Raw genomic sequence first — 114327 nt, forward strand, 5'->3', positions numbered from 1 at the left:
CTCGCCACAACAAGCACCCTCGGCACACAGTAGGTCTCAGCTTTCCAGCCAGACGTCCCGCGCCCAGTGCCACACCGATTCCCAGGTTTCTTCGGTGACGAGTTCTTCTTCGCCGGACCACAGCACCACAGTGCCGTCTTCTTCGACGCAGTAGTAGTCGTCGCCGTCCTGGCAAATCGGGATCATGCTGCGGTCAACACCGGCATCCCAGGCGTTGGCGGCAACGTCCGGCAGGTAGGTGTGGGACTGTGGGTCGGTGACAGTCACCGGCTCCAGGCTGCCGTAGACCACATCGCTGACGGTCAGCAGAAATTCACGGAAGACGAACGGGATATCGATGAACAGTTGTTCCTCGATTTCCACCAGTTGGTCTTCGTCAGGCAGTTCCAGAGGAACCGGTACCGGTTCGTTGGCTTCACGCAATTGTTCGATAACTTCTTCCACGGCCGGGATCCTCTTGCTAGATGGCGCGGTTTATAGGGGCGTTTTATACAGTAGCTCGCTATAAGTGCAACCGTGAAATAGAAAACCCCGGACAAGTCCGGGGTTTTTGTTACAGCGCACTCAAAGCGTGCAGGGATCAGCCGTTCTGGCGGATACCGGCCACCAGCCAAGGCTGGTTTTCGCCTTGCGGGCGTTCCATGTTCCAGCTTTCGCTGAACACTTCGCCCTGGTCGAAACGCGAGGTCTTCGACACGCCGCTGAAGGTCAGGGTGGCGATGGTCTTGTCGGCGCGGTCGTCCACACCTTCAAGCTGCACTTTCAGGTCTTCGATGTAGGTCGACTGGAAGCCGTCGCCCAGGTCGGCACGTTCGCGCTTGAGGAACTCCAGCAATTGCGGGGTCACGAACTCGGCGATCTTGTCCATTTCGTTGGCGTCCCAGTGTTGCTGCAGGGACTGGAAGTGGCTGCGGGCCGCTTCGACGAAACGCTCTTCGTTGAACCAGGCTGGCGCATTGATTACCGGGCGAGCAGCAGCCGGTGCGGCCGAACCACCAAACATCGAGTTCAGGGCTGGCTTTTGCTCGAACACTTCACGCTGCATCGGCGCGCCGGCTGGAGCCATGTGCTCCTGTTGCTTGCGGCGACGGGCGGCGATAAAGCGGAAGATCAGGAAGGCGATGACCGCCATGATCAGGATGTCGAAGATCTGCATGCCCTGGAAGCCGCCGCCCATGAACATGGAGGCGAGCAGGCCGCCGGCCGCGATACCGGCCAGAGGGCCCAACCAGCGCGAAGCACCGCCAGCCTTGGCAGCAGCGCCTGCGGCACCGGCAGCACCAGCGGTCGCAGCTGCGCCGCCCATGCCGCCGCCGGATGGGGCCATTTGGCTGGTCTGGTGGCTCGGCGCCGAGCCCATGGATTTGCCGCCACCGAAGCGCTTGGCGTTGGCGTCGAGGCTCATCGTCAGGCCGATGCACAACGCCATGGCGATGCTAAGAAAACGTTTCATAAAGGGAATTCCCATTTGTGGATTGCACGCGCGCCATGTTGCACAGGTGTGATGTCAGTGGCTAGCGGCATAGTGTTTCGGGCTTTTGCGTAGGGCCAATACCGAATCGTCTGTAGGACTTGTTACAGATATTGGCCCCACCCCTGCCAAATACAAGGGCGGACCCACATCCTTCATCTTCTACAGTTGTTTCAGATTGCTTCGAGCTTGGCGTAGCCCATCATCAGCCACTTGCTGCCTTCGGCGAAGTTCACCTGCACCCGGGCCTGGGCGCCGGCGCCTTCGAAGTTGAGGATCACGCCTTCGCCGAAGATCGCATGCTTGACCTGCTGGCCAAGGCTGAACGGCGTCTCGGGGATTTCCGAGCCGGCAAACATGCTGCTGGAGTTCTGCTGCTGGCCGCCGCCGAACGGTCGGCTGACGCTGTTGGACAGGCGCACTTCCTGAATCAGGCCTTTGGGCACCTCACGTACGAAGCGCGATACCTTGTTGTAGGTCTCGCTGCCGTACAGGCGTCGGGTTTCGGCGTAGGTCATCACCAGGTTCTGCATGGCCCGGGTGATGCCCACATAGGCCAGGCGGCGTTCTTCTTCAAGGCGGCCGGGTTCTTCCAGGCTCATCTTGTGGGGGAACAGGCCTTCTTCCATGCCCACCAGGAACACGTACGGAAATTCCAGGCCCTTGGCGCTGTGCAAGGTCATCAGCTGGATGCTGTCTTCGTGCTCGTCAGCCTGGGTGTCGCCGGCTTCCAGAGAAGCGTGGCCGAGGAATGCCGCCAATGGCGTCAGGTCTTCGTCTTCTTCGGTGTTTTCGAACGCGCGGGCGGCGCTGACCAGTTCCTCAAGGTTTTCTACCCGTGCCTGGCCTTTCTCACCTTTTTCCGCTTCGTGGTACGCGATCAAACCGGACTGCTCGATCACCGTCTGGGTCATCAGGTGCAGGGGCATTTCCATGCACTTGGCGGCCAGGTTCTCGATCAGCTCGACAAACACGCTCAGGGCGCCGGCGGCGCGGCCGGTCAGGCCTTTGTTGGCGATCAGCAGGCGCATCGCTTCCCACATCGACACATCGCTGTGGCGGGCGTGGTCACGAATGGCTTCGACGGTCTTCTCGCCGATGCCACGGGCCGGGATGTTGATCACCCGCTCCAGCGCCGCATCGTTGCCACGGCCTTCGAGCAAGCGCAGGTAGGCCATGGCGTTCTTGATTTCGGCACGCTCGAAGAAGCGCTGGCCGCCATAGATGCGGTACGGAATGCGTTCGCGCAGCAAGGCTTCTTCCAGCACCCGCGATTGGGCGTTGGAGCGGTAAAGAATCGCGATATCGCTGCGGGCCAGGCCGGTTTTCAGGGCGCTTTCGATGGTTTCCACCACGTAGCGCGCTTCATCGTGCTCGTTGAAGGCGGCGTAGAGGTTGATCGCCTCGCCTTCGCCGCCGTCGGTCCACAGCTCTTTGCCCAGGCGCCCGGTGTTGTTGGCGATCAAGGCGTTGGCGGCCTTGAGGATCCCGGCGGTGGAGCGATAGTTCTGCTCCAGGCGAATGGTTTCGGCGTCCGGGAAGTCGTCGCTGTACTGGTAGATGTTCTCGATTTTCGCGCCGCGCCAGCCGTAGATCGACTGGTCGTCGTCGCCCACCACCATCAGGCTGTCGCCGCCCTTGGCCAGCAGGCGCAACCAGGCGTACTGCACGGCGTTGGTGTCCTGGAACTCGTCCACCAGGATGTGGCGGAAGCGCTTCTGGTAGTGCGCCAGCAAGCCCGGGTTGTCGCGCCACAGGTCAAGGGCGCGCAGCAGCAGTTCGGAGAAGTCGATGACGCCGGCGCGTTGGCAGGCCACTTCATAGGCTTCATAAATGCTGCGCATGGTGGCCAGGAACAGGTCACCGCTGGCCTGGATATGTTGCGGGCGCAGGCCTTCATCTTTCTGGCCATTGATAAACCACTGGGCCTGACGGACCGGCCAGCGTTGTTCATCCAGGCCCAGCTCGCGGATTACCCGCTTGACCAGGCGTTGCTGGTCGTCGCTGTCGAGAATCTGGAAGGTCTGGCTCAGCCCGGCTTCCTGCCAATGAGCCCGCAACAGGCGGTGCGCCAGGCCGTGGAAGGTGCCCACCCACATGCCGGCCGGGCTGATGCCCATCAACTGCTCGATGCGATGACGCATCTCGGCAGCGGCCTTGTTGGTGAAGGTCACCGACAGGATGGAATGCGGTGAGGCGTTCTCGACCTGGATCAACCAGGCGATACGGTGCACCAGCACTCGGGTTTTACCGGAGCCAGCACCGGCCAGGACCAACTGACGGCCAACGGGGGCTGCTACAGCCTGGCGTTGGGCATCGTTGAGGGAGTTCAGCAAAAGGGAGAGATCATCGCGCATCGGCGCATTCTAGGGTGCCCGGGGGAGTCGGGCAAATCCCAATGCCGGATGGTCGATGGAAAACTTCACCGGTCTGTTTTTGATAAGTGCCTGGTGATGACCGGTCGGTCATTGGCCACAGCCCGCGCCCCGTCTCACTCAAACCGTCTGGGACCAAGGTTTGCGGCCAATTATTGCGATATTTTAATGACGTAGAGCAGTTTGGCCCCGGCGTTTGCTTGTGTATGCTCCGTGCACGTTTCGGGCTCACCATTATAAGAACACTGCCTATGACCCTTAGCATTGACCTGGCTGGCCCCTCGGTGGCGCCGGCGCAGGTTATCCGCAAACACTACGCCATGGAGATGGCGGTCGAGCGCACGCGCCTGCTTTACCAAGGCTCCCTGCTGCCTACCTTATTAATGCTGGTGAATGGACTGGTCTGCGCCTGGTTGCTCTGGAGCCCGCAGCGCTACCTGCTGGACAGCATTTGGCTGGTGTGGCTGCTGGCGCTGGTGGCCCTGCGGGTGATTCAGGTGGCGGCGTTCGATTCCGCGATGCCCAGCCGCCAGGCGCAGCCGATCTGGCGGCGGATGTTCATGCTGGGGTCCGCGGTCAGTGGCCTGACATTGGCCAGCGCCGCCATCGCCCTGGTCCCGGTGGACAGTTTCGCGCAACAAGCCTGGGTGTTCGGCCTGCTGGGTGCGGCGACCTTGTCCGCCAGCGTTGCTTATGCCGTCAGCCTGCCCGCCTTCCTGTCGTTTGCCGTGCCTTGCCTGGTGCCGGCGATTATCTATCTGTTCTGGAGCGGCGATCCGCAGCAGCAGGGCTGGGGCTGTTTGGGCCTGATCCTGCTGGCGTCCCTGAGCCTGGTGGCGTGGCAGGTCAATCGCCTGATTCAGCGCGGGCTGCTGCGGCGTTTTCAGAACCAGGCGTTGATCGAGCATTTGCAGCAAGCGCAGCACGGTAGCGAGCAGCTCAATCAGAAACTGGTGCGCGAAGTGGAGCAGCGGCGCCAGGTTGAACAAGAGTTGCGCGAGGCACAGACCGGCCTGCAGCAGCGCGTCGATCAGCGCAGCCAGGAGCTGGACGCGGCGAGCCTGGCCCTGAGCAAAAGCGAGGCGCGCCTGGCGATGGCGTTGCAGGCCAGCGAACTGGGCCTGTGGGACTGGAACCTGCAAACCGACGAGGTCCACCACACCCAGCTCAAGGAGCTGTTCGGCCTGGAGCCGGAATACGTCACGGCGATGCTCAGCCATCTCAAACCAAGGCTGCACCCGGACGACTTGCCACTGCTCAAGCGCGCGCTGGTGGAGCACCTTAAAGGCCGCAGCGAGGACTACCTGGTGGAATACCGGGTGCGCCATGGCGCCGGCCATTGGGTGTGGATCCAGGACCGTGGCCGCGCCGTGGAGCGCTCGCCGAGCGGGCGTGTGACGCGGATGCTGGGCACCCGGCGCGACATCAGCGCCGGCAAGGCTCTGGAGGAGGAGCAGCGCCTGGCGTCGACGGTATTCGAGGCGGCCAGCGAAGGCATTGTGATTCTCGACCCGAACTACGTGCTGATCGCCGTCAACCAGGCGTTCAGCCGCGTCACCGGCTTCGACATTGACGACATGATCGGCCGCAATGTCGTCGAGCTGCCCAGCAGCCGCGACGCACGTCGCCACTTCCCGGTGATCCGCCAGGCGCTGCTCAGCCACGGCACCTGGCAGGGTGAGCTGGTGGAAACCCGCAAGAACGGCGAACTCTACCCGCAATGGCTGCAATTGAATGTGGTGCGTGATGTTCGAGGAAGCGTCAGCCATATCGTGGGCTTCTTCGCCGATCTTTCTGCGCGGCGCGAATCCGAGGAGCGCATGCGCTACCTCACTCACTATGACGAATTGACCGGGCTGGCCAACCGTTCGCTGTTCCGCGAGCGGCTGCGCGAAGCCCACCAGCGGGTGCGCCAGGGCGGCCGCAGCCTGGCCTTGCTGCATATCAACCTGGACCGTTTCAAGCTGCTCAACGACAGCCTCGGCCATGAAGTGGCCGACCAGCTGTTGCAGAAAATGGCCCGCCGCTTGATCAACGCCTTGCCTGAGGCCGACACCATCGCACGCCTTTCCGGCGATGAATTCGCCGTGTTGTTCGACGCCTACGGCAACCTGTCGAGCCTGGCGCGGGTGGCCACACGGTTGCTGGCCAAGTTGCGGGTGCCGGTGACGGTGGAAGGGCACGAGCTGGTGGTCAGCGCCTCAATGGGCGTCAGCCTGTTGCCTGACAATGCGCGGGAAATCTCCGCACTGGTCAGCCAGTCGAACATGGCCATGCAGCACGCCAAGCATCTGGGCGGCAACAATTTCCAGTTCTACACCGACAGTCTGCAAGCCAGCACCCTGGAGCGTTTGCAGTTGGAAAACCAGCTGCGCAAGGCGATTGATGAGCGTCAACTCACGGTGTTCTACCAACCGAAGTTGTGCCTGGCCAGCGGCAAGTTGAATGCCGCCGAGGCGTTGATTCGCTGGGAGCATCCCCAATGGGGCATGGTGCCGCCCGGCGATTTTATCGGGCTGGCCGAAGAGACCGGCCTGATCGTGCCACTGGGGGAGTTCGTGTTGCGTCAGGCCTGCTGGCAGGCCTGTGAGTGGCAGCGCCAGGGGCTGGCGCCGATCCGTGTGTCGGTCAACCTGTCGGTGCATCAGTTGCGCCAAGGCAAGCTGGTCAGCCTGGTGCGTCAGGTGCTGGAGGAGACCGGGCTGGATCCGCAGTACCTGGAGCTGGAGCTGACCGAAAGCCAACTGCTCGACAGTGTCGAGCACATCATCTTGACCTTCCAGCAACTGCGCGACCTGGGCGTGAAGCTGGCGATCGATGATTTCGGCACCGGCTACTCGTCCCTCAGCTACCTCAAGCGCATCCCCGTGGACTACGTGAAGATCGACCAGACCTTCATCCGGGGCCTGGGCCAGGGGCGGGAAGACGCTTCGATCACCCGCGCCATCATCGCCATGGCCCACGGCTTGTCGCTGAAGGTAGTTGCCGAGGGCGTGGAAGATCAGCAGCAGCTGGATTTCCTGCGGGCCGAGCAATGCGACGAGGTGCAGGGCTATTTGATCAGTCGGCCGATGGAAGCAGACGGCCTGGCGGATTTGTTACGAAAAAATGCCGATTTTCTGTAGTTGAGCCCAAGCCGCGCGCGGGGCTACATCAAGCCTGCCCGCTGAATCAGCGGGCAGCAGCGCGATTTAGTGATGCATCGAGCGGGCAAATCGGTAATTCTTGTAGTATAACTACAAGCTTGCTACATCCCTGGCTCCGCCCATAACAAGAGTCCTGCCCTTTGAACCTGTTGCAACATATCGCCCAGTCGCGCCACCTGTTACGCAAATCGGAACTCAAGGTTGCCGATCACGTGCTGCTTGACCCTGCGGCTGTGATGCACAGTTCCATGGCCGACCTGGCCCACAGCGTGGGTATCAGTGAGCCGACCATCGTGCGTTTCTGCCGCGCCATCGGTTGCTCCGGTTTCCAGGACTTGAAGCTCAAGCTGGCCCAGAGCCTGGCCGCCGGTGCGAGCTTTGGCCAGTTCGCGATTCACGAAGACGATTCCGTCGCCGACTACAGCCTGAAAATTTTCGACACCACCCTGCACACCCTGATGGAAGTGCGGGAAAAGCTCGACCCGGTGGAACTGCAAAAAGCCGTGACCGCCATGTCCCAGGCCCAGCGCGTGGAGTTCTACGGTTTCGGTGCGTCCGGTGCGGTGGCGGCGGATGCCCAGCACAAGTTCTTCCGGTTGCTGCTGACGGCGGCGGCCTACAGCGATCCGCACATGCAGGCGATGTCGGCGGTGACGTTGAAGCCCACCGACGTGGCGATCTGCATTTCCCAGTCCGGCCGCTCCAAGGATCTGCTGATCACCGCCAACCTGGTGCGTGAAAGCGGTGCGACCCTGATTACCCTGTGCCCGAGCCAGACACCGTTGGCGGAGCTTTCCACCGTCAACCTGGCGATCGACGTGCACGAAGACACCGAAATCTACACGCCGCTGACCTCGCGTATCGCCCACTTGGTGGTGATCGACGTGTTGGCGATGGGCGTGGCCATGGCGCGCGGCCCGAGCCTGGTCAACCACCTCAAGAGCGTGAAGCGCAGCTTGCGCAGCCTTCGGTTGTCGCCCAAGTCCGTCAAAGCCCTCGACGACTGACTCAAGGGCATACTCGGTCAAAGTGTGGGAGCTGGCTTGCCTGCGATAGCGATCTGTCAGTTGCCATCTTCATGGGCTGATGCACCGTTATCGCAGGCAAGCCAGCTCCTACAGTTGATCGTGTTTGAGCCTCAGAAGATTCATCGTCCTGTCATCCCCGCGCCGCCAAACCGTCATCGCCTGCGCCCATCCTGAACTCCCCGTACTCGCATTGGGAGACTCGAAATGGCTCGGCAATACGAAGAAAGCAACAGCACCGTCAAGACCCGCCGCCAACAGGAAGACCAGCGCCGCATGGCCTTCCGTCGTGCAATTGAAGACCGCTGCGATCAGCGTCAATTGCAACAGAGCATCAGTGACTATCCGGAACTCCATTGGCAGGCGCCCGCAGCTGCCCAGCGAAGCGCTCAGCCAGGGCGCTGATCTGCAGCCGCTCGCTGCGGATAAAGCCCAGGAACGCATGGGCAACCGGTGACAGGCGCTTGGCCTTGGCCTGCACCAGGCACCAACTGCGGTACAGCGGCAGCTCTTCCACCGGCAGCTCCTTGAGCCCGCCGGTGGCCAGTTCCAGGTTGACCGCGTGGCGCGTCAGCAACGCCACGCCCAACCCGGCGGTCACGCACTCGCGTTGCGCTTCGGCGGAAGACACTTCTACCGTCTGGGTGAAATGCACGCGCTTCTCCTTGAAGTACTCCTCGCACGCCATCCGCGTCCCGGACCCCGGCTCGCGCAGCAGCAGCGTGTAAGGCTCAAGATCCTGCAGGCGCAACGGCCCTTGATGACTCAGCGGGTGGTCGTGGGGCGCCACCGCCACAATCGGGTTATTCAGGAACGGCAGGAATTCCAGGCCCATGTCCTGGGGCACCATGGACATGATCACCAGGTCATCCCGGTTGTCTGAAAGCCGGCGAATCACCTGGGCGCGGTTGACCACCGTCAGGTGCAGGTTGACCTCCGGGTGCTGGCGCTTGAAGGCGGCAAACAGGTGCGGCACGAAGTACTTGGCGCTGGACTCCACCGCCAGCTTCAGCTGGCCTTGCAGCGAGCCCTGCATGTCCGAGAGCTGCATGTCGAGGTTTTCCAGGCGCCCGAAGATGTCGCGGCTGGCCCGTTGCAGGGCTTCAGCTGCTTCAGTCATATAGAGCTTTTTGCCGACGTAATCGAACAGCGGCTGGCCCAGCAGCTCTTCCAGCTGCTTGATTTGTAGGCTAACGGCCGGTTGCGTGAGTGACATTTCCTCGGCTGCGCGGCTGTAGGAACGCAAATCACAGACTTCATTGAAAATCTGCAACTGACGCAATGTCATACGCATCAATGACTTACGCATTATTCAAGCACTCCCGTCGACCTCTGATGCGACGACTATAAGTCTTTGCTTATACACAACCCAATTATTATTGATTTTTGTTAATCCCTGCAGGGGCATAGTGTGTGTCACGCGACTGCCATGAAACATTTGGTCACGCGCCGACCCGCCTCCAGGGTCGAAGTAGGTAGCAATCGGCTCAAGGGAATTTCCAAGTGATAAAAAAGATCCTGATCGCCAACCGTGGTGAGATTGCCGTACGTATCGTGCGTGCCTGCGCCGAGATGGGTATTCGTTCGGTCGCGGTCTATTCCGATGCCGATCGCCATGCACTGCATGTAAAGCGCGCAGATGAAGCCCACAGCATCGGTGCCGAGCCGCTGGCCGGTTACCTGAACCCGCGCAAGCTGGTGAACCTGGCGGTGGAAACCGGGTGCGACGCGCTGCACCCCGGCTACGGCTTCCTCTCGGAAAACGCCGAGCTGGCAGATATTTGCGCCGAACGTGGGATCAAGTTCATCGGCCCGTCGGCGGAAGTGATTCGCCGCATGGGCGACAAGACTGAAGCCCGCCGCAGCATGATCAAGGCCGGCGTACCGGTCACCCCTGGCACCGAAGGCAACGTTGCCGACATCGCCGAAGCCCTGACCGAAGGCGACCGTATCGGTTACCCGGTGATGCTCAAGGCCACCTCCGGTGGTGGCGGTCGCGGCATTCGTCGCTGCAATAGCCGTGAAGAACTCGAACAAGCTTTCCCCCGCGTGATCTCCGAAGCCACCAAGGCGTTCGGGTCGGCGGAAGTGTTCCTGGAAAAATGCATCGTCAATCCCAAGCACATCGAGGCGCAGATCCTCGGTGACAGCTTTGGCAACGTGGTGCACCTGTTCGAGCGCGATTGCTCGATCCAGCGCCGCAACCAGAAGCTGATCGAAATCGCCCCAAGCCCCCAGCTGACCCCGGAACAGCGCGCCTATATCGGCGACCTGTCGGTGCGCGCCGCCAAGGCCGTGGGCTACGAGAACGCCGGCACCGTGGAGTTCCTGCTCGCCGAGGGCGAGGTGTACTTCATGGAAATGAACACCCGGGTGCAGGTGGAGCACACCATCACCGAGGAAATCACCGGCATCGACATCGTGCGTGAGCAGATCCGCATCGCGTCGGGCCTGCCGCTGTCGGTCAAGCAGGAAGACATCCAGCACCGGGGTTTCGCGTTGCAGTTCCGCATCAACGCCGAAGACCCGAAGAACAACTTCCTTCCAAGTTTCGGCAAGATCACCCGTTACTACGCGCCCGGCGGTCCCGGCGTGCGCACCGACACGGCGATCTACACCGGCTACACCATCCCGCCGTTCTATGACTCCATGTGCCTGAAGCTGGTGGTGTGGGCGTTGACCTGGGAAGAAGCCATGGACCGTGGCCTGCGCGCCCTGGACGACATGCGCCTGCAAGGCGTGAAGACCACCGCCGCCTATTACCAGGAAATCCTGCGCAACCCGGAATTCCGCAGCGGCCAGTTCAACACCAGTTTCGTGGAAAGCCACCCTGAGCTGACCAACTACTCGATCAAGCGCAAACCCGAAGAGCTGGCCCTGGCCATCGCCGCCGCCATCGCCGCCCACGCAGGCCTGTGAGGAATATAAGAATGAGCAAGAAGATCTTCGTAACCGACACCATCCTGCGCGACGCCCACCAATCGTTGCTGGCGACCCGCATGCGCACCGACGACATGCTGCCGATCTGCGACAAGCTCGACAAAGTCGGCTACTGGTCCCTGGAAGTCTGGGGCGGCGCCACCTTCGACGCCTGCGTACGCTTCCTGAAAGAAGACCCGTGGGAGCGCCTGCGCAAACTGCGTGCGGCACTGCCTAACACGCGCCTGCAAATGTTGCTGCGTGGCCAGAACCTGTTGGGCTACCGCCACTACAGCGACGACGTGGTCAAAGCCTTCGTTGCCAAGGCTGCCGTCAACGGTATCGACGTGTTCCGCATTTTCGACGCCATGAACGATGTGCGTAACCTGCGGGTGGCCATCGAAGCGGTAAAAGCCGCCGGCAAACACGCCCAGGGCACCATCGCCTACACCACCAGCCCGGTGCACACCGTCGAGGCGTTCGTGGCCCAGGCCAAGCAGCTGGAATCCATGGGTTGCGACTCGATCGCGATCAAGGACATGGCCGGCTTGCTGACCCCATACGCCACTGGCGAACTGGTCAAGGCGCTGAAGGCCGAGCAAAGCCTGCCGATCTTCATCCACTCCCATGACACCGCCGGTTTGGCTGCGATGTGCCAGCTCAAGGCGATTGAAAACGGTGCCGACCATATCGACACCGCCATCTCCAGCTTCGCCTGGGGCACCAGCCACCCGGGCACCGAGTCGATGGTCGCGGCCCTCAAAGGCAGCGAATTCGACACCGGCCTCAGCCTGGAACTGCTGCAGGAAATCGGCCTGTACTTCTACGCCGTGCGCAAGAAGTACCACCAGTTCGAAAGTGAATTCACCGCCGTCGATACCCGTGTGCAAGTCAACCAGGTACCGGGCGGGATGATTTCCAACCTGGCCAACCAGTTGAAAGAGCAGGGCGCGCTGAACCGCATGAGCGAAGTGCTGGCGGAAATTCCGCGGGTGCGTGAAGACCTCGGCTTCCCGCCACTGGTCACCCCGACCTCGCAGATCGTCGGCACCCAGGCGTTTTTCAACGTACTGGCCGGTGAGCGCTACAAGACCATCACCAACGAAGTGAAGCTGTACCTGCAAGGCGGCTACGGCAAGGCGCCGGGCACCGTGAATGAAAAACTGCGGCGCCAGGCCATCGGCAGCGAAGAGGTGATCGACGTTCGCCCGGCCGACCTGCTGAAGCCGGAAATGACCAAGCTGCGCGGCGAAATCGGTGCGTTGGCCAAGTCCGAAGAAGACGTGCTGACCTACGCGATGTTCCCGGACATCGGGCGCAAGTTCCTCGAAGAGCGCGACGCCGGCACCTTGAACCCTGAAGTGCTGTTGCCGATTCCTGAAGCCGGCGGCGTGGCCCGTGCCGGTGGTGAAGGCGTGCCGACCGAGTTCGTGATCGACGTGCACGGCGAGAGCTACCGCGTGGACATCACAGGGGTTGGCGTCAAGGCTGAAGGCAAGCGCCACTTCTACCTGTCCATCGACGGCATGCCGGAAGAAGTGGTGTTCGAACCGCTCAACGAGTTCGTCAGCAGTGGCGGCAGCAAGCGCAAGCACGCTACCGCGCCAGGCCATGTCAGCACCGCGATGCCGGGCAATATCGTCGACGTGCTGGTCAAGGAAGGTGACGTGGTCAAAGCCGGCCAGGCCGTGCTGATCACTGAAGCGATGAAGATGGAGACCGAAGTGCAGGCGGCCATCGCCGGCAAGGTCACCGCCGTTCACGTGGCCAAGGGCGACCGGGTCAACCCGGGTGAAATCCTGATTGAAATCGAAGGCTGAACAACAGCCTTCGTGACTACCGCTTAAACCTCGGGGGGGCATGTGCCCCCTTTTTTTTCGCCTGCAGAATCAGAACGCCAGGGTCCATTGGCCGGTCAGGCCCTGGTTGCGACTGCTGCTGGCGAACTCTGCGGTGTAGGCCAGGCCCACGGTGTGTCGTTTCGACAGCGCCAGGTCGAGCCCGGTGTGAATGGCCACGCTGTCCCGGTCCAGGGAGGCGCCCTCAATCGTGAAGTTGCTGTTGAAGCCAGGCCTTTTTACCCAGGCGGAGGATTGGCGAACGCGGCTGCCCACATCGCCGTAGAGGTGTTTCCAGCTCGTGCTCAAGTGGGGTTTGAGGACCATTTGACCGTCCAGGGTGTAGGCGCTGGCCAGGCGAACGCCGAAGGTGCTGCTGAGATTTTGCTGGGTCTGTTTGTCGACGTTCAGGGCGTTGATGCCGCCTTTTTCCTGGTAACGGCCGCGGTGATAACGCTGGTAGCCCAGGCCGCCGAAGGGTTCGGCACTGAAGCCGTCGGTGCCCAGCTGGTAGCCCAGCTCGGCGAAGGTATTCTGGCTTTGGGCGCTGTACTTGCCACTGAGTTGTTCCCGGTAATCCACCAGATTGAAGTCGACGCTGCGCTTGTTCTCGCCGGTGTGGCTGCTATGGATTGCTCCCAGGCGCAGCGCCAGAGGCCCGTCCTGACGCACTGCGTAACCGCCCAGGTGCCAGCTGTCCAGCGTGCCGTTGAAGCGGTTGGCACTCAGGTCGCTGGCGGATTTGGCGCCCAGCACGCCGACGCGCCAGGCGTGGTCCACCGCCCAGTCGGTGCCCAGCACCAGGCCCTGGGTGTGTTGCCGCAAGCCGAGGCCGCCGTGCTGCCCGTAGAGCTTGCCGCTGTTTTCCAGGCCCTGTAGCCAGACGCGTGGGGCACCGCCGGTGTTGTGTGTGTCACTCAACTGACGCATCGCTGAAAGCAGGCTGTTGTTCAGGGCTTTCTGGCTGTTCTGGGTGGCGGCAGCCAGGTTGGCATTCTGGCTGCCTGCCAGTTGCTCAAGGAACGCACCCAGGCGCCCGGGCTGCAAGTTGCCCAGCTCCCGGGCAAAATTTTCAACTTCGTACTCTTCCCACTCGTTCAGCTCGCCTGATGCCAGCAGCGTATCCAGGGCGTGATCCAGCACACGGGCGATGCTTTGGCCATTGTGGGTGGTAGCGTGGTCGGCGAAGTGAAAGTCATGGCTGGGCTCCGGATGAGCAGGGTAGCCGCCGACGGGTGTAGGGGTTATCCACTCACTGTCGGGCTCGATATCCCCGCGTGCCAAGGCGTGTTGGACGCTGGCAAGACCCAGGGTGAGGGTGATGGCGAACGCGATTTTTTTCTTTATGAACGGCATGTAGACCCGACCTCTTGATGGATGAGGCCGGGAATTTAGCGAGGTGACGGGCAGATAAATGTCAGGCTGCCGACCCGTCGCGTGCGGGAGAAGTCTCTAGTGGGCGACGATTAAAAACTCATCTGCCATTGCCCGATCAGCCCGTGATTGCGGCTGTTACTGCCTATTTCTCCGGTGTAGCCCACACCTAAGGTATGGCGGGCCGACAGGCCTACGTCCAGGCCGGCCTCCAGCAGCAGGCTGTCGCGGTCCAGGGCGCTGCCTTCGACATTGAACGCGGTGCCGCCCATCAGGAAGGCCTGGCGCGTGCTGCTGTCGACATCGCCGTAGGTGTGTTTCCAGCCGGCGCTGACCCGTGGCGTGAGGCTGATGCCATTGTCCAGTTGGCTCAGGTGCGCCAGGCGCAGGCCGAAGGTACTGCTGAAATTATCCTGGGTTTGCCCGTCGACATGCAGGGCCGCGGCACCGCCTTTTTCGTTGTAGCTGTCGCGGTGGTAGCGCTGGTAGCCGAGGTTGGCGAACGGTTCGGCACTCAGGCGCCCGCTGCCCATGGCGTAACCCAGTTCGGCGAAGGCTTGCTGGCTGTTGGCGTCGTAGTCACCTTTGGGCCGGTCGCTGAAACCGTCGAAGGCTACGGTGCGTTTGCTGTCGCCCTGATGCCCGCTGTAGGCGGCGCCCAGGCGCAAGGCCAGCGAGCCGCTCTGGCGCATGGCGTAGACGCCGGCGTGCCAGCTGTCGACGCTGCCGTCGACGCCCGTGGTGTCCAGGTCGGTCTTCGAGTAACCGCCCAGCACACCTACGCGCCAGTCCGAATCGAGTGCCCAGTCGGCACCCAGCACGCTGCCTTTGGTGCGCTGGGTCAGGCCGTTGCTGCCATGGTCGCCGTCGAGCTTGCCGTAGCTGCCGATGCCTTGCAGCCACAGGCGGCCCCGGGCATTGGGGTCATTGAGGTTGCGCGCCTCGGCGGGTACGCCGGTGGCGGCCAATACCGGCGTGTCTTTTTGATCGAGGCCCACCAGCAATCCTGCGCCTCCACCCAGTTGATGCATGGCGCTCAGCATGCTGTTGCCCACCTGGGCGCTGGCGCCAAGGGTGGCGCTGGTCAGGTTGGCAGTGCTGCTGCCCGCCAGTTGTTCGATGGCAGCACCGGCGCTGCTGTTGGTGGTGTTGAGCAGGGCGTTATACAGCGCGTTGTTCTTGCCCAGGCTCGCCAGGGCGTTGGCGGCGCTGGTGCCGTTGCCGGTGTTGGCGAATTGATTGAAGGCCACATCGTTGCGGGTATAGGTCAGGCCGACCTGGGTGGGGCTGTAATCCAGGGTCGGCGTGAGGAAGGCATAGTCGCTGGTGACCTTGCCGAACGTGCCATTGATACTGCCGGCTTGCAGCACCGTGTAGTGGCTCTGCCACGGGTAGGTGCCGCTGCCGGGATTGATCGCCAGGGTCGCGCCATTCAGGTAGGCGGTGCCACCGACCTGCACCGGGGCGCTGCTGCCGTCGGCGTTCACGCCATAGGCCAGGGTCGAGCCGCCGGTCATGGTCAGGTCGCGGGTGATGCTGGCGGTGCCGAGTGCGGTATTGGTCTGCAAGGTGCCTTTGACCAACAGGCTGCCGACGCTGCCGCCACCGGCATAAATACCGCCTTCATCGACGGTCAGGTTGCCGGCGATCCCGCCCTGGTTGATCAGCTTGGCGCCGCTGAAAATCTCGCCGCCGTCGCTGAAATCGCCGCTGCCGGTGAGGGTCCAGGTGCCTTGCTTGACGTCCAGCCATTCGAAGTTGCGGCTGTCGCCAAAACTGCCGCCGGCGGCGTCGTCCATGGTCAGGCGGTCGTAGCCCGTGCCGCCGTCCACCACGCCGACGAAGCGGCTGCCACGGAGCAGGGTCAGCGTGTCATCGCCGCCGCCCAGATCCAGGGCCAGGCCGTTGCTGCCGCTGATGGTGCCTGCGTTGACCACCGCGTCGGCAAACTCGCCGACGAACTTCACGCCGAAGCCGTTCAGGCCCTGGATGGTGCCATGGTTGATCAGGGTGGTGGCTGCCAGTCCCGGGCCGTCGCTGCCGTCGTCCACCAGGATCGCGTTGTTGGCACCGCTTACCAATGCACCGACGCCGTTGAACACGTAGCCACCGCCGAGGGCGATGCCTTCGCTGCCGTTGGCAAAGCCGTTCTTGTCCACGCCACCGGCGCCCACGCCCTGGATGATGCCGTAGTTTTCGATGTGGGCGATTTTGTCGATGTCCACGCCATCGCCGTCGCCATCGGGTTGCAGCCCGGAATAGGCGCCGGTGATGGTGCCGTGGTTGATCACCGTGCCGTCGCCGTCGGAACCAAAGCCCGAGCCGTTGCGGCCGATCACCGTGCCGTAGTTGGTCAGCGTGGCGCCCAGGTCGGTGGTGATGCCGTGGCGCCCGCCGGAAATCAGGCCGTAGTTGGTCACCGTCACGCCGGTGGCGGAGTCGATGTCGACGCCGTCGAACTTGTCGTCCCGGGAGAAGGTGTCGCCGGTGGAAATCTCACCGTAGTTAGTGATGGTGGCGTTGGCGCCGGTCTTCATGCCGTCGCTGGCGTCGCCGCGAATCAACCCGCCCAGGCGGTTGATGATGGTGGTCGTGACATTGGGGCTGCGGATCGCATCCAGGTCCAGCCCTTGGCCGGTGGCGGAGCGAATGGTGCCGCTGTTGTCGATCAACAGGCTGCCGCTGGCGAAATTGCTGTCGATGCGCAGCGCGTCGTTGGCGCCCTGGATCACGCCGCCGGCGCGGTTGTAGATGCTGTAATTGCGCGTGCCGGTGAGGTCGCCGTTGCTGTCGATGGCGCGGCCGCCGGTGGAGATGATGCTGCCGGAGTTGTCGATCACTACGCCATTGCCGCTGGTGCTGCCAGCCAAGGTGACGGCCACTTTATTGGTGGTGACGCTACCGGGTGCCGAGATTGTCAGCGAGTCACTGCCGCCCAGGGTGAGCGCGGTGGTGGTCGGGGTGTCGATCTGCAATGTCTTGGGTGGAGCGGGTGCTGCGTCAGCCAAACTGCTGCCCACCAGCAGGCCGAGGGTGAGTGCGAGGCGCTGGGGTGACGGAGGCATGGCGGACGTCCTTGTTTTTAGAAAAGAGTCGACCTGTATAGCGGAGGTTTTTTACAGAATGATGGCGGGGAGCAAAATGGGAGTAGATTTGCATTTTATTGCGTTGTAGGGCCATGACTTCATCAGGATATGCATTTTAATGCATAAATATAATCTGCGACAAAGCGGTTTATGCACTATATTGCATTTTTGAGTGACCCAATTCCCCTATAGGTGCATTAAATTGCAGATGGCGACCACCTACCGATTGATGCTTCAGATATTTGCCAACGGCCGTTGGCATGACGCTGTGCGATTGGAATTTACTGAGCCGCAAAAGGGCTTCGACGGGCCTTGTCAGTTTGCTTATAGGCAGGACTATCTCGTCGAAAATCTTGAGGATATTCAGTTACCTTTTTCCAAAGCCGTTAGTGCGCGAGTGCCTTTGGATTGGGATGTTAAATTTCTGAAGACGGCCCCTGCCTTTCTACACGACATCGCACCTGCGGGTGCGGCAAAGCGATTTCTCATGGAGCATGTCGGTCGAGAGAAGCCTGACTATCTAAGTGCCGATTTATTTTTGCTGGGCCGCAGTACGCCAGCACCGATTGGCAATATGCGAATCAAGGAGTCAGTCGAGGTAGTGGATGACAGGCCTCCCATCGGGTTTCCTCGCAACGAGGTCGTTATACGAGACCAGAATTTCCTGGAGTATGCCTATGAACAAGGCGCGGCTATTGGCGGTGCAAGTGGGGCGGGCGGGGAAGCACCTAAGTTATTGATGGCTGAAGATGCAGAAGGGCTCCTGTATCCGGATGCCATATTGGTTGATGCGGATGTATCTCAACACTGGTTTATCAAGTTTGCCCGCAATAACGCGACCCAGAATGACCAAGACATATTGAGAAGCGAGTTTCACTACTACAAAGCACTCCAGGTACTGGGAATCGAAACGGTTGCCGCCCAGGGGCTTGCATTGGAAGAGGCCGCCAAGCCTAGCCTGTGGATGCACCGCTTTGATCGCAAGGTTACTGATCAAGGAGTCGAGCGTCTTGCTATTGAGTCGATCTACTCCCTGGCGAATGAGGTCATCCCTGGTGCCAGAATGGACCATATGGAGGTGGTCCGGTTGTTGGTCAACCAATGGAACAGTGCGGGTCAGGGCGACCAAACAGACGAACTGGTGGCGGAATATCTGCGCCGGGACCTATTGAATAAAATTTTGGGCAACTCAGACAATCATGGACGTAACACTTCGATTATCCGGGGGGAGGACTCGTTGCGACTGGCACCGATTTATGATTTGGCACCCATGGTAATGGACGCTGAAGGTATTCCCCGAACAACCAAGTGGCCAAAAAACTTAGAAGTGGGCGGTCAGATAGATTGGCGCGGGGTGTGCGATGCGTTGGTTGGCATTGTGGATCCCGAACAAGCCTTTGAGCGGTTGCGCAAAGATGCCGATCATTTGCGTGCGTTGCCGGATATTTTGGCGGGCAGTGGGCTGCCGTCAGTCACTATGAACCATCGTCACATCCCCCTCGGGAAGCTTGACCAGCGATTACAGGAGTGGGGGTTGAGATGACGATTACCATTGATGCTCGTGCCCTTTTAATTGAGAGCATTGAGCAAGGGTTAGCGGATGGTTCGCTTGAGATAGGCGAAGCCGTGCGTCGCTTGCGAAACGAAGTCACCGGTCTTCACCAAAGCCAATTCGCCAAGATGTGCAAAATTTCAGTGCGCACCTTGGTACATATCGAACATGGCGAGGGCAATCAGACGCTCAAATCGTTGAATGCGGTATTCAGGCCGTTTGGGTTGAAGATGGGGGTGGTGAAGGTCCGTAGAAATATGTAGGAAAGGCGATGGCGGTGTGTCAGTCGACGCAGTCAGTGACTGAGCCACCGCTATCGCAGGCAAGCCAGCTCCCACAGGTGTTTGGTGGCGTTTTATAGATTCAGGTTCGGCACTCTGCCAGTGTTTTCAATTGACCGGAGCCCGCCTGGTTTGCATCCGACAGCCACGCTTCAAACCCCGCCCCAATCGCTGGCCATTCCCCATCCAGGATCGAATACCACGCGGTATCCCGGTTCTGCCCCTTGACCACCATGTGCTGGCGAAACACCCCTTCAAAGCTGAATCCCAACCGCTCGGCCGCGTATTTGGAGCGGGCATTGCCGTTGTTGCACTTCCATTCCAGGCGACGGTAACCCTGTTCGAACGAGTACTTGGCCAGCAGGTACACCGCCTCGGTGCTTTTTGGTGAACGTTGCATCGGCGCGCCGAAGGTGACGTGGCCGATTTCGATGCGGCCCTGGGCCGGGACGATGGACATCAGGCTGAGGATGCCCTGTACGTCGCCGCTGGCTTTGTCGATCACGCTGAAGAAGTACGGGTCGCTGTTGGCTGCATGGTTGTTCAGCCAGGCATCGAAGGCGGCGCGCTCCAGAAACGGGCCGTATGGCAAATAGTCCCACAACTTCGGGTCGGCACCGGGGCCTTGCAGGGCTTGCCACAAACCATCGCCATGGCGGGCCGGGTCGAGTTTTTCGAGGCGGATGAAGCGCCCTTCGATAACGGTCGCGGTGGGCGCCGGAACACCTTTCCAATCGGCCAATGATGTCGACATGCTGCTCTCCTTAAAGACCTTTGCGGAACTGGATAAAGCCGGGGCGTTCGGCGATGCGTTCGTACAGCTGGATGGCGGTGGCGTTGGTATCGTGGGTCAGCCAGTGAACCTTGCAGCAGCCGTCGGCCTTGGCGGTGGCGTAGACGAATTCGATCAGTTTGCGGCCGACGCCGGTGCCGCGTTGGGCCGGGTCGACCAGCAGGTCCTGCAAGTAGCAGGAGTTTTCAATGCTCCAGTTGGAACGATGGTAGATGAAGTTGACCATGCCCACGGCCTTGCCGTCCTGCCAGGCGAGCGCCGAATGGGTGGGCTCGCTGGCGTCGATCAGGCGTTGCCAGGTGTTCTGGCTGACGGCGTCCGGCAGCTCGGTGTTGTAGAAACGCAGATAGGCCTGCCACAGGGGCAGCCATGCGGCGTGGTCGGCGGCGGTGACTGGGCGAATCTCGATCTGGCTCATGTTGGCTCCTTGGGAATAAAGCGGGCGAGGGTCTGGTCGCGCACGTCGGTGCTGGCGGCCAACCCTTCGCGAACGCCGGCGATATCCGCCGCGCTGCGGTTCTGGCTGAGTTTGCGTTTGCCTTCCAGGCGCTGGATCGGCAGGGCAAAGCCGACGATGGCCTTGAGCATGCCGTCGATGTAGTCGGCCGGCGCGTCGCTGACTTTCCACGGCTGGGTACGATTGCCTTCGTGGCGGTCGGTGAGGGCGCTGACCAGCGCGAGCAGGCGCTCGGCATCGGTGAACACCTCGGCGCTGCCGTAGGCGTGTACCGCGATGTAGTTCCAGGTGGGCACGACTTTGCCATGCTCAGCCTTGGCCGGGTAAAACGCCGGGCTGATGTAGGCCTCGGCGCCAGCAAAAATCACCAGGGCTTCGCTGCCATTCTGCAGGTCCTGCCACTGGCGGTTGGCTTTGGCCATGTGCCCGTACAGCGTGCCGTTGGGGCCTTCGTCGGGGTTGAGCAGCAGCGGCAAGTGGCTGGCTTGCAGGCCTTGCTCGCCAAAGGTGATCAGCTGCGCCAGGCGGGTGTGCTGGATCAGTTGCTGGATTTCGGGCAAGTCGTCGAGGGCAAAGGCGCGTGGTGTGTACATGAAGATTTTCCTTGGCGAATGCCTGCATCCTAGGCAGGCTATTGGTTCGTTGTAAGAGCCATCTAGCACCAATTTCATAGGTCCAATGTCATGCCTCCGATTGAGCCACCGTTGTCGTTCAACCCCGCCGGAATTGAACTGGATCGCCGTCAAGGCCTGACGCGCCAGCTTTACCAGGCACTACGCCAACGGGTGCTGGACGGGCGGCTGGTGAGCGGCACCCGGCTGCCCGCCAGCCGCGACCTGGCGGCGGCGTTGTCGATCTCCCGCAACAGTGTGGTGCGCGCCTACGACCAGCTGTATGCAGAAGGTTTTATCGAAGGTCGGGTCGGGGATGGCACTTACGTCGCGCAGTTGCCGCAAACCCGGGCCGTCGACAAAAAATTATCCACAAAAGTATCCACAGGGTTTTCCACAGTCTTATCCCCAGGGTTATCCACAAATTGGCTGGATTTACCTGTGGTTTCATCCAGCCAGGTTATCCACAGCCCCGCCTTGGGGCGAGTGGAAAGTAACCATTTGCCCCTCCCGCCAACGGGACCGCCACGGGCGTTTCGGGTGGGCGTGCCGGCCTTCGATCTGTTTCCCTTTGACGTGTGGGCCAAGCTGAATGCGGCTTTCTGGCGCAAGCCGGACCTGCAGCAACTGTGTTATGGCGACCCGGCAGGTGACGAGCGCTTGCGCGGCCTGATCGCTGCGTACTTGCGCAGTTCCCGCGGCATGCAGTGCACGGCTGAGCAAATAGTGATCACCAGTGGCGCACAGCAGGCAATCAGCCTTTGTGCACAGCTGCTGGTGGCGCCGGGGGACAGCGTGGCGGTGGAAAACCCGGGGTACCGCGCCGCAGGCCATGCCTTCGCGATTGCCGGGGCGAAACTTCACGGGGTGGCTGTGGACGGCGAGGGCATCGATTGCACGGCGCTGCATGCCATCGACCAGTGTCGCCTGGCCTATGTCACGCCTTCTCACCAGTACCCGTTGGGCGTGGTGATGAGCCTGGCGCGGCGCCTGGAACTGCTGGCCTGGGCCGAGCGCACCGGGGGCTGGATCATCGAGGACGATTACGACGGCGAGTACCGGTACAGCGGCGCACCGCTGGCGCCGTTGGCGGCGCTGGACCGCAGCGGGCGAGTGCTCTACGTCGGCACATTCGGCAAGGTGGCGTTTCCGGCATTGCGCCTGGGCTATCTGGTATTGCCCCAGAATTTGGTGCAGGCCTTCGCCCGGCGCCGGGCGGTGGATGTGCGCCATTCCGAGGTCAGTACCCAGGCGGTGATGGCCGAGTTCATGGCGGCCGGGCATTTCCAACGGCATGTGCGACGCATGCGCCGCGCCGCCTTGAGCCGTTTGAACACCTTGCTTGGCGAATGGCCCGAGGGCATCGACGGCATTGGCAAACTGCCCAGTGTGGCGGCCGGCTTGCACCTGACGGTGCCGGTGGATGATCTGGCGCGGGAGCGGGTTCTGGTTGCCCAGGCCGCAGCGGTGGGTGTGGAAATCAACGGGCTGAGCAGCTATTGGTTGCCCGACTCCAGCCCCTTGCCCGACCGGCATGCCGGGCTGGTCCTGGGCTTCGCCGCCGTGCCTGAAGCGCAAATCAGCCTCGCGCTGAGCCGCTTGGGCCAGGCGTGGGCATCCGCGGTAGTGAGTTAGCGGCACCCGCAGGTGCCGCCATTGCGCCGGTCAGGTGCCGGATTTGATCTTGGTCCAGGCCCGCGTGCGTGCGCGCTCGGCATCACGGCCCAGGGGTTTCAAAGTATACAGCGTGGCCATCGCCGCCTCGGTGGGGTACAGGTTGGGGTTGTTGCGGATCGCCGGGTCCACCAGGCTGGTGGCGTCCTTGTTGGGGTTGGGGTAACCGACAAAGTCGCTGATCGGCGCGATCACGCCCGGTTGCAGCAGGTAGTTGATAAAGGTGTAAGCGTCTTCCGGATCTCTTGCTCCCTTGGGAATCGCGAGCATGTCGAACCAGATCGGCGCGCCTTCCTTGGGCAGGCGCATGTCCACGGTCACGCCGTTCTTCGCTTCTTTGGCACGGTTGGCGGCCTGGGAGAAACTGCCGGAATAACCGACGGCCACGCAGATGTCACCGTTGGCAATATCAGCCATGTACTTGGACGAGTGAAAGTAGGTGATGTACGGGCGGATTTTCATCAGCAGCGCTTCGGCTTTGACATAGTCCGCCGGGTTGCTGCTGTTGGGGTCCAGGCCCAGGTGCTGCAAGGCCAGCGGCAGGATCTCCGACGGCGAATCCAGCAGCGCCACACCGCACTGCTTGAGCTTGCTGATGTTCTCTTCGTTGAAGATCAGGTCCCAGCTGTCCACTGGCGCATTTGCACCGAGCGCGGCCTTGACCTTGTCCGGGTTGAAGCCGATGAGGATGGTGCCGTACATGTAGGGCACGGCGAATTTGTTGCCGGGGTCGTTGGCTTCGATCAGCTTCATGAGCTTGGGATCGAGGTGGTTCCAGTTGGGTAGTTTGCTGCGGTCCAGGGGTTGGAACACCGAGGCTTCGATCTGCTTGGCCAGGAACACGTTGGACGGCACCACCACGTCATAGCCGGAGTTGCCGGTCAGCAGCTTGGCTTCCAGGGCTTCGTTGGTGTCGAAGATGTCGTAGACCAGTTTGACCTTGGGGTTCTGGGCCTTGAAGTCTTCCAGGGCCTTGGGGGTGATGTAGTCGAACCAGTTGTAAACCCGCAGGGTGGTTTCTTCGGCGTGTGCCACACCGCTGAACACCGCGGCGCACAGGACCAGATGCTTGAGCATGTTCATGATGCTGCCCCCTCAAACCCTTCAAGAACGTTGACGGCGTTGATGCCGATTTCTTCGACGGCGTAGCCGCCTTCCATCACAAACAGGGTCGGCTTGCCCAGTTGGGCGATGCGCGCGCCCATGGCCAGGTAGTCCGGGCTGTCGAGCTTGAACTGCGAGATCGGGTCGTCCTTGAACGTGTCGACACCCAGGGACACCACCACGATGTCGGCGCCATAGCGCTGGATTTCCTCACAGGCCTGTTCCAGCGCCGCACTCCAGGTATCCCAGCCCGAACCGGCCGGCAGCGGATAGTTGAAGTTGAATCCTTCGCCCGGGCCTTCCCCCAGCTCATCGGCGTAACCCAGGAAGAACGGAAACTCCGCCTCCGGGTGGCCGTGGATCGAGGTGAACAGCACGTCGCTGCGTTCGTAGAAGATCGATTGGGTGCCGTTGCCGTGGTGGTAGTCCACGTCAAGAATCGCGACCTTTTTGTGGCCCTGGTCGAGAAACGCCTGGGCGGCGATGGCGGCGTTGTTGAGGTAGCAATAGCCGCCCATCAAGTCGCTGGCGGCGTGATGCCCGGGTGGGCGACACAGGGCGAAGGCACTGCGGGCGCCTTGCTGGATCGCTTGTTGGGCGGTCAGTGCAACCTGGGCTGCGCTGTAGGCGGCTTGCCAGGTGCCGGCGGTAATCGGCGCGCCGCCGTCGAAGCTGTAATAGCCAAGTTGGCCGTGCAGGCTGGTGGGAATCACCTTGCGCAAGGTGCGGGCGGGCCAGGTGTAGGGCAGCAAGTCGCCGTCCTGGTTAAATTCCGTCCAGCGTTGCCAGGCGCCCTTGAAGAAGTCCAGGTAGGCCGGGCTGTGGATACGTTGCAGCGGCGCCAGGCCGAAGTCCTGCGGCACATGCACCGGGCCCAGCTCGCGCTCCTTGACCCGTTGCAGCACATGGTCGGCGCGGGAGGGCATTTCAAAGCAGGGCATCAACTGCCCGTCCATCAACTCGCAGCGGCCGTGGTGCAGGTGGTGATCGTCTGAATAGATCGTCAGCATATTGTTGTTCTCCGCAGGCTGTATCGGTGCATGCAGTCTTGCGGCGGGCAGGGTTTATGAGAACGGCAGGAGCGGCCAAAAGGGGATAAATACGGCCAATGTGTGTGACCGCAATTCGCCCCTCAATGGGGCGTCATGCGCGAAATTGGCTCGGCGCCACGCCGCTCCAGCGTACAAACGCGTGGCGGAAGCTGGCGGTCTCGCTGAAACCCAGCGCTTCGGCAATCCGGTAGATCGGCAGCTCGTCCTCCCCCAGCAACTGCTTGGCCCGCTCGAAGCGCAGCTCGTCGAGCAGTTCCTGGTAGCTGCAACCCTGTTCGTGCAGGTGCCGGCGCAGGGTGCGCGCCGAGCAGTTCATCTGTTGGGCCAACCCCTCAAGGCCGGGCGCGGCCTGCAATTGGCCAGCGAGCACTTGGCGGATCCGCCCCAGCCACGCCTGGCGGCCGGTGAACTCCAGGTTCTGCTTGCGGCAACGTTCGGCCATGGCCTGGTGGGTAACGGCGTCCGCCAGTGGTAACGGCTGGTCGAGCCAGCGTCTGTCGAAGGCAAAGGCATTGGCCGTGGCTTGAAACTGCAACGGGCAGTCGAAGCGTTCGCGGTAGCGCGCCTGATAATCCGGCGCGTCGTATTCAAAGCGCGCACCGAGCAATGGCAGCGGATGGCCCAGCAAGTCGTCGCAGATGACTTTCAGGGAGACCAGGCAGAACTCGACGTTGAAGGTTTCCAGCGCCGGGTTCTCCCGGTAATCGCCGGCGCTGAACCAGATGCGCTCGCCGTCTTCCACCAGGCTCAGCTCGAAAAGTGTTCCCAACAGCGCCGGATAACGCAGGGCCAGGCGCAAAGCGTCACCGAAGGTGGCACTGGTAAGCAGGGCATAGCCGAGCATGCCGTAGGACGAAACGTGCATGCGCCGGCCCAGTTCCAGGCCGATATCCCGCTGCAACGCCACGGCATTGGCGCACACCCGCATCTCCTGGTTGGTGGTGATGCGTGTGTCGGCGCGGCTCAAGTCTGCCGGGCAGATGCCGCTTCCGGCGAGCAGGGCATCGCCGGGCAAGCCTTGGTCCTTGAAGGTGCCGAGCACCAGCGATACCGCGTTGAGGGTCGTGAGGTGGGAGTGCAGCATGGGAGCTTCCAGCCAGGGGATGGCTGGAAGAGGAGCAAGTTATATGCCGGTCAGCTCAACTCGCCACACAGGTCGAGCTCCACCAGGCGGCGGATTTCGGTGCTGTCCAGCCCTGCGCCGAGCAGTGCGTTGAGTTTGCCGAACGCGGCTTCCCGGGTCATCCCGCCGCCGGACAACACGCCCACGCTGCGCAAGCGGCTGCCGGCTTCATACACATCCAGCTCCACGCCGCCTTCATGGCATTGGGTGATTGCCACCACGACCACGCCGTTGTCCTGCGCCCGCTTGAGGCTGGCGAGGAATTCGGGGTTGTCGCTCGGCCCGGTGCCGCTGCCGAAGCATTCGAGCACCAGCGCCTGGATGCCGCTGTCGATCAGCGCATCTAACTGCGCGGCGGCAATGCCGGGCACCAAGGGCAACACGCCGACATTGGCCAGCGCCTTGGCCTGGCGGTAATGCAGCGCTGCCGGAAGCATTTCTGCCTGGGCCACGCCGCCGTTACGCTGCAACGCGGCAAACGGATGGCGACCAAAACTGCGGATTTTTGCGCAGCGGGTTGGGGCCATCAGCACGCCGTGGAAATACAACTGCACGCCCGGTACCAGGCCTTCGCCCAAGGCCACCAGCGCGCCGCTGACGTTTTCCCAGGCATCGCTGTCGGGCACGCCGGCCGGCAGCATCGAACCGGTAAACACCACCGGTACAGGCAGGCCCAGCAGTTGGAAACTCATGGCCGCCGCACTGTAGGCCAGGGTGTCGGTGCCGTGCAGGATCAGCACGGCGTCGCAGCCGGCATCCACCGCTTCGATCACCGCCACACGCAAGCGCTGCCAGTAGGCGGGCGTCATGTTGGCGCTGTCGATCAGCGGGGACATTTCCTGGAAGCGCCAGGCCGGCACGTCCAGTTGGGCGAGGGCTTCGCTCATGCGGGCTTCAAAACCCGAAGCCGGCGCCAGGCCGTTGGCGCTGGCCTGCATGCCGATGGTGCCACCGGTGTAGAGCACCATGATGTTAGTAGCTGGGGACATCGAAGAATCTCCTGAACGAAAAACGCCGCCGGGCCCAGAGCATGCCCAAGGCCGGGCGGCGTGTCATCTATCTAGGCTTGCGACGCTTAGCGCTGGGCTTGAGCGTTCAGTTCTGCCGAGGCTGTTGCGGCAGGTTCCGGCTTCACCGGATTGGCCGGCCAGGCCTTGCGGTCCAGGTCCAGGTCCGGGAACTGGCTGGAATCGAACACCGGGGTCTTGATGCCCGCAGCGCGCTGGTTGTCGTAGTCGTTCAGGATGCGCATGGCGATCTTGAACAGGAACGCCAGGGCGAACAGGTTGACGAACGCCAGCAGGGTCATGGTGATGTCGGCGAAGGCGAACACGGTGCCGAGGTTCTCGATGGAACCCCAGAAAATCAGCACCAGCACCAGCGCGCGGTAGCCCATCAACACCTTGCGGTTGTCGCCCACAATGAAGCGCAGGTTGCTCTCGCCGAGGTAGTAGTTGTACATGATCGAGGTGAACACGAACAACGCCAGGGCTACCGAGATGAACATCCGGCCCCAGTCACCCACCACGGCCGCCAGGGAGTTCTGGGTCAGGGCAATGCCGTCGCCTTCGAAGCCCGGAGTGTAGAAACCGGACAGCAGGATCAGCAGCGCGGTGCAGGTGCAGATCACGAAGGTGTCGAGGAATACGCTGAACGCCTGAACCACGCCTTGGGCGATCGGGTGTTCAACCGAGGCCACGGCCGCCACGTTAGGCGCACTGCCCAGACCGGCTTCGTTGGCGAAAACGCCGCGCTTCACACCCATGATGATTGCGCTGCCCACCAGGCCACCGAAGGCTTGGTCGAGGCCGAAGGCGCTCTTGACGATGGTCGCGAGCATGGCCGGCACGTGGTCGAATTGCAGCACGATCACGTACAGGGTCACGGCGATGTAGACCAGGGTCTTGACCGGTACCAGCAGGTCCGCAATCGAGGCGATACGCTTGATCCCGCCGATGAACACCAGGCCCAGCAGCACGGCCAGGGCCAGGCCGGTGTAGGTGGTGTCCAGGCCAAACGCGTTGTTCAGCGAGTGAGTCACGGCGTGGGCTTGCAGGCCGTTGAAGGCGAAACCGAAAGTCACCAGCAGCAGGAACGCCATGACCATGCCCAGCCAGCGTTTTTGCAGGCCGTGCTGAATGTAGTAAGCCGGGCCGCCACGGTAGGTGCCTTCAGCGTCGGTGCGCTTGTAGAGCTGGCCGAGGGAGCATTCGATAAAGCTCGAGGACATGCCCACCAGTGCGGTGACCCACATCCAGAATACGGCGCCCGGGCCACCCAGGGTCACGGCAATGCCGACGCCTGCGATGTTGCCGGCACCCACGCGCCCGGCGAGGCTGAGCATCAGCGCCTGGAACGAGCTGAGCTGGCCGGAGCTGCTCTTGAGGCTGTCTTTGAACACCGAAAACATGTGGAAAAAGTGACGCAACTGAACGAAACGCGAGCGGATCGTGAAGTAACCACCGAGCCCGACAATGAGCACGATCAATACTTTCCCTGAGAGGAAGTCGTTGATGACTTCTAGCATGGAGTGTTCCTCGCTGATTTTTCTAATGGCAAACGCAGGACGGTCCGACGCATCGCTCGGCACCAGGCAGTGCACGACGCTTCGCCCCAATCCTTTTGCGGGTGTTGTTATTCATGCGGTTTCGCGCTTCCCAGGGTCTCGTTACCGACGACCGCTGACGCGAAGAGGGGCGGCACTATACCTAGGAGTGTGTGATCCGTCTGCACGAGGCGATTAAAGGTTTGTAGGAGCGAGCTTGCTCGCGAAGGTCTTTAACGGTGATGTTGGCTGTCTGGATGATTGCGGTCTCCTTGCGTTTTTCGCGAGCAAGCTCGCTCCTACAAGCAAAAAAAAGGGCCTGAAGAACGAGCCTTCAGGCCCTCAAAAGGTGAGAGGTGTCTAGTCCCTCAACCTGGTGAGCGGTGCAACAAACGCTTAGGCCTTCAACGGGACCAAACGTGGGGCAATCATGTTTTCGGGGCGCAGGATGTCGTCGAGCATGGCGTCGTCGAGCAAGCCTTCTTCGCGCACCAGTTCCAGCACGCCGCGGCCGCTTTCAAGGGCGATACGGGCGATGCGGGTGGCGTTTTCATAGCCGATGTACGGGTTCAGAGCGGTGACCAGGCCGATGGAGTGTTCCACCAGCTCGCGGCAGCGGGCTTCGTTGGCGGTGATGCCGACGATGCAGTGCTCGCGCAGCATGTCCATGGCGCGTTGCAGCAGGCGGATCGAGTCGAAGATCTTGTAGGCGATCAACGGCTCCATCACGTTCAGTTGCAGCTGGCCGCCTTCGGCCGCGATGGTCAGCGCCAGATCGTTACCGATGATCTGGAACGCCACCTGGTTCACGGCCTCCGGGATTACCGGGTTGACCTTGCCGGGCATGATCGAGCTGCCTGGCTGGCGAGCCGGCAGGTTGATTTCGTTGATGCCGGTGCGTGGGCCGCTGGACAGCAGGCGCAGGTCGTTGCAGATCTTCGAGAGCTTCACCGCGGTACGCTTGAGCATGCCGGAGAACAGCACGAAGGCGCCCATGTCGGAGGTGGCTTCGATCAGGTCGGCAGCCGGTACCAGCGGCTGGCCGCTGATGGTGGCCAGGCGTTGAACGGCCAGGGCCTGGTAACGCGGGTCGGCGTTGATGCCGGTACCGATGGCGGTGCCGCCCAGGTTCACTTCGGTCAGCAGTTCTGGCGCCAGGGTTTTCAGGCGGGCCAGGTCTTCACCGAGGGTGGTGGCGAAGGCGCGGAATTCCTGGCCGAGGGTCATCGGCACGGCGTCTTGCAGCTGGGTACGGCCCATCTTCAGGACGTGGCTGAATTCTTCACCTTTGGCGGCGAACGACTGGATCAGGCTGTCGAGGCTGGCCAGCAGGGCGTCGTGGCCCAGCAGCAGACCCAGGCGGATCGCGGTCGGGTAGGCGTCGTTGGTCGACTGCGCCATGTTCACGTCGTTGTTGGGGTGCAGGTACTGGTATTCGCCCTTGTTGTGGCCCATGGCCTCCAACGCGATGTTGGCGATGACTTCGTTGGCATTCATGTTGGTTGAAGTGCCAGCGCCGCCTTGAATCATGTCCACCACGAACTCTTCGTGGAAATCGCCGCGGATCAGACGGGCACAGGCTTCGCTGATGGCAGCGTGCTTGGCTTCGCTGAGCTGGCCCAACTCGCGGTTGGCGTCAGCGGCCGCTTGCTTGACCATTGCCAGGCCGACCACCAATTTCGGGTAATGCGAAATCGGAACGCCCGAGAGGCGGAAGTTGTTCACCGCTCGCAGGGTCTGGATGCCGTAATACGCTTGAGCAGGTACTTCGAGTACGCCAAGCAGGTCTTTTTCTGTGCGGAAAGATGCAGCGGAGGACATGACGGAAATCATCTCGATAGGGACCCGGGCTAGGCCGGAACGCTGTGAATGCTAGGCTTGCGGGAAGTTTTGGGCCAATGCTGTTAAACACTGGCCTATGCATAAACGGCATAATGTCGGTGTGACCCCGTTACCATGGCGGACGTGTGTGCCAAAATGGTGCGTGCCCCGGGAGGATGTGATGAACCTTGAAAGCAAATGGCTGGAAGACTTTAGCGCCCTGGCTGCTACTCGCAGCTTCTCCCAGGCGGCTGAGCGGCGCTTTGTCACCCAGCCGGCGTTCAGTCGGCGCATCCGCAGCCTGGAGGCCGCGCTTGGCCTGACCCTGGTCAATCGCTCGCGCACTCCGGTCGAACTGACGGCGGCGGGGCAGTTGTTCCTGGTCACCGCGCGTACCGTGGTCGAGCAGCTCGGCGAAGTGCTGCGGCACTTGCATCACCTGGAAGGCGGGCAGGGCGAAGTCATGCAGGTGGCGGCGGCCCACTCCCTGGCGCTGGGCTTTTTCCCACGCTGGATCGCGCAACTGCGCAATGAAGGACTGAACATCGCCACCCGGTTGGTCGCCACTAACGTCGGCGACGCGGTGCACGCGCTGCGCGAAGGCGGTTGTGACTTGATGCTGGCGTTCTACGACCCGGACGCCGCGATGCAGATGGACCCGGAGATTTTCCCGTCGCTGCACCTGGGCAACACCGAGATGCTCCCGGTGTGCGCCGCCGATGCTGACGGCAAGCCGCTGTTCGACCTGGAAGGCGAGGGCAGCGTGCCGCTGCTGGCCTACAGTGCCGGCGCGTTTCTCGGGCGTTCGGTAAACCTGTTGCTGCGCCAGCGAGCGCTGCGCTTCACCACGATTTACGAAACCGCCATGGCCGACAGCCTGAAAAGCATGGCCCTCGAAGGCCTGGGCATTGCCTGGGTGCCGCAGTTGAGTGTGCGGGCGGAGCTGGCGCGGGGCGAACTGGTGGTGTGCGGCGGTGCGCAATGGCATGTGCCGCTGGAGATTCGTTTGTACCGCTGCGCCCTGGTGCGCAAGGCGAACGTGCGGTTGTTGTGGCGCAAGCTGGAAGGTGGAGCGGCGCAGAATACCTGAGCCAACACAGGTCAAAGGTGGGAGCTGGCTTGCCTGCGATTGCGGTGGGTCAGCGCCTGAAATGTTGGCTGATTCACCGCTATCGCAGGCAAGCCAGCTCCTACAGGGTTTTGCGGTGTTTTCGCTGACCTGGAAGTCAATAAAACCGCTACTTTGCGCCACTGGACAGATGGTCATTCCAGGGGCTGTTTATCTGCGTTATTACGGTATACTGCGCGGCCTTCGGCCGGTCCAACCGGCCTTAATTCGTACACCAAGCCACGCCGGATTTCCCGCGTGGCTTGTTGTTTTTTGACGCGCCTGCGGGCGCCCAGAGAGAAGAGGCACGACGATGAGTGCATTGGTTGGCGTGATCATGGGCTCCAAGTCCGATTGGTCCACCCTTAGCCACACCGCCGATATGCTGGAAAAACTCGGCATTCCCTACGAAGTGAAGGTGGTTTCCGCCCACCGCACGCCGGATTTGCTGTTCCAGTATGCCGATGAAGCAGAATCCCGTGGTATCGAGGTGATTATCGCCGGTGCCGGCGGTGCCGCTCACCTGCCTGGCATGTGTGCCGCCAAGACTCACCTGCCCGTGCTGGGCGTACCGGTGCAGTCGTCGATGCTCTCGGGCGTGGATTCGCTGTTGTCCATCGTGCAGATGCCCGCCGGTATTCCGGTGGCTACCCTGGCGATCGGCAAGGCCGGCGCGATCAACGCAGCATTGCTGTCTGCCAGCATCCTCGGCGCCAAGCACCCGCAGTTCCACGCGGTGCTGAAAAAATTCCGTGCTGAGCAGACAGACAGCGTCCTGGACAATCCAGACCCACGCATTGCCTGAGGTTGTTGATTGATGAAAATCGGTGTAATCGGTGGCGGCCAACTGGGCCGCATGCTGGCCCTGGCGGGTACGCCGCTGGGGATGAACTTCGCTTTCCTGGACCCGGCGCCAGACGCCTGCGCGGCTGCGCTGGGTGAACACCTGCGGGCTGACTACAGCGACCCGGACCACCTGCGCCAACTGGCCGATGAAGTCGACCTGGTGACCTTCGAGTTCGAAAGCGTCCCGGCCGAAACCGTGGCCTTCCTGTCGCAGTTCGTGCCGGTGTACCCGAGCGCCGAAGCCTTGCGCATCGCTCGCGACCGCTGGTTCGAGAAGAGCATGTTCAAGGACCTGGGCATCCCGACGCCGGCCTTCGCCGACATCCAGTCCCAGGCCGACCTGGACGCTGCAGTCGCCTCCATCGGCCTGCCGGCCGTGCTGAAAACCCGCACACTGGGTTATGACGGCAAGGGCCAGAAAGTCCTGCGCACCGCTGCCGATGTGGTCGGTACCTTCGCCGAGCTTGGCAGCGTCGCCTGCCTGCTGGAAGGCTTCGTGCCGTTCACCGGTGAAGTCTCGCTGATCGCCGTGCGTGCCCGGGATGGCGAAACCCGCTTCTACCCGCTGGTGCATAACACCCACGACAGCGGCATCCTCAAGCTGTCCGTGGCCAGCACCGACCACCCGCTGCAAGCCCTGGCCGAAGATTATTCGAGCCGCGTGCTCAAGCAGCTGGATTACGTCGGCGTGATGGCGTTCGAGTTCTTTGAAGTCGACGGCGGCCTCAAGGCCAACGAAATCGCTCCGCGAGTGCACAACTCCGGGCACTGGACCACCGAAGGCGCCGAGTGCAGCCAGTTCGAAAACCACCTGCGGGCGGTAGCGGGCTTGCCATTGGGCTCCACGGCCAAGGTCGGCGAGAGCGCCATGCTCAACTTTATCGGCGTGGTGCCGCCGGTTGAGCGCGTGATCGCCATCGACGACTGCCATCTGCATCACTACGGCAAGGCCTTCAAGGCCGGGCGCAAGGTCGGCCACGCCAACCTGCGCTGCAAGGACCACGCGACGCTGCAAGCGCAGATCCTCAAGGTTGAGGCGTTGATCGCCGAGCAATAAGCCGAGTCCGACGGGAACCATTGGTGACCGTCGTCTCTCTGATTGCAGGACGCCAAAGTCTGACTAGGCTTTGGCTTACGCACACTCAATTCAGAGGGAAATGCCATGGGCATCATTGGAACCATCTTTATCGGCCTGATCGTCGGCCTGCTGGCGCGTTTCCTGAAACCAGGCGACGACAGCATGGGCTGGATCATGACCATCCTGCTGGGTATCGCCGGTTCGCTGGTTGCGACCTATGGTGGCCAGGCGCTGGGCATCTATCAGGCTGGCCAGGGTGCAGGCTTCATCGGCGCGCTGGTAGGTGCCGTGGTACTGCTGGTGATCTACGGTCTGCTGAAAAAGAAGTAATTTAGCGACCAGGCCCTCTGCGCTGCGCAGGCGCAGAGGGCTAGAATGCCGGCACTGTATTCCTTGCCGAGCCTCTCCATGCGCCGTCTTCTGTTGACTCTTCTTTTGCTGGGCTGTGGCCTGGCGCACGCTGGCGAACTGCCGGAAACCGACTGGCTGGAACTGATGCCCAAGTCGGACCAGAAAGCCCTCGAAGAAATGCCCGAAATCGACCACAACTCCCCGGAAGCCCAAGGCACCTTCACCGCAAAGGGTGGCCTGAAGCAGAGCAAGGGCTTGCCGGCGGTGATGTATTCCACCAAGACCGTGGCCGCGATGAACGGCAAGAACATTCGCATCGGCGGCTACCCTGTGCCGCTGGAAACCGACGCCAAGGGTCGCAGCACGCTGTTCTTCCTGGTGCCTTACCCGGGCGCGTGCATCCACGTGCCGCCACCGCCGCCCAACCAGTTGGTGCTGGTGCGTTATCCCAAGGGGTTGAAGCTGGATGATATCTACACGCCGCTGTGGGTCACGGGCACGCTGAAGGTGGAGAAGGTCAACAACGACCTGGCCGATGCGGCCTATGCGCTGGATGCGGGGAAGGTACGGGCAGTCAAAGAGTCGGACTTGTAAGCCGCGACGCAATTCAAAATGTGGGAGCTGGCAAGCCAGCTCCCACATTTGATTGGGTTTTACAGGGCGATACCGCTGATGCTCACACCCAGGGTATGGCTTTGACCCGGTGCCAGTGTCACCGCATCGTCCAGCACGTTCGCCGTCTCGATGCACAGCATCCCCTGCCAGCCGTCGTCGGCCATGTCGCTGAAGGCCTTGGCACGTTCGGTCCACGGGTTCCAGATCACCGTCGAGCGCGAGCCCGTGCTGGTGAGCTGGACGCGACGCTGCCAGTCTTTATCGACAATGTTCAGTTGCGCCGGCGTGTCGAGGTAGATGCGGTCGGTCTCGGCGGTGAAGTGCAGGAGCCCGGATTGCTGCTTGTGGGTCCAGCCGTCGGCGGTATCGATATAGGTCAGGCCGTCCAACCCTTCGACCTGCACCTTGCGTACATCACTGACGGCAAAGTAGCTGTGCAGCGCCTGGCTGAGGCTGACGGTCTCGGTGCCACGGTTATGGCTGGTCAGGCGGATGTGCAGTTGATCATCCAGCAGGATGCTCATCTTCACGTCGACCTGATGGGGCCAGCCCGGGAATCCACCTTCGGGCACCGGCAGTTCCAGCTCCACACGCAGCGCTGTGCCTTGCGCTTCAACGCCCGCCAACGTCCAGTCGGCGGTCCGCACGAAACCATGGGCGCCAGCCGGCTCATCACCCTGGTACATGGCCTTGACGCTCTGCGGGTTACGGTCAAATACGCCAAACCACGGCCAGCACACCGGCACGCCGGTACGAATGCCTTTGCCTTTCTTGAACACCACTTCGTCGTTGGGCCAGATCAGCGGCTTCTCGCCGGCGCGCTGGTAGCTGACGATGTGCGCACCTTGCTGGGCCACCACCAATTCGGCGCCGTCATGGCGGATGCGCCAGGCGTTCAGCTCATCCAGTTTTACGGTTTCAACGTTGGGTGTAGACATGGGCGCGCGCTCTCAATGGCAGACAATGGGGCAATGGACCGTCAAAACGTCGCGATGTTTAACGCGCCCGCGACGGAACCGAGCGGGTGCGACCGCTGCCGTCGATGGCCACGAACACAAACACTGCCTCGGTCACCTTGCGCCATTCGCTGGACAATGGGTCGTCGCTCCACACTTCGACCATCATCTGGATCGAGCTGCGGCCGATTTCCAGGGCCTGGGTATAGAAGGACAATTGCGCGCCGACAGCCACCGGCACCAGGAATGCCATGCGGTCAATGGCGACGGTCGCCACGCGGCCACCGGCAACCTTGCTTGCCATGGCCGTGCCGGCCAGGTCCATCTGTGCGACCAGCCAGCCGCCGAAGATGTCGCCGAAACCGTTGGTTTCACGCGGGAGTGCGGTGATTTGCAGGGCGAGATCGCCTTGCGGGATAGGATCTTCTTGTTCGAGTTCGATCATGCCGGTGCCTCTGACCCGTGACGCTTCATGGGTATTTCAAGTGGATAGCCGTCTTCTGGAAAAACGTTTCAGCACCAACATACACCGCTCGATGCGTTTCTCGTAAGGCGTACTAAAGGGAAACTCTGCCAAATCGGCTGGCGGGCGGCCAACGACGTTTTGGCACAGCAGCCCCTCAAGGATGCGGGTCTGGCGCTTGCAATGGCCGAGTATATCGAGCCGTCAGCGCCACGACGACCTCCCGCGCCTCATTTGGTCGGTAAATCGACGCTGTATTGCGGCTTTTTCCGGCAACTGTGCTCTTGCTCATGTTAATTGCCCCTCTGCGACGGGAATATTTCGCGGATCTGAACTGTTAAGTGCTCAACGCTGTGCTTTTTCAAGCGATTTGCTATCTTGCCAAGCCTGCCGCAAGTCCCGGGCTTGCCGTCCTGACTACTATAAGAGAAGCCTTGCCATGTCCTCCGTGCCCGCAAGCAGTGCGCAACCGTCGCGCCCGCTAACCCGCAACGACTACAAAACCCTGTCGCTGTCTGCCTTGGGCGGGGCGCTGGAGTTCTACGACTTCATCATTTTCGTGTTTTTCGCCACGGTAGTCGGGAAGCTGTTCTTCCCTGCCGACATGCCTGAATGGCTGCGCATGATGCAGACCTTCGGCATCTTCGCCGCCGGCTACCTGGCGCGGCCGCTGGGCGGGATCATCATGGCGCACTTCGGTGACCTGCTGGGCCGCAAGAAGATGTTCACCCTGAGCATCTTCATGATGGCCGTGCCGACCCTGATCATGGGCCTGCTGCCGACCTACGCGCAGATCGGCCTGTGGGCGCCGATCCTGTTGTTGCTGATGCGGGTGATCCAGGGCGCGGCGATTGGGGGTGAAGTCCCGGGCGCCTGGGTATTCGTGTCCGAGCACGTGCCGCCGCGTCATATCGGTTATGCCTGCGGCACCCTGACCAGCGGCCTGACGGCGGGCATCCTTTTGGGTTCGCTGGTGGCAACCGCCATCAATACCCTCTACAGCCCGGAGCAGGTGTCGGATTACGCGTGGCGGATTCCTTTCCTGTTGGGCGGAGTGTTTGGCCTGCTGTCGGTGTACCTGCGTCGCTGGCTGCATGAAACCCCGATCTTCGCCGAGATGCAGCAGCGCAAGACCCTGGCGGCTGAGCTGCCATTGCGCGCGGTGCTGCGTGACCACCGTGGTGCCATCGTGCTGTCGATGCTGCTGACGTGGCTGCTGTCGGCGGGTGTGGTCGTCGTTATCCTGATGACGCCGACCGTGCTGCAAACGATCTACCACTTCAGCCCCACGGTGGCGCTGCAGGCCAATAGCCTGGCCATCGTTACCCTGAGCCTGGGGTGCATTGCCTCCGGTGCCCTGGCCGACCGTTTTGGTGCCGGCCGCGTGCTGATCATCGGTTGCGCCTTGTTGCTGGCCACTTCCTGGACGCTCTATCACAGCCTGATGGCTCACCCGGACTGGCTGTTCCCGTTGTACGCCTTGACCGGTCTGTTTGTAGGCACCATCGGTGTGGTCCCCTACGTCATGGTGAAAGCGTTCCCGCCGGTGGTGCGTTTCAGTGGCTTGTCGTTCTCCTACAACGTCGCCTACGCCGTATTCGGTGGCCTGACGCCATTGGCGGTGTCGCTGCTGATGAAGGAAAGCCCGATGGGCCCGGCCTACTACGTCGCTGCCCTGTGTGTGATGGGGATGCTGGTGGGTGCTTACCTCTGGAAACGCGGGCGCTGACTTACCGATAACCTTGTGGTGAGGGGGCAAGCTCCCTCACCACAGATTTTGCTCGGCAACGCTTACAGTGTGTTTCCAACGAACTGCTGCAGTCGCTTCAACCTCCTCGCAAGCCCCCGGATTTATTGATTTTCCCCTTCCTGACAGGTTTTTCATAAATGATGGCCTTTCATCTAATTGTCATATTCCAGACATAGAGTGTTCACACGGCCTACCGATACTTGGCCCCGATCCAATTATCCCTATCTGCTAGGAGCAAGGCATGAAACTGAAACGTTTGATGGCGGCAATGACTTTTGTCGCTGCTGGCGTTGCGACCGCTAACGCGGTAGCCGCTGGTGTTGACCCGGCCATTCCGGCTTACGTGAAGACCACTGGTGTGTCGGGCAACCTGTCCAGCGTTGGTTCCGATACCCTGGCAAACCTGATGACCTTGTGGGCTGAGGGTTACAAGAAGGAATACCCGAACGTCAACATCCAGATTCAGGCCGCCGGCTCCGCCACTGCACCACCTGCGCTGACTGAAGGCACCTCCAACCTGGGCCCGATGAGCCGCAAGATGAAGGACACCGAACTGGCTGCCTTCGAGCAGAAGTACGGCTACAAGCCAACCGCTATCCCGGTTGCCGTGGATGCCCTGGCCGTGTTCGTGCACAAGGACAACCCGATCCAGCACCTGACCATGGAACAGGTCGACGCGATCTTCTCCTCGACGCGTCTGTGCGGCGCCAAAGCTGACGTCAAGACCTGGGGCGACCTGGGCGTGACCGGCGACCTGGCCAACAAGCCAGTGCAACTGTTCGGTCGTAACTCGGTATCAGGCACCTACGGCTACTTCAAGGAAGAAGCCCTGTGCAAAGGCGACTACAAACCTAACGTGAACGAACAACCTGGTTCGGCGTCGGTTGTACAGTCCATCAGCTCCTCGCTGAACGGCATCGGTTACTCGGGCATCGGTTACAAGACCGCCAGCGTGAAAACCGTGGCCCTGGCCAAGAAAGGCAGCACTGAGTTCATCGAAGACAGCGAAGAAAACGCCCTGAACGGCAAATACCCGCTGTCGCGCTTCCTGTACGTTTACGTCAACAAAGCCCCGAACAAGCCTCTGGCCCCGCTGGAAGCCGAGTTCGTGAAGCTGGTTCTGTCCAAACAGGGCCAGGAAGTGGTAGTGAAAGACGGCTACATCCCGCTGCCAGCCAAAGTTGCCGCCAAGGCACTGGCTGACCTGGGTCTGAAAGAAGGCAACTAAGCCTGTAATACCCTGTGTAGGGGCAGGCTTTTAAGTGGGAGCGGGCTTGCCCGCGATGCTGGCGACGCGGTTCAAGGTTGAAATCGTGTTGATGCCATCGCGGGCAAGCCCGCTCCCACACAAGCCCGGCCTACACCATCAATTTTTTAATCCGCTGCCAGCCATGCTACGCGGCGGATTTCTTGCGTCACTACACTGTCATCTTTCTGTCATACAGGACCGCTAGGGTGTGCGCATGAATGATCTGGCCAATTCCACCATGACGACGACTTCTCCCCCCAAGCGCATTGATTTCAATACGCCTGAGCTGCAACGCAAGCGCCGTATTCGCGCGCTCAAGGATCGCCTGACCCGCTGGTATGTGCTGATTGGCGGCCTCGCCGTGCTGGGCGCGATCACCTTGATCTTCTTCTTTCTGGCCTACGTGGTCGCGCCGCTGTTCCACGGTGCCAACCTGACCAAGGAAGATGCGTTGACGCCGGCCTGGCTGCAGGACGCCGGCAAGCCGCTGATGATCTCCATGGAAGAACAGAACCAGGTCGCCATGCGGGTATCCGACAAGGGTCAGGCACTGTTCTTCAACGTTGATACGGGTGCCGAGCTCAAGCGTGTAGACCTGCCGTTGCCGGCCGGTGCCACAGTCGCCTCCATTGGTGAAGACCAGCCCGGCAGCCCGCTGGTGATCCTTGGCCTGTCCAACGGCCAGTCGCTGGTGTTCCGCCACACCTATAAAGTGTCGTACCCGGACGGCAAGAAAACCATCTCGCCAGCCATCGAATACCCTTACGGCGAAACGCCGATCGTCCTCGACGAACAAGGCCTCCCGCTTGAGCACGTAGCCTTGAACGCTACCGACTCGTCGCTGGTGGTGGCCGGTTCCAGCGGCGCCCATCTGAACGTGCTGTCCATCAGCCGTGAAGAAAACATGATGACCGAGGAAGTCACCACCGAGCAGAAGCGCATCGAACTGCCGCAGATGACCGAGCCGGTGAAAGCCATCTTCGTCGATCCGCGCCAGCAGTGGCTTTACGTGATCAACGGCCGTGCCCAAGCCGACGTTTTCAGCCTGCGGGACAAGAGCCTCAACGGTCGATACAAATTATTGGAAGATGGCGTGGCGCAAGTCACGGCCAGCACCCAACTGGTGGGCGGCATTTCGCTGATCATCGGTAACTCCAGCGGTGGACTGGCGCAGTGGTTCATGGCCCGCGATCCGGACGGCGAGCAGCGCCTGAAGCAGATCCGCACCTTCCAGATGGGCACCGCGCCTATCGTTGAAATCACCGCCGAAGAGCGTCGCAAAGGCTTCACCGCCCTCGATGCTTCCGGCAAGTTCGGCGTGTTCCATAGCACTGCCCACCGCACCCTGCTGGTGGACAAGGTGGTCGACGGCACCGGTGTCTTCGGCATGTCGCCACGGGCCAACCGGGTGATCGTCGAAGCCGGCGGCAAGCTGCAACCGCTGTTGCTGGACAACCCGCACCCGGAAGTTTCCTGGAGCGCGTTGTGGAGCAAGGTCTGGTACGAAAACTACGACGAGCCTAAATACGTCTGGCAATCGACCGCCGCCAACACCGACTTCGAACCCAAGATGAGCCTGGCGCCGCTGACCTTCGGTACCCTGAAGGCCGCGTTCTACGCCATGCTGCTGGCGGCGCCACTGGCGGTTGCCGCTGCGATCTACACTGCCTACTTCATGGCCCCGAGCCTGCGCCGCAAGGTCAAGCCGGTGATCGAATTGATGGAAGCGATGCCGACGGTGATCCTCGGTTTCTTCGCCGGCCTGTTCCTGGCGCCGTATGTCGAAGGGCATCTGCCGGGGATTTTCAGCCTGCTGATGCTGTTGCCGATTGGCATCCTGGTGGCCGGTTTCATCTTCAGCCGCCTGCCTGAGTCGATCCGCCTGCGGGTCCCGGATGGCTGGGAAAGCGCGATCCTGATTCCGGTGATCCTGTTTGTGGGCTGGCTCTCGCTGTACATGAGCCCGTACCTGGAAACCTGGTTCTTCGGCGGCGACATGCGCATGTGGATCTCCCATGACCTGGGCATCACCTACGACCAGCGCAACGCCCTGGTAGTCGGCCTGGCCATGGGTTTTGCGGTGATCCCTAACATTTACTCCATCGCTGAAGATGCCGTGTTCAGCGTGCCGCGCGGCCTGACCCTGGGCTCCCTGGCCTTGGGCGCCACGCCATGGCAGACCATGACCCGCGTCGTCATCCTGACCGCCAGCCCGGGCATTTTCTCGGCGTTGATGATCGGCATGGGCCGTGCGGTGGGTGAAACCATGATCGTGCTGATGGCCACCGGCAACACCCCGGTGATGGAGATGAACCTGTTCGAGGGCCTGCGCACCCTGGCGGCCAACGTCGCGGTGGAAATGCCCGAGTCGGAAGTCGGCGGCAGCCACTACCGCGTGCTGTTCCTCTCGGCGCTGGTGCTGCTGCTGTTTACCTTCGTCATGAACACCCTCGCCGAGCTGATTCGTCAGCGTCTGCGCAAGAAATACTCGTCGCTTTAAGAAAGGTAGAAGTCTGTGAAACAGAACTCCCTGAATGGATGGTTCAAGAGCGGCGCCCCGGGCGTCTGGATCAGCGGTGGCGCGGTGTCCATCGCGGTCATCATGACCATTGGTTTGCTGGCCGTGATTGCCGTGCGTGGCCTGGGCCACTTCTGGCCGGCCGACCTGATCCAGGCCAACTACAACGTGCCGGGCCAGGAAAACCATATCGTCATCGGCGAAGTGGTGCAGAAAGAAGAAGTGCCCCGCGAGCGCCTGAAAAGCGCAGGCTTGCCGGTGCCCGACCAAGGCCCGGAGTTCATGACCCGCGAGCTGATCAAGGTCGGCAACCGTGACTTGAACGGCAACGACTTCACCTGGATCGTCGGCGAGTGGCTGACCAATCAGACCAAGCCCGCCGAACTGATGACCATCGAGCGTCGTGAGTGGGGCAACTTCTACGGCACCCTGGTCAACGTCAAGCAGGACGGCAAGGTGATCGCTGAAGGCGAGGCCGCCTGGCCGGAGCTGCAAGCCCGTGTCGACCGCGTCAACAAGCTCGCCGCCCAGCTCAAGACCCTTGAGAAGTCTGACATCGGCGCGATCAACGCCGGCCTCGAACGCATCCGCCTGCACGGTCGCAAACTGGAGCTGGAAGGCAAGCTGGACGCCACCGCCCAAGCCGACATGGACAGCGGCCGCGCTGAACTGAACAACCGCTACAAAGACATCGAAGCCCGCCTGGCCGACCTGCACACCCAGTTCAACCGCGACAGCCTCACCGCCCGCGATGGCAACGGCAAGGAAATCGAAATCGGCATCGGCAAGGTGGTGCACGCTTACCAGCCGAACGCCATGGGTTACCTGACCAAGGTCGGTTTCTACTTCAGCAAGGTCTGGGAATTCCTCAGCGACGACCCACGGGAAGCCAACACCGAAGGCGGGATTTTCCCGGCGATCTTCGGCACCGTGATGATGACCCTGATCATGGCGATGATCGTGACGCCGTTCGGCGTGCTGGCGGCGGTGTACCTGCGTGAGTACGCCAAGCAGAACACCCTGACCCGCATCATCCGCATCGCGGTGAACAACCTGGCCGGTGTACCTGCCATCGTTTACGGCGTATTCGGCCTCGGCTTCTTCGTCTACGTACTGGGCGGCTCGGTCGACCGGCTGTTCTTCGCCGAAGCGTTGCCGGCGCCGACCTTCGGTACGCCGGGCCTGCTGTGGGCATCCCTGACCCTGGCGCTGCTGGCGGTGCCGGTGGTGATCGTGGCCACCGAAGAAGGCCTGGCGCGGATTCCCCGCACCATACGTGAAGGCTCCCTGGCACTGGGCGCGACCAAGGCGGAAACGCTGTGGAAGATCGTGCTGCCGATGGCCAGCCCGGCGATGATGACCGGCATGATCCTCGCCGTGGCCCGCGCCGCCGGTGAAGTGGCGCCGCTGATGCTGGTGGGTGTGGTGAAACTGGCGCCGTCGCTGCCGGTGGACGGCAACTACCCTTACCTGCACCTGGACCAGAAGATCATGCACCTGGGCTTCCATATTTATGACGTCGGCTTCCAGAGCCCCAACGTCGAGGCCGCTCGGCCGCTGGTGTACGCCACTGCGTTGCTGCTGGTGCTGGTGATTGCCACGCTCAACCTGTCGGCGGTGTGGATTCGTAACCACCTGCGCGAGAAGTACAAGGCGCTGGACAGTTAAGCGGGCACCTGTGGGAGCTGGCTTGCCTGCGATGCAGGCGACTCGGTTGAACAGGTACACCGCGGTGATGCTATCGCAGGCAAGCCAGCTCCCACAGGGTTGGCGCTAGACACAGATTTTGAGTAAGCCGCCCCGGCGGTTCAACGAAACGAATTGGTAGCACAGGGAGCATCCCATGCAACAAGAAACCCATTCCCACGGCATCAACATGTCAGCCCTGGGTCGCGACAAGCAGAGCCTGAGCCTGGCCCAGGAAACCGTGGCCATCGAAGTGCCGGGCCTGAGCCTGTACTACGGCGACAAGCAGGCGCTGTTCGACGTCAGCATGAATATTCCGAAGCAGCGCGTGACCGCCTTCATCGGCCCGTCCGGCTGCGGCAAGTCGACCTTGCTGCGCACCTTCAACCGGATGAACGATCTGGTGGATGGCTGCCGCGTCGAGGGCGCGATCAACCTCTACGGCACCAACATCTACCGCAAGGGCGAAGACGTGGCCGAGTTGCGTCGCCGGGTGGGCATGGTGTTCCAGAAGCCCAACCCGTTTCCCAAGACCATCTACGAAAACGTGGTGTACGGCCTGCGCATCCAGGGCATCAACAAGAAGCGCATCCTCGACGAAGCCGTTGAGTGGGCACTGAAAGGCGCGGCACTGTGGGATGAGGTCAAGGACCGCCTGCACGAATCGGCCCTGGGCCTGTCCGGCGGCCAGCAGCAACGTCTGGTGATCGCCCGCACCATCGCCGTGGAGCCGGAAGTGCTGCTGCTCGACGAACCGTGCTCGGCACTCGACCCGATCTCCACGCTGAAAGTCGAAGAGCTGATCTACGAACTGAAATCCAAGTTCACCATCGTGATCGTGACCCACAACATGCAACAGGCGGCGCGTGTTTCCGACTACACCGCGTTCATGTACATGGGCAAACTGGTGGAGTTTGGCGACACCGACACCCTGTTCACCAACCCGGCGAAGAAGCAGACCGAAGACTACATCACCGGTCGTTACGGCTAGCAGCTGGCAGGTTGCACACTGAACTGATGCTGCGGTCGACCGCACCTTACCGGACGTTCCAAGGACGCCAACATGATTAGTAAAGAAGGCCTTACCCATCACATCTCCGCGCAGTTCAACGCCGAGCTTGAGGAAGTGCGCAGCCACCTCCTCGCCATGGGCGGGCTGGTGGAGAAGCAAGTCAACGATGCCGTCACCGCGCTGATCGAGGCCGACTCGGGCCTGGCCCAGCAAGTGCGCGAGATCGACGACCAGATCAACCAGATGGAACGCAACATCGACGAAGAATGCCTGCGCATCCTGGCCCGTCGTCAGCCGGCGGCGTCCGACCTGCGTTTGATCATCAGCATCTCCAAGTCGGTGATCGACCTGGAGCGTATCGGCGACGAAGCCACCAAGATTGCCCGTCGCGCCATCCTGTTGTGCGAAGAGGGCGAAGCGCCGCGGGGCTACGTCGAAGTGCGCCACATCGGCGACCAGGTGCGCAACATGGTCCGCGATGCGCTGGATGCGTTTGCCCGTTTCGACGCCGAGCTGGCGTTGTCGGTGGCCCAATACGACAAAGTCATCGACCGCGAATACAAGACCGCCTTGCGTGAACTGGCCACCTACATGATGGAAGACCCGCGCTCTATCTCGCGGGTGTTGAACATCATCTGGGTGCTGCGTTCCCTGGAGCGCATCGGTGACCACGCGCGCAATATCTCGGAACTGGTGATCTATCTGGTGCGTGGTACCGACGTACGACACATGGGCCTCAAGCGCATGAAAGCTGAAGTTGAAGGCACCGCCGATCAAATCCCTAATGTTCCTGGCGTTCCTGACGATAAGTAAGATTGCCCGAGAAATAAACGCCCGGCCTTTGGTCGGGCGTTTTTGTTTGCGGTGTCTGAATATTTGGCAAATTGCCATCAGGGAAGCGTTATGCTTGCCGAGGTTTTTATAGGATGAAGGGTCGATGAGCAAAGTCAGTGTATTGGTGGTGGATGACGCCTCGTTTATTCGCGATCTGGTGAAGAAGTGCCTGCGCAACTACTTCCCGGGGATCAAGATCGAAGATGCGGTGAACGGCAAAAAGGCCCAGGCCATCCTGATGCGCGAAACCTTCGACATGGTGCTGTGCGACTGGGAAATGCCGGAAATGTCCGGCCTGGAACTGTTGACCTGGTGCCGCGAGCAGCCTCATCTCAAAGCCATGCCGTTTGTGATGGTGACCAGCCGTGGCGACAAGGAAAACGTGGTGCAGGCGATCCAGGCCGGCGTTTCCGGCTACGTCAGCAAGCCGTTCACCAACGAACAGCTGCTGAACAAGGTCAAGCAGGCGCTGAACAAGATCGGCCGCCTCGACGCACTGATCGCCAGCGCACCGACCAAGATGAACTCGGCGTTCGGCAACGACTCCCTCAGCGCCCTGACCGGCGGCAAGCCTGAAGCGGTCAAGCCGGCTCCAGTGGCCGCACCCAGCAAAGGCCTGCTCAACAGCCCGCCGGTGCAGGCCGCTCCGGCAGCGTCGCCTGCCAGCGGGCGTGGCCAGGGCCAGTTACGGCTGTCCAGCGGCACCCAGCAATGTGTGATCAAGGCGCTGAGCATCAAGGAAGCGCTGCTGGTGGTGCGTCGCGGTGAAGTCCTGCCTCAGGTACTGGAAAGCGCCGTGCTCGACCTGGAGCAGGGCGACAACGCTGAAGTGGCCCGCCTCAACGGCTACCTGCACGCCGTCGTGGCCTACGAGCCCAAGCCGGACAGTGATTGGCTGCAACTGACCTTCCGGTTTATCGACCAGGATGCGCAGAAGCTCGATTACATCTCGCGGCTGATCGCCCGCGGGACTGCGCAGAAGCATTTTGTGCCGGGTGCGTGAGCTGACGGTCAATCCTGCCCAACGCATGACCTGTGGCGAGGGAGCTTGCTCCCGATGGGCTACGCAGCAGCCCTGAAACCTTCAGCGCAGCCTGTTCTGCAGAACCGCAGTGACTTTAATCAGGGCCGCTTCACGCCCCAACGGGAGCAAGCTCCCTCGCCACAGGGTTAGTGGACGGTTCACACAGCACTGTCATGATCCCTTGTTAGCCTGCCATTCAGTCGTCCCTGGCAGGCCAACCCCATGCTCGTGCGCTCACTGCTGTTCTGTGGACTGTTCGCCGTCGCCACGTCGGCGATGTCCATGACCCTCTACAAATCCATCGATGCCAACGGTGTCGTGGTCTTCAGCGACCGGTACACGCCCGGGGCGCAGGCGTTTGTGTATCAGGAGCGGGTGATACCCAAGCGGGTCTATCCTGCCCAACCCGCCGCGTCCTATCGTTATCCCTTGCCCTGGCGCGGCGGCCCGTTCCGTCTCACCCAGGGCCCGAATGGCACGTTCAGCCATTCCGAGCTCAAAAGCCGCTATGCGATGGACATCGCCATGCCTGAAGGCACGCCCATCATCGCGGCCCGTGGCGGTGTGGTACTGAAAACCGAGAACGACCAGAGCGGGCGCGGCGGCGACCCGTCGGGGAATTTCGTGCGGGTGCAGCACGATGACGGCACCCAGGGCGTGTATCTGCACCTCAAGCAAGGTTCGGTCAGCGTCAGGGAAGGGCAGCGAGTGGCGGTGGGCAGCCCGCTGGCGCTGTCGGGCAATACCGGCAACAGCAGCGGGCCGCATCTGCATTTTGTGGTGCAGCGCACGACGGCGTCGGGGCTGGTGTCGATTCCTTACGAATTCAACCAGCCGGTGCAGGCGTTGCCCAATTTTGCATTGGGCACGCGGTGAGGCTTAATCGAGCAGCAGCACCTTGGCCAATACGATCTTCGGCCCTTTCATCTTCTTGATAATGATGCGCAGGCCTTCGACTTCCAGCACTTCTTCCTCTTCCGGCACCCGTTTCAGGGTGTCGTAGATCAGCCCGGCGAGGGTTTCGGCTTCGATGTGGTCCAGGTCGACGCCCAGCAGGCGCTCGACCTTGAACAGCGGCGTGTCGCCCCGTACCAACAGCTTGCCCGGCTGATACGCGAGGATGCCGCGCTCGGCCTTGCGGTGTTCGTCCTGGATGTCGCCTACCAGCACTTCCAGCACGTCTTCCATGGTCAGGTAGCCGATGATCTTGCCGTCGGCTTCTTCCACGAGGGCAAAGTGCGCGCCGCCTTTGCGGAACTGCTCGAGCAATTGCGACAGCGGCATGTGGCGCGATACGCGCTCCAGTGGGCGGGTCAGCTCGGCCAGGTTGAACGACTCGGGAATGTGGTCCAGGGCCGCCAGTTCCAACAGCAGGTCCTTGATGTGCAGCAGGCCGACGAACTCGTTGCGCACCGCGTCGTACACCGGGTAGCGGCTGAACTTGTGGCGACGGAACAGTGCCAGGATTTCCTTGAGCGGGGCGTTGAAGTCCAGGGTCACCAGGTCTTCCCGGGAGTTGGCCCAGTCCACCACTTCCAGCTCACCCATTTCCACGGCGGAGGCCAGTACACGCATGCCCTGGTCGCTCGGGTCCTGGCCACGGCTGGAGTGCAGGATCAGTTTCAGTTCTTCACGGCTGTAATGGTGCTCGTGGTGCGGGCCTGGCTCGCCCTGGCCGGCGATGCGCAGGATGGCATTGGCGCTGGCGTTGAGCAGGTAGATCGCCGGGTACATGGCCCAGTAGAACAGGTACAGCGGCACGGCGGTCCACAGCGACAGCAACTCGGGCTTGCGGATGGCCCAGGACTTGGGCGCCAGTTCACCGACCACGATGTGCAGGTACGAGATCACGAAGAAGGCGGCAAAGAACGACACGCCCTTGATCACTTCCGGCGATTGCACGCCGATTGCACCCAGTAACGGTTCGAGGATGTGCGCAAAGGCCGGCTCACCGACCCAGCCCAGGCCCAGGGAGGCGAGGGTGATACCCAGCTGGCAGGCCGACAGGTACGCGTCGAGCTGGCTGTGTACGGTGCGCAGGATCTGCCCGCGCCAGCCGTTTTTGTGGGCGATTGCCTCGACCCGGGTCGAGCGCAGTTTGACCATGGCAAATTCCGCCGCAACGAAGAAGCCGTTGAGCAGTACCAGGATCAGTGCAAAAAGAATCATGCCGAAGTCGGCGAAGAGTGTCGCGAGGGTGATGCCAGGGGAAGGGTCCATGATGGGGTTTTGCGGGTTCCGTCTAATCAAAAAGGGTGAGCAGGTGGCCTGAAAGGCAGGCGCAAGTCAGCCAATGTAGCGGCTGACGGGGCGCTTGCCTAGTGGCGGCTGCCGGGTGGAGGGTCACTCGTCCTGATGAACGACCCGTGAACGTGTCACCTGGGCCGGCGGGAAATGACAGGTGAAGGTACTGCCATGGCCCAGCACGCTGCTGATTTCCAGCCGCGCGCGATGGCGCAGCAGCACATGCTTGACGATGGCCAGACCCAGCCCCGTGCCGCCGGTGTTGGAGTTGCGGCTGGAGTCGACGCGGTAGAAGCGCTCGGTGAGGCGCGGCAGGTGTTTGGCGTCGATGCCCATCCCCGAGTCCTGCACGCTGAGGTGTGCGCCCTGGTCATCGGCCCACCAGCGGATGCGGATATTGCCCTTGTCCTGGGTGTATTTGACGGCGTTGAAGACCAGGTTGGAAAACGCGCTGCGTAACTCGCCCTCGCTGCCCTTGAGCAGGATCGACGGGTCGGCTTCCAGGGTGATGTTCTGTTCGCGTTGCCCGGACAGGGCCTGGGCGTCGCCCTTGATGGTCTGCAACAGGCTTTGCACCGACACCGGATGGTTGTCGGAGGGGTAGTCGGTGGCTTCGAGCTTGGCCAGCAACAGCAGGTCGTTAAGCAGGGTCTGCATGCGCGAGCCTTGCTGCTGCATTTGCTGCAGGGCGCGGGTCCAGCGCGGGTTCACGTCTTCGACGTTGTCGAGCAGCGTCTCCAGGTAGCCGCAGATCACCGTCAGCGGGGTGCGCAGTTCATGGGAGACGTTGGCGACGAAATCCTTGCGCATCTGTTCCAACTGATGGATGCGCGTGACATCGCGCACCAGCATCAAATGTTCGTTATTGCCATAGCGCGTCAGGTACAGCTGGATGCGTACGCGGTCGTTGGTCGGTGACGGGATTTCCAGGGCTTCTTCGTAGTTGTCCTGCTCGAAGTACTCCTTGAAGCGCGGGTGACGCACCAGGTTGGTCACCGGCTGGCCGCTGTCCTGGGGCGTCTTGAGGCCCAGCAGGGTTTCTGCGGCGCGGTTCCACCATTCCAGGTTGCCGTCGCTGTCGAGCATGATCACCGCGTCTTTCAGTGCGGCGGTGGATTCCTGCACCCGGTCGATCACTGCCTGCAGACGCCCGCGTACGCGCTGGTCGCGGCGTTGCAGGTGATAGATGCTGTCGAACACCTCGCCCCACAGGCCGTAGCCGTCGGGCGGTGCTTCGTCGGGTTTGTGCTGGCGCAGCCACTCGTGCAGGCGCAGCAGTTGCTTGAGGGTCCAGCCGAGGTAGAGACCCAGGCCGACGGCCAGGCTCCAGCCGTAATAGCCGCTGACCAGGCCCACCAGCAGGCAGCCGGTGATCAACAGCAACATGTGGCGGATCAGGGTGCCATACCAGTTTTGGTTCACTTAAACACGCGTCCTTTCAGCTGTCTGGGGCAGTTCGATCCGGTTCAGCCTTTGGTGGAAAACCGGTAGCCGGTGCCGCGCACGGTTTGTACCAGATTCTCGTAAGCGTCGCCCAAGGCTTTGCGCAGGCGGCGGATATGCACGTCGACGGTGCGCTCCTCCACATACACGTTGCCGCCCCAGACCTGGTCCAGCAGTTGGCCGCGTGTGTAGGCGCGCTCCTGATGGGTCATGAAGAATTGCAGCAGGCGGTATTCGGTAGGGCCCATCTCGGCGGGTTTGCCGTCGATGGTCACGCGGTGGCTGATCGGGTCGAGGATCAGGCCGTCGACTTCGATAGGCGCTTCGCCATCGGTGGGGCCGGCACGGCGCAGAACGGCTTTCAGACGGGCGACCAGTTCCCGTGGGGAAAAGGGCTTGGTGATGTAGTCATCGGCGCCAACTTCCAGGCCCTGGATCTTGTTGTCCTCTTCGCCCTTGGCGGTGAGCATGATGATCGGGATATCCCCGGTCAGCTCGTCACGCTTCAGGCGGCGGGCCAGCTCGATGCCGGAGGTGCCGGGCAGCATCCAGTCCAGCAGGATCAGGTCAGGCTTGCGGTCGACGATAATGGCATGGGCCTGCTGGGAGTTCTCCGCCTCCAGGCAGTCATAGCCGGCCATTTCCAACGCAACGGCGATCATCTCGCGAATGGGCGCTTCGTCGTCAACGATCAGAATGCTCCTGCCAACCATGCTAAATCCTCTTGTCATTTAACTGTCTTGCGCCGCATTAGATAACGGAATTATTGCAGTCGTGTGACAGTAATTTAGTCGCTTGGGCAATCCTTGCCTCCCTGGACTACGCTTTGGGTCCGAATCCTGACAACCACAAAAGGAAGGTTCCCATGACTCACAGTACTTTTTCCTGGAAAGCCCTGCTGGTAACGGCCGCGTTAACGCTGCCGACACTGGCCTTTGCGGCAGACCCTGCGATGACCAAGGACGGGATGCTGGTGGACCACAAGGGCATGACCCTCTACACCTTTGCCAAGGATGCTGATGGCAAGTCCATGTGCAACGACAAGTGCGCCACCAACTGGCCGCCACTGATGGCCGAATCCACCGACAAGCCCATGGGCAAGTGGACCGTCATCACCCGTGACGACCAGAAAAGCCAGTGGGCCTACAGCGGCAAGCCGCTCTACACCTTCGTCATGGACAAGAAGGCCGGTGACATGACCGGCGAAGGCAAAATGGACGGGGCCTGGAAGGTTGCCAAGCCCTGATCTACGTCGACCTTGAGACCATCGCGGGCAAGCCCGCTCCCACAGTTGATCTTCAGCGCACACAAAATATGTGTTCAACAGAGATCACTGTGGGAGCCGGGCTTGCCCGCGATTGCGTCGGCTCGAACGCCGCCATTCCCAAGCTCTAGCGAAACCCGTAGTCCGCCACAATCCCGACAAAAATCGCCAACCCGGCCCAGTGGTTGTGCAAAAACGCCTTGAAGCATTTGAGCCGGTCCTTGTCCCGGGTGTACCAGAACTCCCAGGCAAAACACCCGGCGGCCGCCAGCAAGCCCAGGTGGAACCAGCCGCCCAGCTCAAAGCGCATTCCCGCCAGCCACAGGCACACCAGTGCCAGGCCCTGCAAGGTCAGGATGATCACCCGGTCGGCATCGCCGAACAGAATGGCGGTGGATTTGACCCCGATTTTAAGGTCATCGTCGCGATCGGTCATGGCGTAGTACGTGTCGTAACCCACCGTCCACAACAGGTTGGCGATGTACAGCAGCCAGGCCGCCGCCGGCAGGCTGCCCGTCTCGGCGGTGAACGCCATCGGCATGCCCCAGGAAAACGCCGCGCCCAATACCACCTGCGGGTAATAGGTGTAGCGCTTCATGAACGGGTAGCTGGCCGCCAGCGCGAGGCCGCCCAGGGACAGCCAGATCGTCGTGGAGTTGGTCAGCAGCACCAGCAGGAAACTGATGAACATCAGCACCGCGAAGAACACCAGCGCCTCTTTCGAGCTGATCTTGCCGCTCACCAACGGGCGCTGCTCGGTACGCTTCACATGGCCGTCGACCTTGCGGTCGGCCCAGTCATTAATGACGCAGCCACCGGCCCGGGTGAGTACCACGCCGAGCACAAAGATCAGGATATTGAGCAGCGATGGCGAACCCTTGCCGGCAATCCACAGCGCCCACAGCGTAGGCCACAGCAGCAGATAAATGCCGATGGGCTTGTCCATGCGGGTCAGCTGGACGAAGTCCCAGGCCCTGGGGTTCAGGTGATTCAGGGATTTGAGCAGGCGCTGATACATCAGCAATTCTCCGGGTGGTCGTGCACGGCTTGCCACAAGGTCGGCAGGAAGATTTCAGCCACCAGCACGCTCAGCGGCCCGCGATCAAAGCGCGAGCGGCGCGCCCACAGGTGATCGGCCTGGTCCGCCGTGGGCAGCCATTCCCGTGGGTAACGGCACACCTCGATGGCCTGGCGCGTGAAGGCGTGGTCACAAAACAGCAACTCCCCCAGCGACCGGCTGCCCAACTCATCCATGTGCAAACCGTCACCCTGCAAGGCGCTGCGGGCCGCCACGCTGCGGGCAAACACCCACGGCTGGCCATGGCCACGCAAATACACCTCGCGCACCCAGCCGATGCTGGCGGCGGGCAAGTCCAGCGTGGCGCATTCGTCGTCCCGCAGTGGCTGCCAGCCTTCGAACAGCGGCGTCACGCTGAAGCCATCGCTGGACAGGCGCGTGAGGCGCCGGGTCAGCGAACCTTCATCGAACAGCCAGTTGAGTGTCAGCGGCGCGGGCAGGGGGCTCAGAAGGCTCTGGGTCAGCCATCGGCAAGCATCGGGAAGGGCGTTTGAATGCGGCACGGAGGGTCATTATTGGCAGTTAATGAGGCGGCGAGCTTACCATGGTGCCCTGGACTTTTGCCGGAGCGCGCCAGGCCCATGCGTCGATCATGCTTGCATCTGCGCCGGCTGATCAGTACAAAACGCCCTGAGCCGTGCGGCAAGGTTACATCTATCGACCGTCGGCCAACGCGCCTGGACCCTGAGGAAGCAAGTAATGAAGAAGTGGCAATGTGTCGTCTGTGGCCTGATCTACGACGAAAAAGACGGATGGCCGGATGACGGCATCGCTCCGGGCACCCTGTGGCAGGACGTCCCCGAAGACTGGCTGTGCCCGGACTGCGGTGTGGGCAAGATGGATTTCGAAATGATCGAAATCGGCTGAAACCAGAATTTAACTACAAGGAGAAAGGAATGAACGCACCTGTCGTGATCGTCGGCACGGGTTTGGCCGGTTACAACCTGGCTCGGGAGTTTCGCAAGCTCGATAGCGAGACCCCGCTGTTGCTGATCACTGCAGATGACGGGCGCTCCTACTCCAAGCCCATGCTCTCCACCGGCTTTGGCAAGAACAAGGAAGCCGACGGCCTGAGCATGGCCGAACCGGGCGCCATGGCCGAGCAACTGAAGGCCGAAGTGCGCACCCACACCCGCATCAGCGGCATCGACCCGGGCCACAAGCGCTTGTGGATCGGTGAGGAAGCGGTGGCCTACCGCGACCTGATCCTGGCCTGGGGCGCAGAAACCGTGCGGGTGCCGGTGCAGGGTGACGCCGCTGACCTGATTTTCCCGATCAACGACCTTGAAGACTACGCACGCTTTCGCGCGGCGGCGGCGGGTAAACGCCGGGTGCTGCTGCTGGGCGCCGGCCTGATCGGCTGCGAGTTCGCCAACGACCTGATCCTTGGCGGCTACGAGATCGACCTGGTGGCGCCGTGCGAGCAAGTCATGCCCACCCTGCTGCACCCGGCAGCGGCCGCAGCGGTGCAGGCCGGGCTGGAAGGCCTGGGAGCGCGTTTCCACCTGGGCCCGGTGCTCAATCGCCTGCAACGCAGCGCTGACGGCCTGGAAGCCCACCTGTCTGACGGTGAAGTGATCCAGTGCGACCTGGTGGTGTCTGCCATCGGCCTGCGTCCGCGGGTCGACCTGGCCGCCGCCGCCGGCTTGCAGACCAACCGCGGGATCATGGTCGACCGTCACCTCAAGACCTCCCACGCCAACATCTACGCCCTGGGCGACTGCGCCGAGGTCGATGGCCTGAACCTGCTGTACGTGATGCCGCTGATGAGCTGCGCCCGCGCGCTGGCCCAGACCCTGGCGGGCAACGCGACGGCCGTCAGCTACGGCCCGATGCCCGTCACGGTCAAAACCCCGATCTGCCCGCTGGTCGTCTCGCCACCGCCACGGGGCACCGAAGGCGTTTGGAGCGTCGAAGGGCAGGGCGCGGACATCAAGGCCCTGTGCCGCGACGCCAACGGGCGCCTGCTGGGTTATGCCCTGACTGGCACGGCCGTGATGGAAAAACTGGCCCTCAACAAAGAACTTCCGCCGTTGCTGGCGTAAATAGCGGTCGTTCTGTCGGATTAAGCATCATTTTGACCGTAGAAAGGTCGCCGTGAGGCTGGCGCAGGCCCCGATGGCATGCCATCCTCACTCCCGTCTGCCGCAGAGTAGAGCCTGCGGCGCCTTGGGCGCTGCTCCGATAGAGAGCAGCACGGACATAACAACAAAAAACCGTCAAAGAGGCTTCACTTATGCGTAAACCAGAACTCGCAGCCGCTATTGCAGAAAAAGCAGACCTGACCAAAGAACAGGCCAACCGCGTACTCAACGCCGTACTTGAAGAAATCACCGGCGCGCTGCATCGCAAGGACAGCGTCACCCTGGTGGGCTTCGGCACCTTCCTGCAGCGCCACCGTGGCGCCCGCACCGGCAAAAACCCGCAAACCGGCGAGCCGGTGAAAATCAAGGCGAGCAACACCGTTGCGTTCAAGCCAGGCAAGTCGCTTAAAGACAGCGTCAATCCGTAAGTAAAGAAGCCTGCGCTACGCACATGCGAGTGTGAGCGCGGGATAAAAAATGGGCACGCCGACTGGGTCGGGTGCCCATTTTTTGTTGGGGGCTGGTACGTATGCCAGATTAAGCCAGTTCGCCTAAACGCGTTTTTAGAGCGTCGACTTGCTCCTCCACTGCCTTGATGACATCAGCACTGCCTCCCCACATATCAAGAAACCCCCAGTCTTCATTGGTTGGGTCAATCATTTGCGTCAGTATTGAAATCGCGTGCTGGATCAGGGGCTTCAGTTCTGCCAAATGCTCCGCTGGCCATTTATAGGGGTTGCCTAGGGTTTGTAATAGATAACAGGCAGCCCTAAAGGCGTCATAACGTTCTTCATTGGGATCAAACTGGTTAATTTCGTTGATCAGGACTGCGAAATTCTGTTGTTTCCAAAATTCTTGAAACCAGTCGGCGGCTTCATCGTTTTCTCAAGGATTGTAATTCCAGGCGCCCACTTTTTACTCCTCAGAAAATTTTCCGCCGGTGACGGGGAAGGATTTATTTAATTGATCTGATGATGGTTGATCTAAATAAATCTGCCCCCCCCCCTTTATAGTTCTCAGGCCTAGTCCTCACCCTATAAGCATTGCACTTTATAACACCATAGGGGTGTACGAAATAATTTTGTCGGCTATGAAATCAGCGGTCCATTCATGTTGGAAAATATATTCGACAGCTTCCGGATCTAAAACACTATTTTCCAATAAATCCATGTCCGCATCTGTCTCTTCTTCAGTACCTTCGTTGCACTGAATTTTTAATATAAGCTTTATTAACTCGTCGCGAGACATAGCCAACTCCTAAGAAGTGATTTTCTCTGCCTAGTACATCCAAATTGAGTTTATAGGCGTAGGAGGGCAGGTTAGTGTGCGATAGATTAAAAGGCCACCCCCTCTTAATGTGTCTTTTCCCTTGTGTCTTTCTTAAGCATCTTGAAGAAGTGAGATAAATCGTGAGGTGAATTCCTTGCCCTCATAATCTTCAAGGTTTTCAATGTTGAAAACAGCGCCTCGTTGAGTTGTAAGTTTTAACAGTCGTCGCTTCAATATTTTATTGATCTGGCTTTCAGTTTCTGCAGATATGATAGTAAGTGCTTTTTTTGCACGGACTGCCACGTCTTTGAAGAAAATGTGTTTGGCCTCGATGGGCGGGATTATGTTTTCCAGATTGCAGTTTTCAAAGGTTACATAATCGAGCTTGCAGAGTTCAAAGTCGGCAGAAAGCGGGGTGCTGGGTTGGTCTGATATGAAATTAACTTCCTGGAGTTTTCCAGCGAATTTAATGGCGGATATATTTTTTACATTAAATGAATTGTCAATGATTTTGCACTGAGAGAATGTGCAGTTGACGAAGGTGCAGTCCTTCAAGGACGCTTCTCGAAAGTCGCACTTCACAAACGTGCAGTTCTCAAATTCGCTATCGCTGAAACCTGATCCTTGAAAGTTTGTATTTTTGAACGAGCAATGGGTCAAGGATGTTTTATTGAAGAATCGCGAGCCGGAAAGGTCAGCTTTCTCAAAGTCGCAATCTTCCAAAATACATTGATCAAAAATCGGATCGCAGAGTTTCGCGTCTTTTAGTTTGCAACCACTGATCAGCTCGTTTTCAAAACGCGTTTTTTTAGGCAAAACGAGTCCGTCCTGCGCAACGCCGGACAGTACTTTTGATGGGATTTTGCCACTCACCATAATATTCCTCATAACCATTGCCCCAATCCTAAGGGTAAATGGTCTTCGTCTTCGTAAAGCTGGCTGGCGAAATCCTCCGCGCCGTCAGCCTCAATCGAGGCGGATTTCTTTTCAGCAACAGCCATCTCCGCGCCCCAGAAAACGTGACAGTCAGTCAGCTGGTTCATGTCCGATCTCTTAAAGCGTGCTTGAACATTGCGCTTAAACCCTCGCCTTAGATCCTATGATAATTCTCCAATTACATGAGGATGATGGGATGGAACTCCAAAAAAGAGTGATCGAAATCTAACTCTAGCAATTTCTCTTTGTACGCTTCTCCAATGATGATATTGAACGCTCCTCCCCAGCCCACCAAACGAAAGACCTCAGCACTCTCAGGGATTTTTTCGGCGATCAGTACCGGTTCGAAAAAAAAACGTCCTCTTGGATTTTGCCATTCCTTGGCCACGTGATCTTCGGGCCAGGCTTCGTATTTGGATAAGGCCCAATCGACGCAGTCGACATAATTGTAGGCATGCAAGAGTCGGTAACGTACTTTTTGGCTTTCGTGGGTGATGCGCAAATATTGCACACGCTCGGTCGCCAGGTTATCCAGCCCTTTAATAGACTCATCGAATACGAAGAAGTCCGCTCCGATTGTGTTGACCGGGGCGGTTATACCGTCGACAAGAATTTCATAATGCAGCGGTTTCAAATTGCACGGTGCTCGGCTATTGGAAAGCGCTATGTCATCGACCTCTTCGCCCTTGTAAATGAGCTCTCCAAGATTGACGTAACCATCCCATTTCTCACTGCTGACATTTGGATTGAGCTTGAAATAGTTCATTAATCAACCATCCTCAAAATTTTGTTAAGAGCGGATGTGGGGTCTAGCGCTTTCTTTTTAAGCTCTGCGAGCTCCGCTTTATTAACTCTGCTTTGGAATTCATAATCAAATCGTCAGCTCAAAAGCGACATTGCCTAAACGATTTTTGACCTTGTAACTGTTTTCATGAAGTTCTGCATTTTTGAAAAAATCACTTCGATCAATGAAACTTGGAATCTCATGCATCCAAGTTTTGTTTTTTGTTGGCCCCTGTACATCGCAATACCAGCTTTCTCCGACTTCTGCGTTCAAGAGCCTGAAAATAGTGATTCTGTGCTTTTTGTTTTTACTGTTTTTTGCTAGTTTTTTAATAGGGGTCTCCAGCTGAAAATGCGCGTCTAGGACGCCGTCAGCAGTAGAGTTTATGATTTCAACAGTGGTCTCGTTGTTTCCTTTTTTTGTGGCAATATAAATGAGCGCACTTCGTAATATCTCTAACATTTTTTGTCTTGGCTGAGACGATCTAAGGATAAAAAATGTTTCAAGTCGAAGTCTTCTATGAATATGTTTGTCACGCCCAGCACATTATCAAACAAGTCTTCGTCGCCGCGGGGGCCTAAAGAAACAACGATTTTACTACTGCCGTTAATGTTCACCTTGGGCAACAGTGTCATGAATATCTGCGTGATGTGGTGGCCCAGATGGCGGATACGAATGCCCTCATTCAGGGCGGCCTCGTCACTTTCTTGTAGGATAAGTATATTCAGATTCATTGCAGTGTTCGCTTCGGGCGAGTAAGGAGGTTAATTTATCTTATGGCCGTTAATCTAAATAAACCTATACCGTTATAACCATTAATTTTGAGGCGAAATAATTTTACTGATGTCGGCTCCTCTCAATTTTAATGATTTTATCGCGCTTTTAATCTCAAGTGCCGTTTCGATACCGAGAATAATGGAAGGGCTCTTTTCCTTGCCGCTACCAAAGCCAATACTTGTGAAAAACATCCCATACTCAAGTGGTTTGCCAGTTTCCTGATAAAAGATTGGGAGAGGGGCCACACAGTCAAAGTACTGATGACAGGTACTGCAGAGGTTTTCCTGCTGTTGAGCACTATAACTGATGACATGTTTTGGCCGGATGAGAAAGAGCTGTTTTTTTTCATTGATCAATGAGAAGTCAACATCCAGCTTTAAGCTTTCAATATATTCCTTGAATCGCAGTGACGCGATGAAGCGTCGATCATATGTTGCGCCAATATCAGCTTTGTTAGATGTTTTAAGCTCAGCAGGGAGGTAGCCGGGGTCGATACAGCAACCGCAGGTTTTACAAAATATATTTTCAGGTGCCCCCTCAAAAAAATAGGCATGATTATTTATGGCACTTAAGTCGTAGGCAATGGTTAGGAATTTAGTCACTACTTTAGCCCCGGGTGTTGTGTGAAGAAGTCGATAACAGCATCTTTGTATTGTGCCCCTTTTCCTTTGTAGAAGTCAGCAAGCGCTTGGAGCCTTTCAGTCCTGGTGAAGTTTGCTTGAATTTTGGCTCCGCTGTTACCTCGTTGGGGCCGCATATGTACAGGACTCCCATTGATAATTTTTGTTTTCCCGACCAAGAAATCATTCATGTCACGGTGAAGCTGTTTGTGATCAGAGTCGGTGAGCCTAGTCAGTTTTTGGTTATGTTTGCCACCCATGAATTTGGGATCGGAGTGATGCCCATGGTGACCACATGCCCAGCCAAAAGGATCGATCCAGGTGAATGGGTTGGGGGCGTACTGATAAAGGTTGAGCCCACCTTTCAAATCAATCGGGTCGGGTGTCGTAAAGCGACCTATGTCAGGGTCATAAAACCGAAACGTGTTGTAGTGCAGCCCGATCTCCCGATCTAGGTATTGCCCCTGAAACCGCAAATTCTGGTCTTCGATATAGGAAGGCTCGCGCTCTTCCCTCAGCGTGTTACCCCACACCCGATAAGTCGCGCGCCAAACATCATGGCCATCGCCGTCGGTTAACTGCTCCGGCAAGCCACTGAGGTCGTTGTGGTAGTAGCGGATTTTTTGCAGCGGCCCGATACCGTCGACCCGCGCAAGGGGTTCGTACCCCTCTTCCTCATAAATGTAGAGGCTGGTTTGACTGTGTTTATGTTCCTGCAGCAGGCGTAATCCGTCCCAGGTGAAGCGCGTTACGCCCAGTGGATAGCCATCGTTGTCATGCTCTGTTTTTTCAGTGCGACGGCCCAATGGGTCGTAGGTCATCCTGACCACATTGCCGTTTTCGTTGTGCACTTCAACTAGTCGGTTTTCTGCGTCGTAGGCAAATCGCTGCAACCCTCGAGCAGCACTACGCTTTTCAATCATTCGACCAAAAGCATCGTATTTATAGCGTTTATCTTGGTAGGTGAGCAGCCTGTTATGCCTTACCAAGCCACCCTGTAGTGGGCCGTCGAGCAGGTTGGCTGCCGCATCATAAGCAAAGGTCTCGGTCTGGCCTATCTGGTGGCTTGCGAGAATACGTTCGGTACTGTCGTAACCCAAGTGCTCTTGACGATCATGAACACGGTCAATACGCCGACGCCCGATCAGGTTATCGCTGGGATCGTAGCTGTAGTCAGTTTCAACCAACGGCGGCAACTGCCACGGTTGATCAATACTGCGGCGCTGGCGCGAGCGAACCCTTCCACTGCGGTCATACGCGGTGTTCGTTCTGAGTTGGCCCTGAGTGCGCTGCACTTCGCGATGCAGACGATCACGCTCGAAGTCGCTGATGACCTTCCCATCGAGATTCAACTGATGCAGGTGACCGCTGCCGTAGTAGAGGCGGTTCAGCCATCGACCGTCGGGCAACTGGGTCTGAATCAGGTTCCCCAATTCGTCGTAGTGATGCTGCAAGGAGCCCGCTGTGCTTTGCTCCTGCAGCAGTTGCCCCAGCGCGTCGTAGCTGAAACCCAGTCGCTGCTGCTGACCGTCAAGCGCGGTGAACGTGACGCCGACCAGTTGGTCGTTCAGATCATGTTCATAAACGGTGGAACCGTCCGCTGTCACTTTGCTGACCAGACGTCCAACAGCATCTCGCTGAAACTGGTGCGACAACGGCGCTACCGGTTCGCCTTCCGTCCCCGGCAGGTAGTTGACGGCGACGACATCATCCAGCGGATCATAGGTGTAGCAGCGCCGACTCTGGTCGAGGTCTTGCTGCTGAACCATGCGGTCGCACGCATCCCACTCAAAGCGATAGCTTTCGCCGTTCTCATTGGTCAGCTTGCGCAGTCGCCCATAGGCGTCGTGATCGAACATGACTGTGCGGTTGTGCGCGTCCCAGCGTTGTTTGACCAGGCCACGCAGGTCATAGGCATAGCGCGTGGTGCTGCCGGCCGGGTCGACATGGGCCGTGAGGTAACCGCTGGTACTGCGTTGGAACTGCTCCACGCGACCGTCCGGGAGCTGGCATTCCAGCAATAACCCCTCGGGTCCGTACCGGTAGCGAACCGACTCACCTTCCGCATTGGTCTGCACCACCAGATTGCCGAAGGCGTCGTATTGATAACGGGTGGGATAACCCGAGCAATCCACCGCTTCGACCAGTTGGCTCCATTCGTTCCAATGCAGCGTTTTGGTTTTTTCGGTGGCATCGATGATGCGCACCGGCTGGCCGAACCCGTCATAGACGTAGCGTGTGCTGTTGCCCAGTGGGTCGACTTCCTCGATACAGTTGCCGCGCTGGTCGTAGCGATAATGCCAACTGTTGCCTGCCGGGTCGGTTTCCACCTGGGGCAATGCCCAATGTGCCAACCACTGTGTGCCGCTGGTTCTGGACAGCGGGTCGATCACCGCGCTCAGGTTGCCGGACTCATCGTAATTGAAGCGCCACTGGCCGTTTTGTGGATCAATCGCGCCGAGCAACAGGCGATCTTCGTTCCATTCGAATTGCCAGGTATGGTCCAGGTTGTCGACGTAGCGGGTGATCTGGTACTGAGGGTTCCAATGCCGGGTGCTGACGCGCATCAGGCCGTCGGTCACCCGGGTAATGCCGGCGTCGAGATCGTAGTCGAAGCTGTATTCATCGCCTGCGTCTGTCCAGTGGCGACTCACGCGCCACTCCTCACCGTGGGGCCCGGACACTGCTGCCCATTGATAGAAGCAGCGCAGGCCACCCGGCAACTGGTGTTCGACCATTCGCCGGCCGTGGTCATAAGCAAAGCGTCGACGGGTTGTACCTTGCACGTCCAGGACTTCAGACAGGTCGCCGTTGCTGTCATAGCGGTAACTGACGAGCACATCGCTGCGCGCATCGAAATGTTCCTGGCGCAGGTAACGCCGTTCGATGTGGCTCACGCGCCGTGGGTGTTCGGCCGAGTAGTTCAGCTCGACGTGCATCAAGTCATGGGTGTCGCGCAGGCGATGCAGCCGGCCCTGAGTGTCGTAGTCGAGAAAGATCCGCCCTTCATTGCGATCACCCAGCAGCTGCAGACGCATCCGCGCGCTGTTCAGCGGGTCGGGCTCGAACAGTCGATACAGACCGTCGATGCTCTCGATCAATACCGCGCCGTCGGCACTGCGCCTGACCGCAAGGCCTTGGCCCGGGTCGAACGCTCCGCCAAACAACGGGATGTAGCCGATCTCCAGGCGGCGACCTTGCTCATCGATGTAGAGCAGGTTTTCGTCTGCATCTACCTCGATCGACACTTCATACGCGACGCTCCAGCCCGCACCAAAGAGGCCGTCCTGGCGTGTGTCGAGGCTGCTGTAGAAGCGCTGCCAATCTATCGGGAGCAAGCCCGGCAGTACGAAATCCAGCTCTTCATCCCCGCCGAGGATCTTGGCCCCAGTGGCACTGTGAACCGGATTGGGCGAACCATTCATGGCGCTCTTGAGCGCTGAAGTGACCTTGCTGGTTGCGTATGAGATGGCGCCACCCACCAGCAAACCACCGACCAGGCACGGCAGCTTGGTCCAGAAGCATTTCAGGTTGCCCCGCAACGCCATCACCACGGCAATTGCCAGGCCTACGCCCGGCGTTTTTCCGCTGCGAATTTCCTGCACCACGATGGTCCCGCCACCGATGCGCACATCCGGCGAGATCAGGCCCGGGGTTGTACCAATCTTGGCGTCGCACGTACTGCGATCGCCACTGCGCGCCGCAGGCTGGCCGTTGATGAACACCGAGCTGGACCCCTCGGCAATGAATTGCAGGGGCATGGGCGGGTGCTTGGTGCACGCCACGGTATCCAGCGGGCAAGGCTCGGTGCCGGGGGCAGGCGAGGCGACGGTCGGGCGCCACATTTGTGAGAAAAACTCCCCGGCCATGTCCAGGAAGCTGGGCGCCGGTGGCTCGCTGGGCGCGACTGGCACGGCCGTCATCTTGCCGGCGGCGCGGGCCGCCTTTTTGCCATTGATGAAGACGTCGTCCGAGCCGCTGGTGATAAAGGCGTCGATCACCGGCGGGAACACCCAGTTGGCGGCTGACTCGCACCAACTGGATATTTTCAGATCAGCCCCTGTTAGCCCCGCGGTAATGCCTACGACGGCACCCACGACCAACACCAGGGCAACGCCGCCGGTAGCGATAGTCGCACCGGTTGTTATGGCAACAGCCGCCGCTACCGCCAGGCAGCCCACAGTGGTGATCGCCGCATAGGCTGCCACTTCCAGTACACCGCCGAGAATATCGGCCATCACCGAGGTGTGCAGCAGTGCGTCGCCTTCGCGGGCAGCCCAGAGGTCTTCACTCATTGTTCAGACTCTGCTCAGGGGGTGACGGCAAAGTTGAGCGTGTTCTTGAGCGTTGCCCAATGTGCCGCCTCGGCAGGCCCCAGGGGCTGGGTCTTGACGTAGCTCAAGGCGATCAGGTTGCGTGTGCCGGGTATCTGCATTGCCAACTGATATTGGTAAATATTGTCGCTGCCTTTGTTGAAACGGTTCTGGACTTCAAAGGCGTCGATGTCCTGCGCCGGCCCCACCTTGATGGCTTGCGCTGGCGAATAACGAAGGTCTTTGACCTGCTGTTCGAGCTTTTTCAGCTGGCCCTCGAAGTTGTTTTGCAAGGTCTCGCCATCTGCCAACGGGCTGCGACTCACCACCAGCGTGGTGCCCAGCTTGGCGAATTTGAGAATGTTGATCGAGGTGTCCTGTACCTCAGCGTCGGGCAGGGTGAATTGGGCTTCGTTGATCAGGTAATTCATGGTGGATAAATCTCGTTATTGACCAGCGCCGGGCTTGCCGGGAAATTTTGATTCGACGGCGGACTTGATCGTGCTTTGCACACCTTGGGCGCCGGGCACCGTGCCCTTGTCGCTGCCCAGGTTGATATCCAGTTTGCCCTTCGTCTGGATTTTGCTGCTGCCGGTGGAAAACAGATTGAACGAGCCACAGGTCAGGTTGATGTCGCCGCCAGCCTTGAGCTCGATGACGCTGTCACCGCATACCAGGCGAATACTGTCGCCGGCCTCGATGGTGTAGGTCGTGGCGGCGCTGTCGGACTTGGCACCGCCCACAATCACGGTGTCGTTGTTGCGCACAACCCGCAGGCGGTTACTACCAATCGTCACCGTCTCGTTATGCCCAATACTCTTATTCCGGTCATGCCCCACCGAATGGCTCTCATCCACCTCAACCACGATGTCCTGATTCCGCTCGGCATGGATGTACAACTGCTCCAACCCCTTCTTGTCCTCCATGCGGATTTCATTGAAGTTGGCGGGCGTACCGCCTTTGCTGGAGCGGCTTTTCATCCCGCTTTGGGTGGCGTTTTCCGGCAAGTCGTAAGGCACGGTCTGCTCGGCGTTGTACACCCTTCCGGTGATGATCGGCCGGTCCGGGTCGCCTTCCAGGAAGCTCACAATCACTTCCTGGCCGATCCGTGGAATCTGCATCGAGCCCCAGTTTTTCCCGGCCCAGGACTGTGACACGCGAATCCAGCACGAGCTGTTTTCGTTGGATTGGTCGTGGCGGTCCCAGTAGAAGTGCACCTTCACCCGGCCATATTGGTCGGTCCAGATTTCCTCGCCCTTGGGGCCCACCACCAGTGCGGTTTGCGGGCCTTTGACGATGGGCCGGTAGGTGTTGGCCAGCGGGCGGAAGCTCTGTTGTGCGTCGATGCAGGTGAGGGTGCTTTCGAACTGGGCCGAAGGCGCGGCGCCGCCGCTTTCGAGGCTTTCCTGGGAGATGTAGTAACGGGCGCCGACGATCAGGTATTCGCGGTTCTGGTCGCGGCGGCTGAAGCCGGTGAGGCTGAACAGGTGTCCGGAACCCAGGCCCCGCGCGTTGCCGCTGAACTCCACTTGTTCGTGCAGGGTTTGCAGGGCTTCGATGCGGGTGCGCGCGTAGTGTTCGCCGTCTTCGCTTTTGACGTAGGTGCCGGGGTAGTCGTACAGCGGGTAGTCGCCGGCGGTGTGCGGGCGCGGCATGGCCGAGCGCACGTCGATGCTGGCGCTGGGGCGCTGGAAGTCGTAGTCGTTGAGCTCAAGGGAACCGGGCTGTACTTCCTGCGCCAGGTGCCAGTTGTGCATATGGTCGCGTTCGCGCTGCTGCACGTCCTTGGGGTAGTACGGCACCGAGGCGTAGCCAGGCACGTTGGCGTGGGCGCCGTAGGCGTCGGCCAGCACCAGCACATGGCGGTCCTGTTCGTGGCGGAAGAAGTAGTAGATGCCTTCCTGTTCCATCAGGCGGCTGACGAAATCGAAGCTGGTCTCGCGGTACTGCACGCAGTATTCCCACTCGCGGTACGGCCGGCTCAAGGCGTCTTCGAAGTCGGAAAACCCCAGGTCGCGGAACACCTGCTTGATGATCTGTGGGATGCTCAGGTTCTGGAAAATCCGGCAGTCGGAGGTGCGGCTCAGCAGCCACAACCACGGGCGCAGGGTCACCTGGTAACTGGCGAACTGGCCCTGGTCGATGTTCTGGCTGCAGCGCGCGACGATGCCGTGGAAGTGCCGCTCGCCACCGTCCGCCAGTTGCAGGTTCAGGCTCATGGGCTTGCCGAGCAACTGGTTGAGGTCGATGTTGGCGTCCAGCGAGGTCAGCTGCAATTCGAAGTTGAACAGCCGACCCAACTCTTCGCCGCCGCCCATTTCATTGAGCAACAGCACATCCGGCCCCAGGGGGCTGGTGATCTTGGCCAGGCGTGACGATTGGTTGAATAGCATTGTTTACGCCGCGTCGCTGAAGTCGTAGTGCAATTCGTTATCCCGCGTGCTGATGCGCACGCCTGCCAGTGCCTTGCCTTCGAGCATGCGGGTGAGGAATTCGCGGCTCATGTCCGGCAGCAGGCTGTTGGTCAGGAGGGTGTCGATCATCCGCCCGCCACTTTCGGTTTCGGTGCAGCGGGACACGATCAGGTCGACCACGTCATCGTCGTAGTTGAAGTCGACCTTGTGGGTGTTCTCCACGCGCTTTTTGATGCGGTTGAGTTGCAGGCGAGTGATCGCTTTCAGCATCTCGTCGCTCAGCGGGTAGTACGGGATGGTCACCAGGCGGCCGAGCAGCGCCGGCGGGAAAATCTCCAGCAGCGGCTGGCGCAGGGCCTTGGCGATTTCTTCCGGCTCTGGGATGTTCGCCGGGTCCTTGCAGACCCGGGAAATCAACTCGGTACCGGCGTTGGTGGTGAGCAGGATCAAGGTGTTCTTGAAGTCGATCACCCGGCCTTCGCCGTCTTCCATCACGCCTTTGTCGAACACCTGGAAGAAGATCTCGTGCACGTCCGGGTGGGCTTTTTCCACTTCGTCCAGCAGCACCACGCTGTAGGGTTTGCGCCGCACGGCTTCGGTCAGCACGCCGCCTTCGCCGTAGCCGATGTAGCCCGGTGGCGCGCCCTTGAGGGTGGACACGGTGTGGGCTTCCTGGAACTCACTCATGTTGATGGTGATCACGTTCTGCTCGCCGCCGTACATGGCTTCGGCCAGGGCCAGGGCGGTTTCGGTCTTGCCCACGCCGGAGGTGCCGGCGAGCATGAACACGCCAATCGGCTTGCTCGGGTTGTCGAGGCCGGCGCGGGAGGTCTGGATGCGCTTGGCGATCATCTGCAAGGCATGGTCCTGGCCGATGATGCGTTTCTTCAGGTGCTGGTCGAGGTTGAGCACCGTCTCCAGTTCGTTGCGGGCCATGCGGCCCACCGGGATGCCGGTCCAGTCGGCGACCACCGAGGCCACGGCCTGGTAATCCACGGTCGGCAGGATCAGCGGGGTTTCACCTTGCAGGGTGCTGAGGCGCTGTTGCAGGTCGACCAGTTGGGCACGCAGTTCATCGTTGCCGCTGTCCACTACGCCGGCTTTTTCACGCAACGTGGCGCGGGTAGCGAGCAACTCATCGACCAGGGTTTTCTCTTCGGCCCAGCGGGTTTCCAGAGTAGCCAGGCGCTCGCGTTCGGCGCTGAGCAGGGCTTCGCTGTTGGTCTGGCGCGCACCGATGGCGATGCCGATTGCATGCTCGCGGGCGATGATTTGCAGCTCGGTTTCCAGTGCCTCGATACGGCGCCGACTGTCATCCACTTCCGCCGGCACCGCGTGCAGGCTGATGGCGACGCGGGCGCAGGCGGTGTCCAGCAGGCTGACAGATTTGTCCGGCAACTGGCGCGCCGGGATGTAGCGGTGGGACAGCTTCACCGAAGCTTCCAGCGCTTCATCGAGGATCTGCACCTGATGGTGCTTTTCCATGGTCGAGGCCACGCCGCGCATCATCAGCAGCGCCTTGTCTTCCGAGGGCTCGGCCACTTGCACCACCTGGAAACGGCGGGTCAGGGCCGGGTCTTTTTCGATGTGCTTCTTGTACTCGGCCCAGGTAGTGGCGGCCACGGTACGCAAGGTGCCGCGAGCCAGTGCAGGCTTGAGCAGGTTGGCCGCGTCACCGGTGCCGGCGGCGCCACCGGCACCCACCAGGGTGTGGGCTTCGTCGATAAACAGGATGATCGGTTTCGGCGAGGCCTGGACGTCTTCGATGACCTGGCGCAGGCGCTGTTCGAACTCGCCTTTCATGCTCGCGCCGGCTTGCAGCAGGCCCACATCGAGGCTGCGCAGTTCCACGTCTTTCAGTGCCGGCGGCACGTCGCCGGCGACGATGCGCAGGGCGAAGCCTTCCACCACAGCGGTCTTGCCGACGCCGGCTTCACCGGTGAGGATCGGGTTGTTCTGGCGCCGACGCATCAGGATATCCACCAGCTGGCGGATCTCTTCATCGCGCCCCACGATCGGGTCCAGCTTGCCGCTGCGGGCCTGCTCGGTCAGGTCGACGGTGAAGCGCTTGAGGGCTTCCTGCTTGCCCATCGCGCTCGGCGCCATGGCACCGCTGGCTTCGCCGGGTACGGCCCCGGCGTTGAAGCCGTCGCTGGCGCTCAGGGCGTTTTCCGGCGAATCACCGACGTATTCATCAAAGCGTTCGCTCAGTGCTTCGGCCTTGATCTTGTCGAACTCACCGGACAAGCCCAACAGCGCATGGCGCAGGCTTGGCGTCTTGAGAATCCCCAGCACCAGGTAACCGGTGCGCACCTGGCTTTCGCCAAACATCAGGCTGCCGTAGACCCAGCCACGCTCCACGGCTTCTTCCACATGGGACGACAGGTCGGTGATCGACGTCGAACCACGGGGCAGGCGGTCCAGGGCCTCGGTCAGGTCACGAGCCAGCCGCGCCGGCTCGACGTTGAACTGGCGGATGATGCGATGCAGGTCCGAGTCCTGCAGTTGCAGCAACTGGTGAAACCAGTGGGCCAGTTCCACATACGGGTTGCCCCGCAGTTTGCAGAACACGGTGGCGGCTTCGATGGCCTTGTAGGCCACGCTGTTGAGTTTGCCGAACAGTGCGGCGCGACTGATTTCACCCATGCTCTGGATTCCTTGAGGTGTTGGCGTGTTCGGCGTAATGCCGGGCCAGGATTAGGTCGTTGGCGTCGTGCCCGGGTTGGCCGAGCCAGGTGTTGAAGCCCAGGCGGAACTGGCCGTTGAGTTGCAGGGCCGGCACTTCCGGTTGTTGCAGGATCAGGTTCAGGTCCCAGTCCAGTTCGTGGCCCAGGTACTCGGCGACCCACGCCACCAGCTCGTTGAACGGCTGGCTGCCGGGCAGCATGCCCATGTAGTCATCGAGCTTCAGCGGGCCGAGACGAATGCGGAATTTATGCTGGCGGTCCCACACATGGCTGCCCAGGCAAAAGTCCACGCCCAACTGATTGGCACTGACACTCACGCGGCTGCGCTCGGGCAGTTCCAGCCATTGGCCGACGTATTCTTCGATCTCCACCGGCAGCCCGAAGTACTCGCCGAGAATCGCCTTCAGGCCGTCCGGGTAGCGGGTTTGCGCCGACAGGTGACCGCTGTAGTGCAGCTTTGCCGTGTCGGGGATCAGGCCCTGGTTGAGCAGGCTCGGGGTGCCTCGACCGCTCAAGGCGGCCAGGCGCGCCGACCAGTAGTCATCGTCCGGGCGGTCGTGGCTGACCGTGGGCCGCGCCTCCGCCCAGGCCCGGTAGAACAGGGTCAGCAGACGGTGGTGGAACACATCCAGGAAGCGCTTGCTGGTGCTGTCGGCATTGTTGCGCTGGCGCTCGCGCACGTACTCGGTGATGTGCAGCGGCAGCGGGCCGTTGGGGCCGCCGAGGCCAAAAAAGAACTGCTCCAGCCGTGCCGGTTTGCCATCCGCACCGGGCTCGACCGAGGCCAGTGTGGCCGGCGCAAAGGTGCAATCGGCCTGCTGCCCGAGGCGCAACGGATCATCCGCCAGGCGCAGGGAATGCCCCAGGCGTGGCAGGCCGGGCGATTCGCACTCGATACGACGTAGCGCCTGGAAGAAGTCATATTCCCAGGGCTCCTGATGCATCGCATCCAGGGTGGTCACAGGGTCGGACGACGTCCGGGCTTGGCTTTCCATCGCATGATCTCGCCGCGTTCGGTGGTACGGATCACCGTCTCGGTAAAACTGTTGATCGACACGTAGCGTGCCAGGAACCGTTCAAACACCGCACCGAGCAGGAACACGCCGGTGCCGCGGAACGCGTTTTCATCAAATTCCAGGGTGATCTCCAATCCCCGGCCAAACACGATCGGGCCGGGCATCGGCAGGCGGCGGGTCACCGCCTTGCTGCTGACCTCGCGCAGGCCCTCGATCTGCAGTTGCAGGGCGGCGTCGTTGCTGTCGCCATACAGGCGCAGCAGCTCGCGCAGTGCGGCGGCGCCCTGGCCTTGTTCGCTAAGCGACAGGTAGTTCAACGACAACTGGCTGATCAGGCGCCAGGCCTTGGCATCGTGGGCATGACTGGCGCGCGGGCGGCTCGGCCCGGCGACGCAGCGCACCGCCAGCACCGGGGCACTGTCGGCCAGCGTGAAGTCAGTTTTGCCATTGCCCACGCTCATGAACAGCGGCAAATCGCGGTTGGTGCACAGGGCGGTGACGCCCAGTTGGCGCAGGTCATGACGGTACGGCGCTTGCTGGCTGTCCACCAGGCTGACGAAGGTTTCGCTGCCCACGTAGGTGGAGCGCGGCCCGTTGCGGCGTTGGTCGCTCGACAACACGCGGGGTTCGCGACGCACCGTGTAGTAAGCCTGGTCACGACCGTAGCGCGACGGATCGCGCACGGCGTAGAACGGCAAAAAAGGCTGCTCCGGCCCGGTGCCGTGGCCCGTGATACCGCTCAGGGAGTGAATCTCGAAATCCATCGGCCGGGTGCGGTCGGCGATCACGTGGTGTTCGTTGACCCGCTCGGACAAGTGAATCCGATCCACGCGCTTGGGAAACAGGTTGATCGCCGGGGTGCAGAACGGCACGAATTGCGCCTTGCCGACGCTGCCTTCCAGGCTCGGATCGTGACGGTCGAACAGCACGATCAGCTCCAGCTCCTGGCCGTCACAGCGTTTGACTGCGCGGCTCAGCTCAGCGAACTCCACGAACAGGAATCGGTGGGGCAGGGCGAAGTATTCCTGGAGCAAGCGATAGCCCTGGAAGGCGCGGGGCACCACCGGCATCGCTGCATCGGCGTCGTCAAAACCCCGGGAGCGCAATGCGTCCGGCGGCAGGCGCTCGACCCAGTCGCCTCCAGGTTTGCGTGCAAACACCGCGCAGGCATTGCCCAGCAATTGTTCGTAGAGGCGGAACGGTTGCTCGTCGGCACCACTGAGGTACAGCGGCAAGTTATCCAGCGCGAGGCTGTTGAAGGGCAGTTCGGCACCGGTGCGCAGGGTCAGGCGCAGGCCGGCCTTGGCCTTGGGTTCACTGGCGGCCAGACGCCCCAGCACCGCAGACGGGTTGCCGAAATACTCGGCCTGGGCGACCTGCAACGGCCACAGCGTCACCGGGTGAGCGGTGCGGTACTCGCAGCAGGTCTGGGTTTCGCGGCCCAATGCGGCGCGCAATACGGTGTCGCGGGGCAGCGGAAAACCGCTGGCCAGGGAACCTTCATCGGGATCGGCCTGCAACTGCACCACGGTCATCGACGGGGTCGGCGCCAGGTAGTGCGGGTAGGCGATCTCCAGCAGGTTATTGGTGAAGGTCGGGTACTCGGCGTCGAGCTTGAGCTGGACCCGGGCCGTGAGATAGGCAAAGCCTTCGAGCAAGCGTTCGACGTACGGGTCGGCGCAGTCCATGCCGGACAGGGTCAGCCGACTGGCGATCTTCGGGTATTCCTTGGCGAACTCTGCGGCGCTTTCGCGCACGTGGTGCAGTTCCTGGTTGTACAGTTCCAGCAGGCGCGGGTTCATGGGCGTCTCCGCTGATCGGCGTTCACCACACGCACATGGCCCGACTCCAGGTCCAGGTCGGTTTGCAGCAACAGGCGCAACGGCACCGGCTGCGCCCACAGGTCGCCCTCGATCTCGAAGCTCAAGGCGTTATGGTTCATCTCGCCATGGCCGACGCGTGCCTTGACCCGCAGGGTATGGCGCAGGATACGTGGCTCGAAGGTCGCGATAGCCTGTTGGATCAAGGCTTCCAGCGCACTCACGTCGACACTGGAGACACTGTTGCCCGCCAGCGCCGGCAGCCCGTAATTGACCACCGAGGTACCGGCCGGCGTGTGCAGCGTGGCATCGGCGTTGAGCAATGAAGTGGTGTTGAGCAGCCACGTCAGGTCACGCAGCACGGAGGCTTTCAATTGGCTCAGGGACAGCACGCGTTTGTCGGCGCTTTCCTTGGGATTGGTCGGGTCATCGTCGGTCAACCGGTCCAGCAGGGACGGTTGCAGACGATCGCGGGAAGCAATTTCAGTTACCACCAAAGCAGCTCCACGGACGGGTTGCGAGAGGAACAAAGTACCCGACCCGTAGCAGCTGTCGAGCGAAGCGAGGCTGCGTTCGGCTGCGAAGCAGTCGTAAAACGAACACCGGGACTTATCAGTCAACTATCGGTGGCCGGATTGCGAGGACTTCGTCCTCGAACGCAGCCTCGCTCCGCTCGTCAGCGGCTACGGGGCGAGGGTTACAGATCAGCGTTTGGTGTTGGAGCGGATGTTCCAGCCAAACTTGATCGCGCCACCGTCTTTGGTGCCGTCGGCTTTCTGTGGCTGGTAGTCCACCATCACCTGGGCAAAGTTCAGGGTGACGTTTTCGGTCAGGCGATCATCGCTGCCCGAACCGCCGGTGCTCAGGGAGGTCACCAGCACTTCTTCCAGGTTGATGATCATGTACTCGACCTGGCTTTCACCGCCGGCCTTGCGCACGGTCAGGGTGACCTTGTCGATGTGCTTGCCGCTGGCGCAGTGCATCATCAGGTTCGGCGAGGCCTTGTCGACGTACTTGGTCAGCGACAGGTCCTGGATGTTCACCTTGCCCGCGCCGCCGCCGCCGCCCACGTGCATGTTGCCGGACTGGGCCATGCCCCAGCTCCAGTTCAACACGTCGATTTCGTCCTTGTGGGCCTTGTCCATGGACTCGCCCTTGATGTCGCCGATCTTGATGAAAATATCAACAGCCATGTTTTCTCCCTGTGTGGTCTCAGCCACGATATGTTGTTTTTGTGGGAGCCGGGCTTGCCCGCGATGGCATCACTGCGGTCTGACTGACAGACCGCGTTGCCTGCATCGCGGGCAAGCCCGGCTCCCACAGAAGAGCGTTACTTACGCGCCTTTCGCCGAAGGCAGTTTCGATACCAGACGCAGCGACACGGTCAGCCCTTCGAGCTGGTAGTGCGGGCGCAGGTAGAACCTGGAGTTGTAGTAACCCGGGTTGCCTTCAACGTCTTCCACGATCACTTCGGCGGCCGCCAATGGATGCTGGGCCTTGGTGGTTTCGGTGGAGTGCGCCGGGTCGCCGTCGACGTAGTTGAGGATCCAGTCCTGCAACCAGCGCTGCATCTCGTCCTTCTCTTTGAAGGAGCCGATCTTGTCGCGCACGATGCACTTCAAGTAGTGGGCGAAACGGCAGGTGGCGAACAGGTACGGCAGGCGTGCGGCCAGGTTGGCGTTGGCGGTGGCGTCCGGGTCATCGTATTCGGCCGGTTTCTGCAACGACTGGGCGCCGATGAAGGCGGCGAAGTCGGTGTTTTTCTTGTGCAGCAGCGGCATGAAACCGTTCTTCGCCAGTTCCGCTTCACGGCGGTCGCTGATGGCGATTTCGGTCGGGCACTTCATGTCCACGCCGCCGTCATCGGTCGGGAAGGTGTGGGCCGGCAGGTTCTCGACTTCACCGCCCGACTCCACGCCACGGATGCGCGAGCACCAGCCGAAGTGCTTGAACGAGCGGTTGATGTTCACTGCCATCGCATAGGCGGCGTTGGCCCAGGTGTACTTGGAGCTGTCGGCACCGTCGGTGTTTTCTTCGAAGGCGAAGGCTTCCACCGGGTCGGTCTTGGCGCCATACGGCAGGCGCGCCAGGAAGCGTGGCATGGTCAGGCCGATGTAGCGCGAGTCTTCCGATTCACGCAGGGAGCGCCAGCCGGCATATTCCGGGGTGGTGAAGATCTTGGTCAGGTCGCGCGGGTTCGACAGTTCCTGCCACGAGCCCATGCCCATGACGGTCGGCGAGGCCGCGGCAATGAACGGCGCGTGCATCGCAGCGCAGACTTTCGACAGCTCGCCCAGCAGCTCTACGTCGGGAGGCGACTGGTCGAAGTAGTAGTCGCCTACCAGGCAACCGTAAGGTTCGCCGCCGAACTGGCCGTATTCTTCTTCGTACATCTTCTTGAAGATCGGGCTCTGGTCCCACGCGGTGCCCTTGAATTTCTTCAGGGTCTTGTGCAGGTCCGGCTTGGAGATATTGAGCACGCGAATCTTCAGCTGCTCATCGCTCTCGGTGTTGTTCACCAGGTAGTGCAGGCCACGCCAGGCGCTTTCCAGTTGCTGGAAATCCTGGTGATGGATGATCTGATTGACCTGGGCGGTGAGCTTGGCGTCGATGGCGGCGATGATCGATTCAATCGACTTGATCGCGTCGTTGGACACCAGGTCCGTCTGGGCCAGTGCCTGCTCGGCCAGGGTGCGCACGGCCGTTTCCACGGCTTCGCGGGCGCGCTCGGTCTTGGGTTTGAATTCTTGCAGCAGCAGCGACGCGAACTCGCTGGTTTCTTCGGTGGCGCCCAGGTTCTGGGCGCCTTCGCGTGCGGTATTCTCGGTCATGATTACTGATCCCCTGCCGGCTTCGGCGCGCTCGCAAGGGCCTGCAGCAATGCCGGGTCCTTGATCGCTTTCATGATGATTTCTTCAGCGCCGGTCTTGCCGTCCATGTAGGTCAGCAGGTTGGCCAGTTGCGTGCGGGCTTCGAGCAGCTTGTTCAGCGAATCGACCTTGCGCGCCACGGCGGCGGGGCTGAAGTCGTCCATGCTTTCGAAGGTGATGTCCAGGCTCAGGTTGCCTTCGCCGGTCAGCTCGTTGGGCACGTGGAACGCGACGCGTGGCTGCATGGCCTTGAGGCGCGAGTCGAAGTTGTCGACGTCCACTTCAAGGAACTTGCGGTCGGCCACAGGCGCCAGAGGTTCGGCGGGCTTGCCGGCGAGATCGGCCATCACACCCATGACGAAGGGCAACTGGACCTTTTTCTCGGCGCCGTAGAGCTCGACGTCGTACTCGATCTGCACTCGAGGCGCACGGTTGCGCGCGATGAATTTCTGAGAACTTTGCTTCGCCACGTTGCTGCTCCTGGTCGCTTGAGCGACGGTGTTGTAACTGCGCGATCCGTACGCTTACTCGCTGTCCGGCCCACGCAGATTTTCAAATTGGGACATGCCGTCCGGAATCAGGTTGCGCACGATGGCCGCAAAGTCGGCGTGCACCAGATTCTTCGCCCGGTTCAACAGCACCGGCAGCGGGCTCGAAGGCTCGTGCCGGGTGTAGTACGCAAGGATTTTGTCGAGGCTGCGCAGCACTTCATCGCGGTTGGCGATGTCGCCGCTGGGGCGTGCTGCAACGGGCGCGGCGGCGTATTCAACCGAGGGGGCATTGTCGTCACTGACAACCTCGGGCTCGCTGGCGGCGCCACTGTGTGGGGCGTATTGGTTGAGTATCTGCACGGCCTGCTTGAGCAGTTGCTTCAAGGGGCCGAGGTCTACGCCCTGGGCGGAACCGACCTGGTCGCTGACGTATTGTTCGATGGCGTCGCAGGCCGTACGGGCGGCGTTCAGCGCATCGCGGGTGGCTTGCAGTTGCTCGGCGTCGCTGTCGAGGAATGCGCCGTTGAGCTGTTCGGCACCGAGGTTTTCGCCGGGGAAAGGTTGCAGCCCGCTGGCATTCAGCGCAGCCCGCAGGCTGACGGGGCCGAAGGTGCGCGAGCGGGTGAGAATGGCTTCGCGCAGCAGGCGGATGTTCGCGTCGCTGGTCACGCCGCTGAGGGCGTTGATGCGCACGGTGGGGTCGTTGTCGTCATCGGCATCCAGGCGCGGATGCAGGTCGGCCCAGTACTCGCGCAGCAGCGCGTTGATCAGCGTGAGCGCGTCGGCAAGCCCCGCAATACCCTGGAGGGCGAGGGCGCTTTGCAACAGGAAATGGGTGATGCGCAGGTCTTTGCTGCGTTGCAGGAGGTCGAGGCTTTGCTGCTGGATGCTGCGCCATTCCGGAGGTTCGGCAGGCAGGATCGAGTCGCCCATGCTGCGCTCGGGTTGACCCTGTGCGGCACGCTCAAGATGCAAATAATCGGCGTCATATTCCAAGTCTTCGCCACAAGGCGAAGCCGCGGAAACGGCGGCGAGCAGCAGAGGCACATCCACTAAATTCGATCTCCCTATCAGCCCGTTAGATGACGGGCAACTCATGCGTTAGTTGCGCGAGGAACTTTGCATGTTTTCTTGGTCATATTAAGCGCTTTGACATCGTGCTGATTTCAAAGTGCCATCATTGGTGTTCAAGAAGTTGTGCATTTTTGGTGTAGTACTTATGCCTTGTCAAGGTAAGCTATTCGCCCTCTATGACAGATGTGCGGTGCTTAACATCTTGTGCGACTGATCAGTCGAAGCAGGTGCCGGGGCAGGATTTTTGTCATAGAGGCCGGTTAAGATCAGCAATTACGCGGGTTGAAGCAGGCTTTCAAGGTATTGGAAGGATCTGTCGTGGATCTCTCGGGAGCACTTCTCCCCAGAGATGGCCGCGCGCGAAGTATCAGCAAGGAGGCAAGATGTCGCTGTGCTTGACTATCACTAGTTATCACAAGATTACCCCTGGCCAGTGCCCTGAAAAGTCCATGGAACAGGGAGTGATGGCTATTGGCCGCGGTTCCGAAAATGACTGGATACTGCCTGATCCCGAGCGCCTGGTTTCCACGCAACATTGCGTTATTCAGTACAAAGATGGCCGTTATTATTTAACCGATAACAGCACTAATGGTGTTGAGTTAGTGCATGCCGGTATTCGTTTGCGCCGGGGAAACAGCGAGCCATTACACGACGGCGAACTGATCCGCATCGGTGATTACGAGATCCAGGCGCGCATCGATTTCAACCTGAAAGTGACAGACAACCCGGCGTTCGCCGGCGACTCCTCCAACAGCTTCGAAGCCCTGATGGGCGCCGCCGTAAAGGCCCCGACGCCGCAACCGGTGATCGCGCCGCAGTTCCAGGGCGCCTCGTCGATGGACACCCTGCCGGACCTGTTCGACTTCCTCGCGCCCACCAGCGTCCCGCCGGCCACCGTGCACGATCACGTGCCGGCCGAACAACACGACTTCCGCCCGCCGACGCCGCAGCCTGTGGTTGAGCCACCGGCGCCGGTGGTCTCCGGCTCGGTGATTCCTGAAGACTGGGATCTGTTCGGCGACGCCCCAGCGCCCAAGCCGCTTGCGCCGCCACCAGCGCCACCACCGATCATCGAGCCACCCAAGGTCGAGCAACCGCTCCCGGTGGCCGACGCCAATCAACCAGACTTATTGCAAGCCTTCCTGCGCGGTGCGGGCCTTTATCAATTGCGCCTGGACAAGGCCCAGGCTGAAGCGCAGATGGAAAGCATCGGCCGCAGCTACCGGCTGATGGTCGAAGGCCTGATTGACGTGTTGCGTGCCCGCGCCAGCCTCAAGGGCGAGTTCCGCATGCAGCAGACGGTGATTCAACCGGTGGAAAACAACCCGTTGAAATTCGCTCCGAATGCCGATGAAGCGTTACTGCTGCTGCTACGCCACAGCAACCAGGCGTTTATGGCGCCGGACGTGGCCGTGCGCGACAGTTTCGACGATCTGCGTGCTCACCAACTGGCCGTCATGGCCGGGGTCGAGGCCGCCATCAAACACCTGCTGACACGCTTCGAACCGGCGCAGCTCGAAGAGCGCATGGGCAAGCCCGGCGGGCTGTCGAGCCTCTTTAACGGTTCGCGCCAGGCCCAGTATTGGCAAAAGTTCACCGAGCTCTACAGCAATATTTCCCGCGAAGCCCAGGAAGATTTCCAGGACCTGTTCGGGCGTGAATTCAGCCGTGCCTACGAAGAGCACAGCACCCGACAGCGACGCTAAAAACACCGCCGCATCGCAACAATGGAACAACGGATAGCTAAGTACGTCATTGAGGACGCAGGATGATTCCCAGGTTTTTACTCGCAGCCGCTACAGCGTTTCTGCTGACGGCGTGTGCCAAGGACGCAGCCAAACCCGAGGCCCCCGAGGCTGAGGCCGACACCGCCGCCGTCGAGCTGCATTTTCACGCCATCTCCGGGCTCAACCCCGGTTCCAATGGCCAGGCAGCCCCGGTGCGGGTGCGGATTTTCGAACTGAAAAACGCCGCCACCTTCAGCCGTTCCGATTACTTCGCCCTGGCCGATCGCGCCCAGTCGACCCTCGGCCTCGACCTGCTCGACCAGGACGAAGTGGTGATCCAGCCCGGCCAGCAATTGAGCGTTCAGCGCGACCTCGACCCGTCCACCCGCCAGATCGGCCTGCTGGTGGGCTATCGCGAACTGGACCGCGCCGAGTGGCGCACCGTACTGAATGTGCCTGCGCGTCAGTACACCGAATACCAGATCAGCCTCGATGTGCATGCGGTGCGTGCCGACGTCGTGGCTCCCCCCTCCAGCCCTGCCCAATAAGAATCGGAGCCCCCATGTCCTGGAACAATCGCGTGGTCTGGTCGGAAGGCATGTTCATCGGAACGCAGCACTTCCAGCAGCATGACCGTTACCTGGAAAACCTGATCGATGCGCGCAGTCGCCCGTTGTCGGCGGGGGCCTGGGGTTTCTCCGAGTTGTTGATCGACCAGGGCCTGCTGGCCCAGGGCAAGCTGGCGATCGTCTCGGCGCGTGGCCTGTTGCCCGACGGCACACCGTTCAATATCCCCCAGGATGACCTGGCGCCGAGCCCGCTGAACATCGACGAGCACCTGCGTGACGGACTGGTCTACCTGGCGTTGCCCCTCAAGCGTGCCGGCGCCCGCGACACCGTCGACGAAGGCGAAGCCCTGGAGGCGGCGCGCTACGTCAGCCAGGTGCGCGAAGTGCGCGACGACAACGCGCCCTTCGAAAATCGCGCGCCCGTGGCGGTCGGCTCCCGCGCCTTGCGCCTGTTGACCGCCCAGGATGGCATCAGCGATTACGCCGCCATCGGCCTGGTGCGCATCAAGGAAAAACGCGCCGACCGCGCGCTGGTGCTGGACGACAGTTACATCCCGCCGGTACTCGACGTGACCGCCAGCAAACCGCTGACTGCGTTTCGCAGCGAGCTGCTGGGCCTGCTGCACCAGCGCGGTGAAGCATTGGCCGGGCGCGTGGTGGCGTCCGGTGCCGGTGGCGCTTCAGAGATTGCCGACTTCATGCTGCTGCAACTGGTGAACCGCGCCCAACCGCTGATCCAGCACCTGAGCCAGTTGAGCCCCCTTCATCCGGAACGGTTCTTCAGCGAACTGGTGAGCCTGGCCGGCGAGTTCTCCACCTTCTCCACCAGTGGTCGCCGCCCCCAGGAATACCCGCAATACCAGCACGACGACCTGAGCCTGAGCTTCACCCCGGTGATGCAGGCCCTGCGTGAAGCACTGTCGATGCTGATCGACAGCAAGGCCACGCCGATCCCGATTGTCGAGAAAGCCTACGGCGTGCACGTGGCGATGCTGGCCGACAAAACCCTGATCGACAGCGCCAGTTTCATCCTGGTGGTGCGCGCCGACGTGCCCGGCGAAACCCTGCGCGCGCGCTTCGGCCAGCAAAGCAAAGTCGGCTCGGTGGAACACATCCGCGACCTGGTCAACCTGCAACTGCCGGGCATTGGCCTGCTGCCGTTGCCGGTGGCGCCACGGCAGATTCCGTACCACGCAGGCTCCACCTACTACGAGCTGGACCGGGGCAGCGAGCACTGGCAGCAACTGAGCAACTCCGGTGGTTTTGCGTTCCACATCGCCGGCCAGTTCCCGGGGTTGAACCTGGCTTTCTGGGCCATCCGAGGATAATCCGCGATGCATCCGAATGACGATGACCGCACCCAGTTCATGCCGCGCCCGGGTGGCCGCGCGCCGGAGCCTGTTCGTGCAGAGCCGGCGCCGCTGTCGATGCCTGCCGCACCGATTTTGACCGGCAAGGCCCAAGGCCTGAACCCGCTGGAAAGCGCCGCCGGCCCGCTGCTGTCGCTGCTGACCCGCCTGCGCAATACGATCTCGCACCCAGCGCCGTCGAGCCTGCGTGCGCAGTTGCTGGCCTACCTGCGCCAGTTCGAAGAGCGTGCCGAGGCGGCCGGCGTGGCGCGCAATGACGTGCTGCTGGCGCGTTACGCGCTGTGCACCGCCCTCGATGAAGCGGTGCTGAGCACCCCGTGGGGCAGTGCCAGTGACTGGGGCAAGCAGAGCCTGTTGATCACCGTGCACAACGAAGCCTGGGGCGGCGAAAAGGTCTTCCAGTTGCTGGATCACTGCCTGCAAAGCCCGCGCGAACGCCTGTACCTGCTGGAGCTGTTGTACCTGTGCCTGTGCCTGGGTTTCGAAGGCCGCTACCGCGTGATGAACGACGGCCGCAGCCAGTTGGAAGCCCTGCGTGAGCGCACCGCGGCGGCGATTCGCAGTGCCCGTGGCGAGCATGAGCGCGAGCTGTCGCCCCATTGGCGCGGCGTGACCGTGGCCCGTGATCGCCTGGCGCAATTCATGCCGCCGTGGATCGCCGTGGCCATCGGCGTGGCGCTGCTGCTGGCGTTGCTGTTCGGGTTGCGGATGAAACTGGCGTCGGATGCCGAGCCGGTATTCAAGAACATTCATGCCCTGGGCGAGATCCCGGTGCAGGCCATCGACCGTCCGGTAGCCCAGCCGAAAATCATCGAGCGGCCACGCCTGGCGGGCTTCCTGGTGGAAGACATCAAGGCCGGCCGCGTCGCGGTGGAAGATGCCGTCGACCGTTCGGTGGTGACCATCCGTGGCGACGAACTGTTCGCCTCGGCCAGCTCCAGCATCGTCGATGACTTCCAGCCGCTGATGCTGCGCATCGCCGACGCCATCCGCAAGGTCAAGGGCCAGGTGCGCGTTACCGGCCACAGCGATAACCGTCCGATTGCCACCCTGCGGTTCCCGTCCAACTGGGCGTTGTCCGAGGCGCGGGCCAAGTCGGTGCTGGAGATTCTCGCGGCCAAGACCGGCCAGGCGGAACGCTTCAGCGCCGAAGGCCGCAGCGACACCGAGCCGGTGGCGACCAACGCCACCGCTGAAGGCCGTGCGCGCAATCGCCGGGTAGAAATCACCGTATTGGCGGAGGGGGTCGAGTGAAGGCGTTTTTCAGTTTTGTGATTCGCTGGGTGATCCCGTTGCTGGGCCTGATCGCCTTGAGCCTGATCATCTGGTTTGTGGGGCCGTTGCTCGACGTGCTGGTGCCTGAAGGGCGTCGCTGGGCGCTGATCATCCTGGTGTTCGCGGTGTGGATTGCCTACCGCGTGTTCCGGGTGATCCAGGCCCGCCGCCAGGCGGCCGAAGTGATGCGCAGCCTCGCCGCAGAAACCCCGCCAGACCCTGCCAGTGTTGCCACTGCCGAAGAGCTGGCGACCCTGCGCCAGCGCATGGACGAAGCCCTGGCCCTGTTGAAAAAGGCCAAGCTGGGCGGTGACGAGCGCCGCAACCTGTATGAGTTGCCGTGGTACGTGATCATCGGCCCGCCGGGTTCGGGCAAGACCACCGCGCTGGTCAATTCCGGGCTGCACTTTCCCCTGGCCGCGCAACTGGGTGCGGGTGCGGTGCGTGGCGTGGGCGGTACGCGCAATTGCGATTGGTGGTTTACCGACCAGGCCGTATTGCTCGACACCGCTGGCCGCTACACCACCCAGGACAGCAACTCCACGGTGGACAAAGCCGCCTGGCTGGGCTTCCTTGACCTGCTGAAAAAGCAGCGTTCCCGGCGCCCGATTGACGGCGCGTTTATCGCCATCAGCCTTTCGGACCTGCTGCTGGGCAGCGACGCCGAGCGTGCTGCGCATGCCGCCGCGATCCGCCTGCGTATCCAGGAGCTGTACACCCAGCTGGGCGTGCGTTTCCCGATCTACCTGATGCTCACCAAGCTCGACCTGGTGCCGGGCTTCATGGAGTTCTTCGACAACCTGAGCAAGGAAGAGCGCGCCCAGGTGTGGGGCATGACCTTCGCCCTGGACGACGGCAAGAACAGCGACAGCCCGCTGGCCCACCTGCAAAGCGAATTCGCCGGCCTGGAACAGCGCCTCAACGAGCGCCTGGTGGAACGCCTGCAACAGGAACGCGACCCGGCGCGGCGCGACCTGATCTACGGTTTCCCGCAGCAGTTCGGCGCGTTGAAGGATTGCCTGCAAGGCTTCCTCGAAGGCGTGTTCAAACCCAATGCCTTCGAAGAACGCGTGTTGCTGCGCGGCGTGTACTTCACCAGCGGCACCCAGGAAGGCAGCCCGATTGACCGCCTGATCGGCGCCATGGCCCAGAGCATGAACCTGGACCGCCAACACCTGGCGCGCCAGACCGGCACCGGGCGCAGCTACTTCATCGAAAAACTGTTCACCGCCGTGGCCTTCGCCGAGCGTGGCCTGGTGGGCGTCAACCCGAAGGTGGAGCGCCGCCGCAAGTGGATTGCCCGTGGTGTGCTGGCCGCAACCGTGGCGTTGGTGGTGGTGGTGAGCACCCTGTGGTGGGTGAGTTATCGCGCCAACCAGGCCTATATCGCCCAGGTCGACCAGAAGGTCGCGCCCCTGGGCCAGACCGTGCAGAACCTGAGCCCGGCGCAGCGCGAAGTGCTCGCGGTGCTGCCCTTGCTCAACGCCGTGAAGAACCTGGCGGGCGACTCACCGAGCTGGTCCGAAGGCTTGGGCCTGTATCAGGGCGACATGCTTGAGGCCGAATCCGCCAGCGTCTACCGCAAGCTGTTGATCGCCGTGTTCGCGCCCCGTCTGGTGACGCGCATCGAAGAGCAACTGCACGGCGGCGGCAACTCCGACTTCCTCTACGAAGGCTTGAAGGCCTACCTGATGCTCGCGGATAACGAGCATTACGACCCGGACTTCATCAAGGCCTGGATCGCCCTGGACTGGGATCGCAACCTGCCGCGGGACCTGCCGGCTGATCAGCGCCAGGCACTGATCGGGCACTTGCAGGCCTTGTTCGAACGTCATCCGCCAAGCGCCCGTCTCGACCCGCGCTTGATCGACGACCTGCGCCGGCAACTGCAACAACTGCCGGTTGCCCAGCGGGTGTACGACCGGATCAAACGCCAGAAACTGCCCGAAGGTGTGCCGGACTTCCGCATCAATGAGGCAGCGGGCCGCGATGCGGCGCTGGTGTTCAGTCGCAAGAGCGGCAAGCCGCTGGGTGAGCCCTTGAGCGGCTTCTTTACCGCCAAGGGTTATCGCCAGGGCTTCCTGCTGACCAGCCTGAACCAGACCGGCACCCTTGCTGAAGAGCAATGGGTGCTGGGCCGTGAACAGGCCGATCAACAGAATGTCGTCAGCCTCGCCGCCGATGTGCGTCGCCTGTATTTCCAGGACTATCAACGCCAGTGGGACGCCTTGTTGGCGGATATCGACTTTGTGCCGATCACCAGCGTGGCCCAGGCGGCCGACGTGTTGCGGGTGATATCCGGGCCGACCTCGCCGCTGAAAAAACTGCTGGTGGCGGTCTCCAAGGAGACCGACTTGCAGGCGGAAGAACGCCTGCTGGCCGCCAAGGGCGCGCCGGTTGAAGGCGGCGTCGACAAGCTCAAGGAGCGCCTCGGCAGCCTGTTGGGTCAGGACCAGCCGAGCGCGAATGCACCGGCGGCCAGTGAAGATCCGGTGACGGCGCACTTCGCCGAACTCAACAGCATCGTCAGCAAGAACGAAGGCGAACCCGCGGCCATCGACGGCCTGCTGGCGGACATGAACGCGCTGTATGTGCAGGTCAGCGCGATGGTCGGGGCCAGCGGCGATGCGCTGCTCGGCGAGGCGAAAAACCAGGCAGCGGCGGCGGCCACGCGGGTCAGCCTGAATGCTGAACGCCAGCCACCGCTGGTACAGGGCATGGTCAAGTCGGTGGTCAACTCCACCACCAACAGCATGATGGGCGGGGTGCGTAACCAACTGAATGCGGCGTGGGTCAGCGAAGTGGTGAACGTGTATCGCCAGTCCCTGGCCGGGCGTTATCCGATGTCGCCCGGCAGTGCGCGGGACGCGACGCTGGATGACTTCGGCCAGTTCTTCGGGGTGGGCGGGGTGATGGACAACTACTTCCGCAAGTACCTGCAGCCTTACGTCGACACCTCCACGCAGACCTGGCGCTGGCAGCCGGGCGCGGCGCAGAAGCTCGGCATTGCGCCGGGCGTGCTGCAAACCTTCCAGCGGGCGGCGACCATCCGGGATGCGTTTTTCCGTGCCGGTGGCACTCAGCCGATCGTGCGCTTTGAACTCAAGCCGGTGGCGATGGACGCGACCATCACCCAGTTCCTGCTGGACCTCGACGGCCAACAATTGAGCTACGACCACGGCCCGAGTCGCCCGGTCGCGATGCAGTGGCCCAACCCCGGCAGCATTGGCGTGGTGCGCATTTCCATCATGCCGCCGTCGGCCAGCGGGCGCTCCGGCGTGACGCTGGACGGGCCGTGGGCCTGGTTCCGGCTGCTTGAGCAATCGGACCTGACTGCCGGCAACTCGCCGGACCGCTTCAACCTGCGGCTGCGGGTCGATGGTGCGAGCATCTCCTACGAGCTGCGGGCCAACAGCGCCTTCAACCCGTTCAAGAGCCGCGTGCTTAACGGCTTCAGCCTGCCGGAGCGGTTATGACCACGTTGGGCTTCTACGGCAAGCTGGCCAGCCGTGGCGACTTTGTCAGCCGCGCGCTGCCACAGAGTTTTATCGGCCCCTGGGACAGTTGGCTGGCGTCCGGATTGCTCGCCAGCCAGAACCACCTTGGGGCTGGCTGGTTGAACGCTTACCTGGTCAGCCCGCTGTGGCGCTTCGTGTTGGCGCCGGGTGTGTGCGGGCCGGACGCGGCGGTGGGCGTGGTGATGCCGAGCATCGACCGGGTGGGGCGCTATTTCCCGCTGACGGTGGCTGCGCTGTTGGATCACGACACCGACCCGGCCTCCGTCATCTGCGGCCCGGACGCCTGGTTTGAGCAGGCGGAAGAATTGCTGCTGAGCACGCTGGATGCCGGCGCTACGTTCGAAGGGTTCAGCGACGGCATCGACCGCCTCGGTGCGCCAGCCTGCCAGCCACGCCTGTCGGGCCGCCGCTTCGCCAGCCTGCAGCGCGTCGATGTCACCGACCCGCAAGGGCGGATGACCGCACTCGCCGAGCTGGCCTGTGAAGGTGCCAGCTTGTGGTGGGGCCGTGGCTCGCCACAGATTTCCCCCGGTTTATTGCGGTGTCAGGGCCTGCCTGCCGCCGGCGATTTTGCGCAATTTTTGCTCGGCCAAGAAGGTGTTGTGTAGATGCGGTCCACGTTCAAATCCGCCAGCAAAAGCCATGTCGGCATGGTTCGCCAAGTCAATGAAGACGCCTGCCTCGACCTGCCGGAAAACGGCCTGTGGGTGGTGGCCGACGGCATGGGCGGGCACGCGGCGGGGGATTACGTCAGCAGCTTGATCGTCGACAGCCTGCGCAGCCTGCCCGTGGGCCGTTCCCTTGAGGAATACACGGCGGCGTTGCGCAGCGACCTGTTGCGGGTCAATGGCGCGGTGCGCGAAGAAACCGCCCACCGGGGCGTGACCATGATGGGCAGCACGGTGGTGCTACTCGCCACCCGAGGCTTGCGCGGCGTTTGCCTGTGGGCCGGCGACAGTCGCCTGTATCGCCTGCGGGACGGCGTGCTGGAAGGCATCTCCCGCGATCACAGCTACGTGCAGGACTTGCAGGACAGCGGCCTGCTCAGCGAAGCCGACGCCCGGGTGCATCCACGGGCGAATATCGTCACCCGCGCCATTGGTGTGGAAGCGCAGCTGGCGTTGTCGTCGGTCGACCTGTTGATCGCGCCTGGCGACAGTTACCTGCTGTGCAGCGACGGGTTGAACAAGACCGTCGAAGACCACGAGATTCGCGAAGTACTGAGCCATGACGAGCCGGATGAAATCGTCCGCAGCCTGGTGCACCTGGGGCTCAACCGCGGCGCGCCGGACAACATCACCGCCATCGTTGTGAAGGTGTCGACATGAACATCATCATTCCCGGCTACGACATCGAAGGCGAGATTGGCGTTGGCGCCATGGCCAGCGTGTACCTGGCAACCCAGCGCTCCCTGGAGCGCAAGGTTGCGTTGAAGATCATGGCCGCGGCGCTGGCGGCCGACCCAAGCTTCTGCGAACGCTTCCTGCGTGAAGGCAAGACCCTGGCGCGCCTGTCTCACCCGCACACCGTGACCATCCATGACATCGGCAATGTCGGTGAGCTGTATTACATGGCCATGGAATACCTGCCCAACGGCACGCTCAAGGAGCGCATCGCTGCCGGCCTGACGCCGGAGCAGGGGCTGACGTATATCCGCCAGATCGCCTCGGCGTTGGGTTATGCCCACGCCCAGGGTTTGGTACACCGCGATGTGAAGCCGGCGAACATTCTGTTTCGCGCGGATGGCACGGCGGTGCTGTCGGACTTTGGTATCGCCAAGTCGCTGGATGACCGCACCCAGTTCACCCAGGCCGGGTTTGCCGTCGGCACGCCGAGCTACATGAGCCCGGAGCAGGCGCGGGGCCAGGAGATTGATGGCCGGGCCGACCTGTATGCGCTGGGCGTGGTGCTCTATGAAATCCTGGTGGGCAAGCTGCCGTACAACGGCACCGATGCGCTTTCCACGGCGCTGGCGCACCTGACTGAACCGCTGCCGGAATTGCCGGTGCACCACGGGCGTTATCAGGAAGTGCTGCGCAAGTTGCTGGCCAAGGACCCGGCGGAACGTTTCCCGGATGCGGCGGCGTTGCTGCTGGCGTTGGACCACTTGCCGAAGGAGGAGCAGGTGGAGGCGACGCTGATTCGGCCTTTGCCGATTCCGGTTCCGGTTCCAGTCTCGAATGACCTGGCTGGACTCACGCCGGTCTCCATCGAAATCCCGACCGATAAACCGCAGCCGGTGCGCCAATCGGTAGTGACACCGACGCAGCACTCCGCCGTGTCCGAACAAAACCGTGGGCCGGTGCTGGCGCTGGCAGCGGTTGCCGTGGCGGTCGCGCTGGCGATTGGCGGTGCGAGTTACTGGTGGCTGAAAGATGACGCGCCAGCCGCCGCGCCGCCGGTTGTCGAGGCTGCCAAAACCGTTACGCCGCCAGCCGCACAACCTGTAGTCGCGGAGGCCGACGGCGGTCAACGCCCGTTGCTGATGGCTGGCAAGAAAACCCTGTTCCAGCGCGTATTGAGCAAGCCGGGCGCCAAGCTTTCCCACGAAGCGGGCGGGGCGCCGGGCGAAGGCTTGCCGGCGTTCTCTGTGCTCTATGTCTACCAGCGCAAGGACATCGACGCCAGCCCGTGGCTGCGTGTGGGCGCCGCCACCGACGGGCGCAGCGACGGCTGGTTGCCGGCGGCGCAAGTCAGCGACTGGAAGCAGAGCCTGGTGCTCAAGTTCACCGAGCGTTCGGGCCGGGCGCCGGTGATGTTCCTGCGCCAATCCGCCGAAGTGGAAAAGCTGCTGGCCGACCCTGGGGCGGCAAAAAACCTGTTGCTCAAGGTGCAGAAAAACAGCGAGGACAACCAGCAAGTGCTGGCCCTGGAACCCACCGCCAGCGCCGTCCCACAGAACCAGTTCTACCTGCTGCCGATTTTCGACTCCAAGGAGAGCTTCGACGAGAACGGCCAGCCGGTGCAGTTGCTCAACGTCGCCTCCATCGACCCCGGCAACACGCCGAACAGCGTGGCCAAGGCCGTTGCGCGCGCACCCGTGGCGGATGCCGACGCCTTCCGTACCGCGGTGGTGCTGGTGGTCGACACCACCGTCTCGATGCAGCCCTATATCGACCAGGTGCGCGACGTGGTGCACGAGCTGCAGACCCGCATCGCCGAACGTGGCGAGCTGGACAGCGTGAGCTTCGGCCTGGTGGGCTTTCGCAACAGCATCAAGAAAACCCCCGGCCTGGAATACGTGGCCAAGACCCTGATCACCCTCGACCAGGGCCGCGACCCGCAACGCTTCCTCGACATGGCGCGGCAGGTGAAGGCATCCACCGTGTCCAGCCACTCGTTCAACGAAGATGCGTTCGCCGGGGTGATGCAGGCGGTGGAGGGCATGGACTGGTCCGGCTACGGCGGACGCCTGATCCTGCTGGTGACCGACGCCGGTGCGTTGCGCAAGAACGACCCGTTCGCCACCACCCAGATGAACGAGGCCGAAGTGCGCCAGGCGGCATTGGGCAAGCAGATCAAGATCTACGCCCTGCACCTGCGCACCGACGCCGGCAAGAAAACCCACAGCGGCGCCGAAACCCAATACCGCACCCTGACCGCCGACGCCAACCCGCAGATCGGCGATTTGTACACGCCGGTTCCGGGGGGTGATGTGCGCAAATTCGGCGAGCGTGTCGATGAGATCGGTACCGTGTTTGCCAACCTGGTGCATCAGGTGCGCAGCAACACGCCGCAGCCGGTGCCGCTGCTCAGCGCTGCGCCGACCCTGGCAGACAAGTCCGCCGCCGTCGGTTATGCAATGCACATGGATTTCCTCGGGCGCAAGACCGCGAGCCAGGCGCCACAACTGGTGAGTGCCTGGACCGCCGACCGCGACCTGACCAACACCGCGCTGCCGGCCTTCCAGGTGTGCGTGATGCTGACCAAGTTGCAGCTCAACGATTTGCAGCAATCGCTGAAACTGATCGTCGACGCGGCGCGCAAGACCCAGACCTCACCGAAGGATTTCTTCCAGGAAATCGCCAGCGCCTCGGCCTATATGAGCCGTGATCCACAGGCCTTGAAAAAAGGCGGAAACCTGGCTGACGGCGGCATCCTCGGCGAATACCTCGAAGGCCTGCCGTACCGCAGCAAGTCGCTGAACATGACCCAGGACTTGTGGCTGTCGTTGAGCGTGGCCGAGCAGGAAGACTTTATCGACGAGCTGGATTCGAAGATTCGTCTCTACGAAACCTTCCACAACGATGTGGCGAATTGGGTCCGTTTCGGCGATGCCGAGCCGGGCGATGCGTTGTACCGCGTGCCGTTGTCGACGCTGCCGTAATGCTGAACCTGAGCGCGGTGCACAAGAGCCGGGGCGTGGGCGCCCAGCGCTACAGCCTGGTGATTCCGGGCCTGCAACTGCGTGCGGGTGAACAGCTGGCGGTGGTCGGGCCGAGCGGCTGCGGCAAGAGCACCCTGCTGGATTTGCTGGCGCTGGTATTGGCGCCGGATCAGGTCGGGCAGTTCGATTTCAACGGTGCCGACATCGCCGGGCTTTGGCGGGCTGATCAGCAAAGCGCGCTGGCGGATTTGCGCAGTCGGCACCTGGGTTATGTGCTGCAAACCGGTGGCCTGCTGGGCTTTCTCGATGTGCGCGGCAACATTGCGCTGTCGCGGCAACTGCTGGGCTTGAAGGACGACGGCAGCGTGGCGCGGTTGGCTGAGCAGTTGGAGATCACCGATCAGTTGGCTAAGAAGCCGGCGGCTTTGTCCGTGGGCCAGCGTCAGCGGGTCAGTTGCGCGAGGGCTCTGGCCCACGGCCCGCAACTGTTGCTGGCGGATGAGCCCACCGCGGCGCTCGACCCGTTGAACGCCGAGCGGGTGATGCAGGCGCTGCTGGCCCAGGCCCGGAATAACAGCGCCTGCTGCGTGATCGCCACCCATGACGAACCCCTGGCCCGTGCCAGCGGCTTGCAGGTGCGGCGCATCAGTTGCCGTCGCGACACCGACGGCGGCGTCACCGCCACCCTCGGGGAGGCCTGCTGATGCGTATCGCATTGGTGGCCTCCCTGACCTGGCAGGATTACCGCAACGATGCGTGGCTGTCGGTGTGTTCGGTGCTCGCGCTGGTGGCCGTGATCGCGCCGCTGCTGGTGTTATTCGGCCTGAAATATGGACTGGTTGGCAGTTTGACCGAACGTTTGGAAAACGACCCGGCCACCCGGGAAATTATTCCGTTGGGCGGTGGTCGATTCAGCAGCGAATTTGTCCAGCAGCTCCGCCAGCGCGGCGACGTGGCGTTTGCCTTGCCGCGCACCCGGCAGATTGCGGCGACGGCGCAGTTGGGCGCCGTCACGGTGGAGATGCTGCCCACCGCCGACAACGACCCGTTGCTGGCTGGCATGCCAATGCCCAAGGGCCTGGATCAAATCGTCCTGAGCCATACCGCCGCCGAGAAGCTCGGGGCAAAGGCCGGGGATTGGCTGCAGGCGAGTTTCGGTCGCCAGGTGGCGGGCCGGGTCGAGGCGCAACGCACCCGTCTGCAAGTGCTGCAGGTGTTGCCGCTGGAAGCCTTCGCCCGGGATGGATTGTTTGCGCCTCTGGGCTTGCTGGAGGCGGCGGAAGATTATCGCGATGGCCGCGCCGTGCCGGCGTTTGGCTGGGACGGCGATGTGGTAGGCGTGAGTGAGCAGCGGGTTTACCCGGCGTTCCGCTTGTATGCGCGGCGCCTGGTGGATGTGGAGCCGCTGCGGGTGTATTTCGCCGGGCAGAACGTGCTGGTGTCGACCCAGGCCCAGACCATCGCCCAGGTGCAGTCGTTGAGCCGCAACCTGTCGATCGTGTTCTGGATCATCGCCGGGCTGGCTCTGGCAGGTGCATTTGCCGCGATCTTTGCCGGCGCGCTGGCGGCGGTTGCACGCAAGCGCCGGGAATTGTCGGTGCTGCGGTTGTTGGGTTTTTCCACGGCGGGGCTGTTGCTGTTCGTGGTGTTGCAGGCGCTCTACAGCGCAGGGTTTGCCGCGGTGTTGAGCGGCGTGTTGTACGGCCTGGCAGAGTCAGGCCTGAACCAATTATTCGTGCAGGTGCCGGGCGAGTACGCCAGTCACCTGCTGGCGCGTCATTACGGCCTGGCCCTGGCTGCTGTCCTGGGCGTCAGCGCCGTGGCGGCGGCCTGTGGCGGTTGGCGTGTGGCGCGTATCCAGGCTTCTGAAGGAATCAGAGATGTATAAGTTACTGGGCGCCGCCGTGGCGCTGACCCTGGCCACTGTGGCTTGGGCCGATGAGGCAAGCGACAAGCTGGACAACCCCAAGCCGTTGCCGGACGACGTCAGCCTGCCGCTGCCCTGCGAAGGCAACATGGTGTTCCGCTACGCCTATGTGCTGGCCCAAGGCACCCTGGACGACCGTGAGATCAGCCTCGGCTACCCGTTCAGCGAAGGCGAGGCGGGCTACCAGCAGTCGTTCATTTCCGGTTATCGCCGCGACTTTATCAACGGCCAGTTCACCCTCAAGGACCTGCCCAAGGACTGGAACAAGGTCATCGCCCCGCTGATGCCCAAGACCGACGCCAAGACCCCGCTCAAGCCGATGCTGTACTTCATCGGCAAGTACGAAGTCACCGCCCGGCAATACGCCCAGGTCATGTCCCAGGCGCAATCCCTGGCCAGCGGCGAGCCGGCCCCGGCGTGCGACGTACCCACCGGCATGGCGGCGCGGTTGCCCAAGGTCAAGCTGTCGCGCTTTGAGGCTGAGCGCTTCTCGGCGGTGTACAGCGCCTGGCTGATGAAATACCACCGCGACTTGCTCCCGGTGAGTGGCCGCGGCGCTTCGGCGGATGACGGCGGCCTGGGCTTTGTGCGCCTGCCCACCGAAGTGGAATGGGAGTTCGCCGCACGCGGCGGCCAGGCGGTCAGCCGTCAGGACCTGGAAGGCCGGCTATTCCCGCGGCGCACCGAAGGCAGTGAAAGCGACGGCCCGCTTGCCGATTACGCAGTATTCAACCAGGTCGCCGGTGGCACCGGCCAGGCTGCACGGTTGATGCCCATCGGCACCAAATTGCCCAACCCGATCGGCATGTTCGATGTGATCGGCAACGCGGCGGAAATGGTCCAGGAATCGTTCCAGCTGGTGCACGCCGGGCGTCGCCAGGGCACCTACGGCGGCTTTGTGGTCAAGGGCGGCAACTACCTGGAAGGCGAGGGCACGCTGTTTACCGGCATGCGCCGCGAGTACCCGTTGTTCGCCGCCGACGGCACCGAACAAAGCAACGAGACCACCGGCTTTCGCGTGGCGATTGGCGCGTTGTCGGCGCCGCGCTCGCGCTACAAGGAACTGTTCGTCCAGTGGCAGAAAGAAGGCCGCCTGGCCTCGCTGACCGACGCCATCGACGACGCCCAGGACCCGACCAAACGCCTGGACAGCATCATCGCCGCCAGCGTCGACCCGCGCCTGCAAGCCGAACTTGGACTGGTCAACGAAGAGCTCAAGCGCAACGTCTCGCTGATCGCCCAGCAGCGCGAAGAGGCGGCCGGCAACCTGATTCAGTCTGCGGCCCTGGTGGCCGAGACCATCAACAACTACAACATCCGCCTGATCAATTTGCAGAAGAGCCGCCAGCAGGCCATCGACGCCAAGGACGAGGCCAGCGCGCAGCTGTTCGCCACGGCCATCACCAATGGCCGCAGTGCGCTGGACGGTGCGGTGGCGATCTACATCGACAACCTGGCCACCGGCACGCGCTACACCGATGCGGTGATCCAGGCGCAGTTTCAACGGATCAAGGAAGAGTTGGATCGCAAGCCGGTGCTGGGCAAGAGCCTGGTGACGCGCGCGACGTTATTCGTTCGCCATGTGGGCAACTACCGCAAGCAACAGCGGGCCGACCCGGCAACGATTTTGAAGGAATTGCTCGCAGCGAGCGGTCAGCGGTCTTGACCGTTGGTTGTATGGCGAGCTTGGAAGGGACTCAGGCGGCGGTGGGCCGTGCTGGGCAAGTCAAACTTAAAAGAGAACACACCTATGCTTTTTTCCCGTAAGGCGGTTTCCAAGCGTCATCTGCTGTTGATCGCTGCCGGTTTCAGCACTGTGCTGACCGGTTGCGCAACGTCGCCGACCTCCAAGGTCGCCTCGACCACCAAGGTCGAGTACTACCCGAACTGCTACGAGCCGGTGCAGCACCTGCGCGCAACCGATTCGGACCTCACCAAGTCGGTCGTCACCGGTGCGGCTATCGGCGCCGCCGGTGGTGCACTGTTGGGCGCCCTGACCGGCGACTCCGACAAGCGCGGCCGCAATGCCGCCATCGGCGCAGCGGGCGGCGCCCTGGCTGGCGGTGCAGCGGGTTACTACACCGAGCGCCAGAAGCAGATCACCGATGACAACCAGCGCATCGCTTCCTACGCCACTGACGTCAACAAGCGCGCCTCCGACATCGACCGCAGCACCGCGTACGCCAAGGCGTCCCAGCAGTGCTACCAGAGCGCGTTCACCAAGCTGGTGGCTGACCGCAAGGCCAAGACCGTCAATGACGTTGAAGGCCGCAAGCGCCTGGCAGAAATTGTCTCCGGCCTGAAAGAGTCCAACGACCTGATCGTGGCAGTCAACGGCAAGGCCAGCGAAGACCTGAACAACTACACCCAGGCTTACGAGCAGGACCTGCAACAAGTGGGCGTACAACGTGCCGACGTAGTAACGGTTGCGACTGCCGATACCACGCCGGTGGTGACGCCAGCCAAAGGCAAGAAGCCGGTAAAAGTGGCGAAGAAGCCTGTGTTGCCAACCGTGCCGAAAGAAGCGGTCGCCACCGAGAAAACCATCCAGACAGCGCAGACCAAGCAAGCTGAAAGCAAGCAGGTCGCCAGCGCCGGTAAAGCGCAGATCGAAGGCACGTGCCGCGATCCAAACCTGGCGGACTGGGCTCCGGTTCCTTGCCCTAACGTCTGAGTGAAGTTGTTGCTATAAGCGTTAAACGCCAGCCGATCTCCTGCTAAAACGGGAGATCGGTAGCGTTATTTGCACAAATCGTTAAACTGCTGCGGCCACTCAATAATTACACTGAGGCCGTGTGCATGAAATTTCGTTTTCTTCTCTGGATGCTTGGCCTGTTGATGGGCAAAGCCAGCCGCACCAACCCTGCGTTCCAGCAGCAGTTGGGTGACAAGGACCTGGCGTTCCAGCTGCAAACCCTCGACGGCAAGGTTGCCCGTCACTTCATCGTCAAAGACCAGCGCATCACCAGCCGTTCGGGTGTTCATCCTGCGCCGGCGTTTGCCATTGCCTTTAAAGACGCCGCCTACGGCTTTGCCACGATGCAGGCGAAGAACAAGCAACTGGCGTTCATGACGGGGATTCAGGACAAGTCGATCCAGATCAAGGGCAACCCGGCGCTGGTGATCTGGTTCCAGGGGTTGACCAAGTATTTGAAGCCGAAGAAAAAGCCGAAGGCTTAAGACCGAGTTGAATTCATCGCAGGCAAGCCAGCTCCCACATTTGACCGCGTTTCTACAGGTAGAACTCGGTCAAATGTGGGAGCTGGCTTGCCTGCGATAGAGGTATCACAAGCGCCAGAATTATCCCTGGCTGAACTGGGATGCCAACTCCCGCAGCAACGTTTCCGCATCCAGCACTTTGGCCACCACATCCTCCGCCTTGTCCCGCGTTAGCCCCAGGCGCTCAAGCAGTTCGTCCGGGATCTCTTCATCCGGCCCGGAACCGATACCACGACTGCGCAACAGGCGCACGGCCAGGCACACCAGGTTCGGGTACTCAGCATATTGCCCGTCGTAGGTCGGGTCGTGCTGGAAGCGCAGGGCGGTGGACAGTTCGTCCGGCATGTCCCAATAACGCATCAGCCACGCACCAATCTGCTCGCGGCTGATACCCAGCAGATGCTGCTCGATGTAGCTGTGGCACAGGTGCGGGTTGACCTCCAGGTGCCGGCAGATCAGCGAAAAGTGCGGCGGGAACACGTGGGCCAGCAACAAGTAGCCAAAGTTGTGCAGCAGGCCGGCGAGGTACGTCAGGCCGGCTTCCGGGCGCTGGGCGCGGGGCATGGCACGGGTCAGGCCTTCGATCACGGCGGCGGTGTAGATCGACTGGTGCCAGTACGGAGTGGCCTGTTGCGGCTGGTCCTTGGGCAGGCTCAAGGTCTTGCCCAGGGCCAGGCCCAGCGCAAGGTTGATCACCAGATCAAAGCCCAGCACGCGGACGATGGCGTCTTCCACCGAACGGATCTTGCCCGGCGAAGCGTAGTAGGGCGATGCCGCCCAGCTCACCACTTGGGCGGCCAGGGCCGGGTCGGTTTCCACCACACCGGTGATGTCGTCGATGGTGGCATTGGGGTCGACCCGCAGCTTGATGATCTTTTGCGCCGTGTCGGCCAGCGGTGGAATCTCGATGGTCGCTTCCAGGCGCTGCTGGATACGGCGGGCGGTGAACGCCTGCATCGCCTGGGTGATTTCCTCGCGGTCGTCGTTGGGGCGATCAAGGTTTGGCCGGATGCTGCTCAGCGGCTCGCCGAAGCTGGCGGCGCTGGCCTTGGTCAGCATGCTCTTGAAGGCGTCGCTGGAAATCTCCAGCAGCAGCCCCGCCTCACCCGAGTGCACCAGCACGGTGGGTTCACGCAGCAGGCTTTCTTCGTACAGGCACGGGGAGCTGGTCAGCGGCGGCAGGCCGGGCAGCAGGCTCAGGCTGTGTTTGCCAAGCATGCGTTCGAGGCGCTCGGGGGACACGGCCGTGAGGCGCCGGCCGGTCAGTTCGGCCAGACGATTGAGGTCCAGCAATTGGTTCTGCGGAAACATCACCATGAGTGCACCCACGGCATCATCGAGCAGCACTGCCTGAACCTTTTGCGCCGGGTTCAGGCCAGGCCGTTCGGCAACTTCCGTGTAGCTGATGGCGAGCTTTGCAAGCAGCGTCCGAATCACCGAGGGGGCGGTCGGTGGGGCTGTGGCGAGGGCAACTTCTGACATGGCCTGAATCCAATTTCCTACAGTCATTGGAGTATAACCAGCTTGATACAAGTGAGGGTTGTCTAAGTGAGTCAGCCGTCACACTTGGCCGTATTGCTGCCCATGTCGAAGCCAGCGGTCCAGCAATGGGCTGACATGTTCCGGCCAGCGCTCGATCAACGCCTGGGCGGCGTCGCGTACGGCGGGCAGCAGGTCGGCGTCGCGCATCAGGTCAGCCACCTTGAATTGCAGCAGGCCGGTCTGGCGGGTGCCGAGCATTTCGCCGGGGCCGCGCAGTTCGAGGTCTTTTTCAGCGATCACGAAACCGTCGTTGGTTTCACGCATGATCCCCAGGCGCTGGCGGCCGATCTGTGACAGCGGCGGGTGGTACAGCAGCACGCAATGACTGGCGGCGCTGCCCCGGCCCACGCGACCACGCAATTGGTGCAGTTGCGCCAGGCCCAGGCGCTCGGGGTTTTCGATGATCATCAGGCTGGCGTTGGGCACGTCGACGCCGACTTCGATCACCGTGGTAGCCACCAGCAATTGCAGGTTGCCGGCCTTGAACTCGGCCATCACCGCGGCTTTTTCCACGGGCTTCATGCGGCCGTGAATCAGCCCGACCTTGAGTTCGCCCAACGCACTGGTGAGGTCTTCGTAGGTGGTTTCGGCGGCCTGGCAGGTCAGCTCTTCGGATTCTTCGATCAGCGTGCACACCCAATACGCCTGGCGGCCTTCGGCACAGGCGCCGCGTACCCGTTCGATCACCTCGACCCGGCGGGTGTCGGTGACCAGCACGGTGTTGACCGGCGTTCGGCCCGGCGGCAGTTCGTCGAGGATCGAGGTGTCGAGGTCGGCGTAGGCACTCATGGCCAGGGTGCGCGGGATCGGCGTGGCGGTCATGATCAGCTGGTGCGGGCTCATGCGGCCGCCCACGCCTTTCTGGCGCAGGGCCAGGCGCTGCTGCACGCCGAAGCGGTGCTGTTCGTCGATGATCACCAGCGCCAGGTTCTTGAATTTCACTTCGTCCTGGAACAGTGCGTGAGTGCCCACCACCATCGGGGCGCCGGCGGCGATTTGTTCCAGGGCGGCTACGCGGTTCTTGCCCTTGAGCTTGCCGGCCAGCCAGGCGACTTCCAGGCCCAGGGGTTCGAGCCAGCGCTTGAAGGTGATGAAGTGCTGTTCGGCGAGAATCTCGGTGGGCGCCATCAGCGCCACCTGATAGCCGGCTTCGAGAGCTTGCAGCGCGGCGAGGGCGGCGACCACGGTTTTACCCGCGCCCACGTCACCCTGGATCAGCCGCAGCATCGGCTCTTTCTGGCTCAGGTCGTAGGCGATTTCATTGCCGACCCGCTGCTGGGCGCCCGTCGGTGCAAACCCCAGGTTGGCCAGGTATTGCGCAGGCAGGCGCTTGGCCTTGGGCATGGCCGGCGCGCGCAGCGAACGCATGCTCTCGCGCAAGCGTTGCTGCGACAGTTGGTGGGTCAGCAGTTCTTCGAACGCCAGGCGATGTTGGGCCCAGTGATGACCGAGGGCCAACTCGTCGACGTCGGCGTCGGCGGGTGGGTGATGCAGGTAACGAATCGCATCATCCAGCGGTGCCAGTTGGTAGTCGCGCGCCAGTTCCTGAGGCAGCCAGTCGGGCAGGCTTTTGGGTCCGAGCATCGTCAGGGTTTGCATGCACAGCTGGCGCAGGCGCTGTTGGGTCAGGCCTTCGGTGAGCGGGTAGATCGGCGTGAGGGTGGTGTCCACCGGCGGCGGCTCGTCGCCGGTAATGGCGCGGTATTCCGGGTGGTAGATTTCCAGCCCCGAAGCGCCGGGCCGGGCTTCGCCGTAGCAACGCACGCGGGTGCCCCGCTTGAGGCCTTCCTTCTGGGCGTTGCTGAAATGGTAGAAGCGCAGGCTCAGGCCGCCGGTGCCGTCTTGCAGGCGCACGACTAAACTGCGGCGTTTGCCCATCACCACGTCGGCGCCGCTGACGGTGCCTTCGACCACCGCGTCCTGCCCGGGACGCAATTGGCCGATGGGCACCACGCGGGTGCGGTCCTGGTAACGCAGGGGCAGGTGGAACAATACGTCCTGGAGATTTTCCAGGCCGACCTTGGCCAATTTCTCGGCCATGGCCTCCCCGACACCCTTGAGTGCCGTCACCGACACCTGCGACAGCTCAGTCATACCGTTACTTAGCTCGCAGCAGGCGGCTTGGCCACCGAACACAGGCGGATCGAGTCGGCGAGGATTTCAATCGCTTTCGGGCGTGGGAAGCTCGCGCGCCAGGCAATCGCCACGGTGCGGAACGGCACCGGCGGCGTGAGTGGGCGCACGGCGATCACGCCTGGGGCGTAGTGATGGCTATCGACCGCCGACAGCGGCAGGATCGAAATGCCCAGGCCGGAGGCGACCATATGCCGAATGGTTTCCAGGGAGCTGGATTCCACGGTGGTGTGCTTGGCGCCGTCGTTGCCCTTGGTCAGGGTCGGGCAGGCTTCCAGTACCTGGTCGCGGAAGCAGTGGCCTTCGCCCAGCAACAGCAGGCTCTTGTCGTTGAGCAGGCCCGCGTCGATGGTGTCTTTCTGCGTCCAGGGGTGGGACGCCGGCATCAGCACGTAGAACGGCTCATCGTAGAGTGGCAGGGTCAGCACGTCTGCCTCGTTGAACGGCAGGGCGATGATGATCGCGTCGAGCTCGCCGTTGCGCAGTTTGTCGCGCAGCACGTGGGTGAAGTTTTCTTCGATATACAGGGGCATCTGCGGCGCGACGCGGTGCAGTTGCGGAATCAGGTGCGGGAACAGGTACGGGCCGACGGTGTAGATGGCGCCGACTTTCAGCGGTGCGGTCAGCTGGTTCTTGCCGGCCTGGGCCAGTTCGCGAATGCTTTGGGCCTGTTCCAGGACCTTCTGGGCCTGGGCGACGATGCCTTCGCCCACGGGCGTGAGGCGCACGGCGCTCTTGCTGCGCTCGAAAATCAGCACACCGAGTTCGTCTTCAAGCTTCTTCACACCCACCGACAGCGTCGGCTGGCTGACGTGGCAACGCTCGGCCGCGTGGCCGAAGTGCTGCTCTTGGGCGAGGGTAACGATGTAGCGTAATTCTGTAAGAGTCATAGCGGGCGTCCATGAGGTTGCGGGCCAAGCATACCGGCTGCAATCGATAGACGCACGTTATCAGACAGCATGGGGTTTACGACACCTGGTAATCAGGTGTCGCGCTCATGCTTTCAGGTTTGCGGGTATTTGAAGGTGAAGGTTTTGGTGAACGGGCCCCACCATTCCGGTACGCCGGTTTCCTTGTCCACATGGTGGAAGAAGCCTTTGATCTGCGGGCTTTCATAGCGCAATACCACGGTGTAGGTGCCGGGGCCGTCCATTTTCACGTTGTTGGCATAGTGGGCGCCGTCTTTGGCCACCATCGGCAGCAAGGTGCCGATTTCCTTGTAGTCGGGCGAGCCCTGCTTGACCAGCGAGTAAGTGATGGTCAGGTAGGGCACCCACTCGCCGTTGGACAGGCCGTACTTGTTGTCGGCGGTGGCGTGCACGTCCGTCTCAAGGTGCACCGAGTCCTTGCTCATTACCATGCCCGGTGGCATGGGGGCCATTTCGATGCCGACCAGATAGGAGGAGGCGATTTCCATGTCGTTGACCTGGACCGGTCCGCCAATCGGGTACTCGCGGGCTTGGGCCAGGGAGGATGCGGCCACGGCACTGACAAGTACCAGTGCGGCGGCCAAGGGGTTGCGCAGGTGTTTCATGGTGGGGCTCCTAGGGCAGTTAGCGTGATTGCGTCGGACGTGAATGCAGCAAGCGGTTACCCAGCACCAGGAGCGCGAGGGTGACGAGCCAGGCGACCAACTGGACCCCCAGCGGCCGGTCGGTGTAGCCCACCAGCGCAGTCAATGCGCGGCCGGTGAGGCTGCCATCGGACACCAGCCAGGAGGTGTCCCAGAGTTGGTAGCCCCAGGCGGGAATCAGGTCGATACCGGCGAGGATCGCAGCGGCCCGACCGGCCATGCCGGCGGCGAGCAAGGCAATCATCCAGCCGGTAATCGAGAACAGGCGCTTGAGGCTGATGGCGACCAGCCCGCGGTACATCAGCCAGGACAGCGCGGCGCCGGCGGCGATGCCGAGCACGCCGCCGGTCAGCATCGACAGTGGGTCCGCCTGGCTTGATGCAGCGATGCCATAGAGGAACAGCACGATTTCCGAGCCTTCGCGCAGCACGGCCACGGTGATCACCACGGCCAGGGCCCAGAGCGATTTTTCGCCAGTGAGTACCGCATTGCCCGCGCTGCGCAGTTGGGTTGCCAACTCGCGACCGTGGCTGGCCATCCACAGGTTGTGCCAGCCCAGCATCACGACGGCGACCACCAGAATGGCCGCGTTGAAAATTTCCTGGCCGAAGCCTTGCAGCGCCTGGGTGATTGCGCCGGTAAAGAGCGCGAGGATGCCGGCGCCCAATACGCCGGCCGCGATCCCGCCGCCGATAAACAGTCCGCGCCTTGCCAGGCCTTGGGTGGCGGCCATCACGATGCCCACCACAATCCCGGCTTCCAGTACTTCACGAAACACGATCAACAGACAGGCCAGCATGGCTTACTCCTTGGCCGCGACGGCAGTGACCGTGCCTTTGGCCTGGTCCGGGTGGTAGTCATCGAAGAAGGTGTAGGTGCCGGGATGCAGCGGGCCTGCAAACACCGTCACGGTGTTACCGGGGACGATGATTTTTTCGAATTTCATGTCGTAGCTTTCGAACTCATCGACGCTTTCGTCATGGCTGGTGAGTTGAATACGAAAGCGCTCGCCGGCCGGTACCTCGAAACTTGAGGGGCTGAAGGTGTGGTTTTGAATGACCAGGGTGACCAGCTGATCCGCATGGGCTGCGACGGGAAAAGCCAGTAGGAGGAGAGCCAGCCGGGCAAGGTTGGGCATGCCGAATGTCCGCTAATGAGAACTATTCGCGGATGATTGGCTTTGTCTTTAAATGTTACAAGTGAAGATGGAGTTAGGTGGCGGCCTGTTCAACCGTGGTTCAGGTTGCGGTGGCGCAGGGGGGAAGGAACAGCAGCCGTGGGCACCCGAGAGTGCCCACGGTGAGGATTACCGGCGACGTTTTTCGATGTTGTAAACGAACGGTGCAACGATCTCGATGCTGCCGCCTTTCAACATGTCGGCCGGCGGCTTGGGCAGCGGCTGGGCACGACGGATCATGTCGAGAGTCGCGCGGTCGAGGTCGGCGTTGCCGGAGCGGCCCACCAGTTCGTAGGACAGCACGTTGCCATCGGCATCCACCACGAAACGCAGGCGGTTCAGGCCTTCCTTGCCGCGTGCCTGGGCACTTGCCGGGTACTTTTTATACTTGGCCAAGTGGCCGAGCAGCGTGCTTTCCCAGGTGGCCTTGGCCGCGATCTGCTGCGGCGAAGGGCCCGGTTGAGGCTGGGCGGATTTCTCCGTAGGCGCGTTGTTCTGCGGAGTTTCGCTCGGCGGCTCTTCGGAAGGTTTTTCCTTGGGCGGATCGGGCTTCTTCTCTACAGGCTTGGGCGGCTGCGGTTTTGGCTTGGGCTTGACCGGCTTTGGCACCTGGATCGTCGGCTTGGGTGCTTCCGCCAGTTTCGGCAATGGCAGCTCTTCCACCGGCGCGGGCGGTTGCGGCGGCGTGATCACCTTCGGCGGGGCCGGAGGTGGTGGCGCCGGCATCGGTGCCAGGTCGATGACCATGGCCGCCGGTGGCAGTTGGACCATATGTGGCGCCGACCACTGGAGCGCGATGATGATCGCGACGGCGTGGACGCCCAGCACGACGGCGAGGCTGGTGCCATAACGCGTCAGTTTGTGGCGCGTCGTGATCATTTCTTGGCTGCCGTCTCAAGTCCGACCAGGCCTACCTTGAGGTAACCGGCTGCCCGCAGGGCATCCATCACGCTCATCAGGTCGCCGTAGTCCACGCCCTTGTCGGCCTGGAAGAAGATGGTCGTGTCTTTCTTGCCCTGGGTCTTGGCGTCGAGCACCGCGCCCAGGGTTTCGGATTTCACTTCTTCTTCGCCCAGGAACAGACGCTGGTCCGCCTTGACGCTGAGGAATATCGGCTTCTCTGGCCGCGGCGCAGGTTTCGCGCTGGAGGCAGGCAGGTCGACCTTGATGTCCACGGTAGCCAATGGTGCGGCCACCATGAAGATGATCAGCAGCACCAGCATCACGTCGATAAACGGCGTGACGTTGATTTCGTGGTTCTCGACGAGCTCGTCGTCGCCTTGATTCAAATGCAGGCCCATGGCCGATTACCCCACTTTCACCATGTGCGGTTGCGAGCTGCGCTCGGTAGGCAGGTGATCGAGGTCACGGCTGACCAGCAACAGGACTTCTGCCGAAGCGTCGGACACCTGGGCCTTGTAGCCGGCGATCGAACGGGCGAAGACGTTGTAGATGACCACCGCAGGAATCGCGGCAACCAGGCCCAGTGCGGTTGCCAGCAGGGCTTCGGCAATGCCGGGCGCCACGACGGCGAGGTTGGTGGTCTGGGTTTTGGCGATGCCGATGAAGCTGTTCATGATGCCCCACACGGTACCGAACAGACCGACGAAGGGCGCGGTGGAACCGATGGTTGCCAGCACGCCGGTGCCGTTGCTCATGTTGCGACCGCAGGCGGCAACCAGGCGCTCCAGGCGGAAGCTGACGCGTTCCTTGATGCCTTCTTTTTCACGGCTGTTGGCCGACAGGCGCATCTCTTCGAGTGCGTCGTGAACCAGCAGGTGCGCCAGGGTTCCCTTCTTCGCCGCGCTTTCGCTGGCTTCTTTGAGGGTGGTGGCTTTTTTCAGGTGGACGATTTCAGTGCGCAGGCGACGCTTGGCGCCCAGCAGCTCGAAGCCCTTGGCGATCCAGATGGTCCAGGTGATGATCGAGGCGATGGCCAGGCCGATCATCACGATCTTCACGATGATGTCAGCGTTCTGGTACATGCCCCAGGGCGACAGGTCGTGGGCCATGCCCAGGCTGTTGTCTTCTTCCAGCACGACGCCGGTCTCGTCAGCCGGTGCGCCTTCGGCGGCGAGGGCAGGGTCGGTGGCAGCCGGTGCGGCAGCCGGAGCAGGAGCATTTTGCTCGTGGGCTGGCGCGGTGGCAGCAGGCGCAGTGTTGTCGGCGAATGCGGCGGTCGGTGCCAGCAGAACGCTGAACAGCACTGCAGCAATCGCACGCCAGGCGCGGGACGGGCTGTGAGGCTTGGTTGGCGAAGCGGGGGATGTATTGCGTGTCATGCTGGCCGGACCTGAGAGAAAAAATGAGTGGTTGTCCTTCCAGACCTGTAACGGGTCGAGGACAAAAGGGCGGTTATTATTGCAAGTAATTCTTGTTAACAGAAGCAATACGGATACTTTATTTGTCGTTTTGCTGGCCGCTGGTCATCTGCGGGGGCTAATCTTGACCTTTGAGAACGGAGTTTTGTGATGTCTGCGCCTTCTGTGGTGATTGCCGGTTGCGGCGATGTCGGTAGCCGTCTGGCCACCCAATTGCTGGCCCAGGGCTGGGAGGTTCATGGCCTGCGCCGGGATATCTCGCGCCTTCCCAAGGGGGTTATCGGGATTGCTGGCGACCTGTTCAATGAAGACTGCCCCGACACCTGGCCGGTGGGCGGTGTGGATTACCTGGTGTACTGCGCGGCGGCCACCGATCACGACGAGGCCGGCTATCGCGCCGCTTACGTGCAAGGGTTGCAGCATGTGCTGGAGTGGTTGAACGACTACGGCCAGGAGCCTAAACATCTGCTGTTTGTATCCAGCAGCAGTGTGTACGGGCAGCAGAATGGTGAGTGGGTCGACGAAAACTCCGAGACCCAGGCGGGCGGTTATTCCGGGCAAGTGATGCTGGAAGCCGAGCAAGTGGCATTGAATAGCGGCATTCCCGCCAGCGTCGTGCGCCTGACCGGTATCTATGGCCCCGGCCGGGAATGGCTATTGAGCCAGGTGCGCCAGGGTTATCGTGTGGCGATTGACCCACCTTTATATGGCAACCGCATCCACGCGGATGACGCTGCGGGTTTGCTGGCGTTTTTGCTGCAACACGTGGAGCAGGGCGGTGTGCTGGATAAATGCTACATCGGCGTCGACGACGCGCCGGCACCGTTGGCCGAGGTGGTGGGCTGGTTACGCGAATACCTCGGCGTGACCGAATGGGCCGAGAACGCCAGCGTGCGTCGGGCCGGCAGCAAGCAATGCAGCAACGCCCGGGCCAAGGCGCTGGGCTGGGTGCCACGTTATCCCAGTTATCGCGAAGGGTATGCGGCCATTCTCGAGGGTTGATGGCGTCACTGTTTTTCCAGCAGCCACTGGCGTGGCCCTGGAGTGAGCTGGGGGATTTCGTCGGGCCGGGACAGGTTGATCGCCTGGAGAATTTCCAGCCGTTTGCCGTAGCGGACGAAAATCCACCCGTCTCCGACATCGCCCTTGCCCAGGTAGAGCGTGTCATTGCCTGCGCCCTGGGTGGCGCAATCGCCGCCCAGACACAGCTCGTACCGGTCGTTTTGCGCCAGGCCCGACACGCTGCCATCCGCCTTGAACACTACGATGTTGCCGGTGCCTTGGCCTTCAATGATTTTCCACTGGCCGCCCATATAGGCTGAGTTCAGCGCCTGCCTGAAGGTTGTGCCCCACTTCGCTCCCGCCGAAGCTGGCGGTTCAGGGCGTCTAAACACTTGCCCGGCATAACGCTCTGTGGCGAGTTGGATCAACTGTTTGCCATCCGATTGAAGCTCGTCGGTGCCATGGCCGTTGTAGTCGACGGTCCATAGGTCCGGCGCCTTCGGCAACAATTGGCCCTCGCCGAGCTCGAACGCATTGCTGACTTGCGCCTTGCCGCTTCGGGTGTCGATGTTCCATTCCAGGTTCAAACCGTGGGCATCGATGGCTCGCAACAAAGGCCGGCCTTGGGCGGCTGAATCGATGGCGGCCTGATTGATCCACAGCCCGCTGATGTCGGTTGTTGGTGGCGTATGGGTGCAGCCGCCCAGCAGGATCAGGCTAAGGACAAGTAATGTACGCATGGCGGCAATCCCTGGACGGTAAAAACCATGGGGCCCAATGTAGGAGCGAGCTTGCTCGCGAAAAACGCAAAGACACCGCGTTAATTCAGGATGCTGGCGTTATCGTTGACGCCCTTCGCGAGCAAGCTTGCTCCTGCAGAAAAAAGGAGCCCGTGGGCTCCTTTGTTCTGTATCACTGTTTTTCCAGCAACCACTGCCGCGGTCCCGGGGTAAACGAGGGCACCTCGTCGGCCTGGGCGGTATTGATCGCCTGGAAGATTTCCAGTTGTTTGCCTTTGCGCGCAAAGATCCACGGGTTGCCCTGGCCGTTCAGTTGCAGCCAGATGCTGTCGTAGCCGCCGCTCATGGAGGCGCAATCGCCTGCCAGGCACAGCGAGTACTGATCGGCACCCGGCAGGCCGGTCACCTGGCCATTGGCCTGGAACTGCACGGTCGCGCCTTCGCCATTGCCGCTGCTGATCTTCCAGGTGCCGCCCATATAAGCGGCGTACAGCGTGCGCTCGAAGTTGGCGCCCAGCGGCGCGCCTTCGGGGGCAGGATCTTTGGCACGGGCGAACAGTTGCTCGGGCTCGTTATCATTGGCCCCTTGCAGCAGTTGTTTGCCTTTACGCTTGAGTTCGGTGGCGGAGCCACCGTAGAAATCGACACTCCAGGCGCCGGATTTTTCACCCAGCAACTTGCCTTCAGCTACTTCAAAACCGTTGTAGTAGCGGGCCTGGGATGCTTTGGTGTTCACCTCCCATTCGAGGTTCGGACCATAGCTCTGCAGGGCTTCACGCAAAGGGCCGCCCTTGGCTGCCGCATCGATGGCGGCCTGGTTGATCCAGGTGCCGCTCACATCCAGGTCGGCGGGATTGCTGGCGCAGCCGCCGAGCAGCAGGGCGAGCAACGAAGAGGCAACGAGCGCTTTGCGCATTACGAAATCCTTCCAAGAACCAATTCGGCGCAGCCTTCCCGTGGAAGCGCTGCGCCGGATGTTTTACTCGATGACCAGAATGGCGTCCATCTCAACCTGCGCGCCCTTTGGCAGGGCGGCAACGCCGATGGCGGCGCGGGCTGGGTAGGGTTGTTCGAAGTACTTGCCCATGATCTCGTTGACCTTGGCGAAGTGGCTCAGGTCGGTGAGGAAGATGTTCAGTTTGACGATGTCCTTGAACGAACCGCCTGCGGCTTCGGCAACCGACTTCAGGTTTTCGAAGACCTGGATGGTTTGTGCTTCAAAGCCTTCAACCAGCTCCATGGTTTTTGGGTCCAGTGGAATCTGGCCGGACATGTAGACGGTATTGCCCGCCTTGATCGCCTGGGAATAAGTACCGATTGCTGCTGGTGCCTTGTCGCTGGTGATAACAGTCTTGGTCATGAGGACTCCTTGTAATGGGCGGGGCTAAATGAAGAGCTAGGCGCGCATCCGGGTGATACGGATGACCCCGGTCAGGGCGCGCAGTTTCTTGATTACGCGGGCCAGGTGCACGCGGTCGTGCACGCTGACCACCAGTTGGACCACGCTGATGCGGCCATCGCGTTCGTCCATGCTGATTTTCTCGATATTGCCGTCGGCCGCGTTGACGCTGCTGGCCAGCAACGCGATCAGGCCGCGCTGGTGTTCCAGCTCGACCCGCAGCTCGACGTTGAATTCGCCGGTGACATCCTTGGCCCACGAAAGCTGGATGCATTTCTCGGGGTTGTGGCGGATTTCACTGATGTTGCGGCAGTTGTCCAGGTGCACCACCATGCCTTTGCCGGCGGACAGGTGGCCGACAATCGGGTCGCCCGGGATCGGCGTGCAGCACTTGGCGTAGCTGAGCACCAGGCCTTCGGTGCCGCGAATCGCCAGCGGGCCTTCGGGGCTTGGCAGTTGTTCGCCTTCGCCCAGCAGGCGGCGGGCAACCACATAGGCCATGCGGTTGCCCAGGCCAATGTCTTCCAGCAAGTCTTCGATCAGTTCCTGGCGGTACTCGTGGAGCATCGCCTGCACGCGCTCGGCCGGGATCTTGTCCAGGGAGCTGTCGAAGCCGTTGAGCACCTTGTTCAGCAGGCGTTCGCCCAGGCTGATGGACTCGGAGCGGCGTTGCAGTTTCAGGGCGTGACGGATGTGGGTACGGGCCTTGCCGGTAACCACGAAGTTGAGCCAGGCAGGGTTCGGGCGTGCGCCCGGTGCGCTGACGATCTCCACCGTGGAGCCGCTTTGCAGCGGTTCCGACAGCGGGGCCAGTCGACGATTGATCCGACAGGCTATGCAGCTGTTACCCACGTCGGTGTGCACCGCGTAGGCAAAGTCGACCGCCGTGGAGCCTTTGGGCAGCTCCATGATCCGGCCTTTGGGCGTGAACACGTAGACCTCGTCCGGGAACAGGTCGATCTTCACGCTTTCGATAAATTCCAGGGAGTTGCCGGCACGTTGCTGCATTTCCAGCACGCCCTTGACCCACTGGCGCGCGCGGGCGTGGGTGCCTTTTGGCTGCTCGTCGCCGGTGGACTTGTACAGCCAGTGGGCGGCGATGCCGTTGTTGGCCATCTCTTCCATTTCGCGGGTGCGGATCTGGATCTCGATCGGCACCCCGTGCATACCGAACAGCGTCGTATGCAGCGACTGATAGCCGTTGGCCTTGGGAATCGCGATGTAGTCCTTGAAGCGTCCCGGCAGGGGTTTGTACAAATTATGTACAGCGCCCAGCACGCGGTAGCAGGTATCGACCTTGTCGACGATGATCCGGAACGCGTACACGTCCATGATTTCGTTGAAGGCCCGGCGCTTGCCGCGCATCTTCTTGTAGATGCCGTAGATGTGTTTCTGCCGGCCGCTGACCTCGCCCTCGATCTCATCGATCGCCAGGCAGTGGCTCAGGGACTCTTCGATCTTGTTGACGATTTCCTTGCGATTGCCCCGGGCGCGCTTGACTGCCTGGTAGATGCGTGCGGAACGCATCGGGTGCATGGCTTTGAAGCCGAGGTCTTCGAACTCGATACGAATGGCGTGCATGCCCAGCCGGTTGGCGATGGGCGCGTAGATTTCCAGGGTTTCCTTGGCGATGCGCCGGCGTTTTTCGCCGGACAGCACTTCCAGCGTGCGCATGTTGTGCAGCCGGTCGGCCAGCTTGACCAGGATCACGCGGATGTCCCGGGCCATGGCCATGGCCATCTTCTGGAAGTTTTCCGCCTGGGCTTCGGCCTTGGTCTCGAAGTTCATCTGGGTCAGTTTGCTGACCCCGTCGACCAGTTCGGCCACGGTTTCGCCAAATTGCGCACTGAGCGCTTCCTTGGCAATGCCGGTGTCTTCGATCACGTCATGCAGCATCGCAGCCATCAAACTCTGATGGTCCATGTGCATGTCGGCAAGAATGTTTGCCACGGCAAGAGGATGCGTGACGTACGCCTCACCACTGCGGCGGCGTTGGCCGTCGTGGGCTTGTTCGGCGTAGAAATACGCTCGGCGGACCAGGTTGACCTGGTCTGGGCCGAGGTAGGTCGATAAGCGATCGGCGAGGGCGTCTATGCTCGGCAAAGTATTAACTCCTGCCGTTGGCTGTGACCCCGCGCCGTGCTACGTCGACCAGGCATAGGCTTAGACGGCCTCGTTGGACTCGTCCTCGAACGCTGCAAACAGCGGTTCGTCTTCAACGATTTCGGCGTTGGCGATGAACTCGTAGCTCATCAGGCCTTCAGCGATTTCACGCAGGGCTACAACGGTAGGCTTGTCGTTTTCCCACTGGACCAGGGGCTCTTTGCCGCCAGTGGCCAGTTGACGGGCACGCTTGGTAGAGAGCATGACCAGCTCAAAGCGGTTATCCACGTGTTCTAGGCAGTCTTCAACGGTTACGCGGGCCATGGTATTCCTCGGAGCGAATGCAATATGCGCGCTGCCCGGTTGGGCGAGCGGACTGAACAGTTTAAAAAATCACCAGCGTTTAGGGAAGCGCTGATTTTTCGCAGGCCATCGCAAACGCGCTACAAGTGCCAATGTAAAGCCCTTGCAGCGGTTTTGGGAAGAGCCAATCAGCCGAGCAGTTCAGCCAATAATTTGCCGAAACGCTGCTGCTGACGCTTTTGCTGAAGCTGATTGGTGCGGAAAATTGCCTTCAAATCGTCCAGGGCGTGGGCGAAATCGTCGTTGATGATCAGGTAGTCGTAGTCGACGTAGTGGCTCATTTCACTGACGGCTTCGCGCATGCGGCCTTCGATGATCTCGTCGCTGTCCTGGCCACGGTTGGTCAGGCGCTGGTGCAACGCTTCCAGCGATGGCGGCAGGATGAAGATCGAACGGGCTTTCGGCATCAGCTGGCGCACCTGCTCGGCGCCCTGCCAGTCGATTTCCAGGATCAGGTCGTGGCCTTCGTCCAGGGTCTGCTGCAGGTGGCTTTGCGAGGTGCCGTAGAGGTTGCCGAACACTTCGGCGCGCTCGAGGAAATCACCGTGCTCGATCATCTTCACGAACTCGGTGCGCTCGACGAAGTGGTAGTGCACGCCGTTCACTTCACCCGGGCGCATGGCGCGGGTGGTGTGGGACACCGAGATGCGGATCTGCTCGTCAGCGTCGGTCAGGGCTTTGACCAGGCTGCTTTTGCCCGCGCCCGATGGGGCAGAAATGATGTAGAGGGTGCCGGTGCTGTGGGTCATGTCAGGGTGCCTTACTCGATATTCTGTACTTGTTCGCGCATTTGCTCGATCAACACTTTGAGGTTGACCGCCGCCTGTGTGCTGCGCGGATCAAAGGCTTTGGAGCCCAGTGTATTGGCTTCGCGGTTGAGTTCCTGCATCAGGAAGTCAAGGCGCCGACCGGCGGCACCGGCCGACTTGAGCACGCGGCGCACTTCCAGGATGTGGGTGCTCAGGCGGTCGAGTTCTTCGGCGACGTCGCTCTTCTGTGCCAGCAGCACCATTTCTTGCTCAAGACGTACCGGATCCAGCTCGGCCTGCATGTCGGTGAAGCGGTCCAGGACCTTCTGGCGCTGGGTGGCAAGCATCTGCGGCACCAGTTCGCGCAGGGTCACCACGTCTTGTTCGATGGAGGTCAGGCGGTCGCTGATCAGGCGGGCCAGTTCGGCACCTTCGCGTTCGCGGCCGGCCTTGAGTTCCTTCAAGCCTTGGTTGAACAGGGCGAGGGCCTCGGCATTCAGGGCTTGCGGGTCGGTGGCGTCGGCCACCAGCACGCCGGGCCAGGCCAGCACTTCCAGTGGATTGATGGCGGCAGGCTGTTTGATCAGGCCGGCGATGGTTTCGGCGGCGGCGACCAATTGGGCTGCGCGCTCGCGATCCACTTGCAACGGCTTGCCAGTGGTTTCCTCGGTAAAGCGCAGGGTGCATTCCAGCTTGCCGCGGGAGATGCCTTGGCGCAGTGCCTCACGGACCGCGCCTTCGAGGTCGCGAAACGATTCCGGCAGGCGCAGGTGCGGCTCCAGGTAGCGGCTGTTGACCGAGCGCAATTCCCAGCTCAGGGTGCCTTGGACGCCGGCTTTTTCGACGCGGGCGAAGGCGGTCATGCTGTGCACCATGGAGGTACCTCGCGATGCAGTCCCGCAAACGCGCGGGCTGATGGGTAGATTGAAGCCGACAGGCTGCGAAGGCGCAGGATTGTAGCTCAACGGGACGGGTGGCCCCAAACAGTGGCTTCGCTGCCTGGTTTGTAACAGGATTTTTTAGCCGTGCCGATCAGGGCTGGCGGCTCTATAATGCTCGGCAGTTTTTCGTCCTCCGTACAGGTATCCCCTATGAAACGTCCAAGTGGTCGCGCTGCCGATCAGCTCCGCTCGATCCGCATCACCCGCAACTACACCAAACACGCCGAGGGATCTGTACTGGTCGAGTTTGGCGATACCAAGGTTATCTGCACCGTCAGCGTCGAAAATGGCGTGCCGCGTTTCCTCAAGGGCCAGGGCCAGGGTTGGTTGACCGCCGAATACGGCATGCTGCCGCGCGCCACCGGCGAGCGTAACCAGCGTGAAGCCAGCCGTGGCAAGCAAGGCGGCCGCACCCTGGAAATCCAGCGCCTGATCGGTCGTTCCCTGCGTGCTGCCCTAGACATGTCCAAGCTGGGCGACGTCACCCTGTACGTCGACTGCGACGTGATCCAGGCCGACGGTGGCACCCGCACGGCATCCATCACCGGTGCCATGGTTGCCCTGGTCGATGCGCTCAAAGTCATCAAGAAACGTGGCGGCCTGAAAGGCGGCGATCCGCTCAAGCAGATGATCGCTGCGGTGTCGGTCGGCATGTATCAGGGCGAGCCTGTGCTGGATCTGGACTATCTTGAAGATTCGGCTGCCGAGACCGACCTGAACGTGGTGATGACCAGCACCGGTGGTTTCATCGAAGTGCAGGGCACCGCCGAAGGCGCGCCATTCCAGCCGGCGGACCTGAACGCCATGCTGGCCCTGGCCCAGAAAGGCATGACCGAGATCTTCGAACTGCAGAACGCCGCATTGGCGGACTGATTCAACCCCAAGGAGCTACGCCATGAGTGACAGTCAACTTCCACTGCCGACACCGTCCAAGGAAGTTCGCCAGTGGGCGATGCTCTGTCACTTCGCGGCGTTCTTCGGGTTGATGTTCCCGTTCGGCAGCCTGCTGGGGCCGTTGATTCTCTGGCAGGTGAAGAAGGACACGGACCCGTTCATTGATGACCAGGGCAAGGAAGCGCTGAACTTCCAGATCACCGTGGGCATCGCCTGGGCGGTCTGCTTCCTGCTGGGCTTTATCGTGATCGGCTTCGTGTTGATGACCGTGCTGGTGATCGGCGCGGTGGTGATGACGATCATTGCCGGCATCAAGGCCAACAAGGGCGTGGCTTATCGTTATCCGTGGACGTTGCGGTTGATCAAATAACCACCGCCCACAAAAAAACCGACAGCGATGTCGGTTTTTTTGTGCCAGGAAAAAGACCTTAGATGGTCAGTGTCCAGTCGTAGTCCACGATCAGCGGCGCGTGCTGCGAGAAGCGCGGCTGGCGTGGCAGGCGTGCGCTGCGTACGAAGCGGCGCAGGCCCGGGGTCAGCAACTGGTAGTCAAAACGCCAGCCCAGATTCAGCATCTCGGCCTGTTCGTTATCCGGCCACCAGCTGTACTGGTCGCCTTCGCGGCTGACTTCCCGCAGGGCATCGACATAGCCCATGTTGCCGACAATCTCGTCCATCCAGGCCCGTTCCGGCGCCAGGAAGCCCGGGGATTGCTGGCTGTCGCGCCAGTTCTTGATATCCAGCTTCTGTTGCGCCACGTACAGCGAGCCACAGTAAATGTACTCGCGACGTTTGCGCCGCTGTTTATCCAGATAACGGGCGAAGTCGTCCATTAGCTTGAACTTCTGGTTCAAGTCTTCATCGCCATTCTGCCCTGATGGAAGCAGCAAGGTCGCAATGCTGACCTTATCGAAATCGGCTTGCAGGTAGCGCCCGTAGCGGTCGGCTGTCTCGAAGCCGAGGCCGCTGATGACCGCCTTGGGTTGCAACCGCGAATACAAAGCCACGCCACCTTGGGTGGGAACTTCGGCATCACAGGCATAAAGGAAGTAGCCATCCAGTTGGAAGGCTGGGTCGTCCAGTTCAAAGGCGGAGGCGCGGGTGTCCTGCAGGCAGATGACGTCGGCATTCTGGGCTTGCAGCCAACTGAGCAAACCACGCTCGACTGCAGCCTGAATACCATTGACGTTCACACTGATGATCCGCATAAATGGCCCCAAAAATCGCGTGCGTGTATGATACACGCCGTCTACCTAATTAGCTAAATCCGTGGTATCTGAGGCTTTTTTCATGCAGGCGTATCAACGCGATTTCATTCGTTTTGCCATCGATCGCGGCGTATTGCGCTTCGGTGAGTTCACCCTGAAGTCCGGGCGCACCAGCCCTTACTTCTTCAATGCCGGCCTTTTCAACTCGGGTTCTGCACTGGCGCAGCTGGGTCGTTTCTATGCGGCCGCCATCGTTGAAAGCGGTATTTCCTTCGACGTGCTGTTCGGCCCGGCCTACAAGGGCATTCCCCTGGCCGCCGCGACCGCCGTGGCGTTGGCTGAACATCACGGGCAGGATCTGCCATGGTGCTTCAACCGCAAGGAAGCCAAGGCACACGGCGAAGGCGGCAGCCTGGTGGGCGCACCGCTCAAGGGCGACGTGCTGATCATCGATGACGTGATCACTGCCGGCACCGCGATTCGCGAAGTGATGCAGATCATCGCTTCCCAGGACGGTGCCAAGGCCGCCGGCGTGTTGATCGCGCTGAACCGCCAGGAGCGTGGCAACGGTGAATTGTCGGCGATCCAGGAAGTGGAGCGCGATTTCGCGATTCCGGTGGTGAGCATCGTATCGCTGAACCAGGTGTTGCAGTTCCTGGAAGACGACCCGCAGCTCAAGCAGCATTTGCCGGCGGTCAAGGCCTATCGCGAGCAGTTCGGCGTTTGATCTGAAAGCCAGGCAATAAAAAAGCCCCACCCCCTGTAGGAGCGAGCTTGCTCGCGAAAAACTTAAAGACGCCGCGTTTATCCAGAATAAATGCGTCATCGTTAACGTTCTTCGCGAGCAAGCTCGCTCCTACAGGGGGTGGGGCTTTTAGTTTTCCAGTGCTTAAGGGCGCTTGCGATTGCTGATCAGGGTACCCACACCGGTGTCGGTGAAGATTTCCAGCAGGATCGCATTTGGAACCCGGCCGTCCAGGATCAACGAACTGCCGACGCCGCCTTGTACTGCTTCCAGTGCGCAACGGATCTTCGGCAGCATGCCGCCGTAGATGGTGCCGTCGGCGATCAGGTCGTCCACTTGCTGGGTCGTCAGGCCGGTCAAGACCTTGCCTTCCTTGTCCATCAAGCCGGCGATGTTGGTGAGCAGCATCAGCTTCTCGGCCTTCAGCGCCTCGGCCACCTTGCCGGCCACCAGGTCGGCGTTGATGTTGTAGGACTCACCGTTGGCACCCACGCCGATAGGCGCGATCACCGGAATGAAATCGCCTTTCACCAGCAGGTTCAGCAGATCGGTGTTGATGCCGATCACTTCGCCCACCTGGCCGATGTCGATGATTTCCGGCTGGGTCATCTCCGGGGTCTTGCGGGTCACGGTGAGCTTCTTCGCGCGGATCAGCTCGGCGTCCTTGCCGGTCAGGCCGATGGCGCTGCCGCCATGGCGGTTGATCAGGTTGACGATGTCTTTGTTCACCTGGCCACCCAGGACCATCTCCACCACGTCCATGGTCTGGGCGTCGGTCACGCGCATGCCGTCGATGAAATGACTCTCGATGGACAGGCGTTTGAGCAGGTCACCGATTTGCGGGCCGCCACCGTGTACCACCACCGGGTTGATCCCGACGGCTTTCATCAACACGATGTCGCGGGCAAAGCCGGTCTTCAGCTCGTCGCTTTCCATGGCATTGCCGCCGTACTTGATCACCAGCGTCTTGCCGACGTAGCGTCGAATGTAAGGCAACGCTTCGGAAAGGACCTTGGCGGTATTGGCGGCGGCTTCGCGTTCGAGGGTCATTCAGGGCTCCGGTACAAAAAAATCAGAACGGTAATTGGAGATCAGGGGCAACACGTTTCAACTGGGCGTGGAACACGTCCTTGATGCGCTGCAACTCAGCCTCGGAATCCGCCTCGAAACGCAGCACCAGCACCGGTGTGGTGTTGGACGCGCGAACCAGGCCCCAGCCTTTGGCGTAATCGACCCGCACGCCGTCAATGGTGGTCAGGTTGGCGCCTTCGCCCCATTGCGCATCGTGCAGTGCGTCAATGATGCTGAATTTGCTCTCTTCGGTCACATGGATATTGATCTCTGGCGTAGAAATATCATCCGGGAAGGTTGCAAACAGGTCTTCGGCGGTGGATTTTTCGTTGCTGAGGATCTCCAGCAGACGAGCGGCGCTGTAAATACCGTCGTCAAAACCGAACCAGCGCTCTTTGAAGAACACGTGGCCGCTCATTTCGCCGGCCAACAGGGCGCCGGTTTCCTTCATTTTCTTTTTGATCAACGAGTGACCGGTCTTCCACATTAGCGGACGCCCGCCGTATTCCTTGATCAGCGGCGTCAGGCGGCGGGTGCATTTGACGTCGAAGATGATCTCGGCGCCCGGGTTGCGTGCCACGACGTCGCGGGCAAACAGCATCAGCAGGCGGTCCGGGAACACGATATTGCCGGTGTTGGTCACCACACCGACGCGGTCGCCGTCGCCATCGAAAGCCAGGCCCAGGTCGGCGCCGGTTTCCTTGACCTTGGCGATCAGGTCTACGAGGTTTTCAGGCTTGCCCGGGTCCGGGTGGTGGTTGGGGAAGTTGCCGTCGACCTCGCAAAACAGCGGGATCACTTCGCAATTCAGCGCTTCGATCAGTTGCGGGGCGATCACGCCGGCCGCGCCGTTGCCGCAATCCACCACCACTTTCAGGCGGCGGGCGAGTTTGACGTCGCGGGTGATCTCGTCCGAATAACGATCGAGAATCTCAACCTTGGTGATGGTGCCGGCACCGCTGGTCAGGTCGTTGGTCTTCAGGCGGGTGTGCAGGGCCTGGATCTGTTCGTTGGCCAGGGTATCGCCGGCGATCACGATCTTGAAGCCGTTGTAGTCCGACGGGTTGTGGCTGCCGGTGAGCATCACACCTGACTTGCCGGCCAGCACGTTGGCCGCGTAGTACAGCGCCGGCGTCGGCACCAGGCCTACATCGCTCACATGGCAGCCGCTGTCGGCCAGGCCCTGGATCAGTTGCTCCACCAGCTCGGGGCCGGACAGGCGGCCGTCACGGCCTACGGACACGTTGGGCTCGCCCTGGGCCAGGCTCTGGGAGCCAATGGCACGGCCGATCCAGTAGGCGGTCTCGGCGGTCAGGGTCTTGGGGACCACGCCACGGATGTCATAGGCGCGGAAAATGCTGTCGGGAAATGACGGGGCGACTCGGGCTGCGTTGCTCATTGCGGGGGGGAACTCCATCTGAAAAGGGCGGGGCTGGCCTCAAGGGTGCTGACCGGCAGGCTCAAACTGAAGGGTAAGACGGCGTTTTTGGCATAGAGTTCGTGGTGCAAAAGT

At 61.4% G+C, this 114327-nt stretch carries 102 protein-coding genes and 1 pseudogene; 42 read left to right on the forward strand and 61 right to left on the reverse strand.

Annotation, left to right across the window (positions count from 1 at the left end):
- Positions 1 to 36: 36 nt before the first annotated feature.
- The 3 genes from HX875_RS14210 to uvrD all read right to left on the reverse strand — a co-directional run bounded on the left by HX875_RS14210 (position 37) and on the right by uvrD (position 3828).
- A complete protein-coding gene (locus HX875_RS14210; RefSeq protein ID WP_003213456.1) occupies positions 37 to 444 on the reverse strand; it encodes an SMI1/KNR4 family protein in 408 nt (135 codons plus the stop codon).
- 136 nt (positions 445 to 580) lie between these two features.
- Positions 581 to 1453, reverse strand: coding sequence for a Tim44 domain-containing protein (locus tag HX875_RS14215; RefSeq protein WP_177043653.1), 873 nt, complete (start codon positions 1451 to 1453; stop codon positions 581 to 583).
- Positions 1454 to 1644: 191 nt separating this feature from the next.
- Complete coding sequence (gene uvrD, locus HX875_RS14220; protein WP_003213452.1) at positions 1645 to 3828, reverse strand: DNA helicase II; 2184 nt, start codon at positions 3826 to 3828, stop codon at positions 1645 to 1647.
- A 269-nt stretch (positions 3829 to 4097) separates the two neighbouring features.
- Here uvrD and HX875_RS14225 point away from each other — a divergent pair, with 269 nt between their 5' ends.
- Both HX875_RS14225 and hexR read left to right on the forward strand, forming a co-directional pair.
- Complete coding sequence (locus HX875_RS14225) at positions 4098 to 6971, forward strand: GGDEF domain-containing phosphodiesterase (protein WP_177043654.1); 2874 nt, start codon at positions 4098 to 4100, stop codon at positions 6969 to 6971.
- Positions 6972 to 7132: 161 nt separating this feature from the next.
- Positions 7133 to 7999: a transcriptional regulator HexR gene (gene hexR, locus HX875_RS14230; protein ID WP_010168370.1), complete on the forward strand. Its 867-nt coding sequence runs from the start codon at positions 7133 to 7135 to the stop codon at positions 7997 to 7999.
- Between the two features lie 108 nt (positions 8000 to 8107).
- On the opposite strand, the gene HX875_RS14235 is transcribed toward hexR, so the two are convergent.
- Positions 8108 to 8287, reverse strand: a complete 180-nt coding sequence (locus HX875_RS14235; protein WP_256348109.1) for a hypothetical protein — start codon at positions 8285 to 8287, stop codon at positions 8108 to 8110.
- Here HX875_RS14235 and HX875_RS32760 point away from each other — a divergent pair.
- Positions 8225 to 8422, forward strand: coding sequence for a PA3496 family putative envelope integrity protein (locus HX875_RS32760; protein ID WP_084250771.1), 198 nt, complete (start codon positions 8225 to 8227; stop codon positions 8420 to 8422). The two genes, HX875_RS14235 and HX875_RS32760, sit on opposite strands and share 63 nt — an antisense overlap.
- Here HX875_RS32760 and HX875_RS14240 read toward each other — a convergent pair.
- The gene (locus tag HX875_RS14240; protein ID WP_177043656.1) at positions 8352 to 9326 is read right to left on the reverse strand and encodes a LysR family transcriptional regulator; all 975 of its coding nucleotides are present in this window, start codon (positions 9324 to 9326) and stop codon (positions 8352 to 8354) included. The two genes, HX875_RS32760 and HX875_RS14240, sit on opposite strands and share 71 nt — an antisense overlap.
- A gap of 194 nt (positions 9327 to 9520) precedes the next feature.
- On the opposite strand from HX875_RS14240, the gene HX875_RS14245 reads away from it, so the two are divergent.
- Positions 9521 to 10936, forward strand: a complete 1416-nt coding sequence (locus HX875_RS14245) for an acetyl-CoA carboxylase biotin carboxylase subunit (protein ID WP_003213442.1) — start codon at positions 9521 to 9523, stop codon at positions 10934 to 10936.
- An 11-nt stretch (positions 10937 to 10947) separates the two neighbouring features.
- Positions 10948 to 12756: a sodium-extruding oxaloacetate decarboxylase subunit alpha gene (oadA, locus tag HX875_RS14250; RefSeq protein WP_177043657.1), complete on the forward strand. Its 1809-nt coding sequence runs from the start codon at positions 10948 to 10950 to the stop codon at positions 12754 to 12756.
- Between the two features lie 69 nt (positions 12757 to 12825).
- On the opposite strand, the gene HX875_RS14255 is transcribed toward oadA, so the two are convergent.
- The gene (locus tag HX875_RS14255; RefSeq protein WP_177043658.1) at positions 12826 to 14130 is read right to left on the reverse strand and encodes an autotransporter outer membrane beta-barrel domain-containing protein; all 1305 of its coding nucleotides are present in this window, start codon (positions 14128 to 14130) and stop codon (positions 12826 to 12828) included.
- A gap of 110 nt (positions 14131 to 14240) precedes the next feature.
- Positions 14241 to 17213, reverse strand: coding sequence for an autotransporter outer membrane beta-barrel domain-containing protein (locus HX875_RS14260; RefSeq protein WP_177043659.1), 2973 nt, complete (start codon positions 17211 to 17213; stop codon positions 14241 to 14243).
- A gap of 229 nt (positions 17214 to 17442) precedes the next feature.
- On the opposite strand from HX875_RS14260, the gene HX875_RS14265 reads away from it, so the two are divergent.
- Together HX875_RS14265 and HX875_RS14270 are read left to right on the forward strand one after the other, a co-directional pair.
- Complete coding sequence (locus tag HX875_RS14265; RefSeq protein ID WP_177043660.1) at positions 17443 to 18777, forward strand: HipA domain-containing protein; 1335 nt, start codon at positions 17443 to 17445, stop codon at positions 18775 to 18777.
- The gene (locus HX875_RS14270; protein WP_177043661.1) at positions 18774 to 19049 is read left to right on the forward strand and encodes a helix-turn-helix domain-containing protein; all 276 of its coding nucleotides are present in this window, start codon (positions 18774 to 18776) and stop codon (positions 19047 to 19049) included. Before HX875_RS14265 ends, HX875_RS14270 begins: the two co-directional genes overlap by 4 nt.
- A gap of 100 nt (positions 19050 to 19149) precedes the next feature.
- Here HX875_RS14270 and HX875_RS14275 read toward each other — a convergent pair whose 3' ends face one another.
- Genes HX875_RS14275 through HX875_RS14285 form a run of 3 tightly spaced genes read right to left on the reverse strand, consistent with a single transcriptional unit; the run spans position 19150 to position 20910 of the window.
- A complete protein-coding gene (locus tag HX875_RS14275) occupies positions 19150 to 19821 on the reverse strand; it encodes a GNAT family N-acetyltransferase (protein WP_177043662.1) in 672 nt (223 codons plus the stop codon).
- 10 nt (positions 19822 to 19831) lie between these two features.
- On the reverse strand, positions 19832 to 20278 hold the full coding sequence (locus tag HX875_RS14280) for a GNAT family N-acetyltransferase (RefSeq protein ID WP_177043663.1): 447 nt from the start codon (positions 20276 to 20278) through the stop codon (positions 19832 to 19834).
- Positions 20275 to 20910 (reverse strand): FMN-binding negative transcriptional regulator, encoded by a 636-nt coding sequence (locus HX875_RS14285; RefSeq protein ID WP_177043664.1) that lies wholly within the window; start codon positions 20908 to 20910, stop codon positions 20275 to 20277. The genes HX875_RS14280 and HX875_RS14285 overlap by 4 nt, the downstream gene beginning before the upstream one ends.
- Before the next feature lie 90 nt (positions 20911 to 21000).
- Here HX875_RS14285 and pdxR point away from each other — a divergent pair, with 90 nt between their 5' ends.
- On the forward strand, positions 21001 to 22563 hold the full coding sequence (gene pdxR / locus HX875_RS14290; RefSeq protein WP_177043665.1) for a MocR-like pyridoxine biosynthesis transcription factor PdxR: 1563 nt from the start codon (positions 21001 to 21003) through the stop codon (positions 22561 to 22563).
- Positions 22564 to 22593: 30 nt separating this feature from the next.
- On the opposite strand, the gene HX875_RS14295 is transcribed toward pdxR, so the two are convergent.
- The 6 genes from HX875_RS14295 to aspA all read right to left on the reverse strand — a co-directional run bounded on the left by HX875_RS14295 (position 22594) and on the right by aspA (position 30247).
- Positions 22594 to 23685 carry a polyamine ABC transporter substrate-binding protein gene (locus tag HX875_RS14295; RefSeq protein WP_177043666.1) on the reverse strand — a complete coding sequence of 364 codons (1092 nt, stop codon included), beginning with the start codon at positions 23683 to 23685 and terminating at the stop codon, positions 22594 to 22596.
- Positions 23682 to 24716, reverse strand: a complete 1035-nt coding sequence (locus HX875_RS14300; RefSeq protein ID WP_177043667.1) for a histone deacetylase family protein — start codon at positions 24714 to 24716, stop codon at positions 23682 to 23684. Before HX875_RS14300 ends, HX875_RS14295 begins: the two co-directional genes overlap by 4 nt.
- Positions 24717 to 24849: 133 nt before the next feature.
- Positions 24850 to 25842 (reverse strand): AraC family transcriptional regulator, encoded by a 993-nt coding sequence (locus HX875_RS14305; protein WP_177043668.1) that lies wholly within the window; start codon positions 25840 to 25842, stop codon positions 24850 to 24852.
- A 50-nt stretch (positions 25843 to 25892) separates the two neighbouring features.
- On the reverse strand, positions 25893 to 26870 hold the full coding sequence (locus tag HX875_RS14310; protein ID WP_177043669.1) for an asparaginase: 978 nt from the start codon (positions 26868 to 26870) through the stop codon (positions 25893 to 25895).
- Positions 26871 to 26956: 86 nt separating this feature from the next.
- On the reverse strand, positions 26957 to 28408 hold the full coding sequence (locus tag HX875_RS14315; protein WP_177043670.1) for an alanine/glycine:cation symporter family protein: 1452 nt from the start codon (positions 28406 to 28408) through the stop codon (positions 26957 to 26959).
- 414 nt (positions 28409 to 28822) lie between these two features.
- On the reverse strand, positions 28823 to 30247 hold the full coding sequence (gene aspA / locus HX875_RS14320) for an aspartate ammonia-lyase (RefSeq protein WP_010168341.1): 1425 nt from the start codon (positions 30245 to 30247) through the stop codon (positions 28823 to 28825).
- 181 nt (positions 30248 to 30428) lie between these two features.
- On the opposite strand from aspA, the gene HX875_RS14325 reads away from it, so the two are divergent.
- The 5 genes from HX875_RS14325 (at position 30429) to HX875_RS14345 (ending at position 34224) form a co-directional block, all read left to right on the forward strand.
- On the forward strand, positions 30429 to 31337 hold the full coding sequence (locus HX875_RS14325) for a LysR substrate-binding domain-containing protein (protein ID WP_177043671.1): 909 nt from the start codon (positions 30429 to 30431) through the stop codon (positions 31335 to 31337).
- Positions 31338 to 31668: 331 nt separating this feature from the next.
- Entirely contained in the window at positions 31669 to 32160 is a 492-nt protein-coding gene (gene purE / locus HX875_RS14330) for a 5-(carboxyamino)imidazole ribonucleotide mutase (protein ID WP_003195648.1), read from the forward strand.
- A gap of 12 nt (positions 32161 to 32172) precedes the next feature.
- On the forward strand, positions 32173 to 33258 hold the full coding sequence (locus tag HX875_RS14335; protein ID WP_177043672.1) for a 5-(carboxyamino)imidazole ribonucleotide synthase: 1086 nt from the start codon (positions 32173 to 32175) through the stop codon (positions 33256 to 33258).
- A 105-nt stretch (positions 33259 to 33363) separates the two neighbouring features.
- Entirely contained in the window at positions 33364 to 33609 is a 246-nt protein-coding gene (locus HX875_RS14340) for a GlsB/YeaQ/YmgE family stress response membrane protein (protein WP_003213408.1), read from the forward strand.
- A 78-nt stretch (positions 33610 to 33687) separates the two neighbouring features.
- Entirely contained in the window at positions 33688 to 34224 is a 537-nt protein-coding gene (locus HX875_RS14345; protein WP_177043673.1) for a DUF3299 domain-containing protein, read from the forward strand.
- Positions 34225 to 34283: 59 nt separating this feature from the next.
- On the opposite strand, the gene HX875_RS14350 is transcribed toward HX875_RS14345, so the two are convergent.
- Positions 34284 to 35183: a D-hexose-6-phosphate mutarotase gene (locus HX875_RS14350; protein ID WP_177043674.1), complete on the reverse strand. Its 900-nt coding sequence runs from the start codon at positions 35181 to 35183 to the stop codon at positions 34284 to 34286.
- A gap of 58 nt (positions 35184 to 35241) precedes the next feature.
- A complete protein-coding gene (locus HX875_RS14355; RefSeq protein ID WP_003176975.1) occupies positions 35242 to 35646 on the reverse strand; it encodes an acyl-CoA thioesterase in 405 nt (134 codons plus the stop codon).
- 457 nt (positions 35647 to 36103) lie between these two features.
- Between HX875_RS14355 and HX875_RS14360 the strand changes: the two genes are divergently transcribed.
- The 8 genes from HX875_RS14360 (at position 36104) to HX875_RS14395 (ending at position 46613) form a co-directional block, all read left to right on the forward strand.
- Positions 36104 to 37393, forward strand: coding sequence for an MFS transporter (locus HX875_RS14360; protein WP_177043675.1), 1290 nt, complete (start codon positions 36104 to 36106; stop codon positions 37391 to 37393).
- A gap of 262 nt (positions 37394 to 37655) precedes the next feature.
- Entirely contained in the window at positions 37656 to 38642 is a 987-nt protein-coding gene (locus tag HX875_RS14365) for a phosphate ABC transporter substrate-binding protein PstS (protein ID WP_065883793.1), read from the forward strand.
- A 487-nt stretch (positions 38643 to 39129) separates the two neighbouring features.
- Positions 39130 to 41163, forward strand: a complete 2034-nt coding sequence (locus tag HX875_RS14370) for an ABC transporter permease subunit (protein ID WP_177043880.1) — start codon at positions 39130 to 39132, stop codon at positions 41161 to 41163.
- A 15-nt stretch (positions 41164 to 41178) separates the two neighbouring features.
- Positions 41179 to 42849 carry a phosphate ABC transporter permease PstA gene (gene pstA, locus HX875_RS14375; RefSeq protein WP_177043676.1) on the forward strand — a complete coding sequence of 557 codons (1671 nt, stop codon included), beginning with the start codon at positions 41179 to 41181 and terminating at the stop codon, positions 42847 to 42849.
- A gap of 175 nt (positions 42850 to 43024) precedes the next feature.
- Positions 43025 to 43858 (forward strand): phosphate ABC transporter ATP-binding protein PstB, encoded by an 834-nt coding sequence (gene pstB / locus HX875_RS14380; RefSeq protein WP_177043677.1) that lies wholly within the window; start codon positions 43025 to 43027, stop codon positions 43856 to 43858.
- A 72-nt stretch (positions 43859 to 43930) separates the two neighbouring features.
- Complete coding sequence (gene phoU, locus HX875_RS14385; RefSeq protein WP_177043678.1) at positions 43931 to 44692, forward strand: phosphate signaling complex protein PhoU; 762 nt, start codon at positions 43931 to 43933, stop codon at positions 44690 to 44692.
- Positions 44693 to 44816: 124 nt separating this feature from the next.
- Entirely contained in the window at positions 44817 to 45716 is a 900-nt protein-coding gene (locus HX875_RS14390) for a response regulator (protein WP_177043679.1), read from the forward strand.
- Positions 45717 to 45959: 243 nt separating this feature from the next.
- Complete coding sequence (locus HX875_RS14395) at positions 45960 to 46613, forward strand: peptidoglycan DD-metalloendopeptidase family protein (protein ID WP_177043680.1); 654 nt, start codon at positions 45960 to 45962, stop codon at positions 46611 to 46613.
- A gap of 3 nt (positions 46614 to 46616) precedes the next feature.
- Here HX875_RS14395 and HX875_RS14400 read toward each other — a convergent pair whose 3' ends face one another.
- The 3 genes from HX875_RS14400 to phoB all read right to left on the reverse strand — a co-directional run bounded on the left by HX875_RS14400 (position 46617) and on the right by phoB (position 50137).
- Entirely contained in the window at positions 46617 to 47957 is a 1341-nt protein-coding gene (locus HX875_RS14400) for a hemolysin family protein (RefSeq protein WP_076013189.1), read from the reverse strand.
- Between the two features lie 123 nt (positions 47958 to 48080).
- Positions 48081 to 49367 (reverse strand): phosphate regulon sensor histidine kinase PhoR, encoded by a 1287-nt coding sequence (gene phoR, locus HX875_RS14405; protein ID WP_218171071.1) that lies wholly within the window; start codon positions 49365 to 49367, stop codon positions 48081 to 48083.
- Between the two features lie 80 nt (positions 49368 to 49447).
- Positions 49448 to 50137: a phosphate regulon transcriptional regulator PhoB gene (gene phoB / locus HX875_RS14410; protein WP_003195617.1), complete on the reverse strand. Its 690-nt coding sequence runs from the start codon at positions 50135 to 50137 to the stop codon at positions 49448 to 49450.
- Positions 50138 to 50289: 152 nt separating this feature from the next.
- Between phoB and HX875_RS14415 the strand changes: the two genes are divergently transcribed.
- Positions 50290 to 50670, forward strand: a complete 381-nt coding sequence (locus HX875_RS14415; protein ID WP_177043682.1) for a COG4315 family predicted lipoprotein — start codon at positions 50290 to 50292, stop codon at positions 50668 to 50670.
- A gap of 145 nt (positions 50671 to 50815) precedes the next feature.
- On the opposite strand, the gene ubiA is transcribed toward HX875_RS14415, so the two are convergent.
- Positions 50816 to 51706 carry a 4-hydroxybenzoate octaprenyltransferase gene (ubiA, locus tag HX875_RS14420; protein ID WP_177043683.1) on the reverse strand — a complete coding sequence of 297 codons (891 nt, stop codon included), beginning with the start codon at positions 51704 to 51706 and terminating at the stop codon, positions 50816 to 50818.
- Positions 51706 to 52269 (reverse strand): chorismate--pyruvate lyase family protein, encoded by a 564-nt coding sequence (locus tag HX875_RS14425; protein WP_177043684.1) that lies wholly within the window; start codon positions 52267 to 52269, stop codon positions 51706 to 51708. Before HX875_RS14425 ends, ubiA begins: the two co-directional genes overlap by 1 nt.
- Positions 52270 to 52465: 196 nt before the next feature.
- Between HX875_RS14425 and HX875_RS14430 the strand changes: the two genes are divergently transcribed.
- From HX875_RS14430 to HX875_RS14440, 3 genes are all read left to right on the forward strand, one after another.
- Positions 52466 to 52633 carry a rubredoxin gene (locus tag HX875_RS14430; protein WP_003213373.1) on the forward strand — a complete coding sequence of 56 codons (168 nt, stop codon included), beginning with the start codon at positions 52466 to 52468 and terminating at the stop codon, positions 52631 to 52633.
- Between the two features lie 29 nt (positions 52634 to 52662).
- Positions 52663 to 53811 (forward strand): NAD(P)/FAD-dependent oxidoreductase, encoded by a 1149-nt coding sequence (locus HX875_RS14435; RefSeq protein ID WP_177043685.1) that lies wholly within the window; start codon positions 52663 to 52665, stop codon positions 53809 to 53811.
- A 191-nt stretch (positions 53812 to 54002) separates the two neighbouring features.
- Positions 54003 to 54278, forward strand: a complete 276-nt coding sequence (locus HX875_RS14440; RefSeq protein ID WP_003213368.1) for an HU family DNA-binding protein — start codon at positions 54003 to 54005, stop codon at positions 54276 to 54278.
- Between the two features lie 109 nt (positions 54279 to 54387).
- Here HX875_RS14440 and HX875_RS32605 read toward each other — a convergent pair whose 3' ends face one another.
- The 19 genes from HX875_RS32605 to tssA all read right to left on the reverse strand — a co-directional run bounded on the left by HX875_RS32605 (position 54388) and on the right by tssA (position 74900).
- Positions 54388 to 54561, reverse strand: a complete 174-nt coding sequence (locus HX875_RS32605; RefSeq protein WP_218171054.1) for a hypothetical protein — start codon at positions 54559 to 54561, stop codon at positions 54388 to 54390.
- A 339-nt stretch (positions 54562 to 54900) separates the two neighbouring features.
- Positions 54901 to 55098 carry a hypothetical protein gene (locus tag HX875_RS14450; protein WP_177043686.1) on the reverse strand — a complete coding sequence of 66 codons (198 nt, stop codon included), beginning with the start codon at positions 55096 to 55098 and terminating at the stop codon, positions 54901 to 54903.
- A 132-nt stretch (positions 55099 to 55230) separates the two neighbouring features.
- Entirely contained in the window at positions 55231 to 55992 is a 762-nt protein-coding gene (locus HX875_RS14455) for a pentapeptide repeat-containing protein (protein WP_177043687.1), read from the reverse strand.
- Positions 55993 to 56003: 11 nt separating this feature from the next.
- Complete coding sequence (locus HX875_RS14460; RefSeq protein WP_177043688.1) at positions 56004 to 56162, reverse strand: hypothetical protein; 159 nt, start codon at positions 56160 to 56162, stop codon at positions 56004 to 56006.
- A gap of 71 nt (positions 56163 to 56233) precedes the next feature.
- On the reverse strand, positions 56234 to 56821 hold the full coding sequence (locus HX875_RS32610; RefSeq protein WP_218171055.1) for a hypothetical protein: 588 nt from the start codon (positions 56819 to 56821) through the stop codon (positions 56234 to 56236).
- A gap of 105 nt (positions 56822 to 56926) precedes the next feature.
- Positions 56927 to 57301, reverse strand: a complete 375-nt coding sequence (locus tag HX875_RS32615; RefSeq protein ID WP_218171929.1) for a hypothetical protein — start codon at positions 57299 to 57301, stop codon at positions 56927 to 56929.
- Positions 57295 to 57573, reverse strand: coding sequence for a hypothetical protein (locus tag HX875_RS32620; protein ID WP_218171930.1), 279 nt, complete (start codon positions 57571 to 57573; stop codon positions 57295 to 57297). Before HX875_RS32620 ends, HX875_RS32615 begins: the two co-directional genes overlap by 7 nt.
- Positions 57574 to 57654: 81 nt before the next feature.
- Entirely contained in the window at positions 57655 to 58218 is a 564-nt protein-coding gene (locus HX875_RS14475; RefSeq protein ID WP_177043689.1) for a hypothetical protein, read from the reverse strand.
- Entirely contained in the window at positions 58218 to 62531 is a 4314-nt protein-coding gene (locus tag HX875_RS14480; protein WP_256348102.1) for an RHS repeat-associated core domain-containing protein, read from the reverse strand. Before HX875_RS14480 ends, HX875_RS14475 begins: the two co-directional genes overlap by 1 nt.
- Before the next feature lie 14 nt (positions 62532 to 62545).
- On the reverse strand, positions 62546 to 62980 hold the full coding sequence (locus tag HX875_RS14485; RefSeq protein WP_017476738.1) for a DcrB-related protein: 435 nt from the start codon (positions 62978 to 62980) through the stop codon (positions 62546 to 62548).
- Between the two features lie 15 nt (positions 62981 to 62995).
- Entirely contained in the window at positions 62996 to 64942 is a 1947-nt protein-coding gene (locus tag HX875_RS14490) for a type VI secretion system Vgr family protein (RefSeq protein WP_177043690.1), read from the reverse strand.
- 3 nt (positions 64943 to 64945) lie between these two features.
- Positions 64946 to 67609 carry a type VI secretion system ATPase TssH gene (tssH, locus tag HX875_RS14495; protein WP_177043691.1) on the reverse strand — a complete coding sequence of 888 codons (2664 nt, stop codon included), beginning with the start codon at positions 67607 to 67609 and terminating at the stop codon, positions 64946 to 64948.
- A complete protein-coding gene (gene tssG, locus HX875_RS14500; protein WP_177043692.1) occupies positions 67602 to 68645 on the reverse strand; it encodes a type VI secretion system baseplate subunit TssG in 1044 nt (347 codons plus the stop codon). Before tssG ends, tssH begins: the two co-directional genes overlap by 8 nt.
- Positions 68609 to 70468, reverse strand: coding sequence for a type VI secretion system baseplate subunit TssF (gene tssF / locus HX875_RS14505; RefSeq protein ID WP_177043693.1), 1860 nt, complete (start codon positions 70466 to 70468; stop codon positions 68609 to 68611). The genes tssG and tssF overlap by 37 nt, the downstream gene beginning before the upstream one ends.
- Positions 70465 to 70980 carry a type VI secretion system baseplate subunit TssE gene (gene tssE / locus HX875_RS14510; protein WP_010168272.1) on the reverse strand — a complete coding sequence of 172 codons (516 nt, stop codon included), beginning with the start codon at positions 70978 to 70980 and terminating at the stop codon, positions 70465 to 70467. The genes tssF and tssE overlap by 4 nt, the downstream gene beginning before the upstream one ends.
- Positions 70981 to 71190: 210 nt before the next feature.
- Positions 71191 to 71679: an Hcp family type VI secretion system effector gene (locus HX875_RS14515; RefSeq protein WP_003213345.1), complete on the reverse strand. Its 489-nt coding sequence runs from the start codon at positions 71677 to 71679 to the stop codon at positions 71191 to 71193.
- 141 nt (positions 71680 to 71820) lie between these two features.
- Positions 71821 to 73317: a type VI secretion system contractile sheath large subunit gene (gene tssC / locus HX875_RS14520; protein WP_017476732.1), complete on the reverse strand. Its 1497-nt coding sequence runs from the start codon at positions 73315 to 73317 to the stop codon at positions 71821 to 71823.
- A gap of 2 nt (positions 73318 to 73319) precedes the next feature.
- On the reverse strand, positions 73320 to 73826 hold the full coding sequence (gene tssB / locus HX875_RS14525) for a type VI secretion system contractile sheath small subunit (RefSeq protein WP_010168268.1): 507 nt from the start codon (positions 73824 to 73826) through the stop codon (positions 73320 to 73322).
- Positions 73827 to 73880: 54 nt separating this feature from the next.
- Positions 73881 to 74900: a type VI secretion system protein TssA gene (gene tssA, locus HX875_RS14530; RefSeq protein WP_177043694.1), complete on the reverse strand. Its 1020-nt coding sequence runs from the start codon at positions 74898 to 74900 to the stop codon at positions 73881 to 73883.
- 404 nt (positions 74901 to 75304) lie between these two features.
- Here tssA and tagH point away from each other — a divergent pair, with 404 nt between their 5' ends.
- From tagH to HX875_RS14595, 13 genes are all read left to right on the forward strand, one after another.
- Positions 75305 to 76627 (forward strand): type VI secretion system-associated FHA domain protein TagH, encoded by a 1323-nt coding sequence (gene tagH, locus HX875_RS14535; RefSeq protein WP_177043695.1) that lies wholly within the window; start codon positions 75305 to 75307, stop codon positions 76625 to 76627.
- 62 nt (positions 76628 to 76689) lie between these two features.
- On the forward strand, positions 76690 to 77196 hold the full coding sequence (gene tssJ, locus HX875_RS14540; protein WP_177043696.1) for a type VI secretion system lipoprotein TssJ: 507 nt from the start codon (positions 76690 to 76692) through the stop codon (positions 77194 to 77196).
- Positions 77197 to 77210: 14 nt separating this feature from the next.
- Positions 77211 to 78545: a type VI secretion system baseplate subunit TssK gene (gene tssK / locus HX875_RS14545; RefSeq protein WP_177043697.1), complete on the forward strand. Its 1335-nt coding sequence runs from the start codon at positions 77211 to 77213 to the stop codon at positions 78543 to 78545.
- 6 nt (positions 78546 to 78551) lie between these two features.
- A complete protein-coding gene (locus tag HX875_RS14550) occupies positions 78552 to 79841 on the forward strand; it encodes a DotU family type VI secretion system protein (protein ID WP_063033833.1) in 1290 nt (429 codons plus the stop codon).
- Positions 79838 to 83338, forward strand: a complete 3501-nt coding sequence (gene tssM / locus HX875_RS14555; RefSeq protein WP_177043698.1) for a type VI secretion system membrane subunit TssM — start codon at positions 79838 to 79840, stop codon at positions 83336 to 83338. Before HX875_RS14550 ends, tssM begins: the two co-directional genes overlap by 4 nt.
- On the forward strand, positions 83335 to 83988 hold the full coding sequence (gene tagF / locus HX875_RS14560; protein WP_177043699.1) for a type VI secretion system-associated protein TagF: 654 nt from the start codon (positions 83335 to 83337) through the stop codon (positions 83986 to 83988). Before tssM ends, tagF begins: the two co-directional genes overlap by 4 nt.
- Positions 83989 to 84708 (forward strand): PP2C family protein-serine/threonine phosphatase, encoded by a 720-nt coding sequence (locus HX875_RS14565; RefSeq protein ID WP_177043700.1) that lies wholly within the window; start codon positions 83989 to 83991, stop codon positions 84706 to 84708.
- A complete protein-coding gene (locus HX875_RS14570) occupies positions 84705 to 87707 on the forward strand; it encodes a serine/threonine-protein kinase (RefSeq protein ID WP_177043701.1) in 3003 nt (1000 codons plus the stop codon). Before HX875_RS14565 ends, HX875_RS14570 begins: the two co-directional genes overlap by 4 nt.
- Complete coding sequence (locus HX875_RS14575) at positions 87707 to 88411, forward strand: ABC transporter ATP-binding protein (RefSeq protein ID WP_177043702.1); 705 nt, start codon at positions 87707 to 87709, stop codon at positions 88409 to 88411. Before HX875_RS14570 ends, HX875_RS14575 begins: the two co-directional genes overlap by 1 nt.
- Positions 88411 to 89595: an ABC transporter permease gene (locus HX875_RS14580; protein ID WP_177043703.1), complete on the forward strand. Its 1185-nt coding sequence runs from the start codon at positions 88411 to 88413 to the stop codon at positions 89593 to 89595. The genes HX875_RS14575 and HX875_RS14580 overlap by 1 nt, the downstream gene beginning before the upstream one ends.
- Positions 89588 to 91300 carry a formylglycine-generating enzyme family protein gene (locus HX875_RS14585; RefSeq protein ID WP_177043704.1) on the forward strand — a complete coding sequence of 571 codons (1713 nt, stop codon included), beginning with the start codon at positions 89588 to 89590 and terminating at the stop codon, positions 91298 to 91300. The genes HX875_RS14580 and HX875_RS14585 overlap by 8 nt, the downstream gene beginning before the upstream one ends.
- An 84-nt stretch (positions 91301 to 91384) precedes the next feature.
- Positions 91385 to 92308 (forward strand): type VI secretion system-associated lipoprotein TagQ, encoded by a 924-nt coding sequence (tagQ, locus tag HX875_RS14590; protein WP_010168230.1) that lies wholly within the window; start codon positions 91385 to 91387, stop codon positions 92306 to 92308.
- A gap of 125 nt (positions 92309 to 92433) precedes the next feature.
- Entirely contained in the window at positions 92434 to 92814 is a 381-nt protein-coding gene (locus HX875_RS14595; RefSeq protein WP_010168229.1) for a hypothetical protein, read from the forward strand.
- Positions 92815 to 92934: 120 nt separating this feature from the next.
- Here the strand turns inward: HX875_RS14595 and HX875_RS14600 are convergent, their stop codons facing one another.
- From HX875_RS14600 to exbB, 9 genes are all read right to left on the reverse strand, one after another.
- The gene (locus HX875_RS14600; RefSeq protein ID WP_177043705.1) at positions 92935 to 94335 is read right to left on the reverse strand and encodes an aminoacyl-tRNA deacylase and HDOD domain-containing protein; all 1401 of its coding nucleotides are present in this window, start codon (positions 94333 to 94335) and stop codon (positions 92935 to 92937) included.
- A gap of 78 nt (positions 94336 to 94413) precedes the next feature.
- On the reverse strand, positions 94414 to 96489 hold the full coding sequence (gene recG / locus HX875_RS14605) for an ATP-dependent DNA helicase RecG (protein ID WP_177043706.1): 2076 nt from the start codon (positions 96487 to 96489) through the stop codon (positions 94414 to 94416).
- Between the two features lie 8 nt (positions 96490 to 96497).
- On the reverse strand, positions 96498 to 97418 hold the full coding sequence (locus HX875_RS14610; RefSeq protein WP_003213305.1) for a hydrogen peroxide-inducible genes activator: 921 nt from the start codon (positions 97416 to 97418) through the stop codon (positions 96498 to 96500).
- A 113-nt stretch (positions 97419 to 97531) separates the two neighbouring features.
- Positions 97532 to 98062 (reverse strand): iron transporter, encoded by a 531-nt coding sequence (locus tag HX875_RS14615; protein WP_177043707.1) that lies wholly within the window; start codon positions 98060 to 98062, stop codon positions 97532 to 97534.
- Between the two features lie 19 nt (positions 98063 to 98081).
- Positions 98082 to 98900 carry an FTR1 family iron permease gene (locus HX875_RS14620; RefSeq protein WP_177043708.1) on the reverse strand — a complete coding sequence of 273 codons (819 nt, stop codon included), beginning with the start codon at positions 98898 to 98900 and terminating at the stop codon, positions 98082 to 98084.
- Between the two features lie 3 nt (positions 98901 to 98903).
- Complete coding sequence (locus tag HX875_RS14625; protein ID WP_177043709.1) at positions 98904 to 99239, reverse strand: cupredoxin domain-containing protein; 336 nt, start codon at positions 99237 to 99239, stop codon at positions 98904 to 98906.
- A 168-nt stretch (positions 99240 to 99407) separates the two neighbouring features.
- Entirely contained in the window at positions 99408 to 100157 is a 750-nt protein-coding gene (locus tag HX875_RS14630; protein ID WP_177043710.1) for a TonB family protein, read from the reverse strand.
- Complete coding sequence (exbD, locus tag HX875_RS14635; protein WP_017476711.1) at positions 100154 to 100579, reverse strand: TonB system transport protein ExbD; 426 nt, start codon at positions 100577 to 100579, stop codon at positions 100154 to 100156. The genes HX875_RS14630 and exbD overlap by 4 nt, the downstream gene beginning before the upstream one ends.
- Before the next feature lie 6 nt (positions 100580 to 100585).
- Positions 100586 to 101560 (reverse strand): tonB-system energizer ExbB, encoded by a 975-nt coding sequence (gene exbB, locus HX875_RS14640; protein ID WP_177043711.1) that lies wholly within the window; start codon positions 101558 to 101560, stop codon positions 100586 to 100588.
- 189 nt (positions 101561 to 101749) lie between these two features.
- On the opposite strand from exbB, the gene HX875_RS14645 reads away from it, so the two are divergent.
- Positions 101750 to 102601, forward strand: a complete 852-nt coding sequence (locus HX875_RS14645; RefSeq protein WP_177043712.1) for an SDR family oxidoreductase — start codon at positions 101750 to 101752, stop codon at positions 102599 to 102601.
- Positions 102602 to 102606: 5 nt separating this feature from the next.
- Here HX875_RS14645 and HX875_RS14650 read toward each other — a convergent pair whose 3' ends face one another.
- The 7 genes from HX875_RS14650 to HX875_RS14680 all read right to left on the reverse strand — a co-directional run bounded on the left by HX875_RS14650 (position 102607) and on the right by HX875_RS14680 (position 108830).
- Complete coding sequence (locus HX875_RS14650; protein WP_177043713.1) at positions 102607 to 103341, reverse strand: hypothetical protein; 735 nt, start codon at positions 103339 to 103341, stop codon at positions 102607 to 102609.
- Positions 103342 to 103513: 172 nt separating this feature from the next.
- Positions 103514 to 104257, reverse strand: coding sequence for a hypothetical protein (locus HX875_RS14655; RefSeq protein WP_177043714.1), 744 nt, complete (start codon positions 104255 to 104257; stop codon positions 103514 to 103516).
- Positions 104258 to 104320: 63 nt separating this feature from the next.
- Positions 104321 to 104701 carry a RidA family protein gene (locus HX875_RS14660; RefSeq protein ID WP_003213288.1) on the reverse strand — a complete coding sequence of 127 codons (381 nt, stop codon included), beginning with the start codon at positions 104699 to 104701 and terminating at the stop codon, positions 104321 to 104323.
- 36 nt (positions 104702 to 104737) lie between these two features.
- Positions 104738 to 106843, reverse strand: a complete 2106-nt coding sequence (spoT, locus tag HX875_RS14665) for a bifunctional GTP diphosphokinase/guanosine-3',5'-bis pyrophosphate 3'-pyrophosphohydrolase (protein ID WP_008439435.1) — start codon at positions 106841 to 106843, stop codon at positions 104738 to 104740.
- Between the two features lie 60 nt (positions 106844 to 106903).
- Complete coding sequence (gene rpoZ, locus HX875_RS14670) at positions 106904 to 107167, reverse strand: DNA-directed RNA polymerase subunit omega (RefSeq protein ID WP_003176920.1); 264 nt, start codon at positions 107165 to 107167, stop codon at positions 106904 to 106906.
- Between the two features lie 167 nt (positions 107168 to 107334).
- Positions 107335 to 107955, reverse strand: a complete 621-nt coding sequence (gene gmk / locus HX875_RS14675) for a guanylate kinase (RefSeq protein WP_010168203.1) — start codon at positions 107953 to 107955, stop codon at positions 107335 to 107337.
- Between the two features lie 11 nt (positions 107956 to 107966).
- Positions 107967 to 108830, reverse strand: a complete 864-nt coding sequence (locus HX875_RS14680) for a YicC/YloC family endoribonuclease (RefSeq protein WP_177043715.1) — start codon at positions 108828 to 108830, stop codon at positions 107967 to 107969.
- Positions 108831 to 109046: 216 nt separating this feature from the next.
- Between HX875_RS14680 and rph the strand changes: the two genes are divergently transcribed.
- Together rph and HX875_RS14690 are read left to right on the forward strand one after the other, a co-directional pair.
- Positions 109047 to 109769, forward strand: a complete 723-nt coding sequence (rph, locus tag HX875_RS14685; protein WP_003213280.1) for a ribonuclease PH — start codon at positions 109047 to 109049, stop codon at positions 109767 to 109769.
- A gap of 22 nt (positions 109770 to 109791) precedes the next feature.
- Positions 109792 to 110160: a DUF4870 domain-containing protein gene (locus tag HX875_RS14690; RefSeq protein ID WP_088422066.1), complete on the forward strand. Its 369-nt coding sequence runs from the start codon at positions 109792 to 109794 to the stop codon at positions 110158 to 110160.
- Positions 110161 to 110218: 58 nt separating this feature from the next.
- Here HX875_RS14690 and HX875_RS14695 read toward each other — a convergent pair whose 3' ends face one another.
- Positions 110219 to 110998: an exodeoxyribonuclease III gene (locus tag HX875_RS14695; RefSeq protein WP_003195493.1), complete on the reverse strand. Its 780-nt coding sequence runs from the start codon at positions 110996 to 110998 to the stop codon at positions 110219 to 110221.
- 82 nt (positions 110999 to 111080) lie between these two features.
- On the opposite strand from HX875_RS14695, the gene pyrE reads away from it, so the two are divergent.
- Positions 111081 to 111725 carry an orotate phosphoribosyltransferase gene (pyrE, locus tag HX875_RS14700; protein ID WP_177043716.1) on the forward strand — a complete coding sequence of 215 codons (645 nt, stop codon included), beginning with the start codon at positions 111081 to 111083 and terminating at the stop codon, positions 111723 to 111725.
- Positions 111726 to 111887: 162 nt separating this feature from the next.
- Here the strand turns inward: pyrE and argB are convergent, their stop codons facing one another.
- Positions 111888 to 112793: an acetylglutamate kinase gene (argB, locus tag HX875_RS14705; protein ID WP_003213275.1), complete on the reverse strand. Its 906-nt coding sequence runs from the start codon at positions 112791 to 112793 to the stop codon at positions 111888 to 111890.
- Positions 112794 to 112815: 22 nt separating this feature from the next.
- Positions 112816 to 114231 (reverse strand): annotated as a pseudogene (locus HX875_RS14710) (phosphomannomutase/phosphoglucomutase); the annotation flags it as partial.
- Between the last annotated feature and the right edge of the window lie 96 nt (positions 114232 to 114327).

It is taken from the genome of Pseudomonas yamanorum (assembly GCF_013386765.1).
GTDB lineage: Bacteria > Pseudomonadota > Gammaproteobacteria > Pseudomonadales > Pseudomonadaceae > Aquipseudomonas > Aquipseudomonas yamanorum_A.

Bases quoted from the DNA above. Each gene is read 5' to 3' on its own strand.
- HX875_RS14215 (WP_177043653.1), bottom strand. From the start codon at position 1,453: ATGAAACGTTTTCTTAGCATCGCCATGGCGTTGTGCATCGGCCTGACG.
- uvrD (WP_003213452.1), bottom strand. From the start codon at position 3,828: ATGCGCGATGATCTCTCCCTTTTGCTGAACTCCCTCAACGATGCCCAA.
- HX875_RS14225 (WP_177043654.1), top strand. From the start codon at position 4,098: ATGACCCTTAGCATTGACCTGGCTGGCCCCTCGGTGGCGCCGGCGCAG.
- HX875_RS32760 (WP_084250771.1), top strand. From the start codon at position 8,225: ATGGCTCGGCAATACGAAGAAAGCAACAGCACCGTCAAGACCCGCCGC.
- HX875_RS14240 (WP_177043656.1), bottom strand. From the start codon at position 9,326: ATGCGTAAGTCATTGATGCGTATGACATTGCGTCAGTTGCAGATTTTC.
- oadA (WP_177043657.1), top strand. From the start codon at position 10,948: ATGAGCAAGAAGATCTTCGTAACCGACACCATCCTGCGCGACGCCCAC.
- HX875_RS14255 (WP_177043658.1), bottom strand. From the start codon at position 14,130: ATGCCGTTCATAAAGAAAAAAATCGCGTTCGCCATCACCCTCACCCTG.
- HX875_RS14260 (WP_177043659.1), bottom strand. From the start codon at position 17,213: ATGCCTCCGTCACCCCAGCGCCTCGCACTCACCCTCGGCCTGCTGGTG.
- HX875_RS14265 (WP_177043660.1), top strand. From the start codon at position 17,443: ATGGCGACCACCTACCGATTGATGCTTCAGATATTTGCCAACGGCCGT.
- HX875_RS14270 (WP_177043661.1), top strand. From the start codon at position 18,774: ATGACGATTACCATTGATGCTCGTGCCCTTTTAATTGAGAGCATTGAG.
- HX875_RS14275 (WP_177043662.1), bottom strand. From the start codon at position 19,821: ATGTCGACATCATTGGCCGATTGGAAAGGTGTTCCGGCGCCCACCGCG.
- HX875_RS14280 (WP_177043663.1), bottom strand. From the start codon at position 20,278: ATGAGCCAGATCGAGATTCGCCCAGTCACCGCCGCCGACCACGCCGCA.
- HX875_RS14285 (WP_177043664.1), bottom strand. From the start codon at position 20,910: ATGTACACACCACGCGCCTTTGCCCTCGACGACTTGCCCGAAATCCAG.
- pdxR (WP_177043665.1), top strand. From the start codon at position 21,001: ATGCCTCCGATTGAGCCACCGTTGTCGTTCAACCCCGCCGGAATTGAA.
- HX875_RS14295 (WP_177043666.1), bottom strand. From the start codon at position 23,685: ATGAACATGCTCAAGCATCTGGTCCTGTGCGCCGCGGTGTTCAGCGGT.
- HX875_RS14300 (WP_177043667.1), bottom strand. From the start codon at position 24,716: ATGCTGACGATCTATTCAGACGATCACCACCTGCACCACGGCCGCTGC.
- HX875_RS14305 (WP_177043668.1), bottom strand. From the start codon at position 25,842: ATGCTGCACTCCCACCTCACGACCCTCAACGCGGTATCGCTGGTGCTC.
- HX875_RS14310 (WP_177043669.1), bottom strand. From the start codon at position 26,870: ATGTCCCCAGCTACTAACATCATGGTGCTCTACACCGGTGGCACCATC.
- HX875_RS14315 (WP_177043670.1), bottom strand. From the start codon at position 28,408: ATGCTAGAAGTCATCAACGACTTCCTCTCAGGGAAAGTATTGATCGTG.
- aspA (WP_010168341.1), bottom strand. From the start codon at position 30,247: ATGTCCTCCGCTGCATCTTTCCGCACAGAAAAAGACCTGCTTGGCGTA.
- HX875_RS14325 (WP_177043671.1), top strand. From the start codon at position 30,429: ATGAACCTTGAAAGCAAATGGCTGGAAGACTTTAGCGCCCTGGCTGCT.
- purE (WP_003195648.1), top strand. From the start codon at position 31,669: ATGAGTGCATTGGTTGGCGTGATCATGGGCTCCAAGTCCGATTGGTCC.
- HX875_RS14335 (WP_177043672.1), top strand. From the start codon at position 32,173: ATGAAAATCGGTGTAATCGGTGGCGGCCAACTGGGCCGCATGCTGGCC.
- HX875_RS14340 (WP_003213408.1), top strand. From the start codon at position 33,364: ATGGGCATCATTGGAACCATCTTTATCGGCCTGATCGTCGGCCTGCTG.
- HX875_RS14345 (WP_177043673.1), top strand. From the start codon at position 33,688: ATGCGCCGTCTTCTGTTGACTCTTCTTTTGCTGGGCTGTGGCCTGGCG.
- HX875_RS14350 (WP_177043674.1), bottom strand. From the start codon at position 35,183: ATGTCTACACCCAACGTTGAAACCGTAAAACTGGATGAGCTGAACGCC.
- HX875_RS14355 (WP_003176975.1), bottom strand. From the start codon at position 35,646: ATGATCGAACTCGAACAAGAAGATCCTATCCCGCAAGGCGATCTCGCC.
- HX875_RS14360 (WP_177043675.1), top strand. From the start codon at position 36,104: ATGTCCTCCGTGCCCGCAAGCAGTGCGCAACCGTCGCGCCCGCTAACC.
- HX875_RS14365 (WP_065883793.1), top strand. From the start codon at position 37,656: ATGAAACTGAAACGTTTGATGGCGGCAATGACTTTTGTCGCTGCTGGC.
- pstB (WP_177043677.1), top strand. From the start codon at position 43,025: ATGCAACAAGAAACCCATTCCCACGGCATCAACATGTCAGCCCTGGGT.
- phoU (WP_177043678.1), top strand. From the start codon at position 43,931: ATGATTAGTAAAGAAGGCCTTACCCATCACATCTCCGCGCAGTTCAAC.
- HX875_RS14390 (WP_177043679.1), top strand. From the start codon at position 44,817: ATGAGCAAAGTCAGTGTATTGGTGGTGGATGACGCCTCGTTTATTCGC.
- HX875_RS14395 (WP_177043680.1), top strand. From the start codon at position 45,960: ATGCTCGTGCGCTCACTGCTGTTCTGTGGACTGTTCGCCGTCGCCACG.
- HX875_RS14400 (WP_076013189.1), bottom strand. From the start codon at position 47,957: ATGGACCCTTCCCCTGGCATCACCCTCGCGACACTCTTCGCCGACTTC.
- phoR (WP_218171071.1), bottom strand. From the start codon at position 49,367: ATGTTGCTGTTGATCACCGGCTGCCTGCTGGTGGGCCTGGTCAGCGGC.
- phoB (WP_003195617.1), bottom strand. From the start codon at position 50,137: ATGGTTGGCAGGAGCATTCTGATCGTTGACGACGAAGCGCCCATTCGC.
- HX875_RS14415 (WP_177043682.1), top strand. From the start codon at position 50,290: ATGACTCACAGTACTTTTTCCTGGAAAGCCCTGCTGGTAACGGCCGCG.
- ubiA (WP_177043683.1), bottom strand. From the start codon at position 51,706: ATGTATCAGCGCCTGCTCAAATCCCTGAATCACCTGAACCCCAGGGCC.
- HX875_RS14430 (WP_003213373.1), top strand. From the start codon at position 52,466: ATGAAGAAGTGGCAATGTGTCGTCTGTGGCCTGATCTACGACGAAAAA.
- HX875_RS14435 (WP_177043685.1), top strand. From the start codon at position 52,663: ATGAACGCACCTGTCGTGATCGTCGGCACGGGTTTGGCCGGTTACAAC.
- HX875_RS14440 (WP_003213368.1), top strand. From the start codon at position 54,003: ATGCGTAAACCAGAACTCGCAGCCGCTATTGCAGAAAAAGCAGACCTG.
- HX875_RS14450 (WP_177043686.1), bottom strand. From the start codon at position 55,098: ATGTCTCGCGACGAGTTAATAAAGCTTATATTAAAAATTCAGTGCAAC.
- HX875_RS14460 (WP_177043688.1), bottom strand. From the start codon at position 56,162: ATGAACCAGCTGACTGACTGTCACGTTTTCTGGGGCGCGGAGATGGCT.
- HX875_RS32610 (WP_218171055.1), bottom strand. From the start codon at position 56,821: ATGAACTATTTCAAGCTCAATCCAAATGTCAGCAGTGAGAAATGGGAT.
- HX875_RS32615 (WP_218171929.1), bottom strand. From the start codon at position 57,301: ATGTTAGAGATATTACGAAGTGCGCTCATTTATATTGCCACAAAAAAA.
- HX875_RS32620 (WP_218171930.1), bottom strand. From the start codon at position 57,573: ATGAATCTGAATATACTTATCCTACAAGAAAGTGACGAGGCCGCCCTG.
- HX875_RS14480 (WP_256348102.1), bottom strand. From the start codon at position 62,531: ATGAGTGAAGACCTCTGGGCTGCCCGCGAAGGCGACGCACTGCTGCAC.
- HX875_RS14485 (WP_017476738.1), bottom strand. From the start codon at position 62,980: ATGAATTACCTGATCAACGAAGCCCAATTCACCCTGCCCGACGCTGAG.
- HX875_RS14490 (WP_177043690.1), bottom strand. From the start codon at position 64,942: ATGCTATTCAACCAATCGTCACGCCTGGCCAAGATCACCAGCCCCCTG.
- tssH (WP_177043691.1), bottom strand. From the start codon at position 67,609: ATGGGTGAAATCAGTCGCGCCGCACTGTTCGGCAAACTCAACAGCGTG.
- tssG (WP_177043692.1), bottom strand. From the start codon at position 68,645: ATGGAAAGCCAAGCCCGGACGTCGTCCGACCCTGTGACCACCCTGGAT.
- tssF (WP_177043693.1), bottom strand. From the start codon at position 70,468: ATGAACCCGCGCCTGCTGGAACTGTACAACCAGGAACTGCACCACGTG.
- HX875_RS14515 (WP_003213345.1), bottom strand. From the start codon at position 71,679: ATGGCTGTTGATATTTTCATCAAGATCGGCGACATCAAGGGCGAGTCC.
- tssC (WP_017476732.1), bottom strand. From the start codon at position 73,317: ATGACCGAGAATACCGCACGCGAAGGCGCCCAGAACCTGGGCGCCACC.
- tagH (WP_177043695.1), top strand. From the start codon at position 75,305: ATGTCGCTGTGCTTGACTATCACTAGTTATCACAAGATTACCCCTGGC.
- tssJ (WP_177043696.1), top strand. From the start codon at position 76,690: ATGATTCCCAGGTTTTTACTCGCAGCCGCTACAGCGTTTCTGCTGACG.
- tssK (WP_177043697.1), top strand. From the start codon at position 77,211: ATGTCCTGGAACAATCGCGTGGTCTGGTCGGAAGGCATGTTCATCGGA.
- HX875_RS14550 (WP_063033833.1), top strand. From the start codon at position 78,552: ATGCATCCGAATGACGATGACCGCACCCAGTTCATGCCGCGCCCGGGT.
- tagF (WP_177043699.1), top strand. From the start codon at position 83,335: ATGACCACGTTGGGCTTCTACGGCAAGCTGGCCAGCCGTGGCGACTTT.
- HX875_RS14565 (WP_177043700.1), top strand. From the start codon at position 83,989: ATGCGGTCCACGTTCAAATCCGCCAGCAAAAGCCATGTCGGCATGGTT.
- HX875_RS14570 (WP_177043701.1), top strand. From the start codon at position 84,705: ATGAACATCATCATTCCCGGCTACGACATCGAAGGCGAGATTGGCGTT.
- HX875_RS14575 (WP_177043702.1), top strand. From the start codon at position 87,707: ATGCTGAACCTGAGCGCGGTGCACAAGAGCCGGGGCGTGGGCGCCCAG.
- HX875_RS14580 (WP_177043703.1), top strand. From the start codon at position 88,411: ATGCGTATCGCATTGGTGGCCTCCCTGACCTGGCAGGATTACCGCAAC.
- HX875_RS14585 (WP_177043704.1), top strand. From the start codon at position 89,588: ATGTATAAGTTACTGGGCGCCGCCGTGGCGCTGACCCTGGCCACTGTG.
- tagQ (WP_010168230.1), top strand. From the start codon at position 91,385: ATGCTTTTTTCCCGTAAGGCGGTTTCCAAGCGTCATCTGCTGTTGATC.
- HX875_RS14595 (WP_010168229.1), top strand. From the start codon at position 92,434: ATGAAATTTCGTTTTCTTCTCTGGATGCTTGGCCTGTTGATGGGCAAA.
- HX875_RS14600 (WP_177043705.1), bottom strand. From the start codon at position 94,335: ATGTCAGAAGTTGCCCTCGCCACAGCCCCACCGACCGCCCCCTCGGTG.
- recG (WP_177043706.1), bottom strand. From the start codon at position 96,489: ATGACTGAGCTGTCGCAGGTGTCGGTGACGGCACTCAAGGGTGTCGGG.
- HX875_RS14610 (WP_003213305.1), bottom strand. From the start codon at position 97,418: ATGACTCTTACAGAATTACGCTACATCGTTACCCTCGCCCAAGAGCAG.
- HX875_RS14615 (WP_177043707.1), bottom strand. From the start codon at position 98,062: ATGAAACACCTGCGCAACCCCTTGGCCGCCGCACTGGTACTTGTCAGT.
- HX875_RS14620 (WP_177043708.1), bottom strand. From the start codon at position 98,900: ATGCTGGCCTGTCTGTTGATCGTGTTTCGTGAAGTACTGGAAGCCGGG.
- HX875_RS14625 (WP_177043709.1), bottom strand. From the start codon at position 99,239: ATGCCCAACCTTGCCCGGCTGGCTCTCCTCCTACTGGCTTTTCCCGTC.
- HX875_RS14630 (WP_177043710.1), bottom strand. From the start codon at position 100,157: ATGATCACGACGCGCCACAAACTGACGCGTTATGGCACCAGCCTCGCC.
- exbD (WP_017476711.1), bottom strand. From the start codon at position 100,579: ATGGGCCTGCATTTGAATCAAGGCGACGACGAGCTCGTCGAGAACCAC.
- exbB (WP_177043711.1), bottom strand. From the start codon at position 101,560: ATGACACGCAATACATCCCCCGCTTCGCCAACCAAGCCTCACAGCCCG.
- HX875_RS14645 (WP_177043712.1), top strand. From the start codon at position 101,750: ATGTCTGCGCCTTCTGTGGTGATTGCCGGTTGCGGCGATGTCGGTAGC.
- HX875_RS14650 (WP_177043713.1), bottom strand. From the start codon at position 103,341: ATGCGTACATTACTTGTCCTTAGCCTGATCCTGCTGGGCGGCTGCACC.
- HX875_RS14655 (WP_177043714.1), bottom strand. From the start codon at position 104,257: ATGCGCAAAGCGCTCGTTGCCTCTTCGTTGCTCGCCCTGCTGCTCGGC.
- HX875_RS14660 (WP_003213288.1), bottom strand. From the start codon at position 104,701: ATGACCAAGACTGTTATCACCAGCGACAAGGCACCAGCAGCAATCGGT.
- rpoZ (WP_003176920.1), bottom strand. From the start codon at position 107,167: ATGGCCCGCGTAACCGTTGAAGACTGCCTAGAACACGTGGATAACCGC.
- gmk (WP_010168203.1), bottom strand. From the start codon at position 107,955: ATGACCCACAGCACCGGCACCCTCTACATCATTTCTGCCCCATCGGGC.
- HX875_RS14680 (WP_177043715.1), bottom strand. From the start codon at position 108,830: ATGGTGCACAGCATGACCGCCTTCGCCCGCGTCGAAAAAGCCGGCGTC.
- rph (WP_003213280.1), top strand. From the start codon at position 109,047: ATGAAACGTCCAAGTGGTCGCGCTGCCGATCAGCTCCGCTCGATCCGC.
- HX875_RS14690 (WP_088422066.1), top strand. From the start codon at position 109,792: ATGAGTGACAGTCAACTTCCACTGCCGACACCGTCCAAGGAAGTTCGC.
- HX875_RS14695 (WP_003195493.1), bottom strand. From the start codon at position 110,998: ATGCGGATCATCAGTGTGAACGTCAATGGTATTCAGGCTGCAGTCGAG.
- pyrE (WP_177043716.1), top strand. From the start codon at position 111,081: ATGCAGGCGTATCAACGCGATTTCATTCGTTTTGCCATCGATCGCGGC.
- argB (WP_003213275.1), bottom strand. From the start codon at position 112,793: ATGACCCTCGAACGCGAAGCCGCCGCCAATACCGCCAAGGTCCTTTCC.